Here is a 115343-nt window from a genome sequence, read left to right on the forward strand (position 1 = left end):
ATTGTGCTCGTTCCAAGGAACGCACCCGCACTTACGCCGCCGGCATCAACGAGCATCGCTTTACCAAGCTTCTTCTCGCCTTCCTCTTTGTTCTTCAGAAGTCCGGCGCGGCCTGCCGTACCAACCAGCGTACCGAACGTGTCAAACAATTCAACGAATGTAAAAATGAAAATAACTTCTATTAGACCAATGCCAAGCGCACCCTTCAGATCCATCTGACCGACAGCCAGATTATCAAATGAAGGAATCCAGCTTGCACCGCTCAGACCTGACAGATCCGTAACTCCCATAGGAATACCGATCAGCGTTGTCAGCACGATACCGATAAGCAAAGCGCCTTTTAACTTCAGAACCATCAGGATGGCGATCAGGAAAAGGCCGATAATCGCAAGCAGTGTATCTTTGTTCTCAACGAAATTCCCCAAGCCCAGGTTGAAGGCACCACCCGGTACAGGATGAGTAATATCGGTTCCCGGATTAATCGAAGCCGTAACAATATTACCGAGCTTAAGTCCAACAATCGTGATGAACAAGCCAATACCGACTGTGATTGCAATCTTCAAGTTATTCGGAACTGCCGTCAACAGCATTTGGCGAACCTTCGTTACCGTAAGAATGATGAAGACGATACCGGAGATAAATACGGCGCCGAGTGCCGCCTGCCAGGTAATCGCTCCATTTGAGCTTAACACGACGGTCATGAAATACGCATTCAATCCCATACCAGGTGCCAATGCAACCGGGATGTTAACAAAGAAGCCCATCGCCATCGTCACAAGACCCGCACCGACTGCAGTGGCGAAGAACACGCCTTCCTGCGGAATGCCCGCGCCCTCAGGACCCAAGAACAGATTGTTGACCAGCAGGATGTAAGCCATGGTCATAAAAGTGGTCAAGCCTGCAATAATCTCGGTTCTTACATTTGTTCCGTGTTCCTTTAGCTTAAAGAAACGCTCCATTGTAGAGATATCCCCCTTAAAATTAATGACACGGCAACACACAAATAGACCCTAAGGATAGATCCCCAGGGCCGTCGCTTGAAAAAAGAGCCGCAAAACAATCATTCGCATGCTGCCAGGCAGCATCCTTATCGAATAACCGACAGCGGATCAGGAGCACTGCTCCATCTAGCTGGCCGGTCTCGAATGCTGGACGAGTCCGCATCATTATATTGCCGCTCTTCTTTTCGTAGCGAGATCATTACGGTGACCTGTAGAGACTCCCGGGCCCATTCCCGGGATTATACGAAAAAGCTCGTTATTTGTTGTTGTCATGTCAGTTTCTACACATATTCTAGGACGAGAAGCCCAAGCTTGTCAATAACAAAAACGAATATTAAACTTGTTAATTTAAAGAAACGTTCGGAAATTGACTCCACTTGTCATATCCCATCTAGGACAAATGGACCGCATACGACAAAAAACAACCCCAGAACGTGGGATACTGCGCACAGTGGCGTTGAAAAGCGATAAAATCATTCTGGTGTTCACTCTAGCTTGGTGCTTCAATAAATAGAATAAAAATACAAAAAAAAAGACAAAATAGCCCTGCACCGAGGCCTCTCCCCTATAATTGTATTAGGAGATCAGCCATAAGAAATGATTAGCCTCTTGGAAAAAAGCTTCTGCCCGAATCTCTAGGCCATGGAAGCTTCTGCCCAAATCTCTAGGCCATAGAAGCTTCTGCCTGAATCGCTAGGCCATAATACAGCTTCTGTCCAAGTCATTTTGGCCATAAAAAACGCTCCCTCTCATCTGCCAAAAGAAGCAAATGAAAGGGAGCGTATATTTTACTATTCCGATCCTATTCCCACTCGATCGTTGCTGGTGGTTTGGACGTCACGTCATACACGATGCGGTTGACGTTCTCGACTTCGTTCACGATGCGCACGGAGATCTTCTCCAGAATATCCCATGGGATACGAGCCCAGTCAGCCGTCATGCCGTCAATGGAAGTTACAGCACGGATGCCTACGGTGTAGGAATACGTACGCGCGTCACCCATTACGCCGACACTCTTCATGTTCGGAAGCGCCGTGAAATACTGCCAGATCTCGCGATCCAGGCCAGCCTTGGCGATTTCTTCACGCAGGATGTAGTCGGAATCACGAACGATTTGCAGCTTGTCCTCCGTCACTTCGCCCAGTACACGAATCGCCAGACCCGGTCCAGGGAAAGGTTGACGGTGCACGATTGCTTCAGGCAAGCCAAGCTCTTCGCCCACCTTGCGAACCTCATCCTTAAAGAGAGCTTTCAATGGCTCGATCAGCGTGAACTTCATGTCTTCAGGCAGCCCGCCAACATTGTGGTGAGATTTGATGGTATGCGCCGTCTCGGTACCACTCTCAACGATATCGGTATAGAGCGTACCTTGAGCCAGGAATGCAAAATCATCAAACTTGCTGGATTCCTCATCAAATACATAGATGAACTCGTTGCCGATGATTTTACGTTTTTTCTCCGGATCGTCTACGCCTTTCAGCTTGGACATGAAGCGTTCCTGAGCGTCAATCTTAACAACCTTCATGTCGAATTTGCCAACGAAGGTCTCCATAACACTCTCAGCCTCGCCCTTGCGCAGCAGGCCATGATCGATGAACATACAAGTCAGCTGATCACCGATGGCTCTGTGAATCAGCATCGCTACAACGGAGGAATCAACGCCACCGCTCAGTGCGCACAGTACTTTTTGCTCGCCGACAACTTCACGGATTTCACGAAGCTGATCCTCAATGAAAGTCTCCATGCTCCAGTTGCCCTCGCAGCCGCACACTTCATACAGGAAATTCTTGATCATCTCATTACCATGAACGGAGTGACGCACCTCCGGATGGAACTGAACAGCATACAGCTTCTTCTCTTCGTTGCTCATGGCTGCGATCGGAGCAGATTCCGTTCCTGCATCCAGCTTGAAGCCGGAAGGCAGCGATACCACATGATCGCCATGACTCATCCATACCGTTTGTTTTTGCTCAATCCCTTTTACAAGCGTTGAGTTCGGAGCAAATTCCAATTCGGCCTTACCGTACTCGCGCTTCGAGGCGCGTTCCACTTTGCCGTCCAGCTGCTGAGCCATAAGCTGCATACCGTAGCAAATACCAAAAATCGGCAGCTCCAGATCATAAATGGCAGGATCCACATGCGGCGCATTTTCAGCGTATACGCTTGAAGGACCTCCTGAGAAAACAATGCCGCGCGGGGAAAGAGCTTTAATCTTCTCGACGGGCGTGTTGTATGGCAAAAGCTCACTATAAACGCCAAGATCGCGAATGCGTCGTGCTATAAGTTGGTTGTACTGTCCACCGAAGTCCAAAACTACGATGATTTCATTAGGCTTATTCATTACCGGGCCTCCCTTGATTAATGAAATTAATTATACGCAACCCCAATTCATACCGTCAAGAAAGAGGGCCCTTTGTTTTCATGCCAGTTTTTTGACAATTCGGATGCATTGACGTAAAAAGAGTACTTTTTCCGTACGGGACCAAGGTTCGTCCTTGTATGCCGCCCGCTCCCAGCGCTGTGCAAACTGCTCCAGATCCGCTCTGAATTCGACATCGGCAATCGACAAGGAATGGACATATTGACGAAGGGTCTGCCCTCTCTCCAAGGCTCCAAACCGGCGCTGCAGCTTGTCCCAAACCAGTACGGAAGCGGATACAAGACCCTCACGCCTGCTTACCGCTATCGTTCTGGCCATCCGGATGAAGGCAAACCTCTCGCGAACGGCCGGAATTTGATAAATGGCTGCCACGATGACAGGAAGAATAAGCAGAAGTAAGCCCCCAAACATCACGGGACCGATCACGGATATCAGAAGTAATACTTTAACGGCTGCGTTAATGACGGAATCCCAGAAGTCTAACCAAGGCTTAAACCCGGCAGGAGCTGAATCGCTGGCAACCGAAAGTGGCGACATCGGCTCAATGCCAAACCCGGGGGTCGGATCAAACGTCACCCAGCCATGATCGGGAAAAAAGACTTCAACCCAGGCATGCGCATTCTTCTGTGCGATCTCGTACCGATCGACCGTTCCCGCGACCCGCTCGCCAGGTGCAAATCCAGTTACATAGCGTGCGGGGATGCCTTCAGATCGGAGAAGTACGGTCATCGTTGTAGCAAAATGAACACAGTACCCTTCCTTCGTATCAAACAAGAAATGATCCGTAAAGTCTGTACCCTCAGGCGGCACCGATGTTTGCAGCGAATACGTATAGTTCTGCTCCAAATAGGATTCGATAGCTTCGGCCTTTTCATACCTGTTCGCAGCTGTCGAGGTGATCTCCTCCCCTAAATTGCGTACTCTAAGCGGCAGCTGTTCGGGAAGCTGCAGGTACATTTCTTTCATATATTCCGGATCGTCACCAGACGCACTTCGAAGTGATGGCACATCAGGCTGATCGTATAAAGATTCAATGGTATAACCGGTTACCGCACTTTGGCCTTGTAAAGATACACTTTCGGAGAGCCGATCAACGGATAAGGTTGGCGCCCCTCTCTCCCTGGAAGATTGGATCTCATTCACGCGGGTAATGATGCCTCCTGCCAGAAGCGTCTGAATGGGCGTATCCTTGTCAAAAGTCAGCGTCTGAACCAGCGTGTTTCCTGCAGGCCGCTCCCAGAAGGGCAGGATCCCGCTCAGATCTTCGGATACCTTGACCGACTTGCGGATGGAAGGATCAATCCCCCATTTTCGGCCGTCATACAGGTTATAAGTGTCTCCCCGCCAATAGGTGCGCACAGGCGACTGCGCCGTAAAATACAGCTCATCACTGAGCGTCAGCGGCCCGCCTAAATCTTTTCCCTGAGCAGCATAACCCGTAACCTGGGAGGCAGGAACCGCTGGCTCTGTATTTCCCCGGAGCCGCTCCCCCCAGCCCGACAAGCGCTCGGCCACCTCGGTTAAAGACAACCCCATGCCTGCCGAAGGCTCGCTCAAGGCTCCTCCCATTCGGGTAACTCCTGTTATCAGAAATGAGGTTGCCAGCACAATTAGACCCCATCGCAGCACGGGCAATCCCGACAAGCGACCGACTTTTACAGGCTCATGGACCTGTATATCGCTACACGCACCCTCGACGGTTTCCTGCTTCAGCTTAAGAATCAGCATCATGCCCTGTGCCAGCAAAATATACAACACAGCCCGCATCATATCACGATAGATGCTCTCCTCCATGGCAGATTCCAGCACAGCTAAATAAAGCAGTGTCGAACCGCCAAACAGCCAGACGGTCCGGCGGTGTAATGCCAGCATATGGACGGCAGATACCATAATCCCCCACCCAACGAGCAGGACGATGGTCCTCGTCTCCTGGCTTAACGCTGTAAACTCCCACGCACGACTGAATGCCGCAGCATTATCCGGAAGTATCGCCGAAGCGTAGTCAACAAACCACGCGAGCGGATTCCGATAATCGAATAATTGGGAGCATAGCCAAATTACCAGTACGGCATTCAGCGGCAGCCACACCCAGCCTCGCCACGTAAACAATCCTTGCAGCAGCAGAAATACAGCCCAGAGGGATAAGGCTTGCAGCACAAGGTAGCTGCTCCCCTCTCCCGCAGTGTGAAGCGGCAGGAGCCACTCTGACAGGAGCCCCAACACAGGCAATGTAATAAGAAAACGATGAAGCAGCGTTCCGTGTGTTAATCGGGAATGAAACAGATTCGGCAGAAGCTTGGCTTCCAACCTCTCACTCCCCCGACGGCCAGCTTCAACGGACGAGCTGTTGCTGGATCCTATCATACCCGGCACCCCCTATCCGGGTTGAATTCTCATAAGCCGATAACTCTTGCAAATAAACCAGCTTCCCGCCTTTGCTGAAAAATTCATGCGCCCACTCCGGGTGATCCTGATCTCCCCATTGAACAGGCGATGCGTTTACAGGGGATTTCATCCGCTTTGCCATTTGCGTACAGTAAATGGTCACTTTTCTGCTGCCTTCATTCAGCAGGTTTATTCCGGTAACAGCCGCATTCTTATGGAACACACCTGTCATTACAGCCCATTCCGTATTTTTCTCTGAAGAGTTATGTGAAAACTCAAACCTGGGACTCCGTACAGAATCCTTCTCAGCCAGCTGAACGGAAGCAAACGGCAGCAGTATATCCTGATGATGCTCTGAGAAAGCTCCTTTGTACTCGATAAGCTGATTCACTATACCAGCCCCATCCATTCGCAGCTTGAATGGCATTCTGTCGCGAAGAAGCTGTGTTACCAGTCCTGCTGCGACAGATACGGTTTCTTCGAAAGCATCCTCCGGTTTCACTCCTTCATATCCGAAGTAACCTTGAAGCGCTGTATCCAGCACAATTCCCTGTCTTACCCCGTAACCTTCATGCGGCATAAAAGATTGCAGACGTCCAAGCTTCGCGGAGTTCTTCCAATGAATCCGGTTCATGGGATCACCGGGAATATAATAACGGACGCCGGTACCTCTCGTTTCGTTCCATACCCTCACCCGTGCACGCTCATCCTCTCTGTCCATATCGCTTCCCTGCACAAGCACCTGGGCCTCGGGCCACTTCATGGGCCTTGGGAGTACGATAAAGCCGCCAGTGTCACTTTGCAGACTCCGGCATGTCCTGAACCAGCCGAACATATCGCCCCATTCCACCTCACTATAGATTGAAGACCAGACTCCGCGGGGAACCTGGTTCAGACGGTAGGTATACTCGAGCCGCTTGCGCATGCCAGGAAACAGAAGCTTGCGATATTCCCTGCCACCCATCCGATCGGTTACGATGAGCCATGGAAGGGGCAGCATCGAGCGATAGGTGATCTGAACGGTCATCTCAACGGAATCTCCCGCCTGTATGCAGGCAGGGGAACTTCTACGGGAAATGGTCATCCGGGTTGGACCGAACAAACTCGTTAACCCCCCGCATAACAATAGAAACGTACACGCTAACCATACAAATCGAAGCGATTCCCCGCCTAACCACAGATAGAGCCCAAGCGCTGCGAACCAGATGGCGATCCCCCTCGACCATTCCAGCAAACCGCGTCTCATGACAAACTTCCCTTCCGGCTTCGCTGACGGGGAAGATCAAACCTCGTAATGATGGACTCTACCATTTCATAAGGGGTGACTCCTGCTGCGCGTGCATCATGCCCCAGATGGATGCGATGGGTCAGCACAGGCACAGCGACACGAAGGCAATCATCAGGAATGACATACATTCGGCCTGTCAAAAATGCGGCTGCTTGCGAAGCACGGAGCCAGGCCAGCGTTCCTCTTGGACTGATCCCGAGAGACACGCCCTGCTGTTTCCTTGAAGCATCGGCAACACTGACCATGTAGCGCTTAATGGTGTCATCCACAAATACACGGGAAACCATCTGCTGCATTTTCATGAGCTCGGACCCCATCATGATCGGCTTCAGATCCTCCAGCCTCGGGCTGCCCATTCCCCGCTCCAGGAGCTCCAGTTCCCCCTCCATGTTGGGGTATCCGAGCGATAATCGCATGAGAAACCGGTCGAGCTGTGCTTCCGGCAGACGGCTTGTCCCTTCGTATTCGTAAGGGTTTTGCGTTGCCAGCAGGAAGAACGGAGCTGGCAGCGGATACGTATGACCATCCACGGTGACGCGTCCTTCTTCCATCGCCTCAAGGAGTGCGGATTGCGCCCGCGGCGACGCCCGGTTAATCTCATCGGCCAATACGATATTGGACATTACCGGTCCCGGCCTATAAACGAATTCACCCGTATGAGGATAATAGACCGATGCGCCCGTAATATCCCCCGGCATTAAATCATAAGTAAACTGAATCCGGCTGAAGTCGCAGCCAATTAATGCTGCCACCGACTTCACCAGCATCGTCTTCCCGACTCCCGGCACATCCTCCAGCAGCACGTGTCCGCCTGCTAGCAGTGCCATCATCGTTAACGAAATTTGCTCCTCATGTCCAACAATGACACTGCCAACCCGCTTGGTAACTCTCCCCAGAAGATCAGGCGCCCATTCCGGAAGATTTGATTCTTCAGCATGTATGGATGAACTAAACAAGAACATCAACCTCCAACCTGTATTCATAGATTATTAGATTTAGAACCACTCGAAATTTAGAATCTATGAATAGGTTTTCCAAGAAAGAAGGAAGATAGACATCATTTACTAGAAAACCTGGAAACCTCTACTGCCTCACTCCTATAGAAACCGGAATGATCTGCACCCCATCGCAGTTGGTTTGATGATCCCCTTCTTTCTTAGCTGCGCAAAAGAAAAAGCGGTTACCCGACCTAAAAAAGATCAAAGTAATCGCTTTTTCTATCGCATGAATGATTGATTCGTAGCCTTAACCGTCCGGGTCCCCCGCCGATTTTCACTATAACACGGGATGCTTGCCTTCATGATCTGCATGATAGGAGTTTGGCATTTTGTGCAACGGTTTTATTCTTTTACGCTGCCCACGTTCAATCCGACTACAAAATACTTCTGCAAGAACGGGTAAACGACCAGAATAGGCACGGAGGCTACAACCGTAACCGCAGCCCGTATGGATAAGGGCGTTACCATAGCTGTCGCTGAATCCTGAGTCATCCCGGCCCCTGCGGCCACATTAGGATTACTGTTGGAATTCATGCTGGACGACAGCAGTTTCATGAGCTCATACTGCAGCGTGCTCAGCTTCTGCGTGGAAGATGTATATAGGAATGCATCAAACCATGTATTCCATGCGCCTACCGCTACAAAAAGAGCAATCGTAGCCAGAACCGGCTTGCACAGCGGGAATATGATCTGCATAAAGATTTTGAAATCCCCCGCTCCATCGATTCTTGCCGATTCAACCAGACTTTCGGGCAGCGTGCCGATGTAGGTGCGAATCACGATCAGGTTGAAGGCACTCACCATGGACGGCAGAATGTATACCCAGAAGCTGTTCAGCAAGTTCAGATCCTTGATCAGGAAATATCCTGGAATCAAACCGGCGTTAAAGTACATCGTCAATACAAAAACAAGTGTAATCGGCTTGCGGAAGGCATATTCCCGCCGGCTTAAGGTGTATGCCAGCATCGTGGTCAGGAAGATATTCAATACGGTTGAGAGAACGGTTCTGGCCACCGTAATCCAGAATGCATTGTAGATCGTTCCTGAGGCGAATACAGCCTTATAATTCTGCAGCGTCCACTCTCTCGGCAGCAGATAGATTCCGCCGCGAATCGTATCGTTCCCGGCATTAAACGATACCGCAATTGTGTTGAGGAACGGGTACAGCGTAACAATAACAAGGAAAATCATGAACACCGTGTTAAAGGTATTAAATAGAACCGGCTCGACACGGTTTCTTACAATATTTTTCTTCACTGGCGCATTTGCCGCTTTCTGCGGGCTGAGTTGTTGATTTGCCATGTCTATAACAACCTCTCTTCCCCAAGCCGCTTCGCGGTCCAGTTGGCAAGCAGCAGCATGGTGACGCTGACAACCGTCTTAAATATACCGCCGGCTGTCGCCATCGAGTAATTTCCTTGGGCAATCCCGTACTTCAATACGAATATATCAATCGTCTCTGCCCAGTCCACCACAAGCCCGTTGCCAAGCAGATACTGCACTTCAAATCCAGCTTCAAGAATATGGCCGATGGACATAATCAGCAAAATAACGATCGTTGCTTTGATGCCAGGAAGCGTAACGTGAAGCATCTTGCGATAACGACTGGCCCCGTCTATCTCAGCTGCCTCGTAAAGCGCAGGATCGATGGAAGCGATGGCGGCCAGATAGATGATCGTGTTCCAGCCAACCTCTTTCCAGACATGGGAGCCCCCTACGATTCCCCAGAAGTATTTCCCTTCGCTCAGCCATAGGATCGGTTCTTTAATCACCTGAAGTTTCATCAGGAGATCGTTGATGATCCCGTCAGAGGCAAGAGAGGTAGCCACGATGCCCGTTACGATAATCCAGGACAAGAAGTGAGGGAGATACGAGATGGTCTGAACGGTTCTTTTCCAAAACACTTTCTTGATTTCGTTTAACAGCAGCGCCAGTATAATGGCGGTAACAAACCCGAGCACGAGGTTAATCAAACTCATGCCCACCGTATTGCGCAGCACGCGCAAAAAGTTGTCGTCCGTAAACAGGAACTTGAAGTGCTTAAAGCCTACCCAGGCTTGTTCTCCGAAATCCTTGGCTGGCTTGTAATCCTGGAAAGCCATCGTCCAGCCCCATACCGGAACATAGGCAAACAATATAATGTACAGCATCAGCGGGACGGACATCATAATCAGCTGTTTCTGATTTTTGATGAGGTTCCATGTGATAGGCTGTTTCTTTCCCCTCTTGGGATTTCGGACGGCTCTCTTTTTCGCTAAGGTCTCATCCATATCAAGCTGCTCTCCCCACAAACCTTAATTTTAGAAAGTGGAAGGCTAATTGCACGCCCTCCACCTCCTGACCTTGCCTGAACATTATTTGCTCCAGTTCGTAATTCTCCACTGGATCTGTTCATTAATGCGGTCTTCATAGGCTTTAATGTTGATCTTACCGATTTCAGCCGTATACTCACTCCATGCAGATTCGAAATCGGCCGGTTTAGCCAGGATCGCTTTTGGCAGGAATTTGGTAGACAAGTCGTTCAGCTTGGTATTGACCACCTTCGCTTCCGATCCTTCAACCAGATCGATGGTCCATGCCGGGTAAGCAACCTCATTCTCCGGCGGTTCGCTGAAGAAATCCACGTAGCTGTCGAAGCCGTACGCTTCAAGGAATTTCTTGTCATACTCCTTCAGACCGGCTTTGTACTCCTCAGGCTGAGCCGCAGCATCCGTAGCATTTCCGTCACTGAAGCTTCCTTCGATTTTTGGAGCGAAACCGAAGAACGCATCTGCTTTGTTTGCCAATTTCCAAGTTCCGTCCGTAAATGCATCACGCTGCTCCTGCGTTTTCATAAAGCGGCCTTCCTCATTCACGATGTAATCTTCGCCCTCAATCCCCCAACTCAGCACTTTCTGCCAATCTTCCGTAATCAACGCATCCAGCATCTTCAGAATCTTCACGGGATCCTTGGCATTCACGCTGATGCCGAATCCATTATTCAAATTGAGCGGTGCACGGTCACGATAATGATCCTTGGTGTTCTCATCATAGACCAGCGGAAGGCCGACGTACGTTCTTTCGTCCTTGCCCTGCGTGATCAGGGAATTCTCAGCATTCTGGAAATTCCAGTGCTGGTCGAACATGCCGAGAACCGTCCCGCTGGATAACTTGGCAAGATACTGATCGTAGTTCTGCACAAAAGTCTCTTTATCAATCAGGCCCTGCGCATTCATTTCGTTCAGCTTCTGGTAATACTGCTTGGCGTAATCCTTGTTGGCAAACACCTCGGCAACTCCATCCTTGACAACAACACCGCCGTCATTCGGATGTCCGATCAAATGCTGCGGTGCATTGAACAGGCCCCAGTTTCTCCAGTCATAGTTCAAGATCTCGAACCCGATCGTTGGACTGCCGTCGATCGTCGGATATTTTTCCTTGTACTTGCCGATCAGATCAAAGTATTCGTCGAGCGTTTTGACCTTCGGATAACCGAACTCCTCCAGCACAGCCTTCTGAATCCAGAATGCCGGTCCTGAATACCAGGAGCTGTTCAATTTACCGTTGAACACGCCATAGTTCGGAAGAATATAGATATGCCCGTCATTAGGGTCCTTCATCATGTTCCAGTAATCTTCATAATGCTTCTTCAAGTTCGGAGCATGCTCTTCAATGAGATCTTCTAGTGGAATGTAAGCACCGGCAGCTGTAAGTTTCGTATTTCCAGTCATCATATCCGGATAATCAGAACCGGCTATCATGACGCCCAGCTTCTGATTGATGTCGCCAGCCAGAAACTCAAAGTTGAAGCTGGCACCCAGCTCATCCTTGATCTTCTTATAAATTTTGTTATCCGGCGTCGGCTGCTGGCCAGCCTCGCCGATAAAGACACTGACTTCAAATGGCTCTACCTTATTCCCGTCTGTTCCGGGTGTTGTTTGTTCCGCGGAGTCCTTTTTTTCCGGCGTGGCCGCATTATTTCCGTTTCCGCTCCCGCAGCCCCCAAGGACAACGCTGAGCGACAACAGCAATACCGTGCTGAGCCGAAGCCATGATTTTGTCTTTCCCCCCATAAAAGCACCTCCGTAATAATGTGGTTACATCGTGTACGAACCCGCATGCTTGTAACCTATCTATATTTTAAAAGCGCTTTCAAAGTCGGACTATACTATAACTAAAGCATTAACCTTAAAAACTTTAGAACATCCCGCTTTTGAATTCATTCGGCGACATGCCCCATCTTTTTTCAAAATGCTTAAGAAACTGGTTGTAGTGGCTATAACCGACCCGATCCGCAATCTCGCTGTTCTTGAGCTTGTTCTGCTTCAGCAGCGCGGTGGCCTCATCGATCCGCAAATTATGGATGAGTTCACTGAAGCCAATACCGTTCTTTCGAATCAGCAGTTGGCCGAGATAGACAGGATGTAAATAAAAGAGTTCCGCCAATCTCTTAATGGTTAGATTCTCGCGGTAATGCAAATGGATATAATGGTTGATTTCTTGTATTACTCCTTGCGATTGCCGTGCTTGCTGTACGAGCAGATGCTCAATACACTCTTCGCCGCAGCGTATCAAATCCCCGATCAAGTCATCCAGATGGGTGACCCCGTCTGTTAATCCGGCTACGTTGTATTTGCTGGACAGATTTTGAGGCTCAGCGCCCTCTGCCTCTTTCACCAAGCCTATGATCCTGTACAGGACATGGATCACCATTTTTTTCACAATTCCAGGTGCGATCCAAAGCTCTCGAAATGCGGATGCCGCGATGGTGGCAGCTTCACGGAACCCCGCCTTGTCCAGCAGCTCCACAGACCTGATCACATCATCCATCAGGCTGATCTGATAATGATAGTGAAACGGTTGATCCCGTATCTCACGATAAGAAATGCTTCCACCATAATCCGTATCATAAAATTTATGCTCGATGGCTTCCTTCGCGGTCAGGTAGCAGCGATGGATATTCAGAAGAGAAGGCTCAGTCGCTCCCTCTGACGCAATCAACCGCTGACCGGCATGACGGTGGAGCAGCTCCCGCAGCGTATCAGAAGACTCGCTCTCTCCGCTTGCGGAATGTCCATAAACCAAACCTATTCGGTTCGGTTCCAGATCGATCACATACTCTCCTTCCATCTGAACGGACAAACTGGCAATCGTCTCCCTGACGCTTGCCATCAGGGAAGGCTCCGATTGGATCAGGCAGCAACTCCATGCTTCACGCGCCGAGGATATTGCCTGAAGTTTCACAAGCCCGCTATCTTTAAGCGGCAGCTCCAGCAGTGAATGCTTGATCAGAGAAATGGCTTCTTCTCGCATGGCAATGACCCCGAGATTGAATCTGTTCTTCTCTTGCACAAGCTCCTCATGAATCCTGCTCAATTCCTCCTCGGCCTCTTCCCCGATAACAGGTTTCAGTATGTAGTGGTTGATTCCATGGCGCAGTGCCTTCCTTGCATATTCGAATTCGCTGTATCCGCTCATGACTACAAACTTAACCCCGCTGTCGGGATACTCCTGCTGCCACGTTTCAATCATGAGAAGTCCGTCCATGAGCGGCATATTCACGTCCGTGATGACCAAATCCGGCTTATATTCAACCATCTTCTGCAGCCCTTCAAGTCCGTTGCTGCAAGTCCCGCAGATGTTAAACCCAAGGCGTTCCCAATCAATCCACAGCGCAAGCCCTTCCAGCGCACCCGGTTCATCATCGATCAAGAGCACGTTGAATGTCATGGCTCTCCCCTCCTCCGCTCCCTTGCTCCTGAGTTTCAAGCAGTTTGATCGGAATCTCGAACGAAACCGTTGTCCCCTGATTCGGGCTGCTGGCAATATTGAAAATGACATGATCGTTATAGTACAATTCCAGCCTCCGGTAGACATTTCGGATACCAAAGCTGTTGCCCGAGAATTGCTCGTTGCGAACCGACAGGATGATGTCCCGGAGCTTGTCTTGCTCAATGCCCTTCCCGTTATCCGAGATGACGATATGAAGATAGTCGCTGGCTACGGAAGCGCTGATCGTAACAAGACCGGCTCCATCCACCGTTTGCAGACCGTATTTGCAGGCATTCTCAACGAGAGGCTGAATGCTCATTTTCGGTATTTTATAATGAAGCGCTTCCACATCGATATGGAATTGATATTCAAATTTATCCCGAAACCGAAACTTTTCGATTTTGAGATACATTTCAATAAACCTTATTTCTTCCTCAACAGAGACCAAATCCTCTCTCCAGCTTAATAATCTGCGGAGCAGCTTGGACAAACTCTTAATGATGTCCGTCACATCCGAATATTGGTTCTTCGTACAGACCACTAATATCGCGTTAAGGGTATTAAACAGGAAATGGGGATTCATCTGGCTCTGCAAAAAGTTCAATTCAGCCCGGACCCGCTCCATCTCCAGGTCCTTCTTCTGAATTTCCAGCTTATACACATTGTTGATCAGAGAGTTCATCTTCGTTGTCATCTGATTAAAATTACGGATGAGTCCGCCAATTTCGTCCCGTCCTTCATCAATTTCGATCAGATCAAACTTCTCATTGCTCACCTTCTGCATATGACGGGACAGTCGCTTCACACGGTAATTGTAAGACCTGAGCATAACCGTAATAAAAATCGCAGCGATCAGCGTAACCACAGCTGCCAAAATGACGGTAAACAGCTGCATGTCCAGCATGGCGCTCGTTATCCGGTTGCCCTGGGTTATGCCGATCAGCTTCCATCCCTTAACATACCTGGCCGTTCCGATGGAGAACACATGCCGATCCTCTTCATCGTACTGCTCCAAGTCAAACACCGGATAAGCATCGTACTTCCCTCTCTCGTAACCGCTGCTGGCCGACATGATGATCTCGTTGTTCTCGTTCACTAAATACATATCCAGATAATCGCGTTCCCGTACAATGACGTCATAGATTTTGCTTAAGTCGATATCAATTCGAAGCAGCTTCTCATAGGTGTCATAGTTATCAAAATAAGCCATTTTCTCAATCACGCTTAAATACGGAACCGTCGAAGCGGAGTTATTCGCCTCCGTTGCCCTGTATGCTGCCACCAGCACCGGGTGGGTCGAATTGCTCCACAGCTTAAACCAATCACTATCAAGCACATCGTCATTGATCACATGATAGTTGCCCCCGGACACAATGGAGGGATTGCCGGTGAAGATACTGATTCGCTGAATCTGGTTGTTGACCGGAATGTAGCTGATTACCCGATTCCGCAGCTGTTCATCAAAGGTCTCATAGAAATCCAATTGCGACTCATATTCCCGATCGAGCATTTCGTAGAGTGTCTTATCGGTGCTCAGGGCATGGCTTACTGCCACGCCGCCGTCTATGAAATTATGGATATCCTTTCTTGCCCGCTCCATCGATATGTCAAGGTTCTGCTCTTCTCTCTCCCTGATCAGCTCCGACATTCGATCCATGAACATCAAGTTAATCACCAGAATAGGCAGCAGCACACCTATGACAAAAATAAGAAAGAATTTATATTTCAGTGGAATATCGTTTACGAAATTTCCCCGTCCGAACATCCTCTTCATAAAAGGCACCCTCCCGGATTAGCGCAGCTTGCTATCCTCATTATTCTTGTAATTCGAGGGCAGCATCCCGGTTGTCATCTTAAATTTATGGATGAAATAGTCCGCGTTCGGGAACCCGACATGCTGTGCAACCTCGGACACCTTCATCCCGCTTCGCTTCAGCAGCAGCTTGGCCTCTTCAATCCGCTTGTCATTGACATATTCCTTAAAAGGCCTGCCTGCGTGCTTCTTGAACAGCTGTCCCAAATAGGTGGCGTTCATGTGAAAATGCTGTGCCAACTCCTGAAGCTGCAGCTTACTCCGGTACTCCCGGTCGACATACTGAATCACTTGAAAAATCGTGTTGTGCTCGTTGTGCTTCCTCAACTCAGCGAGCAGTGAGGAGGCTTGGAGCGCGAGATGCCGCACGTAGTTCTTAAGCGCTGCACCATTGCAGGCATCATCCAGATTGCCAAGCTCCTCCTGCAGCCTGTTCATGAAAATATCCGGATCCCCATTCATCTCGGCGATTGTTCTGCACAGCGACAACTCCAGATCAGCCACATCGGCCCGAATGGCTCTCAGATCCGGCATGTAATCGGTCATGACTGCGAAGATCCGCTCCAAACATGCTTCGATTGGTTGGGACTCCCCTGCCAGGATCATCGACATTAAATCTTCGACCCGCCCGAACGGAAATTCCCGGGAATCGGCCATTCTCCTCAGCTCCTGATAACAAAACACGCCGCTTCTTCCTTGGCTTCGTCTATAATGACGCACCTCCGCGCTTTGCCGGTAAAGCTCCCCGACGGCCTGAATTCCTCTCCCCATGGCACTCAATGCCACGATAACCGGCCCTCCCAGCTCCTGGACCAGTGCGGACTGCAATTGAAGCGCGGTTTCCATAACGTCATCAGGGGCCTGCTGCTCAACACGAAGCAGGACTCCGAGACTGCCGCTGCTATCCTGAAAGCATCCGAGCAGTCCCTCGGGGCCATGATTGGCAATCCATTTCATCAAGTCCATGCCCGAGGACTCCGTATCAATCAATAGACACCGAAGCTCCGGCTCTCCCTGGATCAACATCGCCTTGCGGACTTGCTCCGCTATATCGTGGTTATCCCCATCCTGAATTAATCGATTCAATAGATAATGGATGGCGATGCCCGCTTTCATCTGATGGCTATGTTCGGTTTCATACTCATCCCGGATCACATGGCTCAGTCTGGCTAACAGGGCTTCGATCTCTTCATCATCAATCGGTTTGAGCAAATATTCCGCAACCCGCTGCTGCATGGCGTTGTGGGCGTATCCAAAATCATCATATCCGCTCAGAATCACGAATTTCGGTGGATGGGGCATTGTCCGATTGCTGTGCTCAATCAATTCCAGACCGTTCAGCACAGGCATGCGGATATCCGTCATGACCAGCTCCGGCTGCAATCGTTCTATTAACTTCAACGCTTCCGGAGCACTCAGGGCTTCTCCGCATATTTGGAATCCGAACCGGTTCCAGTCAATCATGGTCCTAAGCCCCTCCAGGACCCATGGTTCATCATCCACCAGAAGTACATTGAACATCGTCATCGTCTCCCTTAGTGAAGCGTATTATGTAAGCGCACTCATTTTACTTTATACTACCATACTAGTATACCTATGAGAATATACTGACTTGTATAAATTGATGTGAACGCTAATCGTGATGGTGCCTGGTTCTACAAGGCCATTCAGGCGCAGAACGCAAATAACCCGCAAGCGGATTCTGTCATCTAAGAATCCAGCTTACGGGTTATTCCTATCACCTATCAGCTACCCTTTAATTCCCGATAAGGTGACGCCCTCAATAATATATTTCTGGCCGATGATATATACGATAAGGACCGGAATCAGTGCTATGGAAGCCCCCGCCATCATCAGTGTCCAGTCTGTGGAATACATGCCGCGGTACAGATTCAGCATCATCGGAACGGTGAACTTATCCGTGCTGCTGAGAAAGATCAGCGGATTAAAGAAGTTGTTCCACATCCCGAGAAAGGTGAAAATGCCGAGTGCCGACAGCGCCGGTTTAATCAAAGGGAGCATGATCCGGGCGTAGATCGTCCAGCGGTTCGCGCCATCCACAATGGCGGCCTCCTCCATCTCTTTCGGAATTCCCCGGAAGAATTGCCGGAGCAGAAACACCCCGAATGCGTTGAGCAACGCCGAAGGGACAATAATCGCCAGATGCGTGTCCAGCCATCCGATATTTTTCATGATCAGATATAGCGGAATGATGGTCACTTGTCCCGGCACCATCATGGTGGCCAGAAACAGAATGAACAGCGGCTCCCGAAACGGGAACGTGATTTTGGCAAAAGCATAGGCTGCCATGGAACAGGTAACTAGCTGTGAGAGGACGACAATCATATTGATATAAAAGCTGTTAAAGTATGCGCGCCCGAAGGGCAGTGCCGTCAGGGAATCCTTATAGTTGGACCAGATGAACGGGTCCGGAATCCATTTGGGCGGCACCACGAATACTTGCGACAAATCCTTGAGCGAGCTGAGCACCATCCAAACAAACGGCAGTGCCATAATACAAGCACCTATGATCAGAACGATGTGCAGCACGACGGTGGACATTCTCAATCCCCGATGTATCATTCATTCTCCTCCTCCTTCCTCGCATGGATCCGTTAGTCTTCGTAATGAACCCACCGTTTGGACATTTTCATCTGGAACAAGGTGAGCGACAGGATCATCACAAACAGGATGACGGCTGACGCCGTGCTCTTGCCGAAGGTAAAGTCCGCAAAGGCTGTCTCGTAAATGTGATACACGAGAGTATAACTCGCCTTCGCCGGTCCGCCGGAGGTCATGACAAAGGACTGGTCGAACACCTGGAAGGAACCGATAATGGACATGATCGTTACAAAAAAGGTTGTCGGCGACAGCAGTGGAATCGTAATATGAATCAACTGCTGCCATTTGCCTGCACCGTCAATCTCGGCTGCCTCATAATAACTTCTGGATATCCCCTGAAGTCCGGCAAGGAACAGCACCATGTTCCCCCCGAGTCCCATCCATACGCTCAAGAGGGCAATCGAGGGCATGACATATCTGGAATCCGTCAGCCAGGAAGGTCCCGTAATACCGAACCATTGCTGCAGATACATGTTAATGAGCCCAAAGTCTGCGTTGAACAGCCACATAAACACAACGGCCACTGCGACGGACATTGTAATGTTCGGCATGAAGTAGATCAGCCGGTACAGGATTTTCCCGCGAACCCGGTTTAAGCCTACCGCCACCAGCATGGCCAGAATAATGCCTGTCGGTACCGATAGAATCGTATAATACACCGTGTTGACCAGGGCGATATGGAACTCCTCATCCTGAAGCTGGGATATGAAATTCTGGAGTCCGATAAACTTCTTGGCTCCCATCCCGTCCCAGTTCATCATGCTGATAACAAAAGCCGAAATCAGCGGAATTAATGAAAAAGCGATCAGTCCGATCATCTGGGGAAGGATAAAAAAGTAGCCCCATAAACCGTCGGATGTCTTGCTTGTTAAGGAGGTTGTTCTCCTCTCCGGGAGCTGCTCCGGAGAAGGAGAGGCTCCGGGGCTTCCAGCAGGCTGCGTCTTCATATCTTCTCACCGTTCCTCTCCAGAGCTTGATCAGTTCTTGCCGCTCTTGTAATCCTGAATTTTCTTATTAGCCATATCCTGAATGTCCTGCAGGGAGCTTTCAAGATCCTGATCTTTCAGCCACAGTGCCTCGAATTTGGATGTGATATCCTGGCTGAGACCCGGAATGCCCGCCTCGAACGGCGTCAGGGAATACCCGATCTCACGAGCATCGAGGAATAACTGGGCATGCTCCGGCAGATTTCCTTCCAGGACCACATCATCCGTGCCTTGTACCGACGGGACCGCATTGCCACCGCCCTGCAGGCGGTAACGTTGACCTTCTTTACTTACATACTCGGAGAAAAAGGTATAGGCTGCTTCCTTATTCTTCGCTGCCTTGTTCATGACCAGGAATGCCGTTGGGATACCGGCCGGCTCGATTTTGTTGCCGGTGTTGGTAGGCCAAGTTACCACGTCATACTCAAGTCCTTGATTCTTCTTGAACAGCGGCAGATACCACCGTCCCGCAGCAACAAATCCGACCTGGTTGGACATAAACATGGCGTCCCCGCCCTGCCCTTTGGGAAGCGTCCCGGAGAACGTAATGTTCTTGGACTTCACGTTGTCGTACAGGAACTTGAAAGCCTCCATTGCCTTGGGATCCGAAGCCGCCACGAAATTCCCCTCGTCATCGTAGACCTGGCCTCCATTCGAGGTAACCCAGCTGTGATAACTGTTCCAGGAATTATCCAGCACGTAGCCGTATTTCTTGCTGTCCCGGATCTTGTCCGACATTTCCTTGAACTTGTCCCAGGTCCATTGTCCATTCGCCTGAAGATCGGCAGGCATCTCGGTTATACCCGCTTCCTTCAGCACCTTCTTGTTGTACCACAACACCATCGGGTTGCAATCCACCGTCACGCCGTAAGTCTGCCCATCCCGCACCGCTGCTCCCCACAAGCCCTCGAAGTAATCCTCCTTCTTGATCAAGCTCTCCGGGGCATCCATGTAGGGGGTTAAATTCTCAATGCTTTGATTCTCGATCAATTTCACGATCAGACCGTCACCGGCGTAAAAAATATCCGGCGCTGTCCCTCCCGTTAATTGGGTTAATATTTTCTGATCATACTCGCCGGGAATTGGAATGAATTCGGCTTCGATATCTGGATGCTTCTTGTTGAAATCCTTGGTCAGCTCCTGGTAGCGGCTAAGCTCTCCGGGATTCCCCCAGCTCGCCCATTTAATCTTGACCTTCTCGCTGCTTCCCGAATCTCCGCCCTCCGTAGTTCCGCCTCCTCCACACGCCTGAAGCATGGATGATAGTAGAAGAATGATTACAAGCAACGACCCTCTTACCTGTTTCCTTGTCATTTCATTTCCTCCATTCAAACCCGATTTAGTTTTGCTGGCACAGCACTTTGTAACCGCTTTAATTATAAAATTTTGGCAAAAAGCATTTGAACGGATTATGTTCCGAAAAAGTGGCTTCTTTTCCGATCTATGAAGTTTTGATCATTTACGGTGCTGTCCCTGGTACTCAGCCGGCGAAATCCCTACCAGCTTCTTGAACAATTTGCTGAAGTATTTCACATCATTAAATCCGGATCGGTCAGCTACTTCATACACTCTGAGCGAGGTCGTGGAGAGCAGCTCCTTGGCGCGTTTCAGTCGAAGGTCGATCACATAATCGATAAAGTTGTGCCCGGTGACGCGCTTGAACATTTCACTAAAATAGTTGCGGCTTACAGCCACGTCGTCCGCCACCTCCTGCAGAGATATGGGCTCGGTAAAGCGGGCGTTAATATATTGAACAGCCTGCAGCACAATCCGCTCATGCAGCGTGGATTCCGGGACGGGGTGACGGATGGCTTCCTCACGCAGCATGCGGAAAGCTTCAAGAACAAGCCCTTTTACCTCCTCCACCGATCGAAGCCGCCCCGCTTCTCCTGCCTGGGGCAGCGCCGGACCGCCAGGGAGATAATGCATGGCCAGCAGTCCCAGAATGCCCTCTGCTTCTTTAAGAACCGCAGGTTTGTTCATCCTTCCAGGCTTCCAGCGCTCCATGATCGCCTGCAGCTCCACTTCGCTTTTATCCATATTCCCAACAGCCAGCCCCGCTCTAAAGCCATACAGTCCGGAAGTTGAACCTTCCTGTGCCGATTCGGCATCCACGAGGAGCCTATCCTCCGCATGAAGAATCTGTTTATCCCTATAAAAGAAAAGCCCCTCCAGACTTTCAACGGCTTCTTGAAAAGCCTCATGCAGCTTGCCTATGCTGTTGAAGCCTCGGCTCAGTCCGATGATACAGCGAATTGGCAGCTTGATGCCCGCTTCGCTGACTTCCCGCCTCTCTTCGGGACGCACTGGTACGTAGGCCGCGATCCGGTCCGTTTCCAGCCGCGCTGCCAGCGCTTCCGGGACCTGGTCATATAACAGCTCCAGAAGCCGTTCGATTCTGTCATGCCAATCCTTCTGCTGTCCCCCCGCCGCCCGATCTCCTATGTCGGAATCAAGCTGAAGCACAGCCATCATATAAGAGCCGCCATGACTCCTGGCTTCCAAATCTTCTATCGCATTTGGATCGCCGGATAAGGCCTGAAACAGTATTTTCTCATCGGCCTTCTTCTTGTTCCGCCGCTGCTGCTGCTCATGCTCCGTCAGAATCCGCTGCATCTGCCGCTCCTCTTCCAGCTTCGAACGCATCTGATCGAGTATGGCACCGAGCGAGTCCGGGTCCAGCGTCGGCTTAAGAATATAATCCGATGCGCCAAGCCTGATGCCTTCGCGCACGAATTCGAAATCGCTGTGGCAGCTGAGCAGCAGCACCTTCACCCATGGACACAGCTCTCGGGTCCGGCGGGTCAGCTCCAAGCCATCCATGATGGGCATCGCGATATCGGTGATCAGAATGTCGAGATCCCCGTTCAGAATCCACTTCATTGCCCGCTGTCCATTGGAGGCCTCTCCGACCAGCCGATAACCGTGCTTCTCCCAATCGAAGGTGGATCGAAGTCCTGTACGAGCGATTGCCTCGTCATCCACGAGCAGCACTCTGTACATAAGCGTCCCCCCTTTCCTTGGCAAAGGTGATAGTGACCCGTGTACCTTCGTGTTCCCGGCTCTCCACCCACACTCCGTAGCCGCTGCCATAATACAGCTGGACCGTTTGGTGAACATGACGCAGCCCGATATGGGTCATGCCGTGTTTGGAGTGATCCTGATCATGCGAGAGCAGTCCTGTTATTCGCTCAGGTCTTATGCCGATCCCATTGTCCTCGATCTGTACCAGGACATCCTGCTGCTGCGATGAAATCCTGATCTGAATCACGCCCGTGTCATCCAGCGGCGCAATCCCATGAAAGATCGCATTCTCCACAATTGGCTGCAGCAGCATCCGGGGAATATGGATGTCCTCCATATCCTCAGGACAATCGATCCTTAGTTCAATCTGATGGTCGTAACGATAATTCTGAATAATCATGTATTTACGGAGCTGCTCCAGCTCGTCACCGAGCCGTATGAACACGCCATTGCGCTCCAGGCTCCCCTCCAGCAGATGAACAAGGGCGGTGACCGATTGATCCACGTCGTTAGTCCGGTTAAGCTTGGCCATCCAGCGGATGGAATTCAGCGTATTGTAGAGAAAGTGGGGATTAATCTGGTACCGCAGTGCACGGATTTCCGCTTTTTTCTTCTCGGACTCCTCCGCGGCAATCCGCCTGATCAGCAGATCAATTTGCTCAATCATTTTGTTGAAGCTTCTTCCCAGCTGCCCAATTTCACTGGAACCTACATTCTTGCTCCGGACCGATAGATCTCCTGCTTCGCTTCTGCGCATAAGCCTGCTTAGCTGGACGAGAGGATTGCCAATCCGCCGGGTCATGAAATAACCGATGCCGATCGCTGCGAGGATCGATCCGAAGACAATCCAGACGGTGAAACTCCGGATGCTGGCCGAGTCCGCCGTCAGCTCCTTAAGCGGTACCATCCCAACCACATGCCATCCATTGTTCAGGCGCGACGGAATCATGAGTGTTTTATTGTTGTTCAGGTTATATTCCGTCAGACCCGTCGGCAGTTTGATCTGGGACTGCTTCCCATACATTGAGGGATCGGGATGATAGAAGTAACGGTTCTCATCATTGGCCACGTACATATACCCTGTATCACCGAACTGGACATGGTTTAATTCGTCGATCAGGACATCCCCCATGATCTCGATGAACATCACCCCCACAATCTCCCCCGTATCCCAGCTCCGTATCGCCCTGCCCAGGCCGAATACCGGAAATCCCATTCCCGTCTGCTTCAGGTAGGAGGTATCGGACAGGCCGAACCATACCGCCTGGCCGTTAGCTTCCAGAATCGACTGATACCAAGCGGAATCCCATTGGTCCGGGATGGACATCAGGGAATCGGCACTGAGGACCGAATTGTTCCGCAGCACATCGAATACATACACATCCAATATTTCCGGCGAGTTAATCATGATGGAGGTCAACAGATCCTTTCCCTCCTTCACCTTCAGCGTCAGATCATATTTGCTCATATCCTGATCCTCCAGAATGCCGTGCACCACCTTGCTGTTCAGCACCATCATCGAGGAATCGTCCAGTTTCTTGAAAAACATATTCAGTTTGTCACTGACTTGAGTAATGGTGAGAGAGGCAACTTTACTGACTTGTTCCTCCACAATTGATGCCGATTTGTTGTACGACAGGAAACCCATAATAAGTACCGGGAGTGTGGTGCCGATGAAAAAAAACAAAAACAACTGAATGACAATCGAATGAAGACGATGATATCCCCGCATACAAACTCCCTCCGTTTTGTAAAATGAAAATGATGAATCTTTATTTGATAGCGCTTACATAAATACTTAGCCTTCTTACCTCATTTCCTCCTTCAAGCTCTCCTCTTCCACCTCCTCTACCGTTTGCTTTCCCCCTTCCCGCCTTCTCCCCAAGTCCCCGTATCTGGCATAACCCAGAACTCGCTCTGCTCCCGGGTGTATACATCGTATTATGTTTTAAGATGATTGTCCCTAAGTCGATCTGCTTATGTTTGGAGCCTGTGCTTCACTTCACCGAGGTCATCTCCATATAAAAAAAGAGATGGCCCCGAATAACTCCGGGTCCATCTCTTTGTATTCGTATAATGCCGCCCTTTGGCTTAGTAAGCCAGTGTGAACAAACCGTTGATGTGGGACAGGTAACGCATGTTACTCGCTTCCTTCATCAAGGTTGCAGGCAGACCTTTCAATTGGGTCTTGTTCGCGCCGATCGTACCGATGGCATCTTTACGTCCCAAGCTGCCCAGCGTACCGGAGAATACCGGTGCGAAGGAAGCTGGTGCGCCGCCGTTCAATTGAGCGAACATGTTGTATCCGATCAGCTCGCCCATTTGCCATGCCAGCTGTGCTGTCGGCGGGAACGGACGACCTTCCGGTCCCATAACAACCGCGCTGTCGCCAGCAACATATACGTCAGGGTGGGAAGCGGATTGCAGGAATTCGTTCACAACCGCACGTCCGCGGTTCACTTCGATTCCGCAGTTAGCGACAACGCTGTTGCCTTGTACGCCGCCTGTCCATACCAATGTGCTGGTTTCGATGGTGCTTCCATCTTTCAGCTCAACGGTGGTGCCGTCCATTTTGGTAATAGGCAATCCAGTCAGGAAGTTCACGCCGCGTTTTTGCAGGCTTGTTGTCGCACGGTCAACCAATTCAGCAGGGAAGCCCGGCAGAATGGAAGGAGCAGCTTCAACACAATAGAGCGTGATTTCCTGTGGATCGATACCGTATTTGCGAGCCAGCTCGCTTCTCATATCGGCATATTCACCAACAAGCTCAACGCCGGTCAAACCGCCGCCGCCAACCACGATGGTAGCGTCCGCTTTGTTTTTCGTTTTGCTGTATTCCGCAATGCGGGACTCAACGTGAGCACGCAGACGGTTTGCATCGTTAACAGACTTCAGAATGAAGCTGTTCTCTTGAAGTCCCGGGATACCGAAAAATGCAGTTTCACTGCCCAGAGCGATAACCAGGGCATCATATGTGAAGCTGCCGCCGTCATCGAGGGAAACCGAACGCTCATCCGGCTTGATTTCCTTAACATTGCCGATGCGCAGGTCAACGTTCGCGCCGCGCAGAAGCTTATCCAGCGGCAAAGCTACTGCTTTCTCTGCGATGTTGCCTGCTGCCAGGCGGTGCAATTCCGTAATGATCTGATGGGTTGGGAAACGGTTAATCAGCGTGATTTTTGCAGATGCGCCGAAATGCTCGCGTGCAGAAAGTGCACTAAGCAAGCCGCCGTAGCCTCCGCCCAAAATTAAAATATGTTTAGACATGACCATCCTCCGTTCTTCGTATGATTTATGGATTAACGCTTGTTTTGTTGGTCGCGCTCGTTAAGAACGTCCAAAAAGGCCTGAGCATAGCGAAGACCCTTTTGAACCTGAGGATCTTTCAGCATTTTCATCAGACCAAATACACCGATCTGAGCTTGGTCGCCTTGAGCGTGGACACGGTCCCCGGCTTCGATAGCTGCAGATGCAACGCTTTTTGCTGCTGTCGTTACCGGCTTCGCGAATCCGCTGAGGGAAGCCATAGTGTCTTCCGCAAGCACGGGATCCGTAGCTACGGATTTACCGAAATCATACGCTTTAGTCATGACGGACAGCATTTCCGTAAGTTTAGGAAGATTGTCCACGAGAGTTGTAAGGGATTCCTGAACCTCGGGCTTGAGCAGTTGTTCGAGCAGCACATCAGGACGGCTGGACGCCGCAGCTTCTTGGTTTCCTACAACATTTTCCGGAGTTTCGGACGGTTGTGGAGAAGATGTTTCTGTCATAAAGAATTGCCTCCTTTTCTTTAAGTAAATTCCCAAGATGAACTTGGCGACGATCGAACCGGCTAGGTTTAATTTTGGGATAACCGGTATCTATTATGCATCACTTACAAAAGTGCGAACTTATGGGTGACTCATCTATCGCCAAAAATAAAGCAGGGGGAAGCTTCCCCCTCCTTTATTCTGAAACATTCTTAGGGATTGTGATAAATATCTCTAAGTACTAGTCTATAACTTGTGCAGCATAATTACAAACATAAAATACAAATTTCGACTACAAAGTTAGAACGCGATATTCGCTTTCTTCATATGTCACTCTTGTAACAGGGTGGCCGGAAAAGTCAAGCGCGTCCCGAATCGGAATCCAAGCCGTGCCGCCGATCAGATGCACATCCGATGACACAGGTTTGCCACCTGTTTGATGGGATAACAGCAAGCCCCCCACCGGGTCCGCATCCCAGCGATTCCCTCCAAGCTTCACCTGCACGGTTTTGTTATGAGACTTCCAGGACACGCTTCCGCCAAGCCGCTCCACCAGGGAGCGCAGCGGAACCATCAGCCGGCCGTCCACCAACTTGTATTCACCTGCCGCAAACGCGGTTTCAAGTCCGCCGAATTCCACGGCGAGCGTCCTTCCAGATTCAAAGAGTGCGGAATTGGCAACAACTTCCTGTGTGATCCACTGCTTCGAAGGCTGCGAAGCCTTTCGGGCCGCCTTCTGTGCGGTAAATTGAACAGGCTGCGTTTTTGTCGAAAGCACTTCAAAGGCGTACCCCTGCTTTTTATAATAAGAAATAATGTCCGGCAGAGCCTTCACGCTTTCGCCATGCCCTTTACCATCATGAAGAAGCACAATCGCCTCATTGCCCTTAACTTTTGTGGTTGCCCCTTTTACGATGTCCTTAACCGGGACCCCTTTATACTTGGAATCGCCACTGTCAACATTCCAATCGAATACATGATAGCCACCCTGCTTCATCAATTGAAAATAGGCTTCGTCAAAATGACCTGCCGTGCCCCCTGGTGCTCGCACCAACTGCGGCCGCTCCCCCGTAATCAAGCGGATGACTTCCTCCGTCTTCTTAATCTGCCCCCAGAAATCCTGAAAACGCCCGTAGAGCTGGTCGTAACGATGATCATATGTATGATTCCCGATGGTATGGCCTTCTTCATAGATGCGATTGATAATCTCCGGACGGGTCTCGGCTTCTTTGCCCAGTACAAAAAAAGTGCCTTTAATTCCTTCTCGCTTCAATATATCAAGCACCTCAAGCGTTAAATCCGATGGCCCGTCATCAAAAGTGAGATAAACCGTTTTATCCGTTGGTTTTTTATATGAAACAGGTGCGGCGTTCACAGCGGGTTTGTCCTTGTCTGCCGTAATGACGATGGGCTTGCTTACCTCTTTCCCCTTCATCTGTGCAGCCTGCTGAGGCACTGCCAGGGGTACTGTCGCCAGAGGAGCCTGTTCTACATATATCTCCATCGGCCGCTGGAAGTCCAATCCCGTACCGATCATGATCAGAACAGCCAATACGCCGAAGAATACTGCAATTGATGTTACCCGCACCATGTTTTTCATTATCAACTCTACCTCCATCGTTTCTATGAGTTCGGTTTCCTGATAGATTATATGGGGCGATATTTGAAAAAAGACTAGAATCTGATATTTTCTTGCGAACTTGATTTTAATTCAGATTACTAGTAAACTGAATTTGAGTTCTTCGCTAGCGTTATCTTAATTCCATTATTATAAGAAGCTTCGTTATACAGATTTGGATTGATTCTTGGCCTATTTCGAGATGAGAAGGGATGATAGAAGCTATGGACAACAACTCAACGGTATTCAAACGCGATATTGCAGAGGTCAGAGACGTCGTTCTCCGGCGCAACAGCCCCATCCATGCCGCTGGACCCGTTATTGAATTCGGTAACTGGGCCCAATCCGACCCGTTTCTCGGCATGATGGAAGACAAATTCCAAGCCGGTTCATTCGACGACCATCCCCATCGGGGAATTGAAACCGTTACTTTTGTAATCGACGGAACCCTCGAGCATTATGACAGCGTCTCCGAACAACGCGGGGTGCTTGGGCCCGGTGATGTGCAGTGGATGACTGCCGGCAGCGGCGTCATCCACAACGAAGTCCCTTCCGAGGGCGTAACGGCTCATGTCCTGCAGCTCTGGGTCAATTTGCCCCGTGACCGGAAAATGACCTCCCCTCGCTACCAAAACCTGAAGGGGGCGGAGATGCCGGTCAGACAAGAGGAGGGTGCGATCGCACGGGTCTTTTCCGGTTCATCCGGCCATGTGGTATCCGGGACTAAAAACCATGTTCCGGTTACGATGGTTGAGGCCATCCTTGAGCCTGGCGCTTCCATAGCGCAGGACCTGCCCGGCAGCTACAACGGCTTCATCTATATCCTTGAGGGCAGCGGAACCTTCGGAAGCCAAGGTGTGACTGCCTCCCAGAATCAGGTGCTGTGGCTGGGTGCCGGAATTGATGGAATGCCAAGTGAAATCCAGGCAACGGCTGTGGAGCCCCTCCGCTTCGTGCTGTATGCAGGCGAACCCTTGAAGGAACCCGTGGCCGCACGCGGCCCCTTTGTCATGAATACGGAAGAAGAAGTGAATGAAGCGTTCCGCGAATACCGGATGGGTACGTTCTTGAAGCATTGATCCCTCCCACCCGGTCTATTCCTCCGGTCCTATTTTCTCAAAAGAACGGTCCCTTATTATGCCTGTCCAGGCATGCTGAGGGACCGTTCTTCATATAGCTTATGACAGCACGGCTGTGAGAACCGATTCGACATGACCTTTTACTTTAACCTTCCGCCACTCCCCTGTCATCTTCCCGTTCTCATCAATCAAAAAGGTGGAGCGTATAATGCCCATATACTCACGGCCGAACATCTTCTTCATCTGCCAGACGCCAAACATCTCGCTTACCTTATGCTCCTCATCAGACAGAAGCAAATAGGGCAGGCTATGCTTATCCATAAATTTGGCATGAGATTTCAGCGGATCCGGGCTGATTCCGATTACGACCGCACCCGCCTCTTTCAAGGCACCATAATGGTCACGGAAGCTGCAAGCCTCCTCGGTACAGGTCGGCGTCATATCTTTCGGATAAAAGAACAGCACGACTTTGCGTCCACGAAAATCGCTTAAAGATACCTTCTCCCCATTCGAAGCCGGAAGTGAAAAGTCCGGCACCTGGCTTCCGATTGTCAATTGCGTTTGATCTACGATAAGGCTTCAACTCCTGCTGTACGGACCTTATGGCCCGTAAAATTGATTGTCTTTTCGAAAAAAATTATAATAGAATGAATGTCGAATATTCAAATGTTCTATCGAATTTATTCATCAGCGTAATCCGAAAGGAAGAACACAATGACCAAAAAAACAAAGAAGACGATTATATGGAGTGTAAGCATCGTGCTCGCAGCTGTCATTGGCTACGGCATTTATTATGCAGTTTCATTCTACGACGGCTTGCACAGTCTTCAAAAATCAGGCGAATCCTCCCCTTTCCGGGAACTTGAAAAAGTGGATGCCAAAGCCCCTGCCCCACCGGAGTGGGAAGGAACGGAGACCGTTAACATTTTGCTCATGGGTGTCGATGCCCGCGGATTTGAGGAAGGTGAAATCCCTCGCTCCGACAGTATGCTTGTTGCCTCAATTGATCCCGTAGCCAAGAAAATGCACTTATTCTCTATTTTGCGCGATACTTACGTAGAAATACCTGGATATGATCGAAACCGGATCAATACGGCAATTACGCACGGTCCGAATACGGCGATGAAGGCCGTAGGCGATTTGCTTGGTATCCCGGTTCAATACTATGTCTATACGGATTTTCAAGGTTTTATGAAGTTGGTTGATTCCGTCGGCGGCGTTGATTTCTATGTTGAGAAGGACATGAATTATTCCAGTAAAGCAGATAAAAATGAATACGACATTGAACTTAAAGAAGGCATGCAGCATCTTGATGGTAATGCGGCGCTGCAATACGTCCGCTTCCGCTATGATGCGATGGGCGACTTCACTCGAACCGAGCGTCAGCGCGAGCTCCTGAAGGCCGTAGCCAAGAAAATGCAGACCACCACATCAATCATGAAGCTGCCGGAGATTCTGAAATCCGTCAGCCCGTATATTGATACCAACCTCGATGTCGAGGATATGTGGAAACTCGCCAATGTCGCCTATAAGAGCAAAATGAGCGGCAGTGAGCAGGTTCCTCCGATGAAACTTCTGAAAGAAGAAACCATTGGAGGCGCAGCCGTCTTAACCGTTGGCAATCCGGATACGCTGAAGCAGTATATCCAGGATATCATGAATCCGCCGGTGCCTGATCCAGAGACCGAGGGCAGCGAGAGCACGGAAAGTGATCCTGCCAGCAGTTCTTCCGACAGCATCGCTACTCCATCCACAACAACAGACCGCAATTAACACCCTATACCGCATCAGGACAGGTCGCTACTTCATTCAGCAACCTGTCCTGATTCATGAAGAAAGGAAGTTTTAGTCTAATGTCCACATCCAGAAACCATTCAGAAACCCTGTATCAAGAAGCACTCCAGCATATCGTTGGAGGCGTGAACAGTCCCTCCCGATCGTTCAAAGCCGTGGGAGGCGGTGCCCCTGTCTTCATGAAGCGCGCAAACGGAGCCCACTTCTGGGACGTGGACGGCAACCGCTATATTGATTATCTGGCGGCTTACGGCCCGATCATAACGGGACATGCCCATCCGCATATTACAGCCGCCATTACAGCCGCTGCCCAAAATGGCACTTTATACGGTACACCGACCGAGCTTGAGATTACCTTGGCTAAAATGCTGAAGGAAGCCATCCCCTCCATGGACAAGGTACGTTTTGTCAACTCCGGCACCGAGGCTGTCATGACCACGATCCGTGTAGCCCGAGCATATACCAAGCGCAACAAAATCATCAAGTTTGCGGGCTGCTACCACGGCCATTCGGATCTTGTCCTTGTAGCCGCAGGTTCAGGTCCGTCCACGCTCGGAATCCCAGACAGTGCCGGAATTCCGAGCAGCATCGCTTCGGAAGTGATTACGGTTCCGTTCAATGATCTGGAAGGCCTGCGCGCTGCCCTGGACCGATGGGGCGATGATGTTGCTGCCGTCATGGTGGAACCGATTGTCGGCAACTTCGGCATGGTCATGCCGAAGCCGGGATTCCTGGAGGGGTTATGCCAGATGACTCACGATAATGGTTCCCTTGTCATCTATGACGAGGTCATCAGCGCCTTCCGCTTCCACTACGGCTCCAGCCAAACCTACGCGGGCCTGGCTAACCACGAGGCTATACAGCCCGACCTTACAGCACTTGGCAAAATCATCGGCGGCGGGCTGCCGATCGGCGCGTATGGCGGCCGCAAGCACGTGATGGAGCAGGTCGCTCCGCTGGGCCCTGCTTATCAGGCTGGAACCATGGCGGGCAACCCCGCTTCCATCGCAGCCGGAATCGCCTGTCTGGAGGTTCTGCAGGGTGATGGGGTTTACGAGGAAATGGAACGATTGACAATCAAGCTGACGGAAGGCTTGCAGGCTTCCGCGGACCGCTACGGCATTCCGCTGACCATCAACCGGATCCGCGGCTCCTTCTCCACCCACTTCTGCGATCATCCGGTTACGAACTATGATGAAGCGCAAGACACCGACGGCGAAGCGTTCGCTGCCTTCTTCCGCCACATGCTGGACCGCGGCGTGAACCTGGCTCCTTCCAAATACGAGGCCTGGTTTATGACAACGGCCCATACGGATACGGACATCGAGGCCACGCTGGTTGCTGCGGAGGAATCATTTAAGGCCATGAAGAATTAATCCTATATATCCAAAAAGACGCAAGGAGGTACGCCCATGAAAAAACACCTAAACAAGTTATAACAGGCTTCCTATCCATGCGGTGCTTCTACGGTCCGAATTCGTGGACCTCCTGCCTGTCCGATTCGAATAAAGCTGCTCTAAAAATATGAATACGGAGGCATGGATAACATGAGAAGCGAACAAGAGATGATTGATTTGGTACTGGGCTATGCAGCCCGTGACGAACGGGTTCGGGCCGTGACCCTGGAAGGATCCAGAACGAATCCGAATGTGCCCAAGGATATATTTCAGGATTATGATATCAGCTTTCATGTAACGGACATGGACAGCTTCATTCAAGATCCGAATTGGATCGGTGTTTTCGGGGAACGGATAATTCTGCAGACGCCGGAAGACATGGCTATGTTTCCCCCTGATCTGGGAGGCTGGTTCTCGTACCTGATGTTATTTACCGACGGCAACCGGATTGACATGACCCTGATTCCCATCGAGGAGAAGGAGAAATACTGCAAGGAAGACAAACTGATCCAGATCTTAATGGATAAAGATCAAATCTTTCCCAAGATTCCTGCTCCTTCCGACGAGGATTTCTGGGTACAGCGTCCGTCAGCAGCCTTTTTCGAGGATTGCTGCAACGAGTTCTGGTGGGTATCCACGTATGTCGCCAAGGGCTTGTGGCGGGCAGAAATCCTGTATGCCCAGGATCATCTTCACAACATCATGCGGCCGATGCTGATGAAAATGCTGGAGTGGCAGGTAGGAACCCAGACCGATTTCTCACTCAGCGTAGGCAAGAACGGCAAGTACTTGAACAAGCACCTGTCTGCGGACAGCTGGAATGAGCTGATGTCCACCTACCCTCGCGGAACCTACGAAGAGGTATGGGAGGCGCTGTTTACGATGGGAGCGCTGTTCCGCAGAACCGCGCTGGATGTCGCTAAGCAGCTTGGCTTTGACTATGACATGGGGCAGGATCAGCGCGTGAGCGCCTTCCTGCGGCATGTCCGGCAGCTGCCGGCGGATGCACGCGAAATCTACTGATTCTGATTGAAGCAGCGGAAACTGTCGCAGGCTGTTGTGACCCTGCCACACGGAAATGCTACCGATGTTTGCCCCCTGGAAACCGAACAACCCGCTCAAGGAATTCCTTGAGCGGGTTGTTCGTATTTCTCTTTAAAGATAGGCCGACCATCGCCGGTCTCTCTCCTATTTCTGCTCGATTTTGTCGAAGAAGTTCTCCTGTACTAACTTGGCCGTATCGTCCAGCTGCTTCTTGGAGTCCGTGCCTTCCTTCGAGAACGATTCCTGTACGACATTGGACATCGCGGCATAATAGTCCTGCGTGCCAAACTGCGCTTCCGGCTTGCCTTCCAGCAGGCTAAAGAGCTGTGGATCATATTTGTACACGTTGTCGTATTTATCGTAAATCGCTTTTACCTTGGCTGCGTACTCCGAATCATCGCTGAAATATTCAAGCGGTGTCGGAACGAAGTATTTGCCCTCGGCTTTGCGGGCATTGATTGTATCCTCCACTGATTTCAGAGCATCATCCGTAAAATAATCAAACGTAATGTAACGGAATGCCATTTCCTGCTCATCCTTCGTGGCGTTCGGGTTGATAACCAGGTAGTTACCGCCCAGAATCCCGTGATGTGCTCCGCCCTTCTCCATAGCTGGCATTGGATAAGCGATCACATCCTCAGGCTTCATGCCGCCTTCATTCAACGCAGGCTGGATCACGTCAAATGCACCTGCAATGACCATAGCCGTACGTCCTTGCTGGAACGAACTGACAGCATCGCCCCAACCGAGAGCCCAGTCCTGGGGAATGGCATTTCCTTCCCATCTCAGTTTCTTGTAGAAATCCAGTGCCTTCACGCCGGCTTCCGAATTAAACACGGCCTTCACTTTACCGTCCTCGTTCACTTCGATATCCCCGCCGGCTTCGAACAGGAAGTTGGTCCAGTTCCAGCCTGCCTCATTGCCTTTGCCCATTGGCGCAATACCGGATATACCTGCCTTCGGATCAGCGGCACCCTTCGCCGTGTTGTACATATCGTCCCACGTCCAATCCATCGGCGGCAATGCTACTCCCTTCGCGTCCAGCAGTTTCTTGTTCACGATGGTTGACGTGATGTATCCGTTCTGCGTAACGCCGTACACCTTGCCGTCTACGATAAATTGCTCCTGCAGCACAGGGTTCATGTCGTCCTTGTACTCCCAGTTGTTCCAGAACTCCGTAATGTCGGCTACCCAGCCCCGCTCCACGAGCAGCTGCGCCTCTGTAGCCCAGGTGTTATAAAATGTCGGTGCTTCGTTCGAAGCCATCTTTACCCCAATTTCATTGACGCTGTACTGCCAGTCATCCTTCACAATCGTCACGTTTGGATACTTCGCCTGGAAACGCGCGATTTTATCATCCTCCTGCTGACGCAGTGTGGTATCGTCCGGCAGCGGATAGTGAATCTTGATCGTTACTTTTTTATCCGCGACATCCTCTTTCGGCTCTTCATTCTGTGTCGTGGTTGTCCCCCCTGTATTGGTGGTCCCTCCCTCTTTACTGGTGACCTCCGGAGCTGCTTTGCCGCCGCCGCACGCTGCAAGCAAGGAGCTGAACAGCATAAGGCAAATCAGTAGTGCTGAGAACTTGCGCATGGATACTCCCCTTTTCCTTATTGAAATAATATGTTCTTTCCTATCTCCATCATAAAAGCGGAACGCTGAAAGAACGATGTGCATTCATATGACGATCATGTGCAGGCCTACGATCATGCAAACGCTATTTCTACCCTTTGACGGCCGAGAGGCTGACGCTGCGCATGATAAAATTCTGGAACAGCAGAAACACAAAGATAGGCGGCACCATCACCATGAACAGGATTGTGAATTTAATGCTGCTGTCCAGGTTCCGTGCATTGATCACATACTTGTAGATGGCTGTTGCCAGTGTGTATTTGTCCTGTGTCTGCATCACAAGGGACGGCCAGAACCAATCATTCCACGCAGTCGAGAAAATAAAAATCGCAAGCGTTGCAAAAATCGGGACCGACAGCGGAATCGCGATACGCAGAAAGCTGCTGATCTCCGAAGCGCCGTCGATGCGCGCCGCCTCGAATATCTCGGGATGAATCCCATCGAAGAAGTTTTTGATCAACAGGAAGAAGTAAGCGTTCGCCCCTGCCGGCAGCCAGAACGCCCAGTAGGAATTCAGCAGCCCCAGCTCCTTCAAATTGACGAAATTCGGAATCATATAACTCGATGCCGGTATAAACAAGGTCATGAGAATGAAGAAATAAATCGCCCGGTGATACGGAACTTTAATGCGCGAAATGCTGAATGCCGCAAGGCCCAATACCAGAATGGTCACCAGCAAATTACCGCCAAAAATAAACAGCGTATTCTTGAGAAACATCGGCAGATCAATGTAATCCCACCCCTTCGGGAAGTTATCCCAATGCCACTCCGAAGGGAAAAATCGCGGAGGAAACGTGTTGATCTCCTGGTTGCTCTTCAGGCCGTTGAACATCGTCATGCCGATCGGATACAGCATCGTAAAAGCCATTGCCGCAATACACAGCACCATAAAGCCGTAAACCACTTGATTCAAGGGTTTTCTCAAATCCGAAGTCGATAATATGCCTCTCTCTTTCATCCTAGTACTCCTCCCTGTTCATCTTGAATTGCAGGATGCCAAGTATGCTCAGCACGAGGAACATCAAGACGCCCATTGCGGTTCCCGCCCCGTAATCCAGCTGGTTAAACGCATATTTTACGGTGAGGAGAGCATAGGTGAGCGTGGCCTTGTTCGGACCACCGTCCAGCATCGCGAGCTGCGATTGATACGCCTGTGAAGTACCGATCAGCTGCAGAATCAGCATGAGTATAATCAGATTGCGCATCGAGGGAAGCGTAATATATTTGATCCGGGCCCATACGCCCGCACCGTCGATTTCGGCGGCTTCATACCAATCTTTAGGTATGCTGAGCACCCCCGCCAGATAGATCAGCATTGCCGAGCCGAATTGCTGCCACGTTTCCATCACGACCAGTGCCACCATCGAGAAGCGGCTATCCGATATAAACGATACCGGCTCTGCCCCGAAGAAGCCAAACAAGGCATTGATCGGACCTACCGGATCATACATCCATCTCCACATGCCGTAGAGCACGACACCGGGTACAACAAACGGAAGATAAGCCGCGATCCGGGCGAAGCCCTGGAACAGCTTCAGCTCCGAGATGGCAATGGAAGCCGCTATCGGCACCCAGAAGCCGATCACAAACGTTAACAGCATGAAATAGAGTGTATTACGAACGGAAAGCAGCAGGTCGGGATTACTCAGAACGTTGGCGTAATTATCCAACCCGACGAAGGTGTTTCCTTTGACAAAATCGATATGAAAAAAGCTGTAAAAGATCCCTTTAAATATCGGCACCCATAAAAACACGATAAAGATCGCAATAGCCGGAACGAGGAATAAATACCCCCATAAATACTTCCTCCACAGCGGCTTTCGCTTGTGCTCCTGCCGGGTACGATGACCGGGCTCCGTCAGAGCCTGGCCTTGTGACATGACCGTTTCTTCCATCAGACTCCCTCATTCCTTTATTTAATGTCTAGCTTTTATTTTAAAAAAGCAGGGGAGCCTTCGAACATGTCTAAAACTATGTGAAGTATGACCGTTCTTACTTCTTTAACTCACTCGGGCTGACGCCGAAGTACTTTTTGAAGATTTTGCTAAAATGCTCCGGGGACTCATAGCCGACCCGCTCGGCAATCTCGTACCGGCGAAGATCCGTGTTCAGGATCAGAGACCTGCTCTCTTCCATCCGAAGCTTGACCACATACTCCCATAGGCTGCTGCCGGTATATTTTTTGAACAGATAACTTAAGTAGTTCGGGCTCACGTGATTGTTCTTGGCCACCTCATGTATCGTAAGTCCCTTCTGACGGTAATGATCCTCGATGTACTGCCTGGTATTCTCAACGATCCGGTTGCTCTGGCTCGAAAGCACCTCCTGCGACGTTTCATGGGCATAGTTGTGCCAATTGAAGTCCCCGTAATAAAACACATGAAAATCATGCAGCTGCTGACTCCACAGCATCGCCTTATCCGCCTGACGGCTGAGCACGCTCAAAAATTCGGTCCCCCTCAGGATTTGGCTTATTCCCACGGTACAGCTCTGCTTCAGGTGCTGCTCCACGTGGTGGTGCAGGCTCCGGCCAATCATCTCCAGATGATGGATCTTTCCGCCCGCATTCTCCTCCATTTCCTGTTCGTTCCATTGAAGGATGATGTTGATATCCCGCTCCGGCGAGTAGAACGCCAGGGTGTGCGGCTCCTGCTCCAGCAGCTCTTTGGCAATATTCAGCGTTGCGTATTGAATCAGGCGTATGTCTTGTGAGGAAAAAGAAGATTCGGTGCCTTGCTTCAGGGCAAGCTTCATCTTGATGACGGCAAAATAAGGACCGATCAAGCCGAGCTCCGACTCGTCGTGCAGATCGGCTAACTCTGACTGCTCCGGCTCGGTTGCAAGCCGCTGATTCAGCCGCTCCGTTCTCCCGGACGGAGGCTCATCCATCCGAAAATGCTCATTGTCCGCCATGAGAAACTGCTCTACCTGAGGTGCAGGTTTATCCAGCTTCAGCAGTACACTGCGAACCGAATCCAGAAACTGCTCGCTGTTCAGCGGTTTGATCAAATAATCCCTTGCCCCGAGCTGGAGCGCCCGCTGCGCGTATTGGAACGTTTCATGGGCTGAAATAATGATGGTCTGGACCCATGGCTTCACAATCTTGGCCTGCTGCATCAGCTCGATGCCGTTCATCTCACCCATCTGGATATCGGTGACCAGTAGATCAATATCTCCCATTCGTATGTAATCCAGCGCCTCCTGCCCGCTATAGGCCGTTGCAATGTCGTCTATGGCAAGCCCCGAAGACGTTAGCAGTCCCGCTAAGCCTTTGCATATCAACGGTTCGTCGTCTACCACCAAAATGTTGTACATCAGGAGACCTCCTGTTCGTTTAAGGTAATGGTTGTTGCTTCCATCCGGGGGATCGTAATGGTCACCCGGGTCCCCCCTTCATCTCTTGGTTCATATTGCAGTCCGTATCCACTTCCATAATGCAGCTGAATCCGCTCATGGATATTGCGGATGCCATAGCCCAGCGAATGATCCGGGGCTTCATCATACAGCAGCCTGCGGATGGATTCGTAATTGACCGGACGATAGCCGTTGTCCTCGATGACAATCCGGCAGTGTCCATCCTCCAGATGACCGGATATGCGGATGATTCCGTCCTCGCCCATATTTTTAATGCCGTGAATAATGGCATTCTCCAGCAGCGGCTGCAGCGTAATCTTCGGCACATGATTCACCAGCAAATCCTCCGGAACCTCCCAGTGGACCGCGAACTGGTAATCATAACGATTCAGCTGGAGATTAATATAAGCCCCCGCATGCTCAAGCTCTTCCCCAAGCGTAATGAGATCCCGGCCTCTGCTGAGACTGATCTTCATCAATTTGGACAGATCCTTGATCATTTCGGCAGACTCCGTATTCCCTTCCATCGTGCTCTTCCAGTAAATGCTCTCCAGCGTGTTGTACAGCAGATGAGGATTTATCTGCTGGTAGAGAAGCTGCAATTGCGCCTCCTTCTGCTTCAAATCCATACGGTATTTGTAATGGATCAGATCATTCAATCGGCGGGCCATGTCATAAATCGTGGAGATCAGGACACTGACCTCATCCTTTCTGCGCCGATACGGGGTTTCCGGCACAATGTTCCCCGGTTCATAGCGCCGTACAAAATGGGCCAGCTTCTGGAGCGGTGTCATCAACGACTGCCAGAAATAAAAGACGATGATTAGGCCCACAACAAAATAAGCGATGGAGATGACCTGGATGACCCGCTTCATCTCGCTTTGCTGGGCGAGCAGCGTTTTGACAGGAACCTTATAGACCAGCTTCTGCTGAAGCATATAGTTATAATCGATGACGTAGATGAAATCCGAGGTAATAACGTCCATGACGCCCATGGTAGAGCTGCCCGGATCAACCTCGGGCGGCAGCTCAAGCGTCCCCGCCAAGCCTTTTACCGATGAAGTCAAAATATTGTTGTTCCAGTCCGTCAAATAGAGCTCCCCGTCCGGTATGGATACCGTTGATAAGGACTCTCCGATCCGCGCATCCAGATTGGTAACAACCAGAACGCCGATGGTTCCGCCCTGATAAATATTGTTGACGGCCCGCACGTAGCTTAGGGTCTCTTGATCCTTGCGCCCTTGCACCGGGGGTGACAGATGCTCCATGCGCCGCAAATATCCGTTGCCCTTCATCGCCACGGCTTCATCAAACCAAGCCGGCTTCTCATTCTCGTCCGAGAAGAAATACACGCCTGCTTTTCTGCGTTCGGGGTAATAAGGAGCAAAAAAGTAACTGTTGTCGGGGTCATACACATAGAGAGAGTAATAAACCGGTTCGCGCTCATCCGTCTCCTGGGAGAAGGAAAACAGCATCTTTTCAAGGCGTTCATAGTTCTTCACCCGCTCCAGAACACTCCCCTCGGAAAAGGTGCCGAGCTGCTGGATCTGCGAGTTCTGAATGACTGTAGAGGTTACTTTGTTAACGGTTTCAATGTCCCGGTTGATGAGCTTGAAATTCTGTTTGTTCAGCTCGATATAGGCATTGGTCACATGGCGCTTCAGAATTTGACCAGCCATGGAATTCCCGTAGGCGTTGAGTGCAAACAACGGGATGACCAGCACCAGGAACAGCAGAATCATCTGCTGTTTAATATTCATGCGGCTTAGCGGATTTTTGAAGCGGTTCTTCATCTGCCCTTGCACCTCCGGCTTTTTCAAGCATATCAACAATCAAATGGAACCAGCGTAGTCATTCCTACGGAAATGATGCGTATTTTTACGATGAGATACGAAGTCTCAACTGGAAGTATTAGCCTCGGGGCATGTAATTTCCTGCTAGCTCGTCGGGGTTTGCAGGGGGCGTGGCTTCGGGGGGACAAAATTCAAAATGCCCCCATACGGGTCCGAGCGGACGGAATGGAGGCTTTTGTAACGGATATTTACTTGGAACTTTGCAACTCGATTCGATGCAAAAGGGAAAATCCATTGTGTCTATCAACAGATCGAATACGTTTAGGAGAATGTGGAGTTAAAACCATTGTGCGACGTTTCATTGTCGAGTGACAAGAACCCGGCATTCAAGCGATCCATCATACGGACGATGATCTTCCCCCCTTTCTCGGAGAACATTTTACCATCGCGCAGGCATCGCGCGGGACTCCGAATATGGGCGACTTCGCCTAAGGAGACCGTTCGCCTCCATTCTTACTGGGCCGTTAAAATCAGTGGTCCATCCGGCGTAATTGCAATCGTATGCTCATATTGCGCCGACAACTTGCCGTCGGCCGTTCTCGCCGTCCACTGATCGTCGTCAATCGTGATATGGAACGTACCTTCGTTGATCATCGGTTCGATGGTAAACACCATGCCTTCCTTTAGCCGGATGCCTTTGCCAGCTACGCCGATATGCACGTAGTTAGGCTCCTCGTGCAGGCTCCGCCCGATCCCGTGAGCCAGCAGATCACGCACGACCGAATACCCATTCGCTTCCGCATGCTGTTGTATCGCCGACGTTATGTCACCGAGCCGGCCCCCTGGGATAGCCCGGGCGATCCCCAGATCCAGGCATTCCTTGGTCACCTTCATTAATTTTTGCGCTTCCGGCCGGATATTGCCCACCGCATAACAATGGCAGGAATCGCCGAACCATCCGCCATATTCCACGACGATGTCGAGCTTCAGCAAGTCGCCATCCATAAGCACCCGGTTTGAAGGAATGCCGTGGGCCACCACATCGTTGACCGAAGTGCAGGTTTCGGCGGGGAAACCGTTGTACCCCTTCGTAAACTGCTTGCCGCCCAGCTTGGTGATGTGTCTGGCAACAAAGTCATTGATCTCCCGGGTGGTGATCCCAGGCTCAATCAGCTTGGTCACCTCGCGGTAGCAGTCCGCAACGATTTGGCTCGCCGGCTTCATCTCTTCGATTTCCCTAAGTGATTTTAAGATAACCATCTTTTGTTTATTCGCTCCTTATCCATTTTATAATTTTAATAACCGGGCGATATCCCTGGCCTCTTCGTGCAGCTTTCCGCGGCGCAGCGAAAGCGAGGCGCAGCCGACCAAGGCGGCCAGCAGCATCTCCGCGTGCTGCAGCAGATCCTGCGGCTCCGCAGCGTTTCCGCCGGAAGCGGCTGCCCCGTCCGCCGCATGCCCGCTTCTCAGCAGCGCGGCAAGCGGCGTGAGCACCTCCCGGCGAAAGGCAGCCAAGAGCGGGATCGAGCGCCCTTCAGGCAGCGCGGCAAAGCCCTCACCGGCCAGCTTATGCAGCAGGTACAGGGCGTGGTCCTCCGCCCAAAGCTGCATCAGCCGGACACCAGCGGCAGCGACGGGACCAAGCTCTGCGGCCGTTACACGGCTTCCGCTTCGGGAACCCGCGGCAGCCGAGTTCCCGGTATCCGCCGCAGCAGCCAAGCGGAAATGCCCGCCCGCCGGTGCCATCCCCGCATCTGAATCGTGTGGAGCTTCCATCGGAACCTCCAGCCATTCCCCGGCCCGATCCAACGCGTCCCACAGCAGATCGTGGAGCAGATCGCCCTTATTGCTGTAATAATGATATACCGTGCCATAGCCGAGTCCCGCCTGTGCGGCTACATCGCGGATTTCCAGTAAAGGTCCTTTATTCAAAAAAACATCGGCAGCCGCTTTCCGAATTTGCGCCAGACGCCGCAGCCGGATCTCTTCGTTTTGCTCCTTCGTGCGTGGAGTCATCTTCTCCGTTCACCTCTTTTATTTTTGACCTACTATTATGTCAATATAAAACATCGGCTGGCGAATAACAAGAGGCGAACCGGAAGATTTCCGGCTCAAACCTGAAAACGGTGTCTGGCCAGCGGGTAGCCCGAGCTGAGGTTAAGCACTTTATTTCAGATCTCTCTACCAGGCGTTACGCTGCAATGCCAGCAGTCCACTCATTTCATCCTAAGCTGCCGCCATATCCCCTCTACCCATAACTGCCCAGGGACTGAACCAGCATATCCGAGATCATGGCAGCGGCCCCGGTCTTCTCGATGGCGATCGACATCGGAACGCCAATCAGTACGAAACACCGGCCTGAATGAACTCATATGAATAACATCACACTGCTGCCGGATCGTCTTCATCCTATGTCTCAAAAAAGTTCCCATTAAAAAAGCTGAACCGGCTTGATTCAGCCGGTCCAGCTATTCTACGCATGAATATTACAAATTAATGAATGCCGTACGCAATTTGGAACTGTATTGAACATCAAAACCAAGACCGGATGCAATCACTGCGAGTGGAACGTAGGTTTTGTCTTCCTTCCCTACTTTTTGCAGGAAAGCTGGTGTATCAATCGGTACAGACTTTCCGTTGACCTGAACGGTTTTGGCACCGATCTTCACCACAACGGTCTGATCTCCGAAGGAGATCGTTGCACTGGACGTTTTATTTTCCCATTTTGTAGTTGCCCCAACTGCATTCACGATATCCTGAATAGCTACGTAGTTCAGATTGTCGCGAAGAATCGGCTTAAACGGTGTATTCAGCTCCTGCCCCTTCACGACGATGCGCATCGGCTGCCCCACCTCCTGAACAGGGGGTTTCTTATAGCTGCCCCAGATCGTCTCTGCAAACACGCTGGCCATCGTCTCATATCCGTATTGGTTCGGATGAATATCATCTTTCAGGATATGGGTCATCGTCAGCTCAGAGCCCACGAACTTCTTGGCAACATGGGCGACTTTGATATCTACGCCCTGACTCGCAAATCCGTCAGCCACGCCTTCCACCAGCTCCGTGAATTCACCGGATGATGCGAGCAGTTTGGCGTATGCGACTTCGTCCGCGATTTTCGGTACCGGATTGTACTGGTCGGCCACTACAATCGCAGCATCCGGATTCATGGTATGCAGATTGGTAATTACAGCCGAAACATTGTCCGTGTACAGCTTGAACAGTTCCTGCATTTTCGCCTTCAACTGCTCGTCGCTTAGGGTTCCCACCGTGCTGACCAGACTCATCATGTCATTCCCGCCGATAGTAATCGTGATCAGATCTGCGTCAGCGATGACAGGCTTGGCTTTCGCTGCTTCTGCTCCAATCTGCTTGGTGCGCGGGTCAATGCTGCTGAGACCGGGCTGTATTTCCTCTGCTGTAATGTTCCGTTCATCTGCAACGGCCTGGACATAATGGTTCAACCCGTCGGTCTTCAAACCGCCGATGCCCAAATTCGTCACTTCCGTTCGACCGTAGAACAATCCCTGCTCATACAGCCGATCAACAAAGCCATAGGGCTTGCTGTTCAGATCCATACCCGGCTCATACCCAACGGTCAGCGAGTCCCCCAGTGTTACGATACGATATGTATTCTTGGCTGTCACATCATCGGCAAAAGCTGGTGCAACGCCCGGTGCGACCAGTGCCACCGCGAGCGTCAAGGTGCCGGTTACTGCGGCCAGCCCCTTTTTCCATGGTTTAAACATGCCATCACTCCCTTAACATCATAAATCTGATTCAGCCTTATTTTACCACCACAAACCTGTGAATGGTACCGCCATCAGCTTCTTAATCGTGGTTTCATCAGCAGATAAGCAAACAAATAGCCTAACGATGCAACTCCAAACCAAGCAAATATCCCGGGCGTCCCCGTCAGATACAAGCTGGGCAGTATGGACCATCCAAACGCAATCAGCAGCAGCAATCGGTACGAATAGAACACTGCGATAAGTGCCAAACAGCCGGGAAGAAAAAGCATGATAAAAGTATTTAAGGCAGGACTCAAGTTCGTGCCATCCGTATACGGATTGAAGAAAATAAGGATGAGCCAGAGCAATATGGAGCCCATACCTGAAAGTCCTGCAACAATATGTGAAGCCTTAAGCTTAAGCCTCAGCCGAACTCGCAACGCTCTTCCCCCATCCATGTCAATTGTAAACACCCGAACGAGACCCGCTCCATCATAAAAAAGAATGGACAGCCGCTCAAGTGCTGTCCATTCTCCGTTTGCCAACCTATAGTGATATTATGCACTCTCACAGCAAATGTTTCCTGAAGCGCTATCAAACATCTTCACCTGATTCCTCAGGCTTATCCTTCTTGATCGTCTTATCCATATACTTATCGTACCGGCCATCAACTTCCTTAGCCATACTGCGGTATTTCTGGGTCTCCTCCACGATGGGATCGAGCTGGGTCTGAATTCGGATCTCATATTTCGGAGAAAGAAGCCGGCGCTCCTCTTTCTCCCGGTCCCTCTGCTGCATTTCACCTTCCGTCAACATCTCGCTGAGCTGGCGCTCCAAATTCTGATCTGATTTCTCATTCATCGCACGCATACTCCTTTATCAAGCGGTTGTATGTGACCTGCATTTTCTTTTGTTTGTTCCAGGGGTTAACGGACTGATGCTTCGCCCGCATCTTTTAGTGTGTCCAGAAACCGCTGATGGATCAGCCCGTTCGTTGCTGCCAAATGACGTACCGACAGATCGTAAGGACGCCCCTCCGTATCAGTCACTTTGCCACCGGACTCCTGAACCAGCAAGGCACCCGCCGCAACGTCCCAGACACTCAAGCCGTGCTCCCAGTATCCACTGAGCCGGCCCGCCGCAACATAAGCCAGATGAAGCGCGGCGGAACCGCCGGCTCTCACATTGCGTACCTTCGGCAAAAGCGCCTGAAGCTCTGCCATATTCAGCGGCAAGTTGACCGTGCTGTCAAGAGGAAAGCCTGTGGCAAGCAAGCTGTCCGATAACTGCTCTTCCTTGGAAACATAGGTAGGGTTGCCGTGAACGTAGGCTCCCTTTCCTTTTTCCGCAACAAATAATTCATCCCGGGAAGGGTCATATATGACACCGACGATGACTTCGCCATGGTGAGCCAGTGCAATGGACACGGAGTAAAAAGGGAATCCATGCACGTAATTCGTCGTTCCGTCAACAGGATCAATGATCCAGAGATACTCTTCGTCTTTTGCATCATCCAAAGCCTTCGCATAGGCTTCGGTGCCGGGAGCAACCCCTTCCTCTCCAAGAATCGCATGGTCTGGAAAATGGGTCAGAATCAGCTTGCGGATCATCTGCTCCGCACCTTTGTCCACCTCGGTTACGATATCCTGCGCGGACGTCTTCGTGCTGAGCTGTTTCACGGTACCCAGCTTGCTCTCAATCCATTCACCCGCTTTCGCGGCACAATTAATCGCTACAGCGGTGTAGCTTTTACTGCTGACAACATAAGGAATCTTTTCGTTCTCATTCAAAGCGCTCACTCTACTTTCTATATAAATCTAGTGATTTTGGCAATCCCTACATCCTATTCAATTAGTACGGGAACGAAAGGGCAGCGTCTCAAAAAATCCGCCCTATTTCAATAAAAGTCCGTCCTATGCTGTGCACCTGAATGCTTGGCGAGAACGAACTTTTTTATCCAATACGATAGCTTGAGGAGAATCTGTGTTCCGTACTTCCAACGTAACCCAAAATCCATCAACTTGCAAGTCATAACAGGCTCTCTTATGGTTTTAGGCATTTACTTCGATGGAGGCCCCGTCCAGAATCGTTACGCCCTCTCCCGCATAATCTCCCAAATCCTTCATCAGACCAAACAAGGCGCCATCCTTCATCTTGGCCTCAATCATAACGTCCACCTTCGGCGTAGCGCCCGCAATCTTCCGTAAAAATGCCAGCAAAGGCACAACGTCCACCCCGTCTGCATGGCTTCGGATATCTGTAGGGCTTTTGGGACTGGACACATGAATCTTCGGCGGCAGCGGTTGTATCGACTCAGAGCCTTCTTGAGCCAGCGGCGTCTCCCAGGTGCGGAGAATGGACGGCCACAGCTCCCAAGGCGCCTCACCATCATTATTGACCCACTGATGATGGATATCCAGCACCATCGGCAGCCCGGTCTGCTGGCATACCGCCAGCGTCTCCTGTGCGGTAAAGGTTTTATCATCATTCTCAAGTGTCAGACGTTCCTTGATGCTCTGATCAAGCGCATGAAAGTGCTCAACGAATCGGACTGAAGCGCTGGGCTTGTCCCCGTAGGCGCCGCCGATATGGATGTTGTTTTTCATGGAAGCAGGCAACCCCATCGCCTTCAACATATGGACGTGTGACTCCAGGTCCCGAATGGAATTAATCAACACTTCAGGTCGAGGCGTGCTCAGCACCGTGAAATGATCCGGATGAAACGACACCCGCATCTCATGCTTCTTCACAAACTCCCCGATGGCCTGAAAGCCCTCCTTCAGCGCCGGGAAAGGGTTCCAATCATGCATATCATTGTGCGTGGCAAGCGGAATCAGCTTGGACGAGAAACGGTACACCTTGATATCATGGGCCAGATTATGTCTCAATAACCGAAGGGTATTATGTAAATTCTCGTTCGCGATCCGCTCCAGTTTGTGTATGCCGGCCTCACGGTCATCCAGCTTCGTAAAACTCTTCATGGTCATTGTCTTGGAGGGAGAAGCGTTCTGCACAACCGTGGACATGGCTACATAACCGAAACGGACAATCATGCATGGTCTCCGAAGAACATCTCATGAGCGAGCGCGGTCTGAACGCGTGCTTCCTCATCCGTCAATTTGCGGATCAGCTGCAGCTCAACCGAGGTTACCTCACGACCCTGGAAATTAATCTCCGATACACATGCCGTAATCAGGACAATCGCTACCGCCTGGTTATCCGGCGTATAGGCGATGACCTTCTGTCCTGTCGGAAACACCCTCAGTCCGTCCTTCAGCATTTTGCCGCGGCCGTATTCCAGCAGCTCGTAGAGCTCCTGCTCACTCTTAAACTTACAAACAGAATTGAACTCGGTTTGAAATCCCATATCTCGAATCTTCCTTTCATCCCAAAATATTAGACTCAAGGGGAGCCGTGATGAATAGCGCGGACTCCCCCTGGTCAATCGTATCCTATTGTAAAACGGCTAGCTTATGCCTGGTTCTCATAAATCAAGGATTGCTTGCGGTTGTACCGCTCAAGCCCCAGCTCAATCATCCGGTCGAGCAGCTCGCGGTAGGAAACGCCTGTCTCCCGCCATAGAAGGGGATACATGCTGAACGGCGTAAAGCCGGGCATCGTATTCACTTCATTGATCAGAATCGCGCCGTCGGAGCGGCGTACAAAGAAGTCCGCGCGAGTGATTCCGCCGCCTTCAATCGCTTTGAACGCGTTAATCGCGAGCTCGCGCAGGCGATCAGCCACATCCGGCTCGATCTCCGCCGGGATTTGCATCTGTGACTGTCCGTCCGTATATTTGGCCGCATAGTCATAGTATTCACTGGAAGACACGATTTCACCCGGAACGGATGCCATCGGCTCATCATTGCCGAGCACGCTGACCTCCACTTCACGGGCATCCACAAACTCTTCCACGATGATCTTGTCATCGAACCGGAGGGCGGATTCAATTGCCGACTTGAGCTGCTCCCGGTTCTTCGCCTTGGAGATGCCGACGCTGGAGCCGAGGTTAGCCGGCTTGACGAAGCTTGGGAAACCGAGTTTGTCCTCGATGTCCTTAAGCACGTCGTACTGCCCCTGTTCCCACTGCGTGCGATTGAAGTAACAATATTCACATTGCGGTAATCCCGCTTGGGCGAACAGCTTCTTCATCACGACTTTATCCATGCCTGCAGCCGATGCAAGCACGCCGGTGCCTACGTAAGGAATGTCCGCCATTTCGAACAATCCCTGAATGGTCCCGTCCTCGCCAAACGTTCCGTGCAGCAGCGGAAACATAATGTCCACTGCCTGATTTTCTTGACCATACAGCCTGCTGAACACAGCGTTCAGAGCCGTCTGCGTCCCTTCCCCTTCGGCCAGCTTCAAATCCTCCAGTTGGCTAAACGGAGCTGATAGCTTGCTCCCGATTCTCCAGGTTCCCTGCTTCGAAATATAAAAAGGAATCATTTCGTATTTATCAAAATCAAAAGCGTTCATGACTGCAAATGCCGTGGAAAGCGACACCTCATGCTCGCCAGATTTTCCCCCGTATACCAAGCCAACCGTTAATTTATCCTGTTCCATGTTTACCTCTCTCTTGTCCGTATTGCAGCATGACATGCTGTCATCTTAAAAATAATCGGGTATATGGTAAAACCGATACTCGGTGTTGTCGTTCCATGCGTAGGAATCCCGGTAGTCCCAGTAGCGATGACGGCTTGATACCGTATGAGCATTGACCAGCGGCATACCGCCAGCATCAAATGCCGTCACAATGGTGCTGTGCTGAAACGCCCCATCACCGTCCCAATCATACACGATGACATCCCCAAGCATCAGCTGCTCAGGCCGTTCTACCCGCTCGGCTCGCAGTCCCGAGGTACTGGAGTTCAAATAATGCGCGAAGCTGTTCGAAACCGCCCAGCTGTAACTCCACCATTCCCGTTTGCTTACATACCCCTTGTACCACCATCCCGTTTCTCTTTTACCAGTATAGAGGATTGGGGCTTTACCTGCAAAGAGGCACTGGGAGATATAATTGGTGCAATCCACGTCAAATTCTTCAAACTCCGGATTGCCGGAATCCCACCACCTGTCGGCATAAGCAGCAGCGGCTTCACGCTCGTATCGACCGGACCGCGGACTGCTGCCAGCCGAGTAAACACGACCATTCATGAATGGAGTGGACGGTTCTCTTCCAGCCGAGTCCTGGCCTGTGAACGAAGCATCGGTTCTTTGCAAGGGATGGCGTTCGTCCTGCAGACGTTCAATGCCAACGATCAGCCAGGCTTCCCCATCACGGATCAGCGTCAGCCGCTCCCGTGACACCGTGTCCTCACGGTGCGTCATGCCTCTTTTCTCATAATAGAACACGCTGTGAAGCCTTACATCGGCAACAACGTCATCCTCCGTCTCTCTGAGTACACGCTGGAGCCGTGCACGAGTCTCGCTCTTTAGCGGGGTTGCTTCGCGCAACTCGTACCATGACTGCAGTCGGAACTGCCTTTCTCCTCTCTCTACCAGGAAATTCAGATCTGCTACAATTTGCTCTTTCAGGCCTGAAGAATAGTCCACGCGATTTTGGTTATATTGATTGACGTAAATATATAAAGCTTGCTTCCATGGCTTCTCTGCTTGCTTCAGACTGTTCATCTTCTCTCCTCCTCTGACCTTGCCTTTCACGCAGTTCCCTATCACAACTATATGAAGCAAATCTTCAGGCTATGAACTTCGGTAAAGAGAATACAGAAACACTGAATCAGGGCAGCCGTGTCAGCTTAAAAAACGGGCGAATTTTCACGGTTTTGAAATACGTTTCTTCTATAAAAAATGCTTTACGCGGCGAGTTGAAAACGTTATACTTAAGTTAGTTAATTTATGAAATTAGGTTTCATCTAGTGAAACCACAAAAGGTTTAACTCAGATCGTCATAATAAGATCAAATGAAATGACTCAAGGAGGTTCATCTATGCCAGCAAAGGATCAATTCTCCATCTCTCGCAACCTAGAGGTGGGCGGTAAAAATTACCGTTATTTCAGCCTGCAGGCGCTCGAAGAGCAAGGATACGGAAGTGTATCCAAGCTTCCTTTCTCCATTCGGGTACTGCTGGAAGCGGCCGTACGTCAATTTGACGGACGCGCCATTACCGAGGATCATGTAAAACTTTTGTCCACGTGGAATGAAGCACGCGACAACAACAAGGAAATTCCGTTCATCCCTGCCCGTATCGTATTGCAGGACTTCACCGGTGTTCCGGTTGTCGTGGATCTTGCAGCCATGCGCGACACCGTTAAAAAATCCGGCGGCGACCCGAAACAGATCAACCCTCTCGTTCCGGTCGATCTCGTTATCGACCATTCCGTCATGGTTGACGCTTTTGGTACCGACCAAGCGCTTGAATATAATATGAAGGTTGAATTTGAGCGTAACGAAGAGCGTTACCGCTTCCTCCGCTGGGCTCAAACGGCGTTTAACAACTTCCGCGCGGTTCCTCCCGGAACAGGTATCGTTCACCAGGTTAACCTGGAGTACCTGGCTTCCGTAGCAGCTACGAAGACAGTTGACGGCGAAACCCTCGTCTTCCCTGATTCCCTCGTAGGCACCGATTCCCATACAACCATGATCAACGGTCTTGGTGTAGTGGGCTGGGGCGTAGGCGGCATCGAGGCAGAAGCCGGAATGCTCGGCCAACCGCTTTATTTTGTAACACCTGAAGTTATCGGCTTCAAACTGACAGGCAGCCTGTCAGAGGGCGCAACGGCGACCGACCTTGCCCTCACTGTAACCGAGCTTCTTCGCAAAAAAGGCGTAGTGGGCAAATTCGTGGAATTCTACGGTCCTGGTCTTGCCAACATCAGTCTGGCTGACCGTGCAACCGTTGCGAACATGGCACCGGAATACGGCGCTACCATCGGTTTCTTCCCGGTTGATAGCGAGACGTTGGCTTACCTGCGCAACACCGGCCGCACCGATGAGCAGGTTGAACTCGTGGAGAGCTACTATAAAGCACAAAACATGTTCCGTACGGCTGATACGCAGGACCCTGAGTTCTCCGATGTAATCGAATTGGATCTCGCTTCGGTTGTACCGAGCTTGGCTGGTCCGAAGCGTCCACAAGACCGCATTGAACTGACCAACATGAAGCAGAACTTTAACGACATCATCCGTACACCGATTGATAAAGGCGGCTACGGGCTCAGCGATGACAAAATCGCGGAAACCGTTAAGGTCAGTCATAAAGACGGCTCTACCAGCGAAATGGGCACAGGTGCAGTTGTTATCGCAGCCATCACGAGCTGTACGAATACATCTAACCCAAGCGTTATGCTGGGTGCAGGTCTCCTGGCCAAGAAAGCGGTTGAACGCGGTCTGAAGAAACCTGGTTATGTGAAGAGCAGCTTGACTCCAGGCTCCCTTGTCGTAACCGACTACCTTGAGAAGTCCAACCTTCTGCACTACCTGGAAGCTCTCGGCTTCTATGTTGCAGGCTATGGCTGCGCAACTTGCATCGGTAACTCCGGTCCATTGCCGGACGAAGTAAGCGAAGCGATTACCGATAACGACATGACGGTAGCTGCCGTATTGTCCGGTAACCGTAACTTCGAAGGACGTGTGCATGCTCAGGTCAAAGCCAACTACCTGGCCTCACCGCCACTGGTTGTTGCTTACGCTCTGGCAGGTACCGTGAACATCGACCTGCAGAACGATCCGATCGGCTACGATCCAAACAATGAGCCAGTTTACTTGAAAGACATCTGGCCAACCAGTGCTGAAATCCGTGAAGCCATTGGTCAGTCCCTTAGCGCTGACGCTTTCCGTGAAAAATACGAGAATGTGTTCACAGCGAACGAGCGTTGGAACAAGATTCCTGTTCCTGAAGGCGAATTGTATGAGTGGGATGATCAATCCACGTACATTCAGAACCCGCCGTTCTTTGAAAGCCTGGGCAACGGTCTGAACGACATTCAGGATATCAAGGAAGCGCGTGTGCTGGCTCTCTTGGGTGATTCCGTTACAACGGACCACATCTCACCAGCCGGTAACATTGCACCGTCCAGTCCTGCAGGCAAATATCTGAGCGATCACAAGGTGGAACGCAAAGACTTCAACTCCTACGGCTCCCGTCGCGGTAACCACGAAGTCATGATGCGCGGTACCTTCGCTAACATCCGCATCCGTAACCAGGTAGCTCCAGGTACGGAAGGCGGCGTAACCACATACTTGCCGACTGAAGAAGTCATGTCCATCTATGATGCATCCATGAATTATCAAGCAGGCGGACAGAACCTAATTGTTATTGCAGGTAAAGAATACGGTACAGGAAGCTCCCGTGACTGGGCGGCAAAAGGTACGTATTTGCTCGGAGTCAAAGCTGTACTGGCTGAGAGCTTCGAGCGTATTCACCGCTCCAACCTCGTAGGCATGGGTGTTCTTCCGCTCCAGTTCCAGGAAGGCCATGGCTGGAAGAGCCTTGCGCTGAACGGCCGGGAAACATTTGATATCCTGGGTCTCAGCAACGATGTGAAACCAGGTCAAGAATTGACGGTTGTTGTTACACGCGAAGACGGTACTCAATTCGAGTTCCAAGCTATCGCTCGTCTCGACAGCATGGTGGACGTGGACTACTACCACAATGGAGGTATCCTCCAAACGGTACTTCGTCAAATGATCGCATCGAACCAATAAGACAATTCATCTAGGCGCTTTAGCCTTAGGAACAAATCCCCATCATCCGCTAATGGATGATGGGGATTTTTCATTTCACAGTACTTTTTTCCTGAATATTGGAAATTCCGTTTCGAATGATGCCGGAAAGGTTAAATGGTAGAAAACATTCCGGAAATCCATATCTAGGAGGATCGTACCTATGATCAAAATACATACGATGGCTTCGTTCCATTATCAATATCAACGGCCGCAGCCGGTGACGGCTCCGAAGAAAGAGGATTCGACAGATAAATCCGTCACATTTCAAGAGATTCTGAATCAAAAGATCAAAGAGAAGAATATCAAGCTGAGATAAGTACGCTCTCTTGTTAAATTACACATCGAGCAATGAAAACACGAGGACCGCCTTCCAATCCCAAGATTGTGAAGACAGTCCTCGTTTTTTTTTCGTTTATGAAAAACTGCGGATTGACCTTTACACCATCCGTTCCAACTGTTATACTACATATATAACAGTTACAACGAATGCGGAGGTTCTCTTATGATTATCCAACTGGATATGCAGTCCGATGTCCCCATATACAACCAGTTAATGAATCAGATTATCGAAGGCATTGCCAGCGGCAGCCTTAAGCCCGGCGATCCCCTGCCCTCGGTTCGCAGCATGGCATCCGACATCGGGATCAATCTCCACACCGTTAACAAAGCGTACACGCTGCTGAAGCAGGAAGGCTTTATTCAGATACACAGGCAAAAAGGCGTGGTGATACAGCCGGATACCATGCCGGGCATTACCCCCGAATATCAGGATAAACGCAATGCCTATCTAAAACCTATCATTGCTGAAGCCATCTGCAGGGGCTTATCCGAAGAACAGCTGCTTCAGATCGTACGAGATATGCATAATGAGATCACCCAGACTGGGGAGGAGAATGTGTAATGGTTATGATATCAGCCTCGATTCTAGTATTTATGATTATTCCGATTATTGTACTGCTTGCCTTTATGCCTTATTACACCAGGGAAACAGTTAGCTTTGGAGTATCGGTGAGTGAAGAAATGTTCCACAGCGAAGCCCTTCGCAGGCTGCGGAAGCAGTTTGCTTCCATCAGCTGCGGTATTTATGCCCTTATCTTGATCGCCTGTCTGATCGGATTGTTATCGATTGGGAACACAGGGTTCGAATGGCTTATTGTCGGCTCCATCACGGCAATCGTCATTGCTTCACTTGCCCTGAACCTGACCTTTCATTTCAAAATGAAAGGGATCAAGGCCACTCTTCCCCCTGCGACAACCGGACGCCAGGTCGTGGCAATCGATACCAACTTCAGAAGGCAGAAGCTTGTCCTCTCTAACCGCTGGTTTATCATTCATGCCGTCATTACCATCATCAGCACCGTCTGGATTTTCCAATACTATGACCAGATCCCAGATACCATTCCCATGAAATTTGATTTTCAAGGCAGCGTGATCAACTATGCGGACAAATCATGGGGTGTAGTCCTGCTGCCCAACATTATGCAGGTATTCATGATCCTCATCTTCATGTTGATCAATTGGTCCATCCTAAACAGCAAACAGCAGATCGATCCGGGAGATCCGGCGGGCTCCTCAGCGCGCAACGCCATCTTCCGCCGCCGTTGGTCCTTCTTCAATACGATGGCTGGTCTGCTGCTTGTGCTGATGTTCTCCTTGATCCAGCTCAACATGATCGAACAGCTGAATCCCGAATTGCTGCTGGTCATCAGCTTAGCCATACCGTTGGTGATTGTCCTCGGTGCAGTGGTGTTATCCTTCACAACAGGTCAAGGCGGAAGCCGGCTGAAGAGAGATCCCAACACTCCGCACTCCACTCATAGTGCCAATGACGATAAGTATTGGAAGCTCGGCTCCGTCTATTTTAATCCGCAGGACCCTGCTCTCTTTGTGGAAAAAAGATTTGGCGTTGGCTGGACCATCAACGTAGCAAGTCCGTTAGCCTGGCTATTCCTTGCAGTTCCGATCGTGATTGCCCTGCTGACCATGCTCCTGGTTTAATTTAATCCCCTTACTTCATCATCCAGAATGAAAAAAGAGATGGCCCTGGTCTAAACTCAGGTGTCATCTCTTTGTATATTTGCAAGGGCTCCCGGCAAAACCCTGCACATCTTATCGCCATGCATCCTTCCACTCTCCGTTTAAGCTTTTTCATCATATAAGAGTAACGCTTATCCATGATATCCTCAGAATACAGACCGCCTGTAGCGGACATTTTTCTTCTCAGAGATAAGGATGGGGAGTCTTTGAAGTTTACGCTTTCTCATCTCATGTAAAATAACCGGGCAGCTGTATCACTCGGAGCTGCCCGGTCATTCAATAACTTATAGTGATGCTGTCCGCAACTCCGAAATAGAATGAATTAAATCATCATTCCCATTTCCCGCGCTGCTTCCATCAGGACGGGCGCATGTTCACGAAGTGTATCCGCCGGGAGGCGGGTGACCGGCCCTGACATCGACAGCGCGGCCGCCACTTGACCGTTCCGGTCAAAAATCGGCACCGATACAGCGGCAGCTCCAGGCTCACGCTCTTCAATGCTGATGGCGTACCCCTTCTCCAGAATTTCGGCGAGCTGCTGCCGGTACACGTCCCGATCAACAGACTCTGGCCAATCTGCCGCATTCAGCAGCTCCTCCTGATCTGCCGCAGGCGTAAAGGCCACCAGCACCTTGCTGGAAGCGCCTACCGACAGCGGCAGTCTTACTCCCACCTGGGCGACCCGCCGGATGCCCTGGTTACTCTGCACCGCCTGGATGCGAAGCCGATCGGCGCCATCCCGCAGATACAAGCTGACGGTTTCCCCCAGCCGGTCCCGCAGCGCTTCCATCGCGGGAAGAAGGCGAATGGCAGGATCATCGCTCTGGGACAGATGCATTGACAGCTCCCAAATTTTAAGGCCGAGCCGGTATTTCTCCGTCTCTTTGTTCCGCACCACAAATCCTTGGTCTTCCAGCGTTGTAAGCAGTCGATGGACCGTGCTTTTATGCAACCCGATAAGGGAGGCTATCTCCGTCAGAGCAAGCTCATTATTTTTCGTAAAACACATCAATATATCAAGTGCCCGCTCTACAGCACGTACCGTTAATTTTCGGTCTTCCATCCCGACCTGCTCCTCTCGTGTTTCATTGTATGAAACCTGGTTACAATAATTATATGAGAATTATTCTCAAAAGTAAACCATTCGCACCGGGACTTTACATTTGTCTTACAATCTATTGATTTGCATTGACTTTATAGGCCACCGGGCATACGATTATTATAAATTTCGATATTTTCACTTTAACGAAAAAAAATCCGACTATATGGTAAGGAGGGGCCACTTATGAGTACAACAACTGGTAGTAATGCCCCACTCTCCCAATTGAATGACACGCCAGCCGAGCTGTCGACAGGCCTGGTTCGTTTTAAGCATATTATATTAGCGTTGTTGTTATCTGTCGTTTTTTTTCTAGTTTTCTGTTTTATTGCACTGCATGCCTATATTGCTTGGGTATTGTCGAATCCGACGGTTGCTCCGCTCTATTCCAATCCCAAACTCGCTAAAGATATGAATTACGAGAATGTCACATTCCACTCGATTGATGGTAAACGGAATATTAACGGGTGGTATATACCGGCAGAGAATTCCTCCAAAACCATCGTGCTGAGCCACGGCTACGGCGCCAACCGGGAGGAAACCTGGGTTCCTATGTACGATATCGCCCATTACGCGCACAACATGAATTTTAATGTGCTGATGTTTGATTACGGCTTTGCGTCCCAGACCAGCAAGGAAGTGGCGACCGGCGGCAAGGAAGAGAAACGGCAGCTTCTCGGTGCCATTGAGCATGTGAAACAACGAGGCGCGAAGCAGATTGTCGTCTGGGGTTTCTCCATGGGTGCCGGTACTGCTCTCCAGGCGGGACTTGAGACCAAAGATGTGGACGCCATGATCCTGGACAGTGCATTTTTGCTCGAGCCGGACACGCTTTACCACAATATCCATAACCAGATTAATCTTCCGCGGCATCCATCTCTGGAGATTCTGGAGCTGCTCTTCCCGGTCCTCAACGGCACAAGTCTGGATCAGATCCCTTACAACGAAGTGAAGAAGCACGACTATCCGTTCCCGACCTTGTTCATTCACGGAACGAAAGACGATAAGGCGCCTTACCCGATCGCCGAGAAAATTGCGTCCAATCAGAGTCATGCGGATTCGGATTCCTGGATCGTAGAGGATGCCCATCATGAACTTATCTTCCGTGAGCATCCTAAAGAATATTTACGCAGAGTATCAACCTTCCTCGGCAAACTTGAAACACCGGAAGGACCGTGACGTTCCGGATAATAGCATTCATTGCGAGATGCCGCAGCTCCATACTATGTTCCAACCCCCTACTGCCTGGAGCAGTGAGGGGATTTTTATTTTTTCCACATAATACAGGCTGCAAAATGAATATAGTGAGTTTAGTGAACCTGATACTGGAGGGAACGGACATGTTATTTCATTATGGAGCGAAACTCCCGGTACGATTATTGGAGGAAATTCGCTATTGGAAACATCAGGAAAGGAAACATACCGGGCTGATTAAAGCCGTAGTTCCTGATCTGGAACCGGTCTACGTTCAGATGCTGGATCAGTGGGCCCTCGTATTTGCCGATACAGAAAAAGTCGCTGACGAACTTCTGCGCCACATTCTCAGCAACCATGCGCCTCCTTCACCTCAAGTGCTGGCCCAGGTAGAGCAGCTGCTTCGAGCCTCCTGCGAGCAATCCAGAGAGTTCATCCGCCAGCTGCACGGACTGAAGGAGAATAGCGAAGCCGTTCAGAAGGTACCGCTTGCCGGTACGGTTGTACATCATGTCATCCGGGAGTCCGAGTATTTCCTGAACGCACTGGAGACCCTCAACTCCGCTGGAGCATTGGAGCGATTCATGGATATGCCGCAACAATCCATGACGCTTCATGAGGTCTCGTCCCCTCCACCCTCTCTCTCAGAGGCTGAGGTGTCCATTCAAGGCGTGGGCGACAGCGGTCAGGCTGTCCCGATTGGTGGACACCGCCTCCCCCCTCTCCCTTACGCTTATGATGCGCTTGAGCCTTACATTGATGAAAAGACAATGCGGATTCATCATGACATTCACCATCAGAGCTATGTCGACGGCTTGAACAAAGCGGAGAAGAAATTGGAGGAAGCCCGAAAAAGCGGAGATTTCGAACTCGTGAAACATTGGGAACGCGAGCTGGCCTTCAATGGTGCCGGCCATTATCTGCACACGATCTTCTGGAATATTATGAACCCTCGGGGCGGCGGCGAACCGGGCGGGGAGCTTGCCCAGCAAATCAAGAATTATTTCGGCAGCTTCGATCGCTTTAAGAAGCAATTTACCGAAGCAGCAGACAAGGTGGAAGGCGGCGGCTGGGCCATCCTCGTCTGGAGCCCGCGCAGCCATCGGCTTGAAATTTTACAGGCTGAGAAACACCAGAACCTGTCCCAATGGGATGTCGTCCCTCTCCTCACCCTGGATGTATGGGAGCATGCCTATTACCTCAAACATCAGAATAAACGGAAAGATTACATTAACGACTGGTGGAAAGTGGTCTACTGGCCAGAGGTTGCGGATCGCTTCAAACATGCCAGCAAGTTAAAATGGAAGCCGTTCTAAGCAAAATCCAGCTGGATTGCTTCGCAATGGTTAATATTGGGTATTAAGCTATAGCCCTCCTTACTTCGCTTCTGAAGTTTAGGGAGGGCTTATCCATTATTTCAGATAACCACGTTGTTAGGTCTTAATAACCATTACTCTGGTTATTTATTCGGTTGAAGTCTCCTATTTACTGGATTATGATAAAAAGAATGAATGAACATCTGGAAGGGATGAAATTGATATGCTTACCCGATTAGGGTGGAAAAAACCATTCATATTCCTTATGTTAACAATGGTTGTACTAGGGGGTTGTCAAAATATGAATTCAAATAAAAACAACAATACCTCAGGTATCACGGATGACATTACAAACCATGATGATGAATTAATGAGCCAAACCAGAGAAACTGCAATTCAATTCTTCAAGGAAGAATATGACCTGGAAGTTGAGATAACAAACCAAAAGAAAATGCCTACCTATGTCGCAGATGAGATTGATGTTGAAGGATATGTCATTGGACATAAAGATCAAACATTTAATATTTCTGTAAATTACAAAACCTTTCAAACCAAAAATTTTGTCATGAGTCCTGAACTAAAGAAGGTTATCCAATCTAAGAAGCAAAAATAATGAATTATGTTTGATGGAGGAACTCATCATGGTCAATGATGAAACATATAACATTTTATCCAGATTGGCATACAAGGATCTAAAAGAAGGCACTCAAATTGAGGATCTTCCACAATGGGAGGTTTTAGAAAATACTAAAAGCTATAAGTTGTCAGGATTTGATGCTGTCACTTTTGTGAATAGAGATACTGGGGAAGCGGTCATTGCATACAGAGGGACAGAGGGAGAAGCACAGTTATCAGCATCTATACCTGATTATATAAGTGATGTTGGAATTGGAATTGCGGAACTCAAAAGGAAAGCTGAAATTGAAAGACCATTTGAGGACCATCTAACCAAATTTGAGGATGCGGTTGGAATTAGCAGCATCAACGATTGGCTCGGCGAAACTTCAAGAAAGCTTGATAAGAATATGAATATTCTGGGTACCAATCAGATGTACCAGGCGGAAGACTACGCTAAAGAAATGCAGGAAAAACATAAAGATCTAAATTTTTCTCTGACAGGTCACTCACTCGGCGGTGCAAATGCACAATATGCTGCTGCTTATACAGGTATGACAGCTGTGACTTTTAGCGCCCCCTCTGTTATTGGGAGTCTGTCTCCGGAATTTAGAAGAAAAGCCGAGGATGGGGGGTTCGACTCCCAGATTATTAATTTTGCGCATCCAGGTGATATTATTGCCAGTGGCACTTTGGGAGGTTATGACGGCCACGTAGGCTCTACCTATTACATAGACTCTAGTTACCAAGATGCTAACGATGGGATTAGCATAAAAGAAAAAATTGATAATACACTAGGGGGTCCGAATTATCATCAGCTTGAACGATATCAATTCGAGAATGGGTACATTTCCAACCCTCTGTATGACGGCAGCTCTGACAAGTCTATCGAGTCTCCCCGAGTCCCATCAGAAAGCATGCTCTTTGATGGGTTGAGGAACATGATACTTGGAACTGCAGGAGCCTTATCTCCATTCTTGGGCCTAAATAGAGATGCTGCAGGCAGTTCCTCCAGCACCATCCAGGTCACCCCTGCCGAGCTCCGAAGTGTGGCCGAGAAATGGAGAACACACGCCCAGCAAAGCGATGCCGAAGTTCAAGGAATCAGGCAGCGTCTCGCTAAGTATATGTATTCCAGTCACAGCAGACGCCTCCAGCCGATTGTACAGCAACTGGATGCATCCATCATGTCGATGAGCCAGTGGCATTTGCAGCATACCTCGGATATTGTTCAGTACATTAAATTCAAGGCTGATCTATTTGAGCGGACAGACAACATCGGGTAAACATCTATAAGAAGTGACCGGGAGGGAAAGATATGAGTCGAGAAATTTTGCTGGAACTTGATGATTTGCTTCAAGCAGAACGTGAGCTGTCGGGACTGCTGGCCGCCATCCAGGCTGACGAACAGGAAGCGAAGGTCATGTACGCCCGTCTGCAGGATTGGAAAGGCCAGTCAGCCCATGTTTTACGGGAGCAGATCGAAGCCTTCTTCCTGGAAATGTCCCGCCGGATCAAGGATATCGAGGAACACAAAAGCAACCTCACCCAGTATGTACAATATATGAAACAGGTAGATGGCGCATCATAGGTCCTCATGCTCATCTTGAAGTATTTAAAATATCCATTCATCATACAGCAAAAAAAGGCTTCGCCTCCATGGGCGAAGCCTTTTTCCATTATCCTCATTCTTATTCTTTGATCAAAGACAGGAATTCCGAACGCTGCGCGGAATCGCTCCGGAAGCTTCCGCGGACAGCTGACGTTACAGTCTTGCTGCCTGGCTTCTTCACGCCGCGCGCGCACATGCACAGATGCTCGCCTTCCACAACGACCATGACACCGTTTGGCTCCAGCGCCTCGACCATAATATCCGCGATTTGCGAGGTGATGCGCTCCTGTACCTGAAGCCGGCGGGTAACCGCCTCTACCAGGCGTGCCAGCTTGCTCAGGCCAGCGATTTTGCCGCTTGGGACATAACCGATATGAACTTTACCGAAGAACGGCGCCATATGGTGCTCACACTGACTGTAATAGACGATATCCTTTACAATAACCAGTTCCTCGTGATTTTCGTCAAATGTAACGCCGAGAACATCCTTAGGATCGACTTCGTATCCCGCAAAAATCTCCTCGTACATCCGTGTCACGCGGGCCGGTGTCTCAAGCAGTCCCTCACGCTCGGTATCTTCACCGATCAGCTTCAAAATCTGCTCTACATGGTACTCGATCTGCTCTCGGTTTTCGCCTACTTTGTTATTTACATAATCTTTTACGCCCGCCACAGTACATCCCCCTTTCCGTCCCAAAAAAAAGCAAACGGTTAACTTATAGCCGCTGTTAGCGGCCTTTTTAAATAGAAATGCCCCTCCGTCCTAAATGTAGACGCGAGCGGGCCTTCTGGCATTATGATTTGCGTTTACGACCTTGACCTTTACCAGGCATTGGCTGATTTTTCATCATTTGCTGCGCACGCTGCATTTGCTTGCCGTTCATGTTGTACCCCATTTGTTTGGCCATCTTCTGCAGCATTTGCGGATCATTCTGCATCTTCTCCAGCTGCTTGCGGAGATAGAATACACCGATGAAAAATCCGCCAACCAGACCCACGATCAATGTAATAATCGGAATGACATAGTTCATCACTTGACCACCTTCTACTATACTAATATTTACCATTTAATGGCGCATATACGAACCTATCATAGCATGTCCTTTTCGACACAGCAAATGAAAATAACGGATATATAGCAGCCAGGCAGTCCCATGATGGCACCTTAGATCCCTTACGACCCTTTCCGGTCAGGCATAGCCCCTTCCAGCGTTAACAAGGTACGTTTAATTTCCGGGCCGCCGGCATATCCAATCAGCGCCCCGTCGGTTCCAATCACCCGGTGGCATGGCACGATAATCGGCACAGGATTTTTGTTGTTTGCACCGCCTACAGCACGCACGGCTTTTGGACGACCGATGGATTCGGCTATATCCTTATAAGAACAAACCGTTCCGTAAGGAATGGATTTCAGAGCTTCCCATACTTGCAATTGGAATGAGGTTCCCCGCGTATCCAGTGGGATCTCAAACTCCTTCAGCTCACCTGAAAAATACCGTTCCAGCTGCGCTGTCGCAGGAGCTAACCTCGCCTCGTCCCGCTGGTAACCGCCGTTGCCGGCCCAGGTCCGAGACCACTGCTGGATGACTGCTTCCTTTACATAGAAGCTGCCGAACTCAATCAGACAAAGTCCCTTCTCCGTTGCACAAACCGTTAAAGGTCCGATCGGCGATTGAATTTCGTCATAATACAAAACTTCGGGTCCGCCTTCCGGAATGGCCATAGGCTCTACTCCATGAATGGCGGGGCTCTCCTGTTCCGGCTTATCTCCCTTATCCGGGGAAGCCGGCAACGCGTTGCCACTGGATAAAGCTTCTGCCCCGGCTTGCGCCTCAGTTGGGGCCTCTTTCTCATTCGATTCAGGCTTCAATTTATTCAAGGCTTGCTGCAGCATATCTCGTACTTGGGAATCCCCTTCTGATTTCATGCTTTTCTCTAAGTTGTTCAACGCTTCTTCGCCTCCAATACGGCCCAGAGCCCATGCAGCGGTTCCCCGTAGCTCCGGGCGCGGGTCTTTCAGCAGTACTTCGCTCAGCTTCGGTACAGCTGAAATATCTTTAAAGTTGCCAAGCGCGATGACAGCGTTGCGCTGTATCGGCTTTCGGCCGCGCCAAGCGGCAGATGTATCTCCGAACGTTTCCTTGAATTCACGGTTGCTTAAATCAAGGATCGGCAGGAGCAGCGGCTTGGCTTTTTCAGGATCGGGTTTGAAGGCCTCTTGATGAGTCCAGTTCTTGCCCCGATTCTTCGGACAAACAATCTGACAGGTATCACAGCCGTACAGCCGGTTGCCAATCTTGCGCATGACTTCTTCGTCCAGAAACCCTTTGGTTTGGGTCAAAAAAGAAATACAGCGCTGGGCGTTAAGCTGCCCCGGGCCCACAAGCGCTCCGGTAGGGCAAGCATCGATGCACTTGGTGCATTCCCCGCAGTCCTCGGTAACCGGCGTATCCGGCGGAAACGGGATATTGGTGATCATCTCGCCAAGGAATATCCAGGAGCCTAACTTCGGAGATATGATGGCACAGTTCTTGGCACTAAAGCCAATGCCTGCACGCTGGGAAACCGCCCGGTCGACAAGCGCTCCCGTATCGACCATGCTTTCAAGTCTTGCATCCGGTACCCGTTCTCTTATAAAAGCCTCCAGACGGCTCATGGCCTCCCGAAGCACCTGATGGTAATCTCTGCCCCAAGCAGAACGCGCCATAATTCCCCTGTACTTTCCAGGCTCCGATTTTGGCGGGTTGTCCATTTTGGAATGGTACGTTATCGCAATCGCGATTAAGGACATGGGCTCGCTTCCCGGGAGAGCCGGAGTAACCCTCTTATCCAGATCCGGCTCTTCAAACCCGGATTCATAACCTTTGTCCCGATGATTCTGCAGGATTCCCTTCAAGGACTGAAACGGTTCCGCCGAAGCAAAGCCGATATCATCAATACCAAGCTCTGGGGCAACGGATTTCAGTTCCTGTTTGAGCTCCTCCCAAACCGAAGGCGGAGGAGCGTGCGAGCCGAGTGTGTAGGTCATTCTCCAGCGCCTCCTTTCCTGGGATGATGTCCAATTGGCAGCTACAGCTTTTTGATCTCGGACAGCGGCCAGAATATGAATTCCGCCCTGCCTACAATGTCGCTTTCCTTCACACTGCCAAACATGCGGCTGTCCTTGCTCTTTCCGAGATGACGGTTATCTCCCATAACAAAATACCGTCCCTCCTCGAGGGTAACAGGCTCAAAGCCTGGATCTTCGATCGCAACATCGGTGTATCCTTCCTCCTTGGCCACACCGTTAACATACAGCGTCTGATCCTTTACTTCAATGGTATCCCCTGGAACGCCGACAATACGCTTCACCAAAAACTCCTTCTTGTCTGGACCATCGCTTGGATCCTTAAGCACGATGACATCACCATGACTCGGTTCTGCAAAGCGATACACTACTTTATTAATAAATAGCCGCTCCGATGCTACCAGTGTCGGCTGCATTGATTCACCTTTAACCATGGACAGGTTGAACACAAACATATTTAGAAGCACCATAATAACAAATGCAATCGTAATCGTCTTTACCCAGTCCCAAAGCTCGGCTGCCCACCCGTTCTTCTTGCTGGGTTGATTCTGTGGTCCGTTGTTCTCGCCATTCTCAGTTGAATCCGGAGGAATCACTTGTCCCATACTGCACCTACCTTACTTCGATTTCGCCTACAAGCTCCGACGGCGGCACCCTCAAAAAAGGTACATTAATAGAAAAGCATATCTCCCAACCATTTGCAACGGCCGGTAGATATGCTTCATATAGAAAAAATGTCGTTTCTTATCTCTGTCGAAGCTTAAAGCCGCCGTTTTACGTGGCTCGTATGTACCGCTAGTCGTTCAACTATTGACCTAGGATACTGAGCTTCTGGAACGACCGCAGGATTTGGCTGGCACCGTATCCCATGGCTTCATAAAATGGCATGGCTGCGGCGTTGTGCTCGTCTCCGGCTACCATAATCCGACTGACCTTACGTGATTGAAAACGCTGTTCCATCGCCGATATCAGAGCCTTGCCAATTCCTTTTCTGCGATAGTCAGGATGAATGGCAATGCGGTAATAACAACCATGATTGCGTTCGATCGTACCAATTAGGGCACCAACGATTTCACCGTTTTCTTCAGCCACCATAATCAGATCAGAGTCCCAAGCGAGCTGTCTGGAGAAGGGCTCCATCGTGTTTTCGTAGCAGTCTTCCGATAAAGCAATCTGTAGTAGCTCGGTTACGGGGGTACAGTCACTCAACTGAAAGGAACGAACATGCATTTCAAAATCTCCCTTTTCGTTAGCATGATGCGGTTTACCCGGTTTACAAAGATCTAGTATTCCGTTAACGCAAACCTGACATTTGTGTTTACTACAAAAAACGCGAAAATCCTGTTTCCTTGTCCATTAAACCACATCTTTCTCGTAAATTCACGAGTTTTCTTCTGTAAGCGCTTTATCTGAAGCGGTTACATTTTTATTGATGGATTTACTTCCATATTTTTGTTGAATGTATGTGCTGTTTCCTGCTGAAAACTGTTAGCGCACTGTAAAAATCAACTCCAATACTTTCTATACATGCTTTTTGTATCTGTACTAATTTTACAAAGCGACCCACTAAATCCTCTGCTTATCTTATTGGGAAGGGTACGAATAGAAAAGCAGCGTCCTCCCGGCTATATGCCGTTAAGAACGCTGCGTAATCGATTTCTATTTTTACTGGAGAACCACGGTATCGCCCGATTTCAGTCCTGACAGGACTTCGATTTTGTCGAGAGTTTGCATACCGGTCTCAATATCCTGACGTTCAATTTGACCGCCGCCCCTATCCACCATGACGTATGATTTACCCCCATCCGTCATGACGGCGAGTTTGGGAACGACAACGGCTTTGTCCTTCCGCTTGGTCACAATGTCTCCGTTAAGCGTCAATCCGCCGATCAAGCGGTCATTCTTAGGCAGCGAGACAATCACCTTGAACTGCGGTGTCTGAGACGTTTGTTTTTCCTGGGCGGTTGCCTCAGCGAATTTGGCCACCTCCAGCACTTTCCCCTTCAGCTTCAAATCCTTGATGGAAGGCATCTTCACCTCAACCGCCATATCCGGTTTAATGTTGAACACCTCGTTCTCCCCTACATATGCCACGAACCGGAGGGAATCCAGATCGACGATTTTACCGATATACTGGTTCGCCGTGACCGATTGCGGCACCTGCTGTGTCGGGTCGAACAGAAACAACCCCGTAGCCGGAGATTGATATGTGGACTTCTTCAGTCTATCATTCAGATCATTCATCGTCTGTCGTTCAATATCATTGTTCACTTCGTCCAGCTGGCTGCTCAGCCGCGCATTTTCCTGGTCTGCCAGCATTTTCAGACGCTCGGCCTCGGTTGCCCCGACTGGCGCGTTATCCAGGTCCTGATTCAGCGTGAATTCCTTCAGTTCCTGCTCCAGCTTCTTCTTCTGCAGTTCGGCCTCTTTCTGCTGAAGCTGCTGGCGGATCGCTGTTTGCTCCAATTTAAAGAGTGTATCGCCCTGCTTGATCTGCTGGCCATTCTCTACGCTCCATGACTCGACCTTCGCTTCAAAAGGGGCGTACACATTCGTCTCCCGTCCGTACTCGGACGTTCCCTTGACCTGCACGGTCGAAGTGATGGTTTCCTCGGTTACGGGAAACGAGATGACCTGGGGTTCTTCCATCATCGGAATTTCAGGCTCTTTCGGTTTCACCTGTCCATATCCCCAATAACCCACCACACCCAGCACAGCCACGATAATTGTCCATTTTATGATTTTTTTGATCATACCGATTTAGCTTCCTTTCCGATGCTCAATAATCCTAATCCCGCTTAATGGCAAGGAGCGCATTTGTCCTTGCTGCGCTGATCGCCGGATAAATCCCCGAGAGGATTCCGGTCATCACCGCGAATGCGATGCCGATGGGCAGCGTGCCCAGCGTAACTGCAATCTGCAGCCCCGACATCCCTGCAGAAGCTGTAATGAATGAATTCAACCCGTTGATGATCAAATACGCGAACACGATGCCAAGCAAACCGCCAAGCAAACCGAGCAGACTGGCCTCCACGATAAACATATTGCGGATTTGCGGCATATTCGCCCCCAAGACCTTCATAATGCCGATTTGCCGGCGGCGCTGATGCGTAGACATTGTCATGGCTACAATGATCGAAATAGAGGCCAGCAATAGAATAAATACGCCTACGCCCAGTGCAATCGCCTTGAATGTGTCCAATTGGGAAGCGATCTGATCGCGCATCGCCAGATTGTCGCTTGCATTAAGCGCAAGTTTTGATATCAAATCCTCAAGTGGTTTAATATTCTGCAGGTCATCCACTTTGACCGTTACGCTGTCGTATACCCGCTGCTTGGAAGCCGTCCCATTTTGCAAATTCAGGCTGTCTGCAAGCCATTCAGCCGTATCAAAGGAAACATAGGCCTGCCTGTCGTAGATGGCAAACTGGGCTTCCCGCCCCGTAGGCACATCCAGCACACCCCCTACGTACATCTGCGGACCCAGCAGCTTCTTTTCGTTGTCCATCTGCTCAAGCTGAATGCTTTTGCCGCTCATGTCCGTCACGGTGCCCTCATACATCTGGAATTCTTCCCACAGCTTCGGATTGTTGGGATCGGTATTCATCATATTGGTCAATCTCTCGCTTGTCTCTGCATCCTTCCATCCTGTTGTGGCTCCATAATTGAGGACGACGGCGCCTATCTGCTCAAGCGCACCACCCTCCTTGAACCTGTGTCCCTGCTCTTTGAGTTTGGACAGGTCCACGGCCACTACATTAACACCTTCGCTAATCAGATTGTCGGACGAAATGGATCGGAAATATCCAAGCTGCTTGGTCGCGATAACGGATTTGACATGATTAAAGCCCTGAATCACCTGAACCTTATCATCCGTAAGCAATCCACGCTCCCCACCGGCAGCGCCGCCCCCCTCTCCGGGTCCACTGCTGCCCTGCGGGGTCACCGTAATCTCATCCAGCTTCATACCGCCTATAATCTCGGTCTCCAAATAACCCTGGGCGGCGTTGCCAATGCTGATCGCAACAATGATTGCCGCACATCCAATGGAAATACCGGTCATGCACAGGGCTGTCACTACTTTGCGGCGCTTGATCTGCCCCCATGCCAGCCGCATGCTGTCTAGAATTTTCAGCTGACTTCACCTGCCCCCTCCGAATGAACCTCGACACCGGACGGAAGCGATGAGGCATTAGGCGCCTTAGAGCCTCCTGCTGCGGGTCTCGTGTATTCCTCCGGCTGAACTAAGTAACCGTCACGGAGCATGATCGTTTTTTTCATTTGGGCCGCAACTTCCATCTCATGGGTAACGATGACAAATGTCGTATTCATGGACTCGTTCAGCGCCATCATAATCCGGATGATTTCCTCTTCCGTTTTGGTGTCCAGATTGCCTGTCGGCTCGTCCGCAAAAATGACGGAAGGCTCCGTGATCAGCGAGCGCGAAATACTGACGCGCTGCTGCTGTCCGCCGGACAATTGGGAAGGGTACAGTGCTGCCTTATCGCCAATTCCCGTCATCTCCAGAAGCTCCATCGCTTTCTTCCGGCGCTTGGACGGTGAAACGGACTGAAAAACAAGCGGCAGCTCCACGTTTTCCCGTACCGTCAGGGTCGGAATAAGCTCGTAGGCCTGAAATATAAATCCGATATGCTTGCGCCTAAAGACGGCAAGTTTGTTCTCCCCGTATTTGACAATATCCTGATCGGCAATATAAATATGGCCCTCCGTGGGCTTCATCAGTCCAGCCATCAAGTTGAGCAGCGTCGACTTGCCCGACCCTGAGCTGCCGAGGAGAGCAATCATCTCTCCCTTCTGGACTTCAAACTGGATGTTATGAAGCACCTTTAACACTTCGTTGCCGTTCTTAAAGCTGTGCGATACATTTTCCAAACGCAACATGTTCGCTGTTCCTTTCCGATTCTTAATCTATCTCTCCTCATTCGGATCCACAGTAGGCTGGAATGTCAGATTATAGCTTTGGCTGCCAAGCGTGATTCGCTCATTCTGGAATTCGTCCACAAGGGTCAGGTTAAACCATCCGCCGCGAAGTCTTTTATATTGATCGTCCGTCAACTCGATCGACATCGACCGAGTACCCGGCACCTGGATATCCGTACCTGGCGTAAGTGTGCGCTCCTGAGTCTGTCCCAGCACGTCTTTGATGATCAGAATCAGCTTGTGGCCGGAATCCGCGGCAGTAATGCTCTCGCTGCGTTTCACGTCAAACGTGACATTCAGCGAAATGGAAGAGCTGCCTTCCTGCAAATGCCCTGACGCCTTCGTGACGGAGACGTTGTAAGGATACCAATCGAGCTGCGTCAGCCCGGAGCTTGCTGCCGGTCTCACCGGATTCAGCATCAGTTTCTTCACGCCCATCACACCGGTAACGTCTTTCCCCGTTTCCGCAAGCTTGCCGCCGGACATCGCCGTGCCAAGAGCTAGTCCCAGTTCGCCCGATACCCCTTTTGGCACCCTTGCCCAAAAGACAACGGACTGCTTGGACCCTGGCTGTAGCGCGGCTTCCGGCTGAATGGTGTCCGCTTCGTAAATCATTCCGTCCGCGCTCTGGAAATACCCTTTCAGCATGGCCGCTTGCACACGGCGCTGTTCATTGCTGGTCAGCAACAGCTCGGAATAGACAATGTCGGTATCTACCCCCTCATAGATCACGGTCCGTCGCTCCTGCGCATCTGCACGTTTACCGATAACGGTAACCGAGTAGGGTTTTCCCTTCTCCAGCACTTCAATCGACTGCGTGGCTCCTGAAGTGGTTACGGTCAGGAAAGAAGATTTAGCTGTATCTTTCTGGGTAAACAGCTCGAAGCGGAGCGAACGGATGTCCTTGGTATAAGGGATCCGCGCCATGACATACACCTCTGTTGATGACCCGGGGGCAATCAAAGAGCCCTGTTCCTCTGCAATAACCTCAGAGCCGGTCAACACCGTTTTTTCGTCCGATGTGACGTTTGCCTTAAGCTCAGGCAGCGGCAGCGATTTGGATTCCTGAGTATTTCGCAGACGCAGCTTGGCAACAATGAGATCTGTATCCTGCCATGGGAGACGCTGCATGGATACAAGCGTGTAAGCAAATCCCTGGGCAGACTGCGCGCCGTATTCGACACCGATGGAAGCCTTGCGCTCCGTTTGATACGAAATGTCAAAATAGGCAATCGGCAGGGCCACTTTCTCCTGAGCTCCTGACGCCGATTCGCTGCCCGGCTCGGCCGGATTAGCAGGGGTTTGGGTTGAAGGATCATCCCCGGCAGAGGATTCAATCATTTGCAGCTTCAGCTTGTCCTGCTTGAGCTCAAGCGGAAGCGAAATTTCCATCGACATCGTTTTCTCTTCGCCAGGTCGCAGTGTCAGACCCACTTTGTTATCCGGATTGTAAGGATGGAAGGAGCCTTCCGAGGCTTTAATCGCAAAATCATAACCCGGCACTGCCACCGATTTCTTGCCTTTGTTCTTGAAAGACATCTCGATGTTCCATATGCCCTCGCCCCCGGAGGAACGCAGCGAAGCCTGCCTGATTCTGGCTTCAACCGGAATCCCCTTGATCGTCATCTTCTTGGCTGCCCCCGCCGCGATATCCCATTTAGGAGCTGTTGCCGCTGGCAGCTTAAAGGACTCGACCGGCAAGGTGAGCTTCAGTGTGTCGTCGTTTTCGGTCCATAGGAAACGCAAACCGGCCGATTTAAGATAAGAGGGAATTTCCGTTATGTAATATACCAATTTCTTCTCTTTCGGCTGGATGGGTACCCCCTCTGTACCTGCTTCGTGATGAAGAAGGAATGAATTGCCGCTTGCTGTCACCAGATGAGGTTCGAAACCGCGGTCGCTCCACACTTTCCCGCCATGGTTTGTCATGTACATGCCGACTTTGGCTATCACTTTGCCGTCATACTTAATGATCTCCAGCGATTCCGCCTGAACGGTAACCGGCGTACCGCCCAATTGCAGCTTGGTACTCGATCCCGGTGCGGCAGCTGCCGAATAATTGGCAGGCAATCTGTACGTTCCGACACGCTGCAGGTAGCCTTTGGCTTTCGGATTCCATACGTCCATCACCAGCTTCATGCCGGATAAGGAGTTGCCTTCGGTTTTGGCATAGTAGGTCACGCTGAGGCTCTGACCCGGTTCAATCTTCTTCTTGGCAAGATCTCTGGTAATTGGATTAGCAGCTGTCACAGAACCGCCGGGTAGCACCACCTTAGGAAAATAGGATACCAGCCGTGCGGAGCTCTTGCCCCCGTTTTTGTACTTCAGGGTAAACACTGCAACATATGTGCCGTTTTGCTGCCATCCGTCGGCATGCTCCAGCGTTGCCGTAACGTTATTGCCAAGCGTTACGTTCCATGCAGGCACTGCATGATTCTGCGAATTGGATTTCGTGACTTGCGATGGCCCCGTCTTAGCTGCCGCTGCCTCTGCTTGCGGTGCCGCTGCCAGAATTGCAGCCATTAAGACGGCAGTCACTCTGAACTTTGTACTACTCATGTTTTGAAACGACTCCCTTCTACCTCGGCATATCCCTTTCATTGTCCCATGCAGATGTCATCGACTTGTGTCCATGGTCATATATATAACGACAAGTTTCACAGGAAAGTTCTTCATAAATTTTTGCTGATTTATCAGGTCTTTCGGACTTTTCAAACATAAAAGTTGATTTAATCACCCAAAACGGTTTAATATATGTAGTGTAGCCGGATTACATATCTCATTGCTCCGGGATGATAAAGACTTCCTGATGAAGGAAGACCTTTCATCATAACCAAAAACTAAATTTACAGGAGGTTTTTATTATGGCATTTCAATTACCAGCACTTCCTTACGCAAACAACGCGCTCGAGCCTCATATCGACGCACAAACGATGGAGATCCACCACGATCGCCACCATAATACCTACGTAACGAACTTGAACGCTGCGCTTGAGAACGCTCCTGAGCTTCAAGACAAATCCCTTGAAGAACTGATTGCTAACCTTGACGCTGTTCCAGAAAGCATCCGCACAGCAGTTCGTAACAACGGCGGCGGCCATGCAAACCACTCCCTGTTCTGGGAAGTTATCGGACCTAATGGCGGCGGACAACCGACTGGCGCATTGGCTGATGCTATCAACAATGAACTGGGCGGCTTCGATAAATTCAAAGAAGATTTCGCAAAAGCAGCTACAACACGTTTCGGCAGCGGCTGGGCTTGGCTCGTTGTTAAAGACGGCAAATTGGCAGTAACCAGCACACCTAACCAAGACAGCCCGATCATGGAAGGTCAAACACCTGTCCTTGGCCTTGACGTTTGGGAGCATGCTTACTACCTGAACTATCAAAACAAACGCCCTGATTACATCTCCGCTTTCTGGAATGTAGTCAACTGGGAAGAAGTCGGCAAACGCTACGATAACGCGAAGTAATATCGTTTAACTAAGCCGATGCATACAAAAAGGCTGCTTACAGCTGTAGATCATGTCTACCGCTGTAGCAGCCTTTTTTTGATGTCTACGACTATCGATTTAATGGATGCCGGTCGCCGTCACCTTATCGGACTCGTAATAGCGGACTTTGGATGGTGCATAGATGACACCCCATAATACGACCGAGATAAGAACCGCTGCACCTGCACCGATCAGGCAGACGGCCTGCAGTGACCATACATCAGCTGCAAAGCCTAGCAGAAGCGTAAGAGCGATCTGAAGCATTCCTTCCAACATACGGGTCACGCTGGTGAAACGTCCCATCAGATCGATAGGCACCTGATTTTGAAAGAATGTGGTAAACCCCGCATTGGCATACGAAGAGAAAAAACCAAAAATGATAAATCCGATTACTGCAGTCACAAGGCCGGAAGCTGCATAGAAAATCATATAACCCGCACTCGACAGCAGGACGCCAGCTCCGATAAACATACGCAGCGACAGCCATTTTACCGATAGAGACGCTGCCGCCGAGCCTGCCAAATACCCTGCTCCTGCTACACTTATAAGCAAACCGTAATCCTCATCTCCGAGCAGCAGCACTTGTTTAATGAAGGTTGCCTCCTGGGAATCGAGCGCAAATCCGAGCAGCATGGCGCATTGAAACAATAGGTAGACCAGCATGAAATATTTCGCGGCTTTGCCGAAATCAATGACAGCAATCCAGTCCTGAAGGAGTGTCTTCATCGTGATGACATTCCGTTTGCTGCCATCCAATTCCTCCCCATCCACATCGGGAAGAAAGTAAATGACCAGTGCGCAGATAAAGAATGATACCGCATTAATAACAATGCTAATTCGAATATCCGTATAAGCGATCAATAGTCCGGATATAGCGGGACCCAGCAGTACGGCTCCGGAAGTAGTAAAGCTGGACCATGCATTAAACCGCTTTCGTTCCTCTGTCGGAATCAACTTCGTGACATACGTCATTGAGGTAGGCCCGAAGAAGGAGCCCGCCACATTTATCAGGAACATGATGATATAAATCCCCCACACGGAGGACATAAAAGGGATTGTGGCAATCAGGACACCCCGAATAATATCGGTTGAAATCATAAGCTTGCGCTTATTCATCCGGTCAATGATGCTCCCTGCCCACGAGTTAGTCAATAAGGTTGCAAGCGGCCGGATGATGAACAATCCAGCCACGGCAGCAGGAGAGCCTGTCATATGCAGCACAAGCAAATTGATCGCAACCAGATAGATCCAGTTCCCGAGATTGGAAACCCCGATACCAAAAATGTACAACAGCGCATTCTTCCAGCTATGCAACAGCTTCACTACTCCTTATGCGGTTTCCTTCTAGGAAGGAGAACAGCTTCAAGATGAGAAATACGAATGTAAAATACGGATGAACACGTTCGGGAACGCGTAGCGTTCCATGTCATGCACGTGAATCCAGCGGAATTGCTCGATGCCCGTCTCATACGCTGCTGCGCTTTCTGCGGCTTGCAGGGAAGATATCGGCGCATCCTGCCATGTGCAGCGGTATACCCCCATATTCCAATGAATATGGCTAAAGGTATGCTCCGCGTCCATCACATGGCCGATTGGCAAAACTGGAATCCCTTCCTCCAGCAAAGCGCCTTGCAGATGGCTCATAGCCGGCTCCTCGGGCATCACAGCCGGGTTTGCCGATGCCGGCACAATGACATGAGGCAGCTCCCACATTCCTGCCAACAGGCCGGTTGATGGCCGCTTGCGGATCAGGATTTTCCCTTCGTGCACGCCCGTACCCTCTACGATGGCTGTAAGGCGATATTCAGGACGAGGGGGCTTCGCCTTTGTCTTAATCGGAAGGGACTCCTCCTTGCCCTCATACCGTGCCGTGCAGTGCTCCATGACCGGGCACACCAGACATTTGGGCGACTTCGGCGTACAGATTAATGCCCCCAGCTCCATCAGTGCCTGCGTAAAATCCGATGCTCGTCCCTCAGGGACCAGAGTAAGCACCAGCTCCTCCATTTTGGTACGTGTCTTCACTTTCATAATATCTTCTTCAATCAAAAAATAACGGGACAGCACGCGCATCACGTTACCATCCACCGCGGCCGCGGGAATGTTGAATGCAATGCTGCGAATGGCGCCTGAAGTGTAAGGACCGATGCCTTTTAGTCCCGACACTTCGTCTTTACCGCTTGGCATAACGCCACCATACAGCTCCGTTACTTGCCTTGCAGCAGCCTGGAGATTGCGTGCCCTGGAATAATACCCTAGACCCTCCCAGCATTTCAGCACATCGTCCTCCGGTGCATCTGCAAGCGATTGGATCGTCGGGAACCGCTCGATAAACCGATGAAAATATGGAATAACCGTATCCACCCGGGTCTGCTGCAGCATAATTTCCGATACCCAAATATAATAAGGATCGCGGTGTCTGCGCCATGGCAGATCCCTTTTATTCACCTCGTACCAATCCAATAGCTCCTGGCTGAAATATCGTTTAAGTTCTGTGTTATACATCTATATAAATCCCCTTCATAACCTTACTATAGTGTCTCAACAACCGCGAAGGCCGAAGCCAGCTCTGTCTGATGCGAAATCGTCAAATGAATCGTGTAATCGGCAGGTTGGTCAATTCCGAGGCGTGTCCAGGCTTCCTTGGACAGAGTGGCGATGGGTTTCCCGAGGCCATTTGGCAGCACTTCAATGTCCCAGAATCCGATCAGGCGACCGATTCCGCAGCCAAAGGACTTGGATATCGCTTCCTTGGCAGCAAAGCGCCCGGCAACAAACTCCGTCCGTTTAGCTCCCTTACGGGCAGCGATTATCCGCTCACCCTGTGTAAGTACACGTTCCATGAATTTCTCTCCATGCGGGCCTGTCATCAGAATGTCCATTCGTTTCATGTCCAGCACATCATGTCCAATTCCGTAAATCACATCTTCCGCTCTCCTTCACTAACCCGTCTTCCGTCCATAATCAAACTCACTACTATATTGTATCAGTCGATGTACGTCAACGCGAGACTGTCGTGTTACAACAACATGAAATCATTCAATTTGTGTCATTTCAAATTTTATCTGTTTAGACGGTTCAAGCCGCATCCTGATGGGGTGTGGGGGCCCGAATATAAAAAAACAAAAGCCTTCTGGAAGGTAATCCCTCCAAAAGGCTTTTTGGCCTGAAAATCGTTATATTAAATTCCTGGAATCGTGTTGCGCTTGTGAGCGGTTTTTACGTAATAACTCTCCAGTTTCTCCTGAACTTCAGGATTGATTGTCTTGCCCTCCAAATAGTCACTGTTATCATCGTAGCTGATTCCGAGCTCTTTCTCATCCGTCTGTCCTTCCCATAGCCCAGCGGAAGGCGCTTTGTCCAGGATCGATTGCGGTACTCCCAAATAGGATGCAAGCATACGGACCTGACGTTTGTTCAAGGAACTTAGCGGCGTGATGTCCACTGCTCCATCGCCCCACTTGGTGTAAAAGCCGGTGATGGCCTCAGAGGCATGGTCAGTCCCGACAACAATCAAATTCTGCTCAAACGCCAGCGCATATTGCACCACCATGCGAACTCTGGCTTTTACGTTGCCTTTGCCAGGAACACTGATATGTTTATGAACACCAATATTTTTCAGACCATGCTCAACCTCAAGAGCAATCTCATTTACAGCTTCCTCGATATTGGTCTCCACGGTATGCTTCAGATCGAAGGCTTTGGCCGTAGCATAGCTGTCGGAAATATCGGCCTGTTCACCGAATGGCTGAAATACTCCAAGTGTTTTGTATTCCTTGCCAGTCTCCTCGGTGAGCTCGTCGGTTGCCCGCTTGCACAGACCCGCTGCCACAGCGGAATCGATCCCGCCGCTAATAGCGATCAGCAGCCCCGAAGTGCCTGAGTTTTTCACATAATTTTTCAGAAAATCAACCCGTTTGCTGACCTCTTCCTCCACATTAATGGTTGGTTTGACACCCAGTTCAGCAATAATTTGTTCTTGTAGGCTCATGATTCAAAGACTCCTTTCAGTATGCTCTCTCTTTCTTAAGTACGTAACATATACAACAAAAGCCCCGCGGCTTCGGAATATGCCGAATGCTTCGGGGCCTATGTAACTGCCAGCTTACTGGCAGTAGCGATTGAATGCGTCGGACAAATCAGCCGCGATTTCTTCTGCGGAACGGTTCTCCACTTGGTGACGCTCAATAAAGTGCACCAATTCCCCGTCCTTCAGCAGAGCAATCGATGGTGAGGATGGCGGATACGGAGCAAAATACTCACGGGCTTTTGCCGTTGCTTCCTTATCCTGTCCAGCGAATACGGTATACAAATGATCCGGCTTCACTTGGTTCTCAAGCGCTATGGCTACACCTGGGCGTGCTTGCCCTGCAGCACATCCGCATACGGAGTTTACAACAACCAGTGTTGTACCTTGCGCACTTGGCAGCACTTCCTCTACCGCTTCAGGAGTTGTGAGCTCCTTGATTCCCAAACTGGTGAGTTCATCCCGCATCGGTTGAACCATATCGCGCATATATCGGTCAAAAGACATACCCATAACTGCTTCACTCCTTATATAAACAAGATTGTTCGAATTATAACAGCTCATCGATATCTATATTATACAATCCTAAAGAGTGAAAGCAAGAAAATACAAAACGAGCAGCATCACAAAATGGGATACCGCTCGTCTTTAACTGTTTCCGGTGGTTTAAACTAGGTAGCAGGGTAGTTGGCCCCATCCTTTTTCTTGTCAACGATGGGTTCGCCACGACGATCCTTGTTTTCGCGCTGCTGCTGCTCCTGTTGTTTCGAATCATTTTTACTCATCCGAATCCCTCCTTTGCCATTAGCTCTGCCTTATGATGCCTATTCATCCTCCTAATTATTCGGACGCGGCAGCGCTTTGGGATTCCATTAAGCCCTGAGGGTACGAGCGGACAGAAAATGAGATAATGAACACCGTTCCCTCGCCTTGCTGTGACTTCACATCGATCGTTCCATGATGCCGCTGAACAATGCTCATACACAGGGCGAGCCCAAGCCCCGTTCCCTTACTCTTCGTGGTGTAGAAGGGCTCAAACAAACGCTCCAGCTCGCTCTCCGACATGCCCGTTCCGGTATCTGCCACATACAGCTGCACCTGGTCCCCTTCGATCCGGGTTTCAAGGGTCAACGTTCCTTTGTCATCCATAGCCTCCATGCCGTTGCGGCACAAATTCAGGATCAGCTGTTTCATCTCTTTAGCATTCAGGTGCAGCTTGGGTACATGGGTTCCGAGCTTCAGTTCAATGCTCTGTCCACGCAAGTTCGCGTCAGCCCACAAGAGCGGGCTCAGCTCATGGATAATATCATGAAGATGACAGTCTTCCTTCTCGGCAGCCCGGTTCTGGGCCAGAGACAAAAAGTCATTAATGATGCCATTGGCACGGTCCAGCTCCTCCATGACGATCCGGTAATAGTGATCGAGTGTCTCCGGGCTCTTCTCCTTCATCAGCTGCAGGAACCCGCGAACCACCGCCATCGGATTACGAATTTCATGGGTAATGCTTGCCGCCATTTGGCCAACCAGGCTCAGTCGTTCTACATTAATAAATTCGGTTCGAAGCTTCTCAAGCTCCGTGATGTCTTCCATAACACCCACCGCACCCAAGATGTCGCCTTTCTCATTATGTATAAGCGGATAAATGCCCGTTGAATAAACTCGCGTTGGGCTGCGCATAATCTCGCCGGTGCTTTCAATTCCCTCCATGGCCTTCAGAAACCGGTTGCGGAGATGTTCCTTCTGAATCATACCGTCTAATAAATCGAACAGCGGTCTTCCAATCACATCTTTGGACGTCAAATTCGGAAACACACTCCTGCAACTGCGGATAAGAAGTTGGTTAAAAGCGATGATGTTCCCTCTTTTATCCACGGCCACCATTCCTAAAGGGATCATCTCTATTATTTTTGTCAGAGAGATCATTTCTTCACTCTTCACGTCATATTGGCCCGAGGCCAGACGCTCGCTGGTCAGCTCGATCCAATACACAATCATGCCGGAATAAAAGATGCCAATCAGCATATAGAGTATGGTCACTAGGATTGTATCCGGATTCAGGTGATCATTATTAACCTTTCCTTCAATGGCATGAGAGGCTACAATGATCAACATAGCCGGAATCAGTGCACTCCACAGCCAGCAGATCTTCTCGGTCTTGGAGCCTTTCTTGAAATTGGAGGAAATCCAGGGCAGAAGCGAGTAAACCAGGACCAGTACATTGAGGATGAAGTCGATCATCGACCAGCCGTTTATCAGCCCATGGCTTGTCATATACAAGACGGCAAGACATAACCCTGAACTTCGACTTCCATATAATATGCCTAAAAATAACGGGATCACGCCAAGATTGATCGGAACGTAATATTCGTTCATCGCTGAAATCAGGACGCAGAGTACGGTGCTGACTCCGCTCGAAATTACGATATGCTTGTGAAATCGAAGCAGATCATTCGGATTCTTCTTGTTCAGCCACTTGAGATGTCTGTCGAGGAGAAGGGGTAGATGAAAGATGAGTGTACCAGACAGCAAAACTTGCAGCAAAATATCCTTCCATAGGCTCAGCACAGTGATCAATCACCTCAATTGGACAACGTGTCTAATATTTCTGATTAAAACACAGGCGACATCATTTTACAATATCTTGTAAGTTCCTGTTGAAGCAACAGAAAACCCCGTCTTACGTCCTATTCATGAGGTTTGGGTTAATTCGCGAATACCTATATAATTATAATAAGATTCATCTATTCATTGATATAACCTCAAAGGAGCTATGAGCAAACATGCTTGATTATGATATTATTGTCGTCGGCGGTGGACCCTCCGGATTGATGTCCTGCGTAGCTGCAGGAGAAAGAGGAGCTTCCGTTCTGCTGATTGATAAAGGGGATAAACTGGGCCGCAAGCTGGGCATATCAGGCGGTGGAAGATGCAACGTGACAAACGCCAAGGAACAGGATGAGTTGATAGCCAACATCCCGGGCAACGGACGTTTTTTATATAGTGCTTTTCAGCATTGGAACAACAAGGATATCATGTCTTTTTTCGAGGGGCTTGGCATTCGCCTCAAAGAAGAGGACAATGGGCGCATGTTTCCTGTGACGGATAAAGCCTCAAGCGTTGTGAATGCCTTGATTGGCAAAGTGAGGGAGCTCGGTACCGATATCCGGACAAACAGTCCGGTGAAGAGCGTTCTGTTCGAGAACGGCCAAACGGCTGGAATTCAATTGAAATCCGGGGAAGTAATCAAATCCTCCTGTGTCATCATAGCCACAGGCGGTCAGTCCGTTCCTCAAACAGGCTCGACCGGGGACGGTTATCCTTGGGCGGAAGCAGCTGGCCATACCATTACTGAGCTGTACCCCACTGAGGTCCCTATCGTCTCAACCGAGACGTTCATCGCATCCAAAGAGCTGCAGGGTTTGTCGCTGCGTGATGTTGAGCTGTCCGTCTGGAATCCCAAAGGGAAAAAAGTGATCGCTCATCGGGGAGATATGCTGTTTACCCATTTCGGGGTGTCCGGCCCAATCGCTCTGCGCTGCAGCCAATTTATCCGCCAGGTGCAGCGGAAGTTCGAAATCGTGAACGTGGATATGGCAATTGACATGTTTCCTGATCGCTCGCAGGCCGAAATCGAGGCCGAGCTGAAGGAGCGCTTTGAGGCTGAGCCCAAAAAGAGTATTAAAAACGTTCTTAAGGGTATGCTGCCGGAGCGCATGATTCCGCTGCTGCTGTCCAAATCATCTATCGACAGTGACATGATCTGCAGCGGTTTATCCAGAACTGCGCTTACGTCCCTTGCAACCATTTTGAAAAAATTTGCGTTCCGAGCTTCAGGCACCCGGTCGCTGAAGGAAGCCTTCGTGACCGGAGGCGGCGTCAGCCTTAAGGAAATTCAGCCGAAAAGCATGGAATCCAAGCTCATGCCCGGCCTGTTTTTCTGCGGCGAGATTTTGGATATTCATGGATACACCGGCGGCTACAATATCACGGCGGCGTTCGCAACGGGTTATACGGCGGGCAAGCACGCCGCGGAAGCGGCAGCGTATAACAAGAACTGATCCAATGGTATTGGAAATTACGAATAAAGCACGAAGCGCGCCAGTATGCCCTTTCCTACCCGGGTCATACTGGCGCGCTTTTATTCATCTTGCTGATGCTTATCCTCCCTGTACATCGGCCATGACATCAGTGATGGTGCGATCATGACTGCCGCAGCCGTCAATGCCAGCGCGGCCAGCCATCCGACTCCCCCCTGAAACAGCGTGAGCCCTGCCACCAGGGAATACAAAAATGCCGGGAGAGCAAGCAGCGTTCTAACGGCAAGAATACCCGCAGAGCGGTGCTGTTCATTCGTAAAGGGAAGCACGTGCATAAATTCAGCCTTCGCGAACACGGCCCACCGTGTATTGAGCCAATACGATATCATCAGCACAAGCGCGATATACACAACGATTTTAATGATTAACGGCGGGAGCCATACGGCCGGAATGCCAACCAATGTAATCTGAATATATAATGTCAAACTCTCAGGGTGACGCAAAATCGCTTTTAACCCTGCATCGGCAAGCCTCTTCTCCGCTGTGCCCTTGAACAACCGGCCGGACTTGCGCATAAACCAGGTCTTGCTTCGCACACTCGGCGGTTTGCCGACAGCTTGAACCAGCAGCTTCTCGGTCAACTGGATGCGGGTCCTGGCATCCTCCCTTGTATCCGCCATAAAGGTTCCTTGCATGGCAAGACGCCTGCGGCTCAGAAGAATTAATACAATCAGCAGAATGACGACGATTGTCCATAAGACTGCATAAACCTCAAGCCACAAGGATACAAGCAGCGTTATTAATCCAACGGAAAGCCAGCGAACCGCATAAATCATCAGGTGCTGTCGCCACCCTTTGCAGCTTGAGCGAATCATCCCGGCCCATAGATTCGTACACCAGGCACAGACAACCGTAATCACCAGCAAGGTTATCAAGGTACCCCCGGTAATTTCATGTTCCCTGACCAGGATTGGCAGGGCAAGCAGGGTAAACAACAGTCCCTTTAGCGCTGACATAGCATGGCTGTATGCCATGCCTCTGATCAGCAGCCCCTTCATCCATTCCCGCTGCTGGCGGAGAAACAATACGTCAGCCTCTTCGAGGAACAGCAGCACTCTGCCGGAGAACATAAAGAGCAGGATGACAACCACCGCTTGGAGGGGCAGGAACTGTGCCCACCCTGGAAGGGGGCTTGTCCACAACTCACGGTATAACCCGCCTCCCAGAAGCAGGCCTGGAATCAGAATATAGAGCATCACGATCCAATCAACCACGGTCGCCAAGCTTTTACGTTGATAGGTCCAATGTGCAAGCACCCTTCTCCAGAAGAGGGCCCCCGGATGGCTAAGCTGCTGTGAGCGATTCATATCCATCCCCTCCCTCATGTCAGCGCATCGAAGCAGTCAAACAACGATGCGCCTGGAAGTCCCGCGGCCTCACGAAGATGATATAGTGTGCCTTCGGAAACAATCCGGCCCGCGGATATGAGCACAAACCGATCACAAATCTTCTCTGCGGTGTCCAGCACATGCGTAGACATCAGCACACCGGCACCACGGCGTCTCTCCTCCAGCAATAAGTTCAAAAAATCGCGAGTAGCCCGCGGATCCAAACCGATAAACGGCTCGTCTACAATATAGACATCGGGCTTGGAGAGGAAGCCGATCATCAGCATCATCTTCTGCTTCATCCCTTTGGAGAAACCTCCCGGCAGTTCGTTCCGTACAGTCTCCATTCCAAACTGCCGAAGAAGCTGTTCGGCCTGCTCTTCGAAATGGTTGTCATCCATTCCGAATGCAGCAGCAGCCAGGTCCAAGTGCTCCCACAGCGTTAAATCCTCGTAGAACACAGGCTGCTCGGGTACGTACGCATATCGGGGAGGATCACCCGCAATCCTGACATCAGCCTTGCAGTCCTTCAAGAGCCCTAACACCGCCTTGATGGTTGTGCTCTTTCCGGCACCGTTCGGCCCGATCAAGCCGAGCAGTTCACCGGGAACCACTTGAAACGATATTTCGTGTATGCGGGGTCGGCCAGGTTCGTACCCGGCTTCCTGAATGTCTACTTCCAGCACCGGCTCGGCCCCGCGAATGTTCTCCAGAATCCTATCCTGCATCCTAACACCCCATCCATTCATTCTATTTCCATTATTACGCAGATGGACAAGGATTAGTTGCAAGCACCGAAACTTTCTTTGTGGTTTTACATTGTCGAGGGTTCAGGTACCATAGGGACTGCGTTCAAGGAGGCAGAGGCTTCGTCCTTTCTTTCAATCCTTCCCTTGAACAGGAGTAGTACGCCTCCCACTGCAGCAGTTCCGAGTCCTGCAACAATATATGTTGGAACAGCGCCGATTCCCGTGATAAGCGCACCACCGATAGTAGGTCCGACAATGGCCGCGCCGCTTGTAAGGCTGTTGACCGTTCCGAATACACGGCTGGTCATATGCTCCGGCGTTCTTTTCATGAGCAGCATCTGGAAAGGAACCAGCACGAATCCTCCACCAGCGCCCGCCAGAAAGAATGAACCGAACAGCACCACGCTCTGCAGCAGATGCGGCATCTTTGTCACTACAACTACGGCACATACGGCGAAGACCAGACCGGCTGCGGTAGCGCCGGCGCCCATCTTGGCAAGAGTGCTCCAGCTCAGCTTGCGGACAAACATGGCTGCGATTAAAGTACCTAAACCGCTGGCGGAAATACAGTAACCCAGCAGATCCTCCGATACATTAGGAATCAGCCGGAACAGGGTCACGATCTGGGAGTCGGCCATCTGCAGCACCAGCACTACTGCACATATCGTAACAACTCCTCCCAGCAGCAGGGGGATGCCATAAATCAATTGCAACCCTTCACCGATCTCCTTCAAAAAGGATTTCTGCTCGCCCTGACCAGCCCGCACTCCATGGTGCGACTCCCCGGTCAGGCCTTCTTGTTTAACGATCTTTCGGCCTGGAACACCGAGCAGAAGCAGCGCCGATACCACAAAAGCGCCTGCATCAATGATGAAGCATAACTGTATGCCGAACAGAGCCATCAGCAATCCGCCCAAGGACGGCCCGATAATTTTGGACATTTGCTCAATCGAAGAACTGATCGTAACCGCCTGATCGATATGCTTAGGATCTACAATTTCTTTAATTTTGCCGCTCTTGGCAGGAGAGAACAGAACATCCATCAGTCCCTTAAGGATGAGCAGAACATAAATTTGAATTAAATTCCCTGCCAACAAGACTCCCAGCAAAATGAAGACTCTCACAACATCCGAAATGACCATGATCTTTTTCCGGTCATACCGGTCGCCGATCCAGCCTGCTATCGGTCCTCCGATCAGAACAGGAAGCGCCATGCATAACGTCATGGCGGTAATTTCCCATGGCGCGGCTTGCCACTTCAATCCGACAAGCGTCAGGAGCGCGATGATATACAGCCATTCGCCCATGTTGGACACCAGCTGAGACCCCATCAACAACATATAGTTCCGATTGCGGAGCAGCGGTTTAAATCCCTCTGATTCTACGGTTTGTACTTGATTCATTCTCCCACCCTTTTCTTCCCATTCGAATAATTTCATTATAGAATCGGCATTCAGGGAACGTATCAGGCTTAAGGCGTAGTTGATACCGGAGCTGGAGAATGAAAATGTTTCGGCAGCATTGTGACAAATCACATGTTGAAATTGTTCATTAAAGCGTAATCTTAGATTTGAAGTAATTCAGGACATGAGTCCATATCAAAGGCGGGAGAATGTATGAAGGTATTACATGATCGCGATACACAGCTTGCTATGCACCTGTATCGGGTGTTTGCCAAGTCATTCAAGAGCGTCAACGAACATGTCGTGAATGGCAGCAAAATCGAAGGCTTTAACCCCACCTCTTTTGCCGTAATGGAGGTGCTGTTCTACAAAGGCCGCCAGCCTATCCAGCAGATCGGGGCACAGCTGCTTCTGCAAAGCGGGAATGTCACCTATGTGGTTGATAAGCTGGTTGCAAAAGGATATGTTCGCCGCAGGCCCTGTCCCGAGGACAGGAGAGTCATCTACGCCGAACTGACTACTACCGGAGAGCAATTGATGCAGAAGCTGTACCCCATACATGAGCGGCACATCCAGCATGCGCTTGGCGGACTGAACGAAGAAGAGAAGCAGCAGCTGATCAGCCTTCTCGCCAAAATGGGAAAACATGCGGAGCTGGCGCAATTGATCGTACGACAGTAAGTGCAAAACGAAGAGAAGAACCCTCCTCCTTGACTTCGGAATCAGGGTTCTTCTTATTGAAATCGATTTTAGCTATACTCAGTCTTTGAATCCCTCCAGTGCGAGGGTCGGTTTCCCGTCCGCCTGCCAGGCCCCCTTGTTATAACCCGCATTGTAACCCGGCGCAGCTTCCGGTTCCCAATAAAACACTCCAAGTCCCGTTCCTCCCGATAATCCGCGCACTTTGGTTTTAATGGTCTGAATAAAACTCTTGGCAGCAACCGGCTGGCTGTAATCCATGCCGATTTCACTGATCATGATGCTTTTTCCATACCTAGCGGTCATGTCTTTGGCATTGGTGATGGTCTGATCCACCTTCGTTGACCAGTCGCCCGCTTCCGGGTACAGTGACATGCCGATAATATCAAAGTTCGCACCGTTACTGATCAAGCCGCCGATGTTCCATTTGAACAATTCATTATCGTAGCCGTTGGATAAGTGGACTATGGTCTTGGTCGAGCTACTGACGGACTTAACCGCATTATGCCCCGAGTTGACAAGCCATGCATAATTTTTCATGTTCACCGAAGCTTTGCCGTCCTCCCATAACATTCCGTTGTTGGTTTCGTTGCCAACCTGTAACCAATCCGGCGTCACGCCCTTATTCTTCATGGTGTTCATCACGTACACGGTGTGGGAATAGACCGCATCCATCAGCTGCTGGAAGGTGAAGCTGCGCCAGGCATACGGTTTGTTCTGCTGCCCCGGGTCGGCCCAGGAATCGCTGTAATGCAGCGTGAGCATAATACTCATGCCTTTGTTCTTGGCACGCAGAGCCAGCTCAGCCGCTTTTTCCGCATTCAGATAACCGTTCATGTAATCATTCATATTGGGATTGACCCAGACTCGAATCCGCGCAGAATTAATCTGGTAATCATTCTTCAAAATGTCGAGAATATCGCGCTGAATCCCATTCTTATCCTTCCATTTATACCCCTGAGCCTCCATGCCGGTGACCCAGCTGATGTCGGCTCCTTTGGCAAAAGCCGGCGCCGCCTCAGCCGAGCCGTTACCCGTGAAACCGAATGATAACGCAAGCATCGATAGACAAAGAAACATCCTGAACAGAACTCCTTTCGTATCCCCGGTCATCATCATACCCCCTTCGTTATTCGTTCACTGCGCAGTGACACCCCTATTGTAAGCGCTACCCAAACAAAGCCACAGGGCATAATCCCAACATTTCCGGTGCTTTTTCAAGTAAAATAAAATCAGTCCATAGAGGCTGACTGGCCTCAGCCTCTTCGGACCGTACGGGCTTCCAACATGAGATGCATCACATGCCGATATCGCCGTGGACGAAAATATAAATAAAACAGGTGCCAGCATGCCGACACCTGCCATATTAAGGTGATACGCTTGATGATCTAATTGAATTAAGGTTTATTAACCATTCACTTTGCGCGTAATCACCTTCACGCCATAAGGCGCCAGTTCTAGCTCCGCACCCACTGCCTCGCCTGAGACCAGATCGCTGTACCGAGCCCCATCCAATGCAACCTGCCTTGGCTCGTTCGAGAAGTTCATTATAAAAATATAATCCGACTCTCCATCTGTGCGAATGGATGAGCTTACGCAGGAAGGCAGCTTCGCGGCCAATGCCCGCCGAACGGCGGTCTGTTCAACGAGTTCCTTGTAGAAATCAGAATGAAAAGGCTCCTTGTTGCGGGAAGCGATATAATAGGCTCGACCCTTCCCAAGCTGATTGACCGTCAACGCCGGGCGCCCGGCATAAAAATCAGATCGGTAAACGGCCAGCGCTTCGGCCGTCTCCAGATGAATCAAATCGCACAGCTCAGCGGCATCATACGCTTCCGCCAAGCCAAGTCCACCGCCGGCATTCGTCACAATCGCATTGACATCATGATCATGCAGGGCGTCGATTTCCTCCGACCATATGCCAAGCGTCTCTCGGAGCGGACCGGGAAAACCGCCCAGGAAACAAAGATCATTCTCGTCCACGATGCCGGACCAGTACGTAGCAACAAACGTGCCGCCCGCCTCCACAAATTGGTGAATCCTTTCGCCCACTCCCGGCCGGACCATATACAGCATCGGCGCGACCAGCAGCTTGTAAGGGGCAAAATCCTGCTCCATATCAATGACATCAAGAGGAACTCCCTGCTCCCACAATGCCCGGTAATGCGCCTGCACGGTGTCCTCATATTTGACCCCCATGTTCCGCGGACCCTGCGCATCGTTGATCGCCCAGCGATTCTCCCAGTCAAAAATGATCGCGGCTTCGGCTGGAACGCCCGTTCCGACCACAGCATTCATCTTCTTGAGTATCTCTCCGACCTCAGCCACATCATGGAACACCCGCGTGTGTTCGTGACCGACATGATCCACGACAGCGCCATGCAGCTTCTCGCTTGATCCCCTGCTCTTGCGCCATTGAAAATATTGCACGGTGTCCGATCCATGGGCTATGGCTTGCATGGAGGACAGGAGATGCATTCCCGGCCGCTTCAGCTTGCTCACCTGCTGCCAGTTCGTAAGACTCGGCGTGCTCTCCATCAGCATCCATGGCTGTCCGCCTTTGATCGAACGAATGATATCATGCATCATGGCAACACGGGCCGCCTGAGCGGCATCATCCCCGCCATGATCATGCCAGGTCGGATAGCTGTCCCAGGATACCACATCCAGCAAATCGGCAAACTTCCAGTAATTCAGCCCTTCAAAATACTCCATCAGGTTGGTTGTAACCGGAAGGGAGGGATTGATCCTGCGGAGTGGCTCAATCTCATGCCGGATGAAATCGGCCGTCTGATGCGTCACAAACCGTCTCCAGTCCAGGTTCATTCCGTGGACCTGCGTCTCTCCATGAGGCGCCGGGGATTCGATCTGGCTCCATTTCGTAATCGTATGGCTCCAGAATGCGGTCCACCAGACATGATTCAACTCATCCAGTGTTCCGTACTTATCGTGAAGCCAGGTCCGGAATGCCTCCTGGCAATAATCGCAATGGCAATCGCCGCCAAACTCATTGGATATATGCCAGCCGATGACCGCAGGATGATGGCCGTACCGCTCCGCAAGCTTCATGTTGATCGTATGAACCTTCTCCCGGTATACAGGCGAAGTATAACAATGATTATGCCGGAAGCCGTGCAGGTTCCGAACGCGCCCTTCGCTTACGCGCAGCACCTCCGGGTACTTCTCCGACATCCAGGCCGGTCTTGCGCCGCTTGGCGTAGCCAGAAAAGCGTAAATGCCATTGGCCGCAAAACGGTCCAATACACCGTCAAGCCAGTCGAACGTAAATACCCCCTCCTCCGGCTCCAATGAAACCCAAGAGAATATACCAACGGACATCACATTGCAGTTCGCCAGCTTCATTAGCCTGATGTCCTCTTCCAGCACTTCGGGATAACGGAGCCACTGCTCCGGATTATAATCTGCGCCATGCAGCATATGCGGAACGCGCGGGCTGATCGGATCAAACGTTTGCTTCATGTTACGAGAACCTCCTGTTTCCTGATATGATCTCAACTCTTATTCTTTGACAGAACCCAGCGTCATTCCTTTAACGAAAAAGCGCTGCAAAAACGGATACACCAGCAGGATTGGCGCTGCGCCGATAAATATCTGCGCGGCATTCACCGTTGTCTGGGACAACATCTCCATCTCCTTTGGGCTCATGCTCATTGAGCTCATGTCCCGCTGAATAATAACTGTCTGCAGGAAGGTAGCCAATGGGAAGTCCTTGGCGTTGTTGATATACAGCAGCCCGTCAAACCATGAGTTCCAATGGAACACCATGCTGAACAGCGCAATGGTTGCAATCGAAGGCAGCGAGATTGGCAGAAAGATTTTAAACAGCGTTTTGAAATGACCCGCTCCATCAATCAAAGCCGCTTCCTCCAGCTCTTTCGGGATCCCCCGGAAAAAGTTCAGCATCAGAATCACCAGGAAGGTATTCACGGTGCTCGGCAGCACCAGCACCCAGAACGAATTGATTAATCCCAGCTTCTGAATCACGATATAGAACGGCACCAGCCCGCCGTTGAACACCATGCTGAACACAAACAGCCAGGAATAAATGCTGCGGCTGCGGAAGACTCGGTTGTCCTTGGACAGCGGATACGCGGCCAGAAACGTTACGGTGAGTGTCAGAGCGGTTCCCAATACAGTGCGGGCAATGGAAACCCAGATCGAGTGCAGAAATGCCGGGTTGTTAATCGTTTTCTTATAAGCCTCAAGTGAAAAATCGACTGGCCATAAACCCACCAGACTGGCATCAGCAGCTGCTTTGGAGCTGAATGAAATCGCCAGCACATGAAGCAGCGGAATGATGCAGAGAATGGCCAGCGAGACAAGCAGGCACGTGTTAAACACATTGAATATCCGGTAGTGCATCGTTTTATGGTACATGGCTCTCCCTCTTTCACGTAACTAGAATATACGGTACCCCGCCCACTTGTAGGCCAGACGATAGGATACGAGAATCAGGGCCATACTGATGACCGATTTAAACAATCCGATAGCCGTTCCGAACCCCATCTCCCCGTTCAAAATAGCCGTCCTGTACACAAACGTATCAATGATATCGCCTTTTTCGTACACCAGCGGGTTGTACAGGTTGAAGATTTGATCAAAGCCGGCATTCAAAATGTTGCCAAGCGCCAATGTTCCGACAACGATCGTGATCGGGATCATCGAAGGGATGGTAATATGCAGCGTTTGTTTCAAACGATTGGCCCCATCCATTTCCGCCGCTTCATACAAAGTCGGGCTAACACCTGCCAGTGCAGCCAGGAACACAATCGTGTTGTAGCCAAACTCCTTCCATACATCTGACACAATCACCGTGAATCGGAACCAGTTATTGTCGCCGAGAAAAAAGACCGGGTCCAATCCAACCGCCGCCAGAATCCGATTGACAAAACCGTCCACAGCCAGCATTTCGATCAGAATGCCGCCCAGTATGACCCAGGACAGGAAGTGAGGCAGATAAACCATCGTCTGAATGCTCCGCTGAAGCGCTGTTTTGCGAATTTCATTCAGCAGAATGGCAAATACAAACGGGATGAGCAGATTGAACACAATTTTCATCACCGCGATGACCAATGTGTTCCATATGACCTGCATGCTGTCCTGTCGTTCGAACAAATAGCGGAAGTTATCTAAGCCCACCCACGCAGAGCCGCCAACGCCTTCCCACGGCTTATAGTCCTGAAAGGCCATAATGATGCCGCCCATCGGCAAATAACTGAACAAGAACAGACAGATCAGGGCCGGCAGCAGCATAACGTGGAAAGGCCATGTTTTTTTTATCCTCTTCATCCAAGATCCTCCCGTTAAATCAATCTACCTCCTGATTATAGGGCCCGTCCGAAGAGCTGTAGTAGCCCACAAAACCAATATTCATGGCACGATATCAATCAGTTTGGGAAGGGTCCCTCATTGAAAAAAGGACGGCCTTGGCAGGCCGCCCTTCATACAGATCAGATATAAACTATTTCACGCTTTGATACCAGTCGTTAACCTCTTTCGTAATCTGTTCACCGCCCCCGGCTTTCCACGTCTCCACGAATTGATCAAACGATTCAACAGGCTGCTTGCCGTAAATAATTTCGTTCAGCGTCTGGTTCTCGATCTTTGTCAGGTAATCCCATTTCGACTTCATCGTTGCCGTGACGGGTCCCGTAAACATGTCTTTCTTGGAGATCTCCTCTTGGGATAGCAGCACCTCAGCGGCGGCTGGAGTATCCTTGCCGTAGTTTACCGCTACATCCTTCTCCAGTCGGCTCTCCGGCTTCCCGCCTTTTGCCAGCTTCAGAAGCGCCTTCATCTGCTCATCGGGAATCCGGGCTCCGTCACGGACCAGCAAGTAGCGGACAACGTTGACGTAACCGCCTTGGATTTCATCATTCGGCACCATTTCGCCGTTTGCATCAAGTTCAAAATCATAACCCTCGAACAGACCATTGGCAAATTCGCCGCCTTCCTTGGACACGGCAAAGTTATCAAACAGATAGTTCTGATACGTAAAGAACGCTTCCGGATGCTCCATGTCTTTATGGATCAGCGTAACGCCATTCGTATACTGTGTTCCATGACGCATCGCCGTACCGTCCGGCCCCGTCGGTATCTGCACCGGCTTCCAGACGGCCTCCGGCGCATTTTTCACCGTATCCAGCAGCGGCCAGCCGCTCATCCAATAAGGCCCCGGAATAATCCCGGCGGTTCCGGCTACTGCCGGCTCCGCTGTCTTGTTCTCATCCCACAGCGCGGCTTCCTTCGGAATATACCCTTTATTCATCCACTCGTTCAGCTTGCTTAAGCCTTGCTTCATGCTTGCGTTGACCGAGCCGTACTCCAAACTGCCGTCCTCGGCCACGTTCCACTGCTGCGGCAGCGTTCCGTAAGCGCCGAATATCCAGGACGGATCTCCCATCCAAGTGTTCATGGACGTCTTAAAGCCAATGCTGAGCGGTGTGACTTTATCCGGGGCAAGCTCCGACGGATTCTGGTTCTTGAAGGCATCCATCACTTTCTCAAGCTCATCCATCGTCTTCGGTGCACCCATGCCCAGCTTGTCCAGCCAATCCTGCCGGATCCATAACACGTAGTCATGATTATAGGCAAAGTCCAGCACCGGGATACCCATGCGTTTTCCGTCCCGGCTGTATTGATTCCACACGTTGGAATCCAGACTCATCGCGCTCTTCCAATTGTCCGATGCATACTGGTCAAACCATGTCCCCACCTCAGCAAACATACCGGAATCGATTAAATCCTGAGCCAGCTGCTGATTCTCCGTTCCGAGCGTTACAATATCCGGCATTTCCTGTCCGGAAGACATCGCCAGACGCAGCTTGGTTGCAAAAGCGCCATTGGTGTCCGTAATGGACCACAGCGATTTGATGTTAATGCCAAACTTCTCTTTGGCCCACTTCGTGGCCACGTTGTTCTCAATGGTTTCCCCATTCTTGAATTGCAGCGTCGGATCGACGCCCCATACCGTCGTAATCGTAACTTCAGGATCATATTTGTCTTTGTAGACGTTTTCAGTTTTGGGTTCGGCAGGCTGTGCTGCTTCCGATTTCGGCTCACTGCCACCGCCCGAACATCCAGCCAGCGTTCCGGCAAGCAAGATAGACGCGGCCAGGGTTGGCAGCAGCCAATTCTTCCTTCTATCACTCATATCTAAATCCCCCTTCTACCACCTTATGGATTACATGTTTAATTATAGAGGGGAGCGCATAAGCATCCTATGTCACGAATCGAACATTTCTGCACCTTTAGCAACATCCTTGATCCCTGTATTCGTTCGGGGTCATCCCGTAATGCTTGCGGAACATTTTACTGAAATATTGCGGATTCTGATAGCCCAGCTCTGCGGTAATTTCGTAAATCTTCTTGTTTGTATGCTTCAGCAGGTATACTGCCCGCTCCATCCTTTTCCGAATGATATAGTCACCGAGGCCCTCACCGGTCTCGCTTTTATAAATTTTGGATAAATACACCGGATGCAGGTATACCCGGTCCGCAATCGTTTTGACGGACAGATCATGACCACAATCGGTAGTCACCATCTCCTGCACCTGTTTGATAATATGGCTTTTGCTCGTTGTCTCCTGTTCGGAGGAAATAGCCTGAAGTTTATTCAGCATATCAAGCGACCAAGACCGCAGCTTGGCAGCCGACTGAACAACCTGCTGAATATAGAGCGGGTCCCAGCCTGCCTGGTCCAGCTGGTGGATATAGTATCCCTGCTTGTGGGCCATGTACATATAGGCATTCGTAACCGACAAAAAAATCTCATACAACGCGCTCTGTCCGATGAAGACGGTTTCAAGTTCCACGAAGAGCTGTTCTATTTTCTCCCGAGCGGAGTCCCACTGTCTCGTCTCCAGAAGATGGAGCAGACTGGGCGGCTTCATGAAGGAATGGGTTGCATGGGAGGCCGAGTCGCGCCGACTTTCGTCGTTGTCAGCAGCGAAACGAATCGCTTCATGGTCCCCGCTCCCTCCTATATAAAGTGAGCTTAGCCCTGTCCGATAAACGCCTGCCAGCTCGCTCGGAAAATCAAAGCTTGCCGACACGAGAACAGAAATTCCGCCTTTCAAATAACTTCCTACATCTTGCTGAAACTGGGTCACATACCGCTTCATCACATCGGAAGCAGCAGGCCCATCCGTCCCTTCTGATAGGAGTTCTGTCTTTAATTGTGCCAGCAGAATCATCCCGCTGTGCGGGGTCTTGCTCGGCCACACGCGAAACAGCTCCGCAAACACCTCTTCGGCGATGTTCCCGATGGCATATTCCATCAGACTGATCGAATGATCGTCCATGCCGGTGAACTTCGGTCCAAGCTGGATCAGCAGCATGGTGGTCCTCTGATCGGTTCCAAGAGGGATTTCATATTCACGAAGCTTGTGGTCAATCACATGCCGCGGCATCTCGTGTCCCAGCAAGAGATCATGCATCAGACTGGTTCTCAGAATCCCGATATCCGATTTACGACTGTACCTAAGCTGTTGGTATTCTCCAAGCTCCTTCCGCTCCTCCCGGATCGACTCCAGCGCTGATTGCACACTTCGCATGAATTCGCCATCGTCCACCGGTTTTAAAATATAGTCCGATGCGTTCAGCCGAATCGCCTGCTTCGCATATTCAAAATCGGAGTATCCCGTCAATAAAATACAGCGGATATGAGTCCACCTCCCGGCAATGGTCTCTATCAGCTCCAAGCCGGTCATGACCGGCATACGAATATCGGTGACGACCACATCAATGTCCTGCTCCTCCAGCAGATCAATCGCCTCCAGGGCAGATGAAGCCTGATAGACTTGTCGTATATTCAGCTCACGCCATGGAATCGTCTGAAATAAACTCTCCGTAACGTAACTCTCGTCATCAACCAATAAGAGATTCATCATTTTCATGCCCCCTGCCCTGGCTTATACTGCCATGTGATTGCGGTATTGGCCAATAGAGAATGGCCCGTACGCCGCCTTGAGGAGATGCCATGAATCGCAATCCGGCATTCTCTCCGTAACGCAGCCGCATCCGCTGGTGAACATTCCAGACGCCGCAGCCCATTTCTTGATCCATCGGCTTGTTTAACCGCTCCTCGATGTCGGACAGCTTCTGTCCATTCATCCCGATCCCGTTATCATCGACCAGAATGCAAGCCATACCGTCCATACTCTGAAAGGTTATCCCGATTTCGCCTTCGCCGGAATGGGGTTCAATGCCATGCAGCACGGCATTCTCCACTAACGGCTGAATGACCAGCGGCGGAATTTCAGAGCGGCCCGCTCCCTCAGTCAAAGCGACATAATAACGGAGCCGCTTCATCCGCATCTGCTGAATCTCCAGATAATGAGTAACAAATTCCAGCTCATCCGACAAGGGGACGAGCTCCCTCTCCTGACGCGTGGTATAGCGGAAATACCGGGACAGATTATGCGACATCGCCACCACGGCTTCGTATTTCTGAAGTTTGGCCATGCTGGTAATAAATGAGAAGCAGTTATAGAAGAAATGAGGATTGATCTGCGACTGCAGCTGCTTCAGCTTCGCTTCCCTGACGTGGATTTTCTCCATATATACATGCTCAAACAGCTCCTGGATCTGCTCCACCATCGAGTTGAACCTTGCAGCCAGAAAACTGAATTCGTTTCTGCCCGAAACTTTCACCCTTACCCCGTAATCACCGGCCTGCAACCTGCGAAACACATATACCAGCTGCTTGATCGGTACCTGAACCTGAGAGTACAGCAAATACGCAGCGAGGCAGCTCATCAGAAGCAACGCGCTGATCGAGATATAAAAGAGCCTGTTTGACGTAAGGATAGGCTTCATGATGTCCGATAGCGGGATATAATCAATCAAATACCAGCCGGTCGTTTCCGACAATACGATGCTGACCGAGTAGGTTTTGCCGTCTACTTCCTTCACACGATTCTCTACATCCTGGAGCGGCTCGCTGCCAAGCTCCGCAATCATCTGATGGATCAGCTCTTGATCCGCGGTTCGGTTATAAATCACGCCCGAAGCCGGTTTATAGTAGAACGGATCGCTCCTTCCGTCACTCTTGAAGCGGTCCAGCATATCCTGGATGTTGGTGCTGTCGAATTCAACCTTGATGATGGTATTTGACTTCCCTGTATGCTGCTGAGTGGAATAGGGTGCCACCGAATACCACACGAACAGAAACCGCTGATCGGTCCCCTCCTGATAAGGAGTCACCTGCCAGCCCGGCTTCACGTCCTGCGCTAGCTCCTCCGGCGAGTAGAATCCGGCATCACTCTCTGTGACCACCCGCCCGAGAGACGGGGAATAGATGGCCAGATGGCTTCGCCAGTTTGATGAACTCTCCTGTATGCTCAGCTTCGTCTGGATCTGCTTCACCAGATTGATCGCGTCCAGATTCAAATACTTGTCCTGCAGATAAATATCCCGAAAGCTGGAGATGTCCGGGTCATGCAGCAGTAAATTCGGCCATGATGCCAGAATATCGATGTTGGTATTCACCTGATTCTGAAAGAAGACAAGCTGGTTGGTATTCGATTGGCTGAGCTCATCGCTAAGTACATTCGTAGTGGTTTGATTGGAATAAAAATAAAGACCGACAATCGGGATTAACATCAGGAAGATAAACAGAATGATTTTTCGGAACAGATTAAATCTGGACATGCTGCGGCAGCCCCTTGGTTTATGTAGTATGAGGAGTTCCTATTATAATGAAATATGTTTATTATATCGGAGTTCCGTCAGGGCCGAATAGGGTATTAATGCAATATTTCGGGCACTTTCGAAGGGTTTGGTCATGAAGAGAGACTAGTGTTGAAAAAGCGCAGCTTTTGATGGTCGACAGCCATCCAAGCATGCCCAAACCACGCATCGTGCGCACAAGGAGAAGTGCGTACGATGTACAATACAAAACAAGGGACCCCTGCGTCCAAAAGGCAGGGGTCCTGTTATTCTTCTATATCATGAGTTAATAAAATGAATGCTTAAGATTTCACGGAAGGCTGCGCTCTCCCGTCCCTTCCTCCGGCTCAGGAGGAGCATTGCGGAAGGCGGCCACGATAAACAAACAGATCACGGCCATTACGGCCATCACCACAAACAGCGAATTCAGACTGCCCTCCAGTATTCCGCTCAGTAGACCGCCTGACCCTTCAGGCAGTTCAGCGATTCCATGCGGAGAGAGCAATTTGTTAATGTCGTCGCTGGTAATACCTGCAGCATCCGGCTCCGCCGCAAGTCTGCCCGCAATTCCCGCGTTGACCCATAATCCGAACACCGCTACGCCCACGGTCTGACCGAACGTCCGAATGAAGGAGTTCAGCGCCGTGGACGCTCCCCGAACCTGATAACCCACCGAGGATTGTGCAATGATCTGGAACAAAGTCGAGATGTATCCGAAGCCGACGCCATAAATGAAAGTAAAGACCAGCAGCACGCCCAGCGCCGTATCCTTATGCATATAAGCCAATCCCACCGCTCCGATCATCAGGAATACGACGCCGATAATCGCCGTTTTCCGGGAGCCGGATTTAACGATCAAACGGCCGCTGATAATCGAACCGATGAGCCATCCGATCGACATCGGTGCCAGCGTCAGGCCCGACAAGGTTGCATTGCCGCCTCGAACGCCTTGAATCCACAGCGGCAAATACGTGGTCAACCCGATGATAAGCGCACTGACCAGAATGTTGGCCACCGTCGATACCGTAATATCCCTGATCTTAAACAGATGGAGCGGCAGCATCGGTTCCTTCACCTTGCTCTCCACCACCAGGAATGCAAGCAGCAGCACCACGGAGCCGATGATCAGACTGAGCATAAATGGAGACGTCCAGGAATAGGTCTCTCCGCCACCTACCGCGAGCGCAAATAACAGCGCCGTCATCCCCACGGTAAACAGAGCTGCTCCCCCGTAATCAATCGACACCTCGCGGGTGGTCCGTTCCTCTTTGAAATAACGGAAAATCAGCCATATCGATAACAGCGCAAACGGTACATTAAAGACAAAGATCCAGTGCCAGGACAGGTAATCGACAAAATACCCGCCAAGCAGCGGACCAATCAAGGAGGATATTCCCCATACGGAGCTGATCATCCCCTGAATTTTTCCACGCTCCTCCAGATTGTAAATATCCCCGACAATCGTGAAGGTCACCGGAATGACGGCGCCCGCCCCGATCCCTTGGATCGCTCTAAAAATAATAAGCTGCGTCATGTTCTGGGACAGACCGCACAGCAGCGAACCTGCCAGAAAGATTAGCGAGCCGTATAGAAATACAGGCTTGCGTCCGTATAAATCACTAATTTTGCCGAAGATCGGCGTTGTCACAGCCATCGTTAACAGATAGGCCGTAAATATCCAGCTCATCAGGCTCACACTGCCGAAGCTGCTAATAATGGCTGGACCAGCCGGTCCGACAACCGTGCCTTCAATCGCAGCCATAAAGGTGGATAACAGAATCCCGACCAATATGTAACTGCGTTTATCCTGTTTCAGTACGTTCACGTTCCTTACTCCCCTTTACTTTAGACAGCCCCTGCCGAAGCAGGCATTTTATTGGATAACTTGCAAGATATATGCCAAAATCGGGGCTCATAGCATAAAAAGCGCCTACCTGATATCAGGAGCGCTTCCACATCATGTAATATTTCTATTATAAAGGTTACCTCGTAGTATGCACAGTCACATTTTACCGTTCCTATAGATGAATGAACGATGTGGCATGTTCCTTTATGAGCTCGGGATCGTGAGTAATCATGAGTATGGCCGATCCTTCTTCCAACATATGCTGGCAAAGGCCAATCACCCGGTCGATGGCGGCATAGTCCATCCCCGAGGTTGGTTCATCTAATATATACAAAGCCCGCGGAAGCATCAATTGGCTGATCACACTCAGAAGACGCTTCTCTCCCTGACTGAGCAGATAAGGGGACATGTGAAGCCGGTCCGTCAGCCCAGCCTTCTCCAACAGGAACCCGGCCCGCTCTTGCTCGGCAGCCGACAACTCCCGTCGTTTCTTCACGGGTACCCCTCCATGAAGGCTGTATATCAGTTCCTCCCATACGTTGGGGGCAGTAAACATATATTCGGGCTGCTGGAACACGTAACCGATCTGCTCAGCCCTGCGGTACACGGCCATGCCCTTGATATCTTCCCCCTGCCAACGTATACTGCCTGCTGGAGCTGGCAGCAGTCCCATGATCAGGCGGCTGAGGGTTGTTTTGCCCGACCCGTTCTCACCGGTCAGCAGCACCCAGTCGCCGGGGTATATCTTGGCATGGATGCCGTGCAGCGCTTCCCGGCCCCCGGGATAGGCAAATGTTAGCGAATCGACCTCAAGCAATGGGGAGGCGGCAGACTCCCTCGCGCCTTCTGCATGGGGTGCCGCGGCAGGAACGGAACCTGCGGCGATCGGCTTGCCCGCATGGCGTTCAGCCGAATGCGGGGGAGTTGCCGCCGGGACAGGTTTGTCCCCGGCGGCGGCACCCGCTGCCTCGCCTGGAGGACGAGGCAGCAAGCCTAGCTGCGCCAGCTGCTCCCCGCAGCAGCGCAGCAGCTCCTCCGGCGGCCCGTCGAGCACGACGGTCCCGCCGTCCAGGACGATGACGCGCTGCGCGGCGCGCGCGGCATCGTCAAAGCGGCCGGACGCGGTAATGAGCGTCCGGCCCTCCGTCTGCAGCGTGAAGCACAGCTGCAGGAAGTTCGCCTGCGCCGCGGCGTCCAGGCTCGCGCAGGCGTCGTCGAAGACGTAGAGCCGCGGCCGCAGCGCCAGCACCGCGGCAATGGCCGTGCGCTGCCGCTGTCCGCCGGACAGGCGGCGCACCGGGTCCAGCCGGCGGTCAAGCAGCCCGACCGCGGCAAGGGACTGTGCCACCCGCTCCTCAATCTCCGCCGGTGATACCCGCATGTTTTCAGGACCGAAGGCCGCTTCGTCCTCTACGATGCCCTGCACAAGCTGCGCATCCGGGTCCTGAAACAACACCCCAACCGCCTCCGCTATGCTAGCAATCGGCGCCGCTGCGGGATCGATGCCATCAAGCAGCACCTCTCCTTCTCTCGTGCCCCCGCCGCTGCGCGGAAGGAGACCGCACAGCAGCTGGCACAGCGTAGATTTGCCGCTGCCGCTTGCTCCGATGATCGCCACCCGTTGGTTGCGCGCTATCTCCAGATTGATATTTTGTATAACCGGCTGTTCTTCTCCATCATAAAGAAAACCCAGTTTCCGGCATGTTATCGTTGTTCCTGACATCCGTTTATCCCTTCGTTGAGGCGGCAAACCGGCGAAGCAGCCCCGTCTTCACTAAAGCCTCTCCCAAAACTTTGGTTACCAAACCACAGAGCAACACACCGCTGAGAATCCGCACAACGAGCGCGATCCCAAGCACTTCAAGCGGCCAGGATGTATACCCGAACATATTGGCTGCGAACAGGAACCACAGCGGAACCATGGCTCCGCCAACCAGCATGAGGACGCCCGCGCTCCATTTTTGATAACGGAAGATCGCAAATATCGTCTCTGCCACAATCATATAACAAGCAGCAGCCACGAAACAGGAAGGAATGCCGTACACCGTTCCCGTCAGAGCCTGTATCGTGCCGCCAATGGCAAAGGTGACAACCGCTGTTCCCGGTTTGCGAATGATGTAATAAGCCAAGAGACCATAGATCATATAGATTCCGGTTGTAGTCGAAGTTGCAATGGGTCCTCCAAGACTGTTCAACAGCTTGTTGACCGGCCCTATGTATATCGTAAGAACGGCATTAACAGCGGCAAGCATCGCCATCAGGATAATTTCCTGGGTAGTAAAAGCAAACCATTTTTTCTGAAATGATGATGAATTCAAGTGGAGTCCTCCTTAATTCCAGTCATGAATGACTGTACTTGCGTTCGAATGCTTCATTATCATATTTTGCATCCTTCTGCCCTTATCGTCAACTCGGTTTTTGATATATCCGGTTAACAATTTAAACAATCCACCACAGCCACACCGTTGCAAGCACATAAATCACAGCCGATACGGCCGCCCATGAAGGTATGTTAACCTCCGTTCGGTACGTTCGGTCCGGATACGCCCCAAACCCCTTGGATTCCATGGCTCCCGCTGTTTGCTGCACACGTCGCAGCGCATTGAGCAAGACTGCCGATACAAACTTTAATCCATAACTTATGCGGCTTCCTAATCCCTTCGGCGGACGATGCCCCCTAACCTGCTGGGCATCCAGAATATGGTTTCCCTCTTCCTCCAACAGCGGAATGAACGTGAGGGCAGCCGATATGCCGAATGCAAACCGATAAGGGACCCGAAGACGCCGGGTCAACTCCGCCACCAGCTCCCTGGGGTCTGTTGTAATGATGTACGCCATGGAGGTCAGGAACAGCGTAAACATTCTCAGGGTCATGGCCCCTGCAGCATTCAGCGCTTCTATGGTCACCGATACCGATCCCCATTGCAGCCACACGGTCTCCCCTTGAACGGTCAGACTGGTCAGAATAAAATAAGGCACCGCAACGATGGCAATCAGCCGAATGCCTCCCAGCAGCTGCCTGCCTGACATATGTCCAGCATATCGGGCTTGTCCGATACAGAGAAGCAGAAAAACCGCCTGCTGCCAGGCCTGGTCAAGCAGCATCGCAATCACGGCTGTACAGAACAATATCACAAGCTTGCTTAAAGGATCATATCGATGAAGAAGCGAGCTGCCCTTCTCATATTGAATCAACACGTCACCACTCCTGCCTTTCCCTTGCCTTAAGCCAATCTTGCCTAAGCAGTGAAAACACTGCTGCATCCACATAACCGCTGGATGTATGCCGGTACTCCCGCAGCACGCCCTCGCGCATATAACCGATCTTTGCAAACCAACGGCATGCCCGCTCGTTTCGGGGATCCACAAAGGCTTCGATCCGGTTTAGCCCCATGGATGAATATCCGAAGTCAGCTGCCAGTTTCGCCGCTTCCGACATGAAGCCTTGCCCCCAATAAGCACGGGTCAGCTCGCAGCCGAATTCAGCCCGGAACGCACCCTTGAGCTGCCAAATATTAAATCCACAGCTGCCAATCAGCTCCCCGGTTTCGATGATTTCGACTCCCCAGCGGATGGCTTCATCCTGCTCGGCAAGCCGAAACAGCCATTGAATCAGTGCCTTCGCATCCTCAGCTGAATGCATGACCGGCAAATCCAGATAAGCCGTGGTGGCCGAATCCGACCAACAGCGGAACATCGCTTCCGCATCTTCTGCTGTCATCCTTCGCAGCCGTATTTGCCTACCTTCCAGTTCAGGAATATTTCCTTCACAAATGTACATGGATCTGAGGTCCCCCCTTACAAAAAAACTGACTTGTATCCGCTGTTTCCGGTGATACTATCTATGTGTATAAATGAGTATAACGAAAAATCCGATCCGTTCCTGGTCATCCATCAGCATCCTAGAGGCTGGATGTTTATATATTGATGGATTCGGGAGGCTTCCGTCAATATGTGTTGCACAGCCCCCTTGTACAGTACGGAAGAAGGAGGAAGTCATCTGAGTATGTATATCGCGATTGTATTGCTGTTAACCGTCGTTATGGTCGCCGCTGCCATTACCCAAATCGGATATCTGCAGATTACGCGGATGAGAGTGAAGAATGATCTCAAACTGTTCACGGTGCTGGAAAAAGCCGGACTTTACAGCAGGGAGCGATATGAATCCCTTCGAAAGAGTGAAGTGGCTATCACCAGCTTTGACGGATTGAAGCTGTGCGGAGCTGCCATAGAAAACAACCCCGGTTCCAAGCACTGGATGATCCTCGTGCACGGTTATACCGGCTCCCGAGCAGTTTCCACCCAATTCATTGATCTGTTCACAGAGGAGGGCTACAACGTACTCCTCATTGATCAGCGCCGGCATGGACGAAGTGAAGGACGATATACCACCTACGGTTATTATGAGAAACACGACGTGCAGGCATGGGTTCGCTGGATCACTCAGCAGTATGGGCAGGACGTGGCCATCGGGCTGCATGGCCAATCTCTGGGGGGTGGAACCGTACTGGAATATCTGTCTATCGCCGAGCCGCAGGTCAAACTCGTTATCGCCGATTGCCCGTATTCCGATTTGACAGATTTAATGCGACATCAGCTTACCCGCCTTAATAAAATCCCTTCCGTGCCATTTCTGTCGTGGGTGAATGCAAGGATTCGGCGCAAGGCCGGATTCAGCCTCGACCAGGTCAGTCCAATCCGCGCTGTTCGGAACAGCACACTTCCGGTCTTGTTTGTCCATGGCACCCAGGATCATTACGTACCGACCCGAATGAGCATCGAGATGTTCAAGGTTAAACCGGAACCGAAACAGCTGCTCCTTATTGAAGGAGCCATTCATGCCAACGCATACCATATCGACCCTGAGTTATACAGGGCAGGTGTACATGCTTTCCTTCGCAAGTATATAGGCCAACCCGTGAAGACATATCAACCGGAAGCCGCTCAAGTACCTCAGACGGAGGAAACTCCTCCCTTACATCCGTTTCAATTGGAGCTGGACGGTTCTCTTGAGACGATATAAATGGTTTGCTGCAGCTGAAGCATGGATACTGAACCGACAGCATAAAGAGCCCCCGCTCTAACGCACAGCACCTAATGTTAGTCGGGGGCTTCTTTCTCATTATTCATCATTATTCATCATTATTCATGTTTATGCCATGGAATCTTCCTTCTTCGATTTTACCGGCTTGAGCACTTCTCCGCAGAGATCCTTAAGCTTGCTCTGAATCTCCTTAAACTCTTCGATTCCGGCACCAGTCAAGCTGTAGCCCTCACCGTGTGCAGTCAGGAAATTCTCTTCCGTCAAACGTTCGAGCTCATGCTTAACCTCCCGATCGCCGACCTTATATCCTTGTCGCTCCAGTTCAGGCTGCATCTCACTTATCGTAAGGTCACGCTCGTGTGCGTGATAGAGCATATGAATCCCAATAAACAAATTTTGTACGTCTGCCCGCATTCGCTTTCTCTCCCTCCACCTGTTAAGTTGATACCTGGTCTTTTCATTCATTACCCTTGCACCCTGGCGGGGAATCAGCCGTCTGGCCGGATCAAGCTCCCCATGCTCGTCCCTTGACGAATATCTTATACTTATACTATGGTGAATGAACCACGACGATATAATGGAAGGCGGAAATCAGCATGTTTCAAAATACACCTTATGAAGGCACCCGGAGCGAGCAATATGCCCAGGTCCTGAATCAGTTAAAAGCACTTATACACGATGAGCCAAACGCGATTGCCAATCTGTCTAATGCAGCCGCTCTGCTCAAACAGTTTCTGTCCGATACAAATTGGGCCGGATTCTATCTCTATGATGGCAAAGAGCTGGTGCTTGGCCCATTCCAGGGGCTGCCCGCATGCATTCGCATTCCGATGAATCGGGGAGTTTGCGGCACGGCTGCCGCTAAACAAACGACGCTGCTTGTAGACGATGTACACGAGTTTCCCGGACATATTGCCTGCGATGCTGCATCGAACAGCGAGATTGTTGTCCCTATTATCGTAGAGGGTGCCTTGTATGGCGTTCTCGATATCGACAGCCCTCTGAAGAGCCGGTTCGATCAGGAGGACCAGCTATTCCTGGAGGAGTTCGTCCACATATTGGAAGCCCAGCTCACCTTATAAACAGGATGTTTTTGCGTATTCTTCCATACACTAACCAGGAGTTTGAATCCAACAATTCTTAGGAGGAATACAAGCAATGTATCAAATGAACAACAATAACTCACAAATTTCGCAGCAAATCCGTCAGTGTGAGCAAATTCTTCAACAGTTGACCCAGCAAACGCAGCAGGGCTCAGCCATGTACCAACAACTGCTGCAGCAGGAACAGCAGAATGCAGCCCGCCTGGAGGAAATTGCTCAACGCGAACGTCAAGCAACTCAAATGATCCAATCCGCTCTGCAGGGCCATCAACAAGCCATGCAGCAGTACCAGCAAATCTCTCAGCTTGTCAAACAAGTGGAGCATACCGCGCAAGCTCACAATCAAACACAGCACATTCAGCCTTCCTTCGGGCAGCAGGGTTTCCCTAACATCCACCAAGGGCAAGGCTTTCAATAAGAACATCAAGAAGGGGTACCCATGATCTGGGTACCCCTTCTGCTGTTTCTGCCATGTGACAGCGACTCGCATGTAAGATCTCTCTCTATGAAATTCCGTCATCCTTGTTCATTGCTTCTTGTTTCTACTTCGATTCATCGCTTACGCTGAATTCGATCTCTGCTTGAATCTTGTACCTCTTCGGCTCTTCCCTGTTCGAATCACGCTGCGCCTTCGAATCAATCATAAAGTCCGCAGATCCGTACACCACATACTCTCCTTCAGGAAAACCATTCCTCAGGGAATGAATAAACGCTTTAAACTGTTTATCATCCCCGCCGTTGTATCCGCCACCGCCGCTATAATACTCGCGCAGGGGCTCTCCCTTTTTCAACGTGGTCGTAATATACGGTTCATTCATCGCATAGCTGATGTTATAATCCCTGATGAGCTCCTTCATCGGAAAATAAAAAGCGGAGGCTGCATGGCCGATCGTAATCTCAGCCTCTTCGCCCACATATTCCAGTTCCCCGTATACTTGAACTTTTTCATTTGGCTCGTAATGCTCCTTCTCGCTAACCAGGCGATACACAAAATCCCCATCGGGAACCTCCGCATGACTATCCCTGTCCGCTTTATTCAATGAAAGATTAGACTGAGCCGCCCCCGACATCTCCTGCTCCGCGCAACCTGTAAGAATAAACATCAATATAAACCCCAAGCAAAGGTATCTTCTCATCTTTGATTTCACCTCAACCTCCAGACGGCTCGGGTGGTTACAAAGTTGCATAGATATGCAAAAAAGCCGTTTCCAAAAGTCCGCATATCTGCGAAGTTTTGGAACAGCTCCTCAACTGGTGCATATCAATAAACCGAATCTACGATTCGTAAATGTTCTTAACCCGTCCAACCTGGCCGTCTTGAAGACGTACTTTGATGCCGTGCGGATGGTTCGGCGAATTGGTCAGGATATCCTTAACCACTCCACGGGTTAGCTTCCCCGTTCTTTGATCCTGCTTCAATACAATATCAACCTCAAGTCCCGGTCTGATGTTGGAACGCTGCCCACCATTCATCATCGTCCCTCCTGTTCTCATCATTCATGCTGTTCATTGCGCTATGTCCACCTTACTGAAATCAAAAGCCAAAAGCAAATCTCAACAACAAAGGACTGCCCGTTACGGATCCTTTCAGATCTCATAACCGGGCAGTCCCTCTATCTCATTCCAAGTATGGGGTAACCCCCTATGAATGGATTGGCATTGTTACAGCACACTTCCGCCATACAGGAAGCGGTTTTTCCAAGAGTCGCCGAAGCTGCCTACCAGGACGCCGCCGGATTCTTTCGAATACGTATGCAGCAGCTTGTTGTCTCCCAGATAGATAGCAACATGAGTAATTCTCTGCTTGGACTTGTCCAGTCCCGCATAAGCCGAAGCTGATGATCCTTTATAACTCATGAAGAATACTAGATCTCCGCGTTTCAGTTGATTTACGTTTGTAACCGCTGTTCCTTTATCTTTAACATATTGTCCTTGAGTACGTGAATTACTTGGCAGCGTAATGTTAGCCCCATCCATGAATGCGCGGCGGACAAAGGCCGAGCAGTCAAAAGTTTTCGTTGAACTGCGGTTAGAACCGAATTCATACGGCGTGCCCAGATACTTCATGCCTGCACTGATAACTTTTTCAACGCTGGCATTGGTAGAAGGGGTAGTTGTTCCCGAATTGCCGGAGTTGCTGCCCGAGTTATTTCCAGAGTTGCTGCCGGAATTGTTTCCGGAATTGTTAGAAGAGCCGTTGCTTGGGGTAATCAATTTAGATGAAGCGTACCCTTGCTTGCCACTAGAAGTTTTAATCTTATACCAGCCGGAGCTGCTGCCCAGAATTTGAACGCTGTCTCCTTTATAGACACGATCAACGACTTTACCGGAAGTCGAAGGCTGACTGCGCATATATACATTCGAGCTTGCTACACCTTTTGTTACAGACTGCGCAGTGGCAGCAGAGACTTCATTCACAGACCCATATCCGTAAGAACCAAGAACTGCTGCTGACAGAAGCGCTCCGGCCATCAATTTTTTAAAGCTTTTTTGCGAGAAAATAAGTATCTCCCCCATCTCGTTAGATTGTGGGATGACGAAATTGTCATTTTTCGTGATCCCGCAATCATTATAGACAGGCTATGTCTTGGGACGCATGCTACCATTCTCACAAAAACGCATGCCAACTATTGGTAAAGAGTAGGACTTTAGTCTCTTTTTATACTTTAATTTAGTATATATAGATTATAATAGAAATAAAAAACGCCAAAATAACCCAACGGGCCCGGTGAATAAACGTCCGGATCGCTCTGTTGGGTCTATCTGCTTATTAAATATACGAATGTATTTCTTACATTTGTGCATGGGGCACCTGATTCAGGTTCTCTTACACCTAAAAAAGAGCCTGTCCAGACGGTATCCCATCTGACAGACTCTAGTTTATCGTACATATTAAATTTCATTCCACTACAATATTGTAAACTTTTCGCTTTACGGTCTCTTGGAATAGAGCGGATATCCAGGGTTTTCCGGTACATCGATCAGAATGACCCGTACATTCTCTTGCGCCTTAAGGTTTATCGTCTCCCCCTGCTTCGTATCCATTACCATAAAGTCCCGATGTTCAAATAGAAGTTTCTCCTCTTCGGAGCTAAAACTGCCGGCCCCCCTGACTGCGAGCGCAGCAGCACGTCTGCCGGATTTCAATTCATACTGGGCCTCATGCCCAGCCAGAATCTGGATATCCAGCATCCTCACGTCTACGGATAGATCCGTTGGCGCAGAACCGCCAATCATCGTTTTGACCAGTCCACCCTGAATGCGGGTTACCGGAAATGAATCCGGTCGATACTGACGACAGGCCGGATTCTGTTTCAACGAATCCCTAAGATACGGCTCGAACCATAATTGGAGCCCTTCTGCATCAGGTCCGGTCAAACGTTCCTCATGCGTAAGTCCAGATCCGGCCCTCATCAACTGCAGGCCTCCAGGCCCCAATTCGCTGTGCATTCCCTGTGAATCCTTGTGTACACCCTTACCCTGCATCATATACGTCACGATTTCAAAACCTTGATGGGGATGGGGTGCAATATAACCTTCAACAGGCGAGCGGAACCAGGACCAATAGAAAAGAGGTCCCACCCGGGTCACAGCCGACCCTTCTCCAGAGAAACCGATCGGCTTCAGCTCTGTTATCCTTCCTCCGTCGAGAGAGCCCTTGCTCTGATTCTCAGGTGGATATACATTTCCTATCATGTCCAGTCTCCTCCTTTCACCCATCCATGATTGACCTTGAACAGGTGTTCACCTTGATATCTCGGCTTTAAGATAGTATTAACGATAACAGAATATATATCAACATCCTTATTTTCCCTGATTGAGAATGCATATTTGCGAATCACCTTCAGTTTATTTTCAGTTCGCTTTCAGACTTCATTCAGTTAAAGAACGTATGATACAGTTAAAGGAACGAAATAAGAGGAGTTTTGAGTTATGGAATCTGTTCACCGTATTCGCATTTTGCTTGTCGATGACGAGCCGCATATCCTGCAATTTTTGGAGTTTGGATTAAGAAATGAAGGCTTTGAGGTGCGCTCGGCCCCCGATGGAGAACAAGCAGTTATAGTAGCAAGCAACTTCGAGCCGCATGTCGTCGTGCTGGATGTGATGATGCCGGGGATGGACGGTCTGGAGGTGTGCAGACGCTTGAAGGAAGAGGGCAAGGATGTCGCGGTGATTATGCTAACGGCCAAGGATGAGATTGATGACCGGGTAAAGGGGCTAACCATCGGTGCGGATGATTATATGGTTAAGCCTTTCAGTTTTGAAGAGCTGCTTGCCAGAATCCAAGCACGGCTGCGCAATCAATTTCCAAGCCTGCTGGGTGAAATCCGGCTGGGTTCCTTCACCATTGATGACCGCAAGAAGGAAATTGCATACCAGGGTGAGGCTGGAGCTGTCACCTACGGAATACAAGCTGTTGAAGCTGCTTGTGACCAAACACGGCAGCGTTCTGAGCAAATCCAACATTTTGAATATTGTGTGGGATTATGATTTTGGCGGAGAGGATAACATTGTGGAGGTCTATATCCGTTCCCTGCGCGAGAAGCTTGGAGATAAGGAGCACCGGGTTATTCGCACCCTTCGCGGTGCCGGTTACCGGGTGGACTTGTTATGAGAATCCGCGACCGGATACGCTCATCAGGTCCTGGTTCTCTAAGGACGCAGCTGCTGTCGCGTTCCCTTATCGTATTGGCGCTTCTGCTGGTGCTGATCGGTGCGCTGCAATATGTATTGATGAAAAATGCCATGTTCCGTAATCAAGCCGAGGCGCTTGCTCTTCAGGTCCGCTCGCTCCCCAAGGAGCTCTGGGAACCTGACCGCGAGCCTCGTAACCGGCCTGCACTTCCGGATAAAGACACCGATCAGGAGAACCCTCGCCAGCAAGACAAACCCCTGTTCTTTCTGCCGAATATGTCGCTTGCCAAGATTGATATCGATGGGAGCTACTCGGACTTGGCCGCCGACAACGGGCTCAACGCCCCGCAGCTGCCCTCCGAGGATTATACAGCAGTCCTGGCCCAGCTCAAGGAGCGCCACCCCCTTCGATATGAAGTGATCGAAAATGCCGAAGGCACAGAGCAGATCGTTGTCTTTCGCCCTTACGGCAGCCCTGACAGCCCTTCCGGCCTGCTGCAGCTTGGTATGGATACGCAGCCGCTGCACGCGGTTCTTATGCGGCAGCTGATGATTTTTGCTCTTCTGGCCTTGCTTGCCATGGCGGGTGGAATCGCGTTATATCTGCCCTTACTGCGCCGAACGCTCAATCCGCTCAGCCGAATGGTGGAGACGGTAGAACGCACCGATGCCGGAAATCTGGCCGAGCGTTTTCCCGTTATGCAAGGGCAGCAGGAGATCGACCGCTTGGCCGAGTCGTTTAACGGCATGCTGGAAAGGCTTGAGGATGCATTTCAGGCCGAACGTGAAGCCAAGGAGCAGATGCGGAGGTTTATTGCGGATGCTTCCCATGAGCTGCGGACGCCGCTCACTTCGATTCACGGGTTTCTGGAGGTGCTTGGCCGCGGCGCTGCCGACAACCCGCAGCAGCTGCATGCTGCGTTATCCAGCATGCACGGCGAATCCAAACGCATGAAGAAACTGGTCGAGGACCTGCTGCTGCTGGCCAAGCTTGACCGCAAGCCTGAGCTGCACCTTCAGGAAACCCGGCTCGATCAGCTGCTGCATGAGATGGAGCCCCATCTGAAGATGCTTGCCCAAGGACGGGAGGTATTCTTCCAATCGGCCCCCCTTCTATGCCGATGCGATCCCGACAAGATCAAGCAGGTTATCTACAATCTGTTCCTTAATGCGGTGCAGCACACGAATCCTGACAGGGGGCAGATCCATGTGACGCTTGATAGGGCTGCGGATCATGCCGTACTGCTGGTTCGCGACAACGGGACCGGGATTCCGAAGGAGCATCTTCCCCATCTGTTCGAACGTTTCTACCGGATCGATGAATCCCGGACCAGACAGCAAGGCGGTTCGGGTCTTGGACTCGCCATAACCCAGTCCATCATTGCCGCGCACGGTGGCTCGTTGAGTGTGGACAGTACAGTTAACCTAGGTTCTGAGTTCCGTGCCGAATGGCCGGGGATTATTCCCTAGCCTAAAAACAAAGCTTCAAACACCAGCTCATTCAAGGAACGGCGGCTTGTAGGAACCTCGCGCGCCTGCAGCGCCTCCGGAAGTGCCGATTTGTCTCCCGGATAACCAAGCGTAATGACCGCGAGAAGCTCATATTCTGCCGGAATATGCAAAGCTTCGCGGGCAAGCTCACGGTCATAACCGCCAATGGCGCGGGTGTTCAGGCCGAGCAATGCTGCCTATGAGGCGATTGTGCCCCAGGCTGTTCCCTCATCAAATGCATGACTGCCGCTGGGCGTCCCATTGGCATTCAATGTGTAGGAAATCAGCAGGATCAGGACAGGCGCATGATCGCTCCACTCGCGATTCGCAGGCCGGATAAAGGATGCGAAACGTCTCCGCTCCTCCTCCGTTCGGGCCACAATAAATCGCCATGGCTGTCCGTTGCCCGAGGACGGAACCCATCGTGCCGCCTCCAGCACAGTGTAGAGCACTTCATCTGCAACCGGGCGCGAATCAAACGCCCTCGATGACCATCGGTTCGCATAATGAGCGTGCACAGGGTACCGCCGCCGATCACGAGGACATCCGCCGTCAGTTTCAGCTCATCAATCGCGTTCAACTCATCATCTCCCCGCTCCCTTTTGTCAGTTAGATAAACCTGGATAAAACAACAAAAGGAGATCATGAATAGGGCTCATGATCTCCAGTGGACTGGTCGTTTGCAAATTTATCATAGTTATTCGATTGGAATTATCAAGAATTTTATCAGGTGAGGACACCAGCGTCAAAATATTTTTTGCAGTGAAGCATTGGTTATACGAGGTATGAACTCCACCCAGTCACCCCTATGTACGCTGCCTTGACTCACGCGTTTTTTCCTTATATCCCGACAATTTGGTACAATACAATCGGTAGTAGAATGTCAGATGAAGGGACTATTAACGATATGTTCAAAATTTTCATTGTCGAGGACGATGCCGGGCTGGTCAGCCTGCTGAAAGAGCATCTTCATAAATTCGGTTATATGACGGAGTCCGTTCATGACTTCGAAACGGTACGTGAGCAATTTGAATCGTATGACCCTCACCTCGTGCTTCTTGATATCAATCTGCCGAAATATGACGGCTATTACTGGTGCCGCCAGTTCCGCAGCCTCTCCACCTGCCCGATCATCTTCATCTCCGCCCGCGACGGCAAAATGGAGCAGGTGATGGCACTGGAGAACGGTGCGGACGATTATATTACCAAACCTTTCGATTATGAAATTGCGATCGCCAAAATCAAGAGCCAGCTGCGCCGCGCCTACGGCTCGTATGCCGCCGGACAGAACGAGCGCATCCTGAGTGTCGCCGGACTAACGCTCGACGTTGAACGCCTCTCCCTTTCACTGGAGCAAACACAGACGGAGATCAGCCATACCGAGGCCAAAATATTGGACGAGTTAATGAAGAAACCCGAGATGGTGGTCAGCCGCGACAGGCTCCTGGAGAAAATATGGGATGACCAGGCCTTTGTAGACGATAATACGCTGAATGTGTACATCACCCGGGTCCGCAAAAAACTCGCCAACCTCGGGATCGAGGAAGGCCTTCAAACCGTGCGGGGACGCGGCTACCGGCTGATTCCGAACTGGAGGGATGAAGCTTGAGATTATTTCTGCAGGAGCAGCGTCCCCTAATCATTGTTTATATTGCACAGCTTCTTGTCGTATCGCTGATCTACAGACTTGACGGCTTCCGGAATATCACGGTCAGCCTGTACGCCGGCATCATCAGCCTGCTGCTGCTTCTCGGCTACCTGATTTTCCGATATATTGCCAACCGTTCCTTCTATAAACGACTGGAGCAGCCTCTCCCGGGAGAATCTCTCACCGGCGAATCCTCTGCAGAATCCTCCCACACTCCGCTCGCCGAAGCACTTCATCAGCTGCTTAGAACCCAGTTCCGGCAATACACAACGGATCTGCATAACTACAAGCACAAAATCGAGGGCCATCTTCAGTTCATCAACCAATGGGCCCATCAGATGAAAACACCGATATCGGTCATTCACCTGATTCTTCAGGATGACGATGATCCCCGTTTTGCAGCGATTGGCGACGAGCTGGATCGACTCAAAAAAGGGCTTGATCTGGTGCTGTATACCGCCAGGCTCGATACGTTCGAGCACGATTTCTATGTCGAGAACCTGCCGCTTGAACGCATCGTCCGAGGTGTCACCTCAGAGCAAAAACGGCTGTTTATCCGGCGCCGAATTTACCCCTCCATCCGGATGGAGAGCGGATTAACGGTCGCTACGGACGAGAAATGGCTCTCTTTCGTGCTGACTCAGCTGCTGACTAACGCAGTCAGGTATACCCTGGAGGAACAAGGGCGCTTGTATTTTGACGGTTATGCCCGGGAGGGTAAGGTTGTGCTTGAGATCCGGGATGAGGGCATCGGCATCCCTCCAAGCGATCTGCCCCGGGTGTTCGATCCCTATTTTACCGGAGAAAACGGGCGCCGATTCCGGGAATCGACGGGCATTGGGCTGTTTCTGGTCAAACAAATATGCGATAAGCTCGGACATGCCTTCGAGATCGAATCCAAGTTGGATGAGGGAACGACGGTGCGCCTTATTTTTGAAGGTACCGGCAGCCATAACTCGCACTGATCCCGTATCTGAAGATAAGGGATTGGCTTTGTGCCGGTTCAAATCCTGGTTAAGATGCTTTAACTCAGGTTCCCGAAGCACCGGCTTGCGATGCAAATAGAAACCTTACAAGGTTGTAAGGTAACTGTAAGTTACGAACATGGCATGGACGCGGTCAATTATTTTACAATGATACCATCGTATTAGAGGAGTGAAGATATGCCCATCCTGAGCGTCAAGCATCTATCCAAAATCTACGAGGGCAAAGTGGCGTTTCAAGCGCTGAGCAACATTCACTTCAACGTCACCCAAGGGGAATTTGTCGGCATTATGGGTCCTTCGGGCAGCGGGAAAACCACGCTCCTCAATCTGATTGCCACCATTGATCAGCCCACCGCGGGCGAAGTTATCATCAATGGACGCAACCCTCATCTTCTCAGCAGAAGTGACACCGCTCTGTTCCGGCGCCGGGATCTGGGTTTTGTCTTCCAGCATTTCAATCTGCTGGATACGCTGACAGTTGAGGAAAATATCGTTCTTCCGCTAACGCTGGAAGGTATGGCTCTAGGTGAAATGGACAGCAGGCTGGGCCGGATTGCCAACCAACTCGGCATCGAGTCCATTCTGAACAAACACACATATGAGATCTCCGGCGGGCAGATGCAGCGAACGGCCATTGCCAGAGCGCTCATTCAGGAGCCCTCCCTGATTCTTGCCGACGAGCCCACGGGCAATCTGGACTCCAGGGCTTCCAAAGAGGTCATGCAGACGCTCTCTGCTTCAAGCAAAGAGGCTTCTGCAACGATCCTCATGGTCACTCATGATCCGGTAGCAGCCAGTTACTGTGATCGCGTCTTGTTCATTAAGGACGGACAACTATATAATGAAATGTATTGCGGCGACAACCGGCAAGCCTTTTTCCAGAAAATCATCGATATGCTGGCTCTGCTGGGAGGGGGAAGTCATGACCTTTCGACAATTCGCTTTTAGGAATGTCCTGAGGAATAAGCGGACCTATGCAGCCTATTTCCTAAGCAGCGCATTCTCCGTCATGATTTTCTTTGTCTGTGCTTTGTTCCTGTTCCATCCTGCCATTGCAAATGAGATGTTCTATCCGGTTGTAATTCAGGCCATGGTCGGAGCAGAGCTGATTATGTATGTGTTCTCGTTCTTCTTCGTGCTGTATTCCGTCGGGGCTTTTCTCAAGACACGCAAACGCGAGTTCGGCATTCTGTTCATGCACGGGATGACAGACCGCCAGTTTAACAAGATGGTGTTTCTCGAAAATATGATCATCGGCTTAAGCGCCATAGCAACGGGTATCGTATTCGGCATCATTACAGGCAAGCTGTTCCTGATGGCCGGTTCGGCATTTCTTGGCATTCCGCCCCTGCCGTTTCGATTGCCGCTGCGCGCGCTTGGGCTGACCGTTGCAAGTTATGTACTGCTGTTCATCATTATCTCGCTGTGCACATCCTGGCTGATTCGGCCCAAAGCGTTAATCGAATTGTTTCAATCCGGGCAGCGTCCGAAAACCGCACCCGAGACATCACCATGGCTATCGGCACTGGCCGCTGTCCTGCTGATCGTCAGCTACAGCCTGGCGGCCACGACAACGGCCTCAACCCTCGAGCTGCGCATGTTCCCGGTAACCATAATGACGATAATCGGCACCTATCTGATCTATTCTCAGCTCGGGGTTGCTCTCGTTCGCAGGCTGAAGCGGAGCCGCAGGTTAACCTGGAGACGAACCAAACTCATCTCGCTTTCGAGCCTGCAGTATCGGCTCAGGGATCACGCCCAGATGTTCTCGATGGTGACCATCGTGCTGGCCGTGTCTTTTTGCTCGGTTGGCGTATTTGCCTCCATCCCGGTGCTTACGAAACAATTCAACGAGGATTATCCTGCCGCCATCGGCTATCTTGCCAAAGCAGGTGATACCTTCGAGAAACAGCATTTGAATGAAATCAAGCAGGAGCTTGAATCTAAAAAAATACCGTTTGAAACGCTATCGTTTCGCGTTAAATATACGGAAGCCACATCGGCCTCCGCTCTGGATCAGCCTGTGGAGAATCCGTTAGCCTTGATATCCTTCTCCGACTACAAGGCAGCGGTGCTGATGGCGGGGCTGCCGTTCGACGAACAGCCGCTTCGGGGCGAAGATGCGCTTGTTCTGATTGCTTCTCAAAATGACAGAGCCTATACCCGCAACCGGGAGCACGCCTCTTACCAGCTTCAGGATTCCGGAATCAGGGTGCACGAAATCGGTTATTCCGATCATGTCGGCGTGCCGGAATATTTGCTGCCGGAGATGGATGACGATTCCCGCTTCGGCGGGCTTGTCGTCCGTGATGCGACCTTCGCCGCCATCACGGACCCGGTACGACAGGAACGGTACACCGGCTTTTACGTGGATGATTTCACGAAAACGGAAGGCATCGTTCCCCATCTCGCGCCGCGAGGGGCCGTACGTTATGAGATGGGCCAGCCTTACGCGCTGGCGGTCAGCGGCACGCTGTTTGCCCTGCGGGACAGCCTGTATAATATGCTGCTCTTCGCGGCACTGCTTGTGGGCACGGTGTTTTTTATTGCGGCAGGCAGTTTCCTGTATTTCCGCCTCTATGCCGACCTGGATTATGACCGCAGGCATTATGCCACGATATCCCGGCTCGGGATGACCGATAAGGAGTTCCGGCGAATCGTAACCGGACAGCTGGCGCTGCTGTTTTTTGTGCCGATTGGCCTTGCGATTGTGCACAGCATCTTTGCGTTTATTGCGCTGCAGAGCTACTTCTATCTATCCATTGCAGCTGAGATGGGGATTGTGCTGATCAGTTTCCTGATGATGCAGGTCCTGTACTTCTTCTTCATCCGCAGTCAATATCTGCGCAAGCTGAAGCAGTCACTTATATAAAGGGTGGAAGAGACGTCCTTATCTTTTGAAAGAGGTGTAACTTTTGGAAAACTGGATTACGGATATTATGGAGCAATTCGGCTACATCGGCATTCTGCTCATGATTGCTCTGGAAAACGTGTTTCCTCCGATCCCCTCCGAGGTCATTCTTACCTTCGGCGGATTCATGACAACCTATACGAATTTGACGGTGCCCGGCGTCATTATTGCCGCTACGATCGGCTCTGTGGTCGGTGCGGTTATTCTGTACGGCATTGGTCGTCTGCTCGATGTCGAGCGGCTTGAGAAGATTGTGGATCGCTGGGGACATATCCTCCGCGTGAAAAAAGAAGACATCCGCAAAGCGGATGCGTGGTTTGATAAATACGGCTACTGGACGGTGCTGTTCTGCCGCATGATCCCGCTGATCCGGAGCTTGATCTCCATCCCGGCGGGCATGTCCAACATGAAGTTCGGCATGTTCCTGCTCTTCACCACCATCGGGACCTTGATCTGGAACATCATCCTGGTGTCCGTTGGAGCCGCCGTCGGCGATTCATGGGAGAATATCGTGGCCTTCATGGACGTCTACTCCAATATCGCTTATGCTGTAATTGCTGTGGCAGTTATTGCGTTTTTGTTCTTTTTCTTCCGCAAGCGGAGAAAATCCGCATAACGTCAACTTGGGATTACGACATGAAATGACCATGAGATCCGATTGGGCTCGTGTTTGAGTGCGAATTGATCAGGCGTTGGTGATTACGTATTTGGTCGCATGGATCACTTATTCGGCAAAATATTAGTCAGGCGTTTGGCGCGCAGTTCGCACGCATGGGTCGCGTAATTGATCATGCATTCGGTCGTTTTGTTCCACGCATGGTTCACGCGTTCGGTTGGCATTCGCGTTCGATCGCATTGATTCACGCATGGGTCACACGCATTTGATCACGCACTCGGTCGTTTTGATACACTCATGGGTTACGCATTCAATCCTACATTCGGTCGTTTTGATCCACGCCTGGGCACGCACTTGTCGCACATTCGATCACCCATTGCTCAGGTTATTTCATGCCATACATCATTAACATCATTACGGTTTAACATTTTATATTATCATGTAAGGGAGAGGCTGTAGGTCATGGATTTTTTAACCATCCTCAAAGCAATTATTCTGGGAATCGTCGAGGGACTGACCGAGTTCGCTCCTGTATCCTCAACCGGTCATATGATCATCGTTG

Annotated in this window: 99 protein-coding genes, 1 pseudogene and 1 riboswitch (2 of these 101 only partly in view); of the genes and pseudogenes, 27 read left to right on the plus strand and 73 right to left on the minus strand. The window is 50.6% G+C overall.

Annotated features, from left to right (window positions below; genetic code table 11):
* From WDY75_RS26430 to WDY75_RS26520, 19 genes are all read right to left on the minus strand, one after another.
* Positions 1-959, minus strand: the 5' portion of a protein-coding gene (locus WDY75_RS26430; RefSeq protein WP_006208251.1) for an NCS2 family permease. The gene continues 412 nt to the left of window position 1, outside the view; only the first 959 of its 1371 coding nucleotides appear in the window; it begins with the start codon at positions 957-959; its stop codon lies beyond the left edge, outside the window.
* Between the two features lie 210 nt (positions 960-1169).
* A riboswitch (purine riboswitch) is annotated at positions 1170-1268 on the minus strand.
* 535 nt (positions 1269-1803) lie between these two features.
* Entirely contained in the window at positions 1804-3342 is a 1539-nt protein-coding gene (guaA, locus tag WDY75_RS26435; protein ID WP_006208249.1) for a glutamine-hydrolyzing GMP synthase, read from the minus strand.
* 78 nt (positions 3343-3420) lie between these two features.
* On the minus strand, positions 3421-5745 hold the full coding sequence (locus WDY75_RS26440; RefSeq protein ID WP_063478582.1) for a transglutaminase domain-containing protein: 2325 nt from the start codon (positions 5743-5745) through the stop codon (positions 3421-3423).
* Positions 5714-7012 carry a DUF58 domain-containing protein gene (locus WDY75_RS26445; RefSeq protein ID WP_063478581.1) on the minus strand — a complete coding sequence of 433 codons (1299 nt, stop codon included), beginning with the start codon at positions 7010-7012 and terminating at the stop codon, positions 5714-5716. Before WDY75_RS26445 ends, WDY75_RS26440 begins: the two co-directional genes overlap by 32 nt.
* Entirely contained in the window at positions 7009-8016 is a 1008-nt protein-coding gene (locus WDY75_RS26450; RefSeq protein ID WP_063478580.1) for an AAA family ATPase, read from the minus strand. The genes WDY75_RS26445 and WDY75_RS26450 overlap by 4 nt, the downstream gene beginning before the upstream one ends.
* 378 nt (positions 8017-8394) lie before the next feature.
* Complete coding sequence (locus WDY75_RS26455) at positions 8395-9354, minus strand: carbohydrate ABC transporter permease (RefSeq protein WP_006208246.1); 960 nt, start codon at positions 9352-9354, stop codon at positions 8395-8397.
* Positions 9355-9356: 2 nt separating this feature from the next.
* Positions 9357-10322, minus strand: coding sequence for a sugar ABC transporter permease (locus tag WDY75_RS26460; RefSeq protein WP_036638823.1), 966 nt, complete (start codon positions 10320-10322; stop codon positions 9357-9359).
* An 84-nt stretch (positions 10323-10406) separates the two neighbouring features.
* Positions 10407-12104 carry an ABC transporter substrate-binding protein gene (locus WDY75_RS26465; protein WP_036638820.1) on the minus strand — a complete coding sequence of 566 codons (1698 nt, stop codon included), beginning with the start codon at positions 12102-12104 and terminating at the stop codon, positions 10407-10409.
* Positions 12105-12228: 124 nt separating this feature from the next.
* Complete coding sequence (locus WDY75_RS26470; protein WP_063478579.1) at positions 12229-13761, minus strand: response regulator; 1533 nt, start codon at positions 13759-13761, stop codon at positions 12229-12231.
* Complete coding sequence (locus tag WDY75_RS26475) at positions 13733-15577, minus strand: sensor histidine kinase (protein ID WP_006208242.1); 1845 nt, start codon at positions 15575-15577, stop codon at positions 13733-13735. The genes WDY75_RS26470 and WDY75_RS26475 overlap by 29 nt, the downstream gene beginning before the upstream one ends.
* A gap of 18 nt (positions 15578-15595) precedes the next feature.
* Positions 15596-17137 (minus strand): helix-turn-helix domain-containing protein, encoded by a 1542-nt coding sequence (locus WDY75_RS26480; RefSeq protein ID WP_006208241.1) that lies wholly within the window; start codon positions 17135-17137, stop codon positions 15596-15598.
* 228 nt (positions 17138-17365) lie between these two features.
* Complete coding sequence (locus tag WDY75_RS26485) at positions 17366-18199, minus strand: carbohydrate ABC transporter permease (RefSeq protein ID WP_006208240.1); 834 nt, start codon at positions 18197-18199, stop codon at positions 17366-17368.
* A 32-nt stretch (positions 18200-18231) separates the two neighbouring features.
* Positions 18232-19185, minus strand: coding sequence for a carbohydrate ABC transporter permease (locus WDY75_RS26490; RefSeq protein WP_036638810.1), 954 nt, complete (start codon positions 19183-19185; stop codon positions 18232-18234).
* Between the two features lie 30 nt (positions 19186-19215).
* Positions 19216-20538 carry a sugar ABC transporter substrate-binding protein gene (locus tag WDY75_RS26495; RefSeq protein ID WP_063478578.1) on the minus strand — a complete coding sequence of 441 codons (1323 nt, stop codon included), beginning with the start codon at positions 20536-20538 and terminating at the stop codon, positions 19216-19218.
* Between the two features lie 141 nt (positions 20539-20679).
* Positions 20680-22227 (minus strand): response regulator, encoded by a 1548-nt coding sequence (locus WDY75_RS26500; protein WP_063478577.1) that lies wholly within the window; start codon positions 22225-22227, stop codon positions 20680-20682.
* On the minus strand, positions 22202-23980 hold the full coding sequence (locus WDY75_RS26505) for a sensor histidine kinase (RefSeq protein ID WP_006208236.1): 1779 nt from the start codon (positions 23978-23980) through the stop codon (positions 22202-22204). Before WDY75_RS26505 ends, WDY75_RS26500 begins: the two co-directional genes overlap by 26 nt.
* Positions 23981-24339: 359 nt before the next feature.
* Complete coding sequence (locus WDY75_RS26510) at positions 24340-25515, minus strand: NAD(P)/FAD-dependent oxidoreductase (protein WP_006208235.1); 1176 nt, start codon at positions 25513-25515, stop codon at positions 24340-24342.
* A 32-nt stretch (positions 25516-25547) separates the two neighbouring features.
* On the minus strand, positions 25548-26018 hold the full coding sequence (locus tag WDY75_RS26515) for a DUF1641 domain-containing protein (RefSeq protein WP_006208234.1): 471 nt from the start codon (positions 26016-26018) through the stop codon (positions 25548-25550).
* 271 nt (positions 26019-26289) lie between these two features.
* Positions 26290-27597: a polysaccharide deacetylase gene (locus WDY75_RS26520; protein WP_063478576.1), complete on the minus strand. Its 1308-nt coding sequence runs from the start codon at positions 27595-27597 to the stop codon at positions 26290-26292.
* Between the two features lie 242 nt (positions 27598-27839).
* Between WDY75_RS26520 and WDY75_RS26525 the strand changes: the two genes are divergently transcribed.
* The gene (locus tag WDY75_RS26525; protein WP_063478575.1) at positions 27840-28694 is read left to right on the plus strand and encodes a pirin family protein; all 855 of its coding nucleotides are present in this window, start codon (positions 27840-27842) and stop codon (positions 28692-28694) included.
* 99 nt (positions 28695-28793) lie between these two features.
* Here WDY75_RS26525 and bcp read toward each other — a convergent pair whose 3' ends face one another.
* Positions 28794-29249, minus strand: a complete 456-nt coding sequence (bcp, locus tag WDY75_RS26530; RefSeq protein WP_197477089.1) for a thioredoxin-dependent thiol peroxidase — start codon at positions 29247-29249, stop codon at positions 28794-28796.
* Between the two features lie 159 nt (positions 29250-29408).
* On the opposite strand from bcp, the gene WDY75_RS26535 reads away from it, so the two are divergent.
* The 3 genes from WDY75_RS26535 to WDY75_RS26545 all read left to right on the plus strand — a co-directional run bounded on the left by WDY75_RS26535 (position 29409) and on the right by WDY75_RS26545 (position 32908).
* On the plus strand, positions 29409-30467 hold the full coding sequence (locus WDY75_RS26535) for an LCP family protein (protein ID WP_006208230.1): 1059 nt from the start codon (positions 29409-29411) through the stop codon (positions 30465-30467).
* Between the two features lie 80 nt (positions 30468-30547).
* A complete protein-coding gene (locus tag WDY75_RS26540) occupies positions 30548-31864 on the plus strand; it encodes a glutamate-1-semialdehyde 2,1-aminomutase (protein ID WP_006208229.1) in 1317 nt (438 codons plus the stop codon).
* A gap of 171 nt (positions 31865-32035) precedes the next feature.
* Positions 32036-32908, plus strand: coding sequence for an aminoglycoside 6-adenylyltransferase (locus WDY75_RS26545; RefSeq protein WP_063478573.1), 873 nt, complete (start codon positions 32036-32038; stop codon positions 32906-32908).
* A 165-nt stretch (positions 32909-33073) separates the two neighbouring features.
* On the opposite strand, the gene WDY75_RS26550 is transcribed toward WDY75_RS26545, so the two are convergent.
* The 15 genes from WDY75_RS26550 to WDY75_RS26620 form a co-directional block, all read right to left on the minus strand.
* The gene (locus tag WDY75_RS26550) at positions 33074-34522 is read right to left on the minus strand and encodes an ABC transporter substrate-binding protein (RefSeq protein ID WP_006208227.1); all 1449 of its coding nucleotides are present in this window, start codon (positions 34520-34522) and stop codon (positions 33074-33076) included.
* Positions 34523-34652: 130 nt separating this feature from the next.
* Complete coding sequence (locus WDY75_RS26555) at positions 34653-35519, minus strand: carbohydrate ABC transporter permease (protein WP_063478572.1); 867 nt, start codon at positions 35517-35519, stop codon at positions 34653-34655.
* Between the two features lies 1 nt (position 35520).
* The gene (locus tag WDY75_RS26560; RefSeq protein WP_036638783.1) at positions 35521-36456 is read right to left on the minus strand and encodes a carbohydrate ABC transporter permease; all 936 of its coding nucleotides are present in this window, start codon (positions 36454-36456) and stop codon (positions 35521-35523) included.
* A 97-nt stretch (positions 36457-36553) separates the two neighbouring features.
* The gene (locus WDY75_RS26565; RefSeq protein WP_063478571.1) at positions 36554-37876 is read right to left on the minus strand and encodes a response regulator; all 1323 of its coding nucleotides are present in this window, start codon (positions 37874-37876) and stop codon (positions 36554-36556) included.
* Positions 37876-39708, minus strand: coding sequence for a sensor histidine kinase (locus WDY75_RS26570; protein ID WP_006208223.1), 1833 nt, complete (start codon positions 39706-39708; stop codon positions 37876-37878). The genes WDY75_RS26565 and WDY75_RS26570 overlap by 1 nt, the downstream gene beginning before the upstream one ends.
* 513 nt (positions 39709-40221) lie before the next feature.
* Positions 40222-40968, minus strand: coding sequence for a type I methionyl aminopeptidase (gene map / locus WDY75_RS26575; protein WP_006208222.1), 747 nt, complete (start codon positions 40966-40968; stop codon positions 40222-40224).
* Between the two features lie 27 nt (positions 40969-40995).
* Entirely contained in the window at positions 40996-41724 is a 729-nt protein-coding gene (locus WDY75_RS26580) for a TetR/AcrR family transcriptional regulator (protein ID WP_063478570.1), read from the minus strand.
* A 470-nt stretch (positions 41725-42194) separates the two neighbouring features.
* The gene (locus WDY75_RS26585) at positions 42195-43457 is read right to left on the minus strand and encodes a stalk domain-containing protein (protein WP_006208220.1); all 1263 of its coding nucleotides are present in this window, start codon (positions 43455-43457) and stop codon (positions 42195-42197) included.
* Positions 43458-43531: 74 nt separating this feature from the next.
* On the minus strand, positions 43532-43879 hold the full coding sequence (locus tag WDY75_RS26590) for a hypothetical protein (RefSeq protein WP_228029882.1): 348 nt from the start codon (positions 43877-43879) through the stop codon (positions 43532-43534).
* A 154-nt stretch (positions 43880-44033) separates the two neighbouring features.
* Positions 44034-44300: a hypothetical protein gene (locus WDY75_RS26595; protein ID WP_006208218.1), complete on the minus strand. Its 267-nt coding sequence runs from the start codon at positions 44298-44300 to the stop codon at positions 44034-44036.
* A gap of 65 nt (positions 44301-44365) precedes the next feature.
* Positions 44366-45229 carry an inositol monophosphatase family protein gene (locus WDY75_RS26600; RefSeq protein WP_006208217.1) on the minus strand — a complete coding sequence of 288 codons (864 nt, stop codon included), beginning with the start codon at positions 45227-45229 and terminating at the stop codon, positions 44366-44368.
* 261 nt (positions 45230-45490) lie between these two features.
* Positions 45491-46492 (minus strand): UV DNA damage repair endonuclease UvsE, encoded by a 1002-nt coding sequence (uvsE, locus tag WDY75_RS26605; RefSeq protein ID WP_063478569.1) that lies wholly within the window; start codon positions 46490-46492, stop codon positions 45491-45493.
* Entirely contained in the window at positions 46489-46806 is a 318-nt protein-coding gene (locus WDY75_RS26610) for a hypothetical protein (RefSeq protein WP_006208215.1), read from the minus strand. Before WDY75_RS26610 ends, uvsE begins: the two co-directional genes overlap by 4 nt.
* Positions 46807-46910: 104 nt before the next feature.
* Positions 46911-48005, minus strand: a complete 1095-nt coding sequence (locus tag WDY75_RS26615) for a D-alanine--D-alanine ligase (protein WP_063478568.1) — start codon at positions 48003-48005, stop codon at positions 46911-46913.
* A gap of 45 nt (positions 48006-48050) precedes the next feature.
* Complete coding sequence (locus WDY75_RS26620) at positions 48051-49073, minus strand: amidase domain-containing protein (RefSeq protein WP_036638768.1); 1023 nt, start codon at positions 49071-49073, stop codon at positions 48051-48053.
* A 316-nt stretch (positions 49074-49389) separates the two neighbouring features.
* Here WDY75_RS26620 and acnA point away from each other — a divergent pair, with 316 nt between their 5' ends.
* The 4 genes from acnA (at position 49390) to WDY75_RS26640 (ending at position 54126) form a co-directional block, all read left to right on the plus strand.
* Positions 49390-52107 carry an aconitate hydratase AcnA gene (gene acnA, locus WDY75_RS26625; protein ID WP_006208212.1) on the plus strand — a complete coding sequence of 906 codons (2718 nt, stop codon included), beginning with the start codon at positions 49390-49392 and terminating at the stop codon, positions 52105-52107.
* 181 nt (positions 52108-52288) lie between these two features.
* The gene (locus tag WDY75_RS26630) at positions 52289-52444 is read left to right on the plus strand and encodes a hypothetical protein (RefSeq protein WP_197477088.1); all 156 of its coding nucleotides are present in this window, start codon (positions 52289-52291) and stop codon (positions 52442-52444) included.
* A gap of 186 nt (positions 52445-52630) precedes the next feature.
* Positions 52631-53029 (plus strand): GntR family transcriptional regulator, encoded by a 399-nt coding sequence (locus WDY75_RS26635; protein WP_006208209.1) that lies wholly within the window; start codon positions 52631-52633, stop codon positions 53027-53029.
* Entirely contained in the window at positions 53029-54126 is a 1098-nt protein-coding gene (locus WDY75_RS26640; protein WP_006208208.1) for a DUF1648 domain-containing protein, read from the plus strand. Before WDY75_RS26635 ends, WDY75_RS26640 begins: the two co-directional genes overlap by 1 nt.
* Positions 54127-54487: 361 nt before the next feature.
* Here the strand turns inward: WDY75_RS26640 and WDY75_RS26645 are convergent, their stop codons facing one another.
* Positions 54488-55228, minus strand: a complete 741-nt coding sequence (locus WDY75_RS26645) for an IclR family transcriptional regulator (protein ID WP_063478567.1) — start codon at positions 55226-55228, stop codon at positions 54488-54490.
* Positions 55229-55450: 222 nt separating this feature from the next.
* Between WDY75_RS26645 and WDY75_RS26650 the strand changes: the two genes are divergently transcribed.
* The 5 genes from WDY75_RS26650 to WDY75_RS26670 all read left to right on the plus strand — a co-directional run bounded on the left by WDY75_RS26650 (position 55451) and on the right by WDY75_RS26670 (position 59980).
* Positions 55451-56443, plus strand: coding sequence for an alpha/beta hydrolase (locus WDY75_RS26650; protein ID WP_006208206.1), 993 nt, complete (start codon positions 55451-55453; stop codon positions 56441-56443).
* Between the two features lie 161 nt (positions 56444-56604).
* Positions 56605-57774: a Fe-Mn family superoxide dismutase gene (locus WDY75_RS26655; protein ID WP_063478566.1), complete on the plus strand. Its 1170-nt coding sequence runs from the start codon at positions 56605-56607 to the stop codon at positions 57772-57774.
* 301 nt (positions 57775-58075) lie between these two features.
* A complete protein-coding gene (locus WDY75_RS26660) occupies positions 58076-58387 on the plus strand; it encodes a hypothetical protein (protein WP_006208204.1) in 312 nt (103 codons plus the stop codon).
* A 28-nt stretch (positions 58388-58415) separates the two neighbouring features.
* Entirely contained in the window at positions 58416-59675 is a 1260-nt protein-coding gene (locus WDY75_RS26665; protein ID WP_063478565.1) for a lipase family protein, read from the plus strand.
* Positions 59676-59707: 32 nt separating this feature from the next.
* The gene (locus tag WDY75_RS26670; protein WP_006208202.1) at positions 59708-59980 is read left to right on the plus strand and encodes a hypothetical protein; all 273 of its coding nucleotides are present in this window, start codon (positions 59708-59710) and stop codon (positions 59978-59980) included.
* Between the two features lie 100 nt (positions 59981-60080).
* On the opposite strand, the gene folE is transcribed toward WDY75_RS26670, so the two are convergent.
* The 9 genes from folE to WDY75_RS26715 form a co-directional block, all read right to left on the minus strand.
* Positions 60081-60674 carry a GTP cyclohydrolase I FolE gene (gene folE / locus WDY75_RS26675; protein ID WP_063478564.1) on the minus strand — a complete coding sequence of 198 codons (594 nt, stop codon included), beginning with the start codon at positions 60672-60674 and terminating at the stop codon, positions 60081-60083.
* Positions 60675-60795: 121 nt separating this feature from the next.
* Entirely contained in the window at positions 60796-61032 is a 237-nt protein-coding gene (locus WDY75_RS26680) for a YneF family protein (protein ID WP_006208200.1), read from the minus strand.
* A gap of 143 nt (positions 61033-61175) precedes the next feature.
* A complete protein-coding gene (queG, locus tag WDY75_RS26685; RefSeq protein WP_063478563.1) occupies positions 61176-63029 on the minus strand; it encodes a tRNA epoxyqueuosine(34) reductase QueG in 1854 nt (617 codons plus the stop codon).
* Positions 63030-63070: 41 nt separating this feature from the next.
* The gene (lepB, locus tag WDY75_RS26690; RefSeq protein WP_006208198.1) at positions 63071-63673 is read right to left on the minus strand and encodes a signal peptidase I; all 603 of its coding nucleotides are present in this window, start codon (positions 63671-63673) and stop codon (positions 63071-63073) included.
* Positions 63674-63875: 202 nt separating this feature from the next.
* Positions 63876-64298: a GNAT family N-acetyltransferase gene (locus WDY75_RS26695; RefSeq protein WP_006208197.1), complete on the minus strand. Its 423-nt coding sequence runs from the start codon at positions 64296-64298 to the stop codon at positions 63876-63878.
* 435 nt (positions 64299-64733) lie between these two features.
* Positions 64734-65822, minus strand: coding sequence for an efflux RND transporter periplasmic adaptor subunit (locus WDY75_RS26700; protein WP_006208196.1), 1089 nt, complete (start codon positions 65820-65822; stop codon positions 64734-64736).
* Positions 65823-65856: 34 nt separating this feature from the next.
* On the minus strand, positions 65857-67185 hold the full coding sequence (locus WDY75_RS26705) for an ABC transporter permease (protein WP_006208195.1): 1329 nt from the start codon (positions 67183-67185) through the stop codon (positions 65857-65859).
* A gap of 14 nt (positions 67186-67199) precedes the next feature.
* Complete coding sequence (locus WDY75_RS26710) at positions 67200-67970, minus strand: ABC transporter ATP-binding protein (RefSeq protein WP_036638752.1); 771 nt, start codon at positions 67968-67970, stop codon at positions 67200-67202.
* 27 nt (positions 67971-67997) lie between these two features.
* Complete coding sequence (locus WDY75_RS26715; protein ID WP_036638750.1) at positions 67998-70568, minus strand: hypothetical protein; 2571 nt, start codon at positions 70566-70568, stop codon at positions 67998-68000.
* A 305-nt stretch (positions 70569-70873) separates the two neighbouring features.
* On the opposite strand from WDY75_RS26715, the gene WDY75_RS26720 reads away from it, so the two are divergent.
* Positions 70874-71482 (plus strand): superoxide dismutase, encoded by a 609-nt coding sequence (locus tag WDY75_RS26720; RefSeq protein WP_006208191.1) that lies wholly within the window; start codon positions 70874-70876, stop codon positions 71480-71482.
* 99 nt (positions 71483-71581) lie between these two features.
* On the opposite strand, the gene WDY75_RS26725 is transcribed toward WDY75_RS26720, so the two are convergent.
* The 6 genes from WDY75_RS26725 to WDY75_RS26750 form a co-directional block, all read right to left on the minus strand.
* The gene (locus WDY75_RS26725; protein ID WP_036638746.1) at positions 71582-72817 is read right to left on the minus strand and encodes an MFS transporter; all 1236 of its coding nucleotides are present in this window, start codon (positions 72815-72817) and stop codon (positions 71582-71584) included.
* Between the two features lie 48 nt (positions 72818-72865).
* Complete coding sequence (mutY, locus tag WDY75_RS26730) at positions 72866-74008, minus strand: A/G-specific adenine glycosylase (protein ID WP_006208189.1); 1143 nt, start codon at positions 74006-74008, stop codon at positions 72866-72868.
* A 26-nt stretch (positions 74009-74034) separates the two neighbouring features.
* Positions 74035-74427, minus strand: a complete 393-nt coding sequence (acpS, locus tag WDY75_RS26735; RefSeq protein ID WP_006208188.1) for a holo-ACP synthase — start codon at positions 74425-74427, stop codon at positions 74035-74037.
* Between the two features lie 257 nt (positions 74428-74684).
* Positions 74685-75494: an ammonia-dependent NAD(+) synthetase gene (gene nadE / locus WDY75_RS26740; protein WP_006208187.1), complete on the minus strand. Its 810-nt coding sequence runs from the start codon at positions 75492-75494 to the stop codon at positions 74685-74687.
* Between the two features lie 114 nt (positions 75495-75608).
* A complete protein-coding gene (locus WDY75_RS26745; RefSeq protein ID WP_063478562.1) occupies positions 75609-76043 on the minus strand; it encodes a BrxA/BrxB family bacilliredoxin in 435 nt (144 codons plus the stop codon).
* A 327-nt stretch (positions 76044-76370) separates the two neighbouring features.
* Entirely contained in the window at positions 76371-78095 is a 1725-nt protein-coding gene (locus WDY75_RS26750; RefSeq protein ID WP_036638743.1) for a two-component system sensor histidine kinase NtrB, read from the minus strand.
* A gap of 215 nt (positions 78096-78310) precedes the next feature.
* On the opposite strand from WDY75_RS26750, the gene WDY75_RS26755 reads away from it, so the two are divergent.
* Positions 78311-79588: an NAD(P)/FAD-dependent oxidoreductase gene (locus WDY75_RS26755; protein ID WP_063478561.1), complete on the plus strand. Its 1278-nt coding sequence runs from the start codon at positions 78311-78313 to the stop codon at positions 79586-79588.
* A gap of 80 nt (positions 79589-79668) precedes the next feature.
* Here the strand turns inward: WDY75_RS26755 and WDY75_RS26760 are convergent, their stop codons facing one another.
* The 3 genes from WDY75_RS26760 to WDY75_RS26770 form a co-directional block, all read right to left on the minus strand.
* Positions 79669-80934 carry an ABC transporter permease gene (locus WDY75_RS26760; protein WP_063478560.1) on the minus strand — a complete coding sequence of 422 codons (1266 nt, stop codon included), beginning with the start codon at positions 80932-80934 and terminating at the stop codon, positions 79669-79671.
* A gap of 14 nt (positions 80935-80948) precedes the next feature.
* Positions 80949-81683 carry an ABC transporter ATP-binding protein gene (locus tag WDY75_RS26765; RefSeq protein WP_082834290.1) on the minus strand — a complete coding sequence of 245 codons (735 nt, stop codon included), beginning with the start codon at positions 81681-81683 and terminating at the stop codon, positions 80949-80951.
* Between the two features lie 86 nt (positions 81684-81769).
* The gene (locus WDY75_RS26770; RefSeq protein WP_063478559.1) at positions 81770-83107 is read right to left on the minus strand and encodes an MFS transporter; all 1338 of its coding nucleotides are present in this window, start codon (positions 83105-83107) and stop codon (positions 81770-81772) included.
* Positions 83108-83320: 213 nt separating this feature from the next.
* Here WDY75_RS26770 and WDY75_RS26775 point away from each other — a divergent pair, with 213 nt between their 5' ends.
* A complete protein-coding gene (locus tag WDY75_RS26775) occupies positions 83321-83788 on the plus strand; it encodes a MarR family winged helix-turn-helix transcriptional regulator (RefSeq protein ID WP_063478558.1) in 468 nt (155 codons plus the stop codon).
* Positions 83789-83866: 78 nt separating this feature from the next.
* On the opposite strand, the gene WDY75_RS26780 is transcribed toward WDY75_RS26775, so the two are convergent.
* The 12 genes from WDY75_RS26780 to WDY75_RS26835 all read right to left on the minus strand — a co-directional run bounded on the left by WDY75_RS26780 (position 83867) and on the right by WDY75_RS26835 (position 100125).
* The gene (locus WDY75_RS26780) at positions 83867-84922 is read right to left on the minus strand and encodes a glycosyl hydrolase 53 family protein (RefSeq protein WP_063478557.1); all 1056 of its coding nucleotides are present in this window, start codon (positions 84920-84922) and stop codon (positions 83867-83869) included.
* 291 nt (positions 84923-85213) lie between these two features.
* The gene (locus tag WDY75_RS26785) at positions 85214-87286 is read right to left on the minus strand and encodes a beta-galactosidase (RefSeq protein WP_063478556.1); all 2073 of its coding nucleotides are present in this window, start codon (positions 87284-87286) and stop codon (positions 85214-85216) included.
* 39 nt (positions 87287-87325) lie between these two features.
* Positions 87326-88204: a carbohydrate ABC transporter permease gene (locus WDY75_RS26790; protein ID WP_063478555.1), complete on the minus strand. Its 879-nt coding sequence runs from the start codon at positions 88202-88204 to the stop codon at positions 87326-87328.
* Between the two features lie 21 nt (positions 88205-88225).
* Positions 88226-89116: an ABC transporter permease gene (locus WDY75_RS26795; protein ID WP_006208175.1), complete on the minus strand. Its 891-nt coding sequence runs from the start codon at positions 89114-89116 to the stop codon at positions 88226-88228.
* Positions 89117-89288: 172 nt separating this feature from the next.
* Complete coding sequence (locus tag WDY75_RS26800) at positions 89289-90980, minus strand: extracellular solute-binding protein (RefSeq protein WP_063478554.1); 1692 nt, start codon at positions 90978-90980, stop codon at positions 89289-89291.
* Between the two features lie 97 nt (positions 90981-91077).
* Positions 91078-92718, minus strand: a complete 1641-nt coding sequence (locus WDY75_RS26805; RefSeq protein WP_197477087.1) for a response regulator — start codon at positions 92716-92718, stop codon at positions 91078-91080.
* Positions 92696-94480, minus strand: a complete 1785-nt coding sequence (locus WDY75_RS26810; RefSeq protein WP_063478553.1) for a sensor histidine kinase — start codon at positions 94478-94480, stop codon at positions 92696-92698. The genes WDY75_RS26805 and WDY75_RS26810 overlap by 23 nt, the downstream gene beginning before the upstream one ends.
* Before the next feature lie 328 nt (positions 94481-94808).
* On the minus strand, positions 94809-96323 hold the full coding sequence (locus WDY75_RS26815) for an MDR family MFS transporter (RefSeq protein ID WP_006208172.1): 1515 nt from the start codon (positions 96321-96323) through the stop codon (positions 94809-94811).
* Positions 96324-96516: 193 nt separating this feature from the next.
* Complete coding sequence (locus WDY75_RS26820) at positions 96517-98094, minus strand: ABC transporter ATP-binding protein (RefSeq protein ID WP_338841319.1); 1578 nt, start codon at positions 98092-98094, stop codon at positions 96517-96519.
* Positions 98072-98662 carry an ECF transporter S component gene (locus WDY75_RS26825; RefSeq protein ID WP_006208169.1) on the minus strand — a complete coding sequence of 197 codons (591 nt, stop codon included), beginning with the start codon at positions 98660-98662 and terminating at the stop codon, positions 98072-98074. Before WDY75_RS26825 ends, WDY75_RS26820 begins: the two co-directional genes overlap by 23 nt.
* A gap of 121 nt (positions 98663-98783) precedes the next feature.
* Positions 98784-99542 carry an energy-coupling factor transporter transmembrane protein EcfT gene (locus tag WDY75_RS26830; protein WP_040680249.1) on the minus strand — a complete coding sequence of 253 codons (759 nt, stop codon included), beginning with the start codon at positions 99540-99542 and terminating at the stop codon, positions 98784-98786.
* Between the two features lies 1 nt (position 99543).
* Positions 99544-100125 (minus strand): GNAT family N-acetyltransferase, encoded by a 582-nt coding sequence (locus tag WDY75_RS26835; RefSeq protein ID WP_006208167.1) that lies wholly within the window; start codon positions 100123-100125, stop codon positions 99544-99546.
* A 225-nt stretch (positions 100126-100350) separates the two neighbouring features.
* On the opposite strand from WDY75_RS26835, the gene WDY75_RS26840 reads away from it, so the two are divergent.
* A complete protein-coding gene (locus WDY75_RS26840; protein WP_006208166.1) occupies positions 100351-101367 on the plus strand; it encodes an alpha/beta hydrolase in 1017 nt (338 codons plus the stop codon).
* 129 nt (positions 101368-101496) lie between these two features.
* Here the strand turns inward: WDY75_RS26840 and WDY75_RS26845 are convergent, their stop codons facing one another.
* On the minus strand, positions 101497-101802 hold the full coding sequence (locus WDY75_RS26845) for a hypothetical protein (RefSeq protein WP_006208165.1): 306 nt from the start codon (positions 101800-101802) through the stop codon (positions 101497-101499).
* Between the two features lie 182 nt (positions 101803-101984).
* Between WDY75_RS26845 and WDY75_RS26850 the strand changes: the two genes are divergently transcribed.
* Complete coding sequence (locus tag WDY75_RS26850; RefSeq protein ID WP_006208164.1) at positions 101985-102470, plus strand: GAF domain-containing protein; 486 nt, start codon at positions 101985-101987, stop codon at positions 102468-102470.
* A 76-nt stretch (positions 102471-102546) separates the two neighbouring features.
* Entirely contained in the window at positions 102547-102909 is a 363-nt protein-coding gene (locus WDY75_RS26855) for a hypothetical protein (protein ID WP_006208163.1), read from the plus strand.
* A gap of 124 nt (positions 102910-103033) precedes the next feature.
* Here WDY75_RS26855 and WDY75_RS26860 read toward each other — a convergent pair whose 3' ends face one another.
* The 4 genes from WDY75_RS26860 to WDY75_RS26875 form a co-directional block, all read right to left on the minus strand.
* The gene (locus WDY75_RS26860) at positions 103034-103594 is read right to left on the minus strand and encodes a hypothetical protein (RefSeq protein WP_040680246.1); all 561 of its coding nucleotides are present in this window, start codon (positions 103592-103594) and stop codon (positions 103034-103036) included.
* Between the two features lie 172 nt (positions 103595-103766).
* Positions 103767-103964: a YwbE family protein gene (locus WDY75_RS26865; protein ID WP_006208161.1), complete on the minus strand. Its 198-nt coding sequence runs from the start codon at positions 103962-103964 to the stop codon at positions 103767-103769.
* A 189-nt stretch (positions 103965-104153) separates the two neighbouring features.
* Positions 104154-104909: a C40 family peptidase gene (locus WDY75_RS26870; protein WP_235187332.1), complete on the minus strand. Its 756-nt coding sequence runs from the start codon at positions 104907-104909 to the stop codon at positions 104154-104156.
* A gap of 513 nt (positions 104910-105422) precedes the next feature.
* Positions 105423-106187 carry a pirin family protein gene (locus WDY75_RS26875; protein ID WP_006208159.1) on the minus strand — a complete coding sequence of 255 codons (765 nt, stop codon included), beginning with the start codon at positions 106185-106187 and terminating at the stop codon, positions 105423-105425.
* A 237-nt stretch (positions 106188-106424) separates the two neighbouring features.
* Between WDY75_RS26875 and WDY75_RS26880 the strand changes: the two are divergent.
* Both WDY75_RS26880 and WDY75_RS26885 read left to right on the plus strand, forming a co-directional pair.
* Positions 106425-107109, plus strand: a pseudogene (locus WDY75_RS26880) (response regulator transcription factor).
* On the plus strand, positions 107106-108599 hold the full coding sequence (locus tag WDY75_RS26885; protein ID WP_063478550.1) for a sensor histidine kinase: 1494 nt from the start codon (positions 107106-107108) through the stop codon (positions 108597-108599). The pseudogene WDY75_RS26880 and the gene WDY75_RS26885 overlap by 4 nt, the downstream one beginning before the upstream one ends.
* On the opposite strand, the gene WDY75_RS26890 is transcribed toward WDY75_RS26885, so the two are convergent.
* On the minus strand, positions 108596-108811 hold the full coding sequence (locus WDY75_RS26890) for a hypothetical protein (RefSeq protein ID WP_231887997.1): 216 nt from the start codon (positions 108809-108811) through the stop codon (positions 108596-108598). The two genes, WDY75_RS26885 and WDY75_RS26890, sit on opposite strands and share 4 nt — an antisense overlap.
* 6 nt (positions 108812-108817) lie before the next feature.
* Complete coding sequence (locus WDY75_RS26895; protein ID WP_231887996.1) at positions 108818-109138, minus strand: nitroreductase family protein; 321 nt, start codon at positions 109136-109138, stop codon at positions 108818-108820.
* A 389-nt stretch (positions 109139-109527) separates the two neighbouring features.
* Between WDY75_RS26895 and WDY75_RS26900 the strand changes: the two genes are divergently transcribed.
* The 6 genes from WDY75_RS26900 to WDY75_RS26925 form a co-directional block, all read left to right on the plus strand.
* Positions 109528-110229 (plus strand): response regulator transcription factor, encoded by a 702-nt coding sequence (locus WDY75_RS26900; protein WP_006208153.1) that lies wholly within the window; start codon positions 109528-109530, stop codon positions 110227-110229.
* The gene (locus tag WDY75_RS26905; protein ID WP_063478549.1) at positions 110226-111233 is read left to right on the plus strand and encodes a sensor histidine kinase; all 1008 of its coding nucleotides are present in this window, start codon (positions 110226-110228) and stop codon (positions 111231-111233) included. The genes WDY75_RS26900 and WDY75_RS26905 overlap by 4 nt, the downstream gene beginning before the upstream one ends.
* A 198-nt stretch (positions 111234-111431) precedes the next feature.
* Positions 111432-112202 carry an ABC transporter ATP-binding protein gene (locus WDY75_RS26910; protein ID WP_036638703.1) on the plus strand — a complete coding sequence of 257 codons (771 nt, stop codon included), beginning with the start codon at positions 111432-111434 and terminating at the stop codon, positions 112200-112202.
* On the plus strand, positions 112177-114126 hold the full coding sequence (locus WDY75_RS26915) for an ABC transporter permease (protein ID WP_036638701.1): 1950 nt from the start codon (positions 112177-112179) through the stop codon (positions 114124-114126). The genes WDY75_RS26910 and WDY75_RS26915 overlap by 26 nt, the downstream gene beginning before the upstream one ends.
* Positions 114127-114169: 43 nt before the next feature.
* The gene (locus tag WDY75_RS26920; protein WP_063478548.1) at positions 114170-114781 is read left to right on the plus strand and encodes a DedA family protein; all 612 of its coding nucleotides are present in this window, start codon (positions 114170-114172) and stop codon (positions 114779-114781) included.
* Positions 114782-115243: 462 nt separating this feature from the next.
* Positions 115244-115343, plus strand: the beginning of a protein-coding gene (locus WDY75_RS26925; protein ID WP_006208144.1) for an undecaprenyl-diphosphate phosphatase. 743 nt of this gene lie beyond the right edge of the window; only the first 100 of its 843 coding nucleotides appear in the window; its start codon is at positions 115244-115246; its stop codon lies off the right edge, out of view.

The sequence above is a fragment of the Paenibacillus glucanolyticus genome, from assembly GCF_037333485.1.
GTDB lineage: Bacteria > Bacillota > Bacilli > Paenibacillales > Paenibacillaceae > Paenibacillus_AQ > Paenibacillus_AQ glucanolyticus.

Excerpts from the sequence above, each read along its gene's own strand:
- WDY75_RS26645 (WP_063478567.1), bottom strand. The coding sequence starts at position 55,228 with ATGGAAGACCGAAAATTAACGGTACGTGCTGTAGAGCGGGCACTTGAT.
- WDY75_RS26790 (WP_063478555.1), bottom strand. The coding sequence starts at position 88,204 with ATGTACCATAAAACGATGCACTACCGGATATTCAATGTGTTTAACACG.
- WDY75_RS26475 (WP_006208242.1), bottom strand. The coding sequence starts at position 15,577 with ATGAAGAGGATGTTCGGACGGGGAAATTTCGTAAACGATATTCCACTG.
- WDY75_RS26560 (WP_036638783.1), bottom strand. The coding sequence starts at position 36,456 with ATGGAAGAAACGGTCATGTCACAAGGCCAGGCTCTGACGGAGCCCGGT.
- WDY75_RS26500 (WP_063478577.1), bottom strand. The coding sequence starts at position 22,227 with ATGTACAGAGTGCTGCTCGTGGATGACGAGGCAATCGCTCGTACAGGA.
- WDY75_RS26720 (WP_006208191.1), top strand. The coding sequence starts at position 70,874 with ATGGCATTTCAATTACCAGCACTTCCTTACGCAAACAACGCGCTCGAG.
- WDY75_RS26805 (WP_197477087.1), bottom strand. The coding sequence starts at position 92,718 with ATGATGAATCTCTTATTGGTTGATGACGAGAGTTACGTTACGGAGAGT.
- WDY75_RS26850 (WP_006208164.1), top strand. The coding sequence starts at position 101,985 with ATGTTTCAAAATACACCTTATGAAGGCACCCGGAGCGAGCAATATGCC.
- WDY75_RS26465 (WP_036638820.1), bottom strand. The coding sequence starts at position 12,104 with ATGGGGGGAAAGACAAAATCATGGCTTCGGCTCAGCACGGTATTGCTG.
- WDY75_RS26705 (WP_006208195.1), bottom strand. The coding sequence starts at position 67,185 with ATGCGGCTGGCATGGGGGCAGATCAAGCGCCGCAAAGTAGTGACAGCC.
- WDY75_RS26585 (WP_006208220.1), bottom strand. The coding sequence starts at position 43,457 with ATGTTTAAACCATGGAAAAAGGGGCTGGCCGCAGTAACCGGCACCTTG.
- WDY75_RS26640 (WP_006208208.1), top strand. The coding sequence starts at position 53,029 with ATGGTTATGATATCAGCCTCGATTCTAGTATTTATGATTATTCCGATT.
- lepB (WP_006208198.1), bottom strand. The coding sequence starts at position 63,673 with ATGGGACAAGTGATTCCTCCGGATTCAACTGAGAATGGCGAGAACAAC.
- WDY75_RS26860 (WP_040680246.1), bottom strand. The coding sequence starts at position 103,594 with ATGTTTATTCTTACAGGTTGCGCGGAGCAGGAGATGTCGGGGGCGGCT.
- queG (WP_063478563.1), bottom strand. The coding sequence starts at position 63,029 with ATGACCTACACACTCGGCTCGCACGCTCCTCCGCCTTCGGTTTGGGAG.
- WDY75_RS26610 (WP_006208215.1), bottom strand. The coding sequence starts at position 46,806 with ATGGGATTTCAAACCGAGTTCAATTCTGTTTGTAAGTTTAAGAGTGAG.
- WDY75_RS26745 (WP_063478562.1), bottom strand. The coding sequence starts at position 76,043 with ATGGGTATGTCTTTTGACCGATATATGCGCGATATGGTTCAACCGATG.
- WDY75_RS26900 (WP_006208153.1), top strand. The coding sequence starts at position 109,528 with ATGTTCAAAATTTTCATTGTCGAGGACGATGCCGGGCTGGTCAGCCTG.
- WDY75_RS26620 (WP_036638768.1), bottom strand. The coding sequence starts at position 49,073 with ATGAACAGTCTGAAGCAAGCAGAGAAGCCATGGAAGCAAGCTTTATAT.
- WDY75_RS26840 (WP_006208166.1), top strand. The coding sequence starts at position 100,351 with ATGTATATCGCGATTGTATTGCTGTTAACCGTCGTTATGGTCGCCGCT.
- WDY75_RS26855 (WP_006208163.1), top strand. The coding sequence starts at position 102,547 with ATGTATCAAATGAACAACAATAACTCACAAATTTCGCAGCAAATCCGT.
- WDY75_RS26445 (WP_063478581.1), bottom strand. The coding sequence starts at position 7,012 with ATGAGACGCGGTTTGCTGGAATGGTCGAGGGGGATCGCCATCTGGTTC.
- WDY75_RS26520 (WP_063478576.1), bottom strand. The coding sequence starts at position 27,597 with ATGAAAAACATGGTGCGGGTAACATCAATTGCAGTATTCTTCGGCGTA.
- WDY75_RS26670 (WP_006208202.1), top strand. The coding sequence starts at position 59,708 with ATGAGTCGAGAAATTTTGCTGGAACTTGATGATTTGCTTCAAGCAGAA.
- WDY75_RS26845 (WP_006208165.1), bottom strand. The coding sequence starts at position 101,802 with ATGCGGGCAGACGTACAAAATTTGTTTATTGGGATTCATATGCTCTAT.
- mutY (WP_006208189.1), bottom strand. The coding sequence starts at position 74,008 with ATGTATAACACAGAACTTAAACGATATTTCAGCCAGGAGCTATTGGAT.
- WDY75_RS26440 (WP_063478582.1), bottom strand. The coding sequence starts at position 5,745 with ATGATAGGATCCAGCAACAGCTCGTCCGTTGAAGCTGGCCGTCGGGGG.
- WDY75_RS26785 (WP_063478556.1), bottom strand. The coding sequence starts at position 87,286 with ATGAAGCAAACGTTTGATCCGATCAGCCCGCGCGTTCCGCATATGCTG.
- WDY75_RS26455 (WP_006208246.1), bottom strand. The coding sequence starts at position 9,354 with ATGGCAAATCAACAACTCAGCCCGCAGAAAGCGGCAAATGCGCCAGTG.
- WDY75_RS26780 (WP_063478557.1), bottom strand. The coding sequence starts at position 84,922 with ATGATGACCGGGGATACGAAAGGAGTTCTGTTCAGGATGTTTCTTTGT.
- WDY75_RS26655 (WP_063478566.1), top strand. The coding sequence starts at position 56,605 with ATGTTATTTCATTATGGAGCGAAACTCCCGGTACGATTATTGGAGGAA.
- WDY75_RS26910 (WP_036638703.1), top strand. The coding sequence starts at position 111,432 with ATGCCCATCCTGAGCGTCAAGCATCTATCCAAAATCTACGAGGGCAAA.
- nadE (WP_006208187.1), bottom strand. The coding sequence starts at position 75,494 with ATGAGCCTACAAGAACAAATTATTGCTGAACTGGGTGTCAAACCAACC.
- map (WP_006208222.1), bottom strand. The coding sequence starts at position 40,968 with ATGGTTATCTTAAAATCACTTAGGGAAATCGAAGAGATGAAGCCGGCG.
- WDY75_RS26485 (WP_006208240.1), bottom strand. The coding sequence starts at position 18,199 with ATGATACATCGGGGATTGAGAATGTCCACCGTCGTGCTGCACATCGTT.
- WDY75_RS26770 (WP_063478559.1), bottom strand. The coding sequence starts at position 83,107 with ATGAATCAAGTACAAACCGTAGAATCAGAGGGATTTAAACCGCTGCTC.
- WDY75_RS26490 (WP_036638810.1), bottom strand. The coding sequence starts at position 19,185 with ATGAAGACGCAGCCTGCTGGAAGCCCCGGAGCCTCTCCTTCTCCGGAG.
- WDY75_RS26510 (WP_006208235.1), bottom strand. The coding sequence starts at position 25,515 with ATGTCTAAACATATTTTAATTTTGGGCGGAGGCTACGGCGGCTTGCTT.
- WDY75_RS26710 (WP_036638752.1), bottom strand. The coding sequence starts at position 67,970 with ATGTTGCGTTTGGAAAATGTATCGCACAGCTTTAAGAACGGCAACGAA.
- WDY75_RS26835 (WP_006208167.1), bottom strand. The coding sequence starts at position 100,125 with ATGTACATTTGTGAAGGAAATATTCCTGAACTGGAAGGTAGGCAAATA.
- WDY75_RS26535 (WP_006208230.1), top strand. The coding sequence starts at position 29,409 with ATGACCAAAAAAACAAAGAAGACGATTATATGGAGTGTAAGCATCGTG.
- WDY75_RS26695 (WP_006208197.1), bottom strand. The coding sequence starts at position 64,298 with ATGCATGTTCGTTCCTTTCAGTTGAGTGACTGTACCCCCGTAACCGAG.
- WDY75_RS26700 (WP_006208196.1), bottom strand. The coding sequence starts at position 65,822 with ATGATCAAAAAAATCATAAAATGGACAATTATCGTGGCTGTGCTGGGT.
- WDY75_RS26800 (WP_063478554.1), bottom strand. The coding sequence starts at position 90,980 with ATGAGTGATAGAAGGAAGAATTGGCTGCTGCCAACCCTGGCCGCGTCT.
- WDY75_RS26505 (WP_006208236.1), bottom strand. The coding sequence starts at position 23,980 with ATGCGGGGATATCATCGTCTTCATTCGATTGTCATTCAGTTGTTTTTG.
- acnA (WP_006208212.1), top strand. The coding sequence starts at position 49,390 with ATGCCAGCAAAGGATCAATTCTCCATCTCTCGCAACCTAGAGGTGGGC.
- WDY75_RS26775 (WP_063478558.1), top strand. The coding sequence starts at position 83,321 with ATGAAGGTATTACATGATCGCGATACACAGCTTGCTATGCACCTGTAT.
- WDY75_RS26715 (WP_036638750.1), bottom strand. The coding sequence starts at position 70,568 with ATGAGTAGTACAAAGTTCAGAGTGACTGCCGTCTTAATGGCTGCAATT.
- WDY75_RS26460 (WP_036638823.1), bottom strand. The coding sequence starts at position 10,322 with ATGGATGAGACCTTAGCGAAAAAGAGAGCCGTCCGAAATCCCAAGAGG.
- WDY75_RS26660 (WP_006208204.1), top strand. The coding sequence starts at position 58,076 with ATGAATTCAAATAAAAACAACAATACCTCAGGTATCACGGATGACATT.
- WDY75_RS26580 (WP_063478570.1), bottom strand. The coding sequence starts at position 41,724 with ATGACTCCACGCACGAAGGAGCAAAACGAAGAGATCCGGCTGCGGCGT.
- WDY75_RS26550 (WP_006208227.1), bottom strand. The coding sequence starts at position 34,522 with ATGCGCAAGTTCTCAGCACTACTGATTTGCCTTATGCTGTTCAGCTCC.
- WDY75_RS26545 (WP_063478573.1), top strand. The coding sequence starts at position 32,036 with ATGAGAAGCGAACAAGAGATGATTGATTTGGTACTGGGCTATGCAGCC.
- WDY75_RS26495 (WP_063478578.1), bottom strand. The coding sequence starts at position 20,538 with ATGACAAGGAAACAGGTAAGAGGGTCGTTGCTTGTAATCATTCTTCTA.
- WDY75_RS26570 (WP_006208223.1), bottom strand. The coding sequence starts at position 39,708 with ATGAAGAACCGCTTCAAAAATCCGCTAAGCCGCATGAATATTAAACAG.
- WDY75_RS26470 (WP_063478579.1), bottom strand. The coding sequence starts at position 13,761 with ATGACATTCAACGTGCTCTTGATCGATGATGAACCGGGTGCGCTGGAA.
- WDY75_RS26760 (WP_063478560.1), bottom strand. The coding sequence starts at position 80,934 with ATGAATCGCTCACAGCAGCTTAGCCATCCGGGGGCCCTCTTCTGGAGA.
- WDY75_RS26555 (WP_063478572.1), bottom strand. The coding sequence starts at position 35,519 with ATGAAAGAGAGAGGCATATTATCGACTTCGGATTTGAGAAAACCCTTG.
- WDY75_RS26915 (WP_036638701.1), top strand. The coding sequence starts at position 112,177 with ATGACCTTTCGACAATTCGCTTTTAGGAATGTCCTGAGGAATAAGCGG.
- WDY75_RS26680 (WP_006208200.1), bottom strand. The coding sequence starts at position 61,032 with ATGAACTATGTCATTCCGATTATTACATTGATCGTGGGTCTGGTTGGC.
- WDY75_RS26635 (WP_006208209.1), top strand. The coding sequence starts at position 52,631 with ATGATTATCCAACTGGATATGCAGTCCGATGTCCCCATATACAACCAG.
- WDY75_RS26665 (WP_063478565.1), top strand. The coding sequence starts at position 58,416 with ATGGTCAATGATGAAACATATAACATTTTATCCAGATTGGCATACAAG.
- WDY75_RS26480 (WP_006208241.1), bottom strand. The coding sequence starts at position 17,137 with ATGTTCAATGTACTTCTGGTGGATGATGAACCATGGGTCCTGGAGGGG.
- WDY75_RS26515 (WP_006208234.1), bottom strand. The coding sequence starts at position 26,018 with ATGACAGAAACATCTTCTCCACAACCGTCCGAAACTCCGGAAAATGTT.
- WDY75_RS26810 (WP_063478553.1), bottom strand. The coding sequence starts at position 94,480 with ATGTCCAGATTTAATCTGTTCCGAAAAATCATTCTGTTTATCTTCCTG.
- WDY75_RS26525 (WP_063478575.1), top strand. The coding sequence starts at position 27,840 with ATGGACAACAACTCAACGGTATTCAAACGCGATATTGCAGAGGTCAGA.
- WDY75_RS26755 (WP_063478561.1), top strand. The coding sequence starts at position 78,311 with ATGCTTGATTATGATATTATTGTCGTCGGCGGTGGACCCTCCGGATTG.
- WDY75_RS26765 (WP_082834290.1), bottom strand. The coding sequence starts at position 81,683 with ATGCAGGATAGGATTCTGGAGAACATTCGCGGGGCCGAGCCGGTGCTG.
- WDY75_RS26595 (WP_006208218.1), bottom strand. The coding sequence starts at position 44,300 with ATGAATGAGAAATCAGATCAGAATTTGGAGCGCCAGCTCAGCGAGATG.
- WDY75_RS26565 (WP_063478571.1), bottom strand. The coding sequence starts at position 37,876 with ATGTACAACATTTTGGTGGTAGACGACGAACCGTTGATATGCAAAGGC.
- WDY75_RS26875 (WP_006208159.1), bottom strand. The coding sequence starts at position 106,187 with ATGATAGGAAATGTATATCCACCTGAGAATCAGAGCAAGGGCTCTCTC.
- WDY75_RS26795 (WP_006208175.1), bottom strand. The coding sequence starts at position 89,116 with ATGAAGAGGATAAAAAAAACATGGCCTTTCCACGTTATGCTGCTGCCG.
- WDY75_RS26885 (WP_063478550.1), top strand. The coding sequence starts at position 107,106 with ATGAGAATCCGCGACCGGATACGCTCATCAGGTCCTGGTTCTCTAAGG.
- guaA (WP_006208249.1), bottom strand. The coding sequence starts at position 3,342 with ATGAATAAGCCTAATGAAATCATCGTAGTTTTGGACTTCGGTGGACAG.
- WDY75_RS26615 (WP_063478568.1), bottom strand. The coding sequence starts at position 48,005 with ATGGAACAGGATAAATTAACGGTTGGCTTGGTATACGGGGGAAAATCT.
- WDY75_RS26630 (WP_197477088.1), top strand. The coding sequence starts at position 52,289 with ATGATCAAAATACATACGATGGCTTCGTTCCATTATCAATATCAACGG.
- uvsE (WP_063478569.1), bottom strand. The coding sequence starts at position 46,492 with ATGATTGTCCGTTTCGGTTATGTAGCCATGTCCACGGTTGTGCAGAAC.
- WDY75_RS26650 (WP_006208206.1), top strand. The coding sequence starts at position 55,451 with ATGAGTACAACAACTGGTAGTAATGCCCCACTCTCCCAATTGAATGAC.
- WDY75_RS26450 (WP_063478580.1), bottom strand. The coding sequence starts at position 8,016 with ATGTTCTTGTTTAGTTCATCCATACATGCTGAAGAATCAAATCTTCCG.
- WDY75_RS26540 (WP_006208229.1), top strand. The coding sequence starts at position 30,548 with ATGTCCACATCCAGAAACCATTCAGAAACCCTGTATCAAGAAGCACTC.
- WDY75_RS26865 (WP_006208161.1), bottom strand. The coding sequence starts at position 103,964 with ATGAATGGTGGGCAGCGTTCCAACATCAGACCGGGACTTGAGGTTGAT.